Genomic DNA, 107,678 nt, shown 5'->3' with positions numbered 1-107,678 from the left:
TGGTCATCCGGCCGGGGTCGAGCACCGGCGTCTGAGCCGGGCTCCCGAAGCCGTACCGAACGAGGGACTCCACCGCCCAGGCGTGCCGCCCGGAGCCACGCCGACCGGGCCGGAAGGCCCTCTCCCCTGGAGCGGGCCCGGTCCAGTACCGTCCTGGCCATGACGATCATGGCGGGCATGGGCAGCCCGACAGGTACCGGAGTCGGTCCGCTGCTGCGCGGCTGGCGCGAACGGCGACAGCTCAGCCAGCTGCAACTGGCCCTGCGGGCGGACTCCTCGACCCGGCACCTCAGCTTCGTCGAGAACGGCCGGTCCCGCCCGAGCCGGGAGCTGGTGCTGCGGCTCGCCGAGCACCTGGACGTCCCGGTCCGCGAGCGCAACACCCTGCTGCTCGCGGCCGGCTACGCCCCGCACTTCCCCGAGACGCCGTTGGACGACCCGTCGATGGACGCGCTGCGCGGCGGCCTGGAGCGGCTGCTCGCCGCCCACGACCCGTACCCGGCGCTGGTCGTCGACGGGACCTTCCGGGTGCTGGCGGCCAACCGCTCGCTCGGGCTGCTCCTCGACGGCGTCGCCCCGCACCTGCTGGAACCGCCGCTCAACGCGATGCGGATCGCCCTGCACCCCGAGGGGCTGGCGCCGCGCATCGTGAACCTGCCGCAGTGGCGGCGGCACCTGCTGGATCGGGTGGAGCACCGGATCGAGCTGCTGCGCGGCGAGGCGCTGCGGCGGCTGTACGAGGAGGTCGCCGGCTACCCGACGGCGGCGGACGACCCGGGCCCGGGCGGGGAGCAGGCGGACGGCGCCGGGCTGTTCCCGTTCGCGCTGCCGATGCGGATCCGGCACGAGGGGCGGGTGCTGTCGTTCCTGTCCACCATCACGACCTTCAACACGCCGCTGGACGTGACGGTCTCCGAGCTGGCCATGGAGACCCTCCTGCCGGCCGACGCGGAGACGGTGCGGTTCCTCCAGGACGCGGTCGGCCCGGAGTGCTGACCCCGGTTCAGGTGCGGCGCCCCTCGGTGCCGCCCCCGACGCCCCCGACGCGGCCGACGCGACCGTCGCGTCGGCGCAGCGCGGTGAACTGGAGGACGGCGAACAGGGCCACCACCACCGCCTGCACCGGGATCCAGACGGCACCGGCCGTGGTCGGCTCCAGCCAGGCCGCCATCGCCACCAGGCTGAGCACCACCCAGACGGCGTTGAGGTCGATCACCGCCCGCACCGCGAGCCGCGGCGGCCACCGGCGGGCGGCCAGGGCGCCGACCCCGAGGGCGTAGCCGGTGAGGAAGAGCCCGAGGGCGAGCAGGACACTACGGCCGACCCCGAGCAGTTCGCCGACCGGGCCGGCGAAGGCCAGGTAGACGAGGCCGTTGCCGCCGGTGACCAGGGCGTCCAGGGCGAGCACGCCGCGCACCGTCCACCGGGGGGAGGCGGAGCCGGGGCGGGCGGGCGTGAGGGTGTTCGCGGACATGGCGGGTCAGCCTCCTGACGGGGATGGGGCCCGGCGGCGGTGACGCCGGCCGGGCCCCCCACCCTGCCCGCCCGGCCGCCGGGCGTCGATTACCCCGCAGGTAAGGGCCCGGGGCCGAGACCGGTCGCCGGGGTGCTCAGGGCCGCGCCCCCGGCGACCGGCCGCCTCAGCCCGGCAGCCCGAAGAGCCCGGCGGCGTTGTCGTGGCAGACGGCCCGCAGCCACTCCTCCCCCAGCCCCAGCCCGGCCAGCGCCTCCAGTTGGTGCACGTACCGGTACGGGATGTTGGGGAAGTCACTGCCGAGCAGGACGCGGTCCTGGAGGCCGCGCAGGCGCGGCAGTTCGGCGCGCGGGAACGGGACGTCGGCCTCGGCGAAGTCCGTGAAGGCGATCGTGGTGTCCAGCCGGACGGCCGGGTGGCGCTCGGCGAGGTCGAGGAAGTCGCGGTACTCGGGCATGCCGAGGTGGGCGACCACCAGGACCAGTCCGGGGTGGCGCTTCAGCACCTCGCCGATCGGACCGGGGCCGGTGAAGTCGCCCGGCACCGGTCCGGACCCGCAGTGGGTGACCACCGGCGTGCCGGTCTCGGCGAGCAGCCCCCACACCTCGTCCAGCTGCCGGTCCGCCGGGTCGTAGCCGCCGACCTGCACGTGCGCCTTGAACACCCGGGCGCCGTCCTCGATCGCGCGGGCCACGTAGCCGGGCGCCTCGGGCTCGGGGAAGAACGTCGCGGTGTGCAGGCACTCCTGGGTGCGGGCGGCGAAGTCGGCCGACCAAGCGTTCAGCCAGCCGGCCATGCCGGGCCTGTGCGGGTAGAGCATCGAGGTGAACGCCCGGACGCCGAAGTCCCGCAGCCGCTGGACGCGCTGCTCCTCGGCCTCGCGGTAGGTGATCGGCCAGGGCCGGTTCACCAGCGGGCCGGCCGCGTCGAAGTACGCCCACACCTTGTCGAGGACGTTCTTCGGCATGAAGTGGGTGTGCACGTCGATGAGGCCTGGCAGGCCCAGGGCCTGCCAGAACGCGCGGACCTCCTGGGATTCGCTCACGCCGGCACCGGGCGGGCCCGGTCGATGATCCCGGCGGTGTCGACGCCGGACGGCAGGGTGCCGAAGGCGGAGCCGCGGTCGCCGGCGAGGCGGGTGGCGCAGAACGCGTCGGCCACCGCCGGGCTGCCGTGGCGGACCAGCAGCGCGCCCTGGAAGGCCAGCGCCATCGACTCGACCAGCCGGCGCGTCCGGTACTCCAGGTCGGCCTGGTCGGTGAGCTGCTTGCGCAGGTCGGCGACGGCCGCGTCCAGCCGGCGGTCCGCCCCGGCGGCGGCGTCGAGCTCGCCGAGGAAGGCCTCGACCGTCTCCGGGCGCTTCGCCATGGCGCGCAGCGCGTCCAGGGCGGCGACGTTGCCGGAGCCCTCCCAGATCGACACCAGCGGCGCCTCCCGGTAGAGCCGGGGCATCCCGGACTCCTCGACGTAGCCGTTGCCGCCCAGGCACTCCAGCGCCTCGGCGGCGTGCGCCGGGCCGCGCTTGCAGACCCAGTACTTGGCCACCGCCAGGCCCAACCGCCGTACCAGCGCCTCGGGTTCGTCCCCGGCCAGGGCCAGGTCGGTGCTCTGGGCGAGCCGCATCGCGACGGCGGTGGCCGCCTCGGACTCCACCACCAGGTCGGCGAGCACGTTGCGCATCAGCGGCTGGTCCACCAGCGGCCGGCCGAACGCGCGCCGGTGCAGGGCGTGGTGCACGGCCCGGGTGGCGCCGTAGCGCATGCCGGAGGCGGCGCCGACGGTGCAGTCCAGACGGGTCATGTTGACCATCTCGATGATGGTCGCCACCCCGCGCCCCTCCTCGCCGACCAGCCAGCCGACCGCGCCGTCGTACTCCAGCTCGGCGGAGGCGTTGGACTTGTTGCCGAGCTTGTCCTTGAGCCGCATCAGCTGGAGGCGGTTACGGGTGCCGTCCGGGAGGACGCGCGGCAGCATGAAGCAGCTGAGCCCGCCCGGCGCCTGGGCGAGCGTCAGGAACAGGTCGGACATCGGCGCCGAGGTGAACCACTTGTGGCCGGTCAGCCGGTAGGTGCCGTCCGGGTGCGGGGTCGCGGTGGTGGTGTTGGTGCGGACGTCCGAGCCGCCCTGCTTCTCGGTCATCGACATGCCGGCGATCAGCCCGCGCTTGGTGCGCGGCTCGCGCAGCCCGAAGTCGTACGTGGTGGCGGCCAGCAGCGGCTCCAACTCGCCCGCCAGGGAGGGGTTCGCGCGCAGGGCCGGGACGGCGGCGTAGGTCATCGAGATCGGGCAGGTGTGGCCGGCCTCGACCTGCCCCCAGACGAAGAACTTGGCGGCCCGGGCGGAGTGGGCGCCGGGCCGCTCGTCCCGCCAGGGCGCGGCGTGCAGGCCGTGGGAGACGGCGGTGCGCATCAGCTCGTGCCAGGCCGGGTGGAACTCGACCTCGTCGACGCGGTGGCCGAAGCGGTCGTGGGTGCGCAGGACGGGCGGGTTCTCGTTGGCCAGCCGGCCCCACTCGGCGGCCTGCTCGGAGCCGGCCAGGCGGCCGAGCTCGTGCAGCTCGGCCTCGGCCCAGCCGGCGCCGGCCCGGTGCAGGGCGGCGAGCAGGGTCGGATCGGCGGCGGTGTCGTGTCCGTACGGCAGGGGCACCTGGTTGGTGACCTCATGCGTCGCTGTCATCGCGTCCTCCCAGGGCACGCAGAGTGAAGGAGACCAGGGCGGGGACCACGTCGGTGGTGCCCGCCGGCTTCGTGGGCGCGGCCGTCCGTGCGGGCGCGGCCGTTGCCTCAGGCGCGGGCGCGGGCGCGGCCGCGAGCGGGCCGGCCAGCGCCTCGCCGACCGCACCGACCAGCGCGGCGGCGGTCAGCACCGGGTCCTGCTCGGGGAGTTCGCCGCTCGCCACGGCGGCGGCGATCTCGGTGGCGATCACGTCCCGGAACGCCCGGCGGAACACCAGGCGCTCGCTGTCCACGACCGCGTCGGCCGGCTCGACCAGCAGCGCGTACGCCAGCCGGGGCGCGCGCAGGGCGCGGGCGGCGAAGGTCTCGACGACCGCGGCGATCCGCTGCCGCGGGCCCTCCCGGAGGGCGACGGCCGCGTTGACGGCCGCCATCTCGTGGGTGACCACCCGGCGGAACAGCTGCACGGACAGCTCGGCCTTGTTGGCGAAGTGCTGGTAGAGGCTTCCGGTGGCGATCCCGGCGCGGTCCGCCACGGCGGCCATCGTGCAGCCGCCGTAGCCGCGTTCGGCGAGCAGCAGGACGGCCGCCTGCAGCACGGCCTCGCGCTGGGTGTCCAGCCGGGCTTGGACGGCGGGCGTGCGTCGGTAGGCCATGAAAGCATTGAAGCACTGATTCAGTGCTTCGGTGAGGGGTCGGCCCCGCCAGATGCGCGAGGAGGCCGCCCCCGGCTGGGGACGGCCTCCTCCAAGGCGTCACACGGTGTCACGGCCTGCCGGTTACAGCGGGTGGCGCGCTACAGCGGGTGGCGCTGCGACTCCAGCTTCAGGCCCTCCTCGTCGAGCGGGCCGAACGGCGGGATCTGCTGCTTCTTGCCGAGCGAGCGGGCGGCGTCCTGGTCGCCCAGGCCGGCCCACTCCAGCACCTTGGCGGTCGCCTCCGCCGACTGCGCGGCCGGCAGCTGGCCGATGTTGGAGCCGTGGTTGCCGCCCGGCACGGTGTAGACGTAGCTGTCGTCACTGCCCCGGCCGAGCTTGAACGGCTTGGCGCCCCACGGGTCGTTGCCGCCGTAGACGTAGATGATCCGCTCGGCGTCGTGCTTCACCCAGCGGTCGATGTCCCGCATCGCGTTCGGGTTGAAGGAGATCGGGATCTCCTTCGGCACGTACGACCGGGCCGAGTACAGCTCCTTGTAGTCGTAGTGCAGCACGCCCTTGAGGTGCGAGACGTCGAAGAACGGCGCACCCAGCTCGGTCGCGGCCTGGTAGTAGTACGCGGTGTACTTCGCCAGCGACTGGTCGCTGTTGCCGGTGATGCCGGACTGCGAGTCGAACCACGCGTACAGCGCGTCGTCGGTCGCGGTGGCCGCGGCCGGGACCTTGGCGCAGTCCGCCTCGGTGCTGTACTGCCAGAACGCCCAGACCACGTCGAGCACGCCCGCCTCGTACGCCCGGTCCGGCGTGCCGAGGGTGTTGAAGGTCGAGCCGGCGGCCTTGTTGTCGGCCACGTAGCGGGTCTCCAGGCGGTCGCGGCGCACCAGCAGCTCGCGCTGGGCGGCGTTCAGCGCGGCCCGGCACTCGGGGGTGCCGACGGTACGGAAGAAGTTGGTGTAGGCCGCGTAGTCGTTGACGTCGGTGTTGTTCGGCGCCACGTACGCGATCGTGCCCGCGACGTCGTCCGGGTAGAAGCGGCGGAAGTAGGTGGAGGACATGCCGCCCTTGCTGGCGCCGGTGGAGAGCCACTCCTGCTGGTAGATCCGCTTGAGCGCGGTCACCAGCCGGTGCGAGTCGGCGGCCTGCTGGCGGATGCCGGCCTTGGACCAGTCCGCCGGCTCGGGGCGCGACGGGGTGAAGTACCGGTACTCGATGGACACCTGGTTGCCGTCCACCAGCCGGGTCGGCTCGGTGCGGGACGGGTTGGTGCCCAACGTGTAGCCGTTGGTGTAGAAGACGGTCGGGCGGTCGTAGCCCCGGTGCAGCACGCTGAAGCGCTGCTGGAAGGTGCCCAGCCAGGGGCGGAAGTGGTCGATCGGCTGGGTGTAGGTGAGCAGGAAGTAGCGGTGGCCGGTGGTGGTCGGCTTCTCCTCGGTGATCGTCACCCCGGGGATCGCCGCCAGCCGGTCCTTGATGTCGGCATTCGGGTCGTCGGCGGGGCTCCGGCCGTGGGCGGCCCCGGCGGCGTCGGCGCCCTGGGCACCGGCGGCCAGCGCCGGGGTCGCCAGGCCGCCGAGCGCGAGCAGCGGTATCAGCAGGACGGAAACCAGCAGCCTTCGCAGCGTGGTGGTCATCAACTCTCCATTGGTCACACGGATATGACTGCCGCCCTGTCGGGACGACAGCGCGGCGCGGGTGGTGCGGCGGCCGCCCGGTGGACGGCCGAATGGGCCACCCGCCGTTCGCGGGTGGCCCATCGGGGATCGGTGCTGGTCAGCGGGGTCGCCCCGGTTCCGTCACGTCGTGACGGTCGAGCGCGGGGTGGCGGTCAGGTCAGGTCGGGTCAGGGCCGTCCCGACGGTCAGGTCAGGGCCTTCGCGACGGTCGAGTCAGGGCCGTCCCGACGGTCGAGTCAGGGCCGTCCCGACGGTCGAGTCAGGGCCGGACCAGGGTGCAGCCGGGCAGGGTGAGGTCGAACCGGTTGCCGGCGGCGAAGCAGGCCGGGATGCCGTAGGTCTCCTGGGCGTAGCCGATGCCCTGGTGCACCGTCACCGAGCCGTTCTCGTCGACCTCACACGGGTTGTCGAGGGTGCAGGACTCGCCGTTCTCGTTGATCGTGTTGTTGACCGCGACCACCTGCCCGGTGTTCGCGTCCACCACCGGCGAGCCGGAGGTGCCGCCGATCACGTTGCAGCCGGAGGTGTAGCGGACCGAGTCCTTGAAGGTCCAGTCGGCCTCGTTCAACTGGTAGGCGAAGCCGTCGATCGAGCAGGAGTAGATCTTCTTCCAGTAACCCGAGACGACCTTGATCGAGGTGCCCTGCGTGGGGTGGGCGGCGGAGATGGTCAGCGGGGCGATCCCGTACCGGGACTGGATCGAGGCGTAGCTGGTGTTCAGCTGGTAGATCGACACGTCGGTGTCGGTCATGGCGCCGTAGACCACCTTGGTCGCGCGCAGGGTGCCGAGCCCGCTGCCGCTGGAGCTGAGGAGGGTGAAGGTCCGGCTGGAGGGCTGGTTGAGGATCACCTCACCGGGGCCGGGCATGCCGGACTCCAGGCAGTGGCCGTTGGACAGGACGAGGGCCGGGTCGCTCGCGGCCGAGCCTGGCATCCGGACCAGCGAACCGGAACAGTTGTTGAGCGCCACCGTCCCGGCGAAGTTGACGGCGCGGGGGGCCGCCTTGGTGTCGGTGACCTGGGCCTGGTCGCTCAGGGACTGGCCGTCCCGGGCCGCGACGGACACGGCGGCGGGGGCCTCCGCGGTGGCGGCCTGGGCCGGGAGGGCGCCGGCGAGGGCGGTTGCTCCGGCGACCAGGACGGTGGCGAGCATGCCTATGAGCGGCTTCTTCATGAGAGACCTCTCGGTGTGGGGGTGCACCAAAGCTGTCGCGGACATGACTCACTGTCAAGAGTCAAGACGACACCAAGAAAGCACTTCGGCCGCAATGGCTCGTTCGCGCGGTGGCGGCGGTGCGCCGGCCCCTCCCTTCGCACCGCCGATCGCGTCAACCCGCCCCACGGCCCCCGTCCGCCACGTACTGTGGCGACATCGGACGGGTGACCACAGGGGGCAGGAGTGACTACCGAGTACCGCAGCGACGCGCCGTCGGAGCCCACGGGGGCGGGTGGGCGGTTGCTCGCCGTGAGCGACCTGCACATCTCCTACCAGGAGAACCGCGACCTCGTGGAGAAGCTCCGGCCCACCAGCCCCGACGACTGGCTGCTCGTCGCCGGAGACGTCGCCGAGCTCACCACCAGCATCGAGTGGGCGCTCGGGCTACTCGCCGAACGCTTCGCCCGCGTGGTGTGGGCCCCCGGCAACCACGAGCTGTGGACCCACCCCGAGGACCCGGTGCAGCTGCGCGGCGTGGCCCGCTACGACCACCTGGTCGACCTCTGCCGGAGCCTCGGCGTGCTGACCCCCGAGGACCCGTACCCGCTCTGGCAGGGCGCCGGCGGACCGGTCCGCATCGCCCCGCTCTTCCTCCTGTACGACTACTCCTTCCGCGCGCCGGGCACGACCACCAAGGAGGAGTCCCTGGCGGCCGCCTACGAGAGCGGCATCGTCTGCGCGGACGAGCGGATGCTCCACCCGGACCCGTTCCCGGACCGCGACTCCTGGTGCCGCGAGCGCGTCCGGCTGACCGAGCAGCGGCTGGCGGCCTGCGACCCGGACGTACCGCTCGTCCTGGTCAACCACTACCCGCTGGTCCGCCACCCGACCGAGATCCTCTGGTACCCCGAGTTCGCCCAGTGGTGCGGCACCGAACTGACCGCGGACTGGCACCGCCGCTTCAACACCGCGGCGATGATCTACGGCCATCTGCACATCCCCCGCAAGACCAGCTACGACGGTGTCCCGTTCGAGGAGGTCTCGCTCGGCTACCCGCGCGAGTGGCGCAAGCGCGGGCTGCCGGAGCCGCTGCTGCGCGAGGTCTTCCCGCAGGCGTAGGTGCGCCCTGCCCCGCCGCCTGACCGTCCGGCGGCGGGGCAGGGCGATCGCCGAGGGGTCAGGCCTCCCCCGCCTTCTCCCCCGCCTTCTCCTGCGCCTCCTCGAAGGTCGCCGACGCCTCCGGCCGGGCGAGCGTGACCACCAGGTCGCCGTCGCTCACCTCCGCGATCAGCGTGTCGCCCTCCTGCACCGTGCCGTCCAGCAGCAGGTTGGACACCCGGTTGTCCAGCTCCGACTGGATCGTCCGGCGCAGCGGCCGGGCCCCGAACTCCGGCTGGTACCCGCGGTTGACCAGCCACTCCTTGGCCGCCTCGGTGACCTCCAACTGCACGTCCTGCGCCTTGAGCCGGCGCCGGCTGCGCTCCAGCAGCAGGTCGACCACCGACAGCAGGTCCTTCCGGGTGAGCGCGTGGAAGACGATCACCTCGTCGATCCGGTTCAGGAACTCCGGCCGGAACTGCTGGCGCAGGTCGCGCATCAGGTCGTCGCGGATCTCGTCCACGTTCCCGGCGTGGTCGAGGATGCGCTGCGAGCCGATGTTGCTGGTCATGATCACCACGGTGTTGCGGAAGTCGACCGTCCGCCCCTGGGCGTCGGTCAGCCGCCCGTCGTCCAGCACCTGGAGCAGCAGGTTGAAGACGTCCGGGTGCGCCTTCTCCACCTCGTCGAAGAGCAGCACGCTGTACGGCTTGCGGCGGACGGCCTCGGTCAGCTGCCCGGCCTCGTCGTAGCCGACGTACCCGGGCGGGGAGCCGACCAGCCGGGAGACGGTGTGCTTCTCCTGGAACTCGCTCATGTCGAAGCGGATCATCCGGTCCGGGTCGCCGAACAGCAGCGCCGCCAGCGCCTTCGCCAGCTCGGTCTTGCCCACGCCGGTCGGCCCGAGGAAGAGGAAGGAGCCGGTCGGCCGGTCCGGGTCGCCCATCCCGGCCCGGCCGCGGCGCACCGCCTGGGCGACCGCGGTGACCGCCTCGTCCTGGCCGATCACCTTCTCGTGCAGGTGCTCCTCCAGCTTGAGCAGCCGCTCCCGCTCGGTCGCGTTCAACTCCGCGACCGGGATGCCGGTCCGGGACGACAGCACCTGCGCGATGTCGTCGGCGGTCACGTCGACGACCTCCTCGCGGGACTCGGCGACGGCCGCCAGCTCGTCCTCGGTCTGCCGCAGCTCGGCCTTCAGGTTGGCCGCCCGCACGAACTCCTCGTCCGCGACGGCCTCGTCCAACTCCCGCTTCAGCTTGGTGATCCGGTCCTGCACCCCGGTCGCCTCGGTCGAGCCGCTCAGGCTGCGCAGCCGCACCCGGGCGCCGGCCTGGTCCAGCAGGTCGATCGCCTTGTCCGGCAGGAAGCGGTCGCTGACGTACCGGTCGGACAGCGTCGCCGCCGCGTCCAGCGCCTCGTCGGTGAACCGCACCTGGTGGTGCGCCTCGTACGCGTCCCGCAGCCCCCGCAGGATCTCGATCGTCTCCTCGACGCTCGGCTCGGGCACCAGCACCGGCTGGAAGCGGCGCTCCAGCGCGGCGTCCTTCTCCACGTGCTTGCGGTACTCGTCCAGCGTCGTCGCGCCGACCACGCTCAGTTCGCCGCGTGCCAGCGCCGGCTTGAGGATGTTGCCGGCGTCCATCGACCCCTCGCCGCCGGAACCCGCGCCGACCACGGTGTGCAGCTCGTCCAGAAACAGGATCACGCTCTTCTCGGCCGCCGTGACCTCGTCGATCACCTTCTTCAGCCGCTCCTCGAACTCGCCCCGGTACTTGGAGCCGGCCACCAGGGCGGTCAGGTCGAGGGTGACGACCCGCTTGTCCCGCAGGCTCTGCGGCACGTCCCCGGAGACGATCCGCTGCGCCAGCCCCTCCACGATCGCGGTCTTGCCGACACCCGGCTCGCCGATCAGCACCGGGTTGTTCTTGGTCCGGCGGGAGAGGATCTCGACGGTCTGCTCGATCTCCTCGGCCCGCCCGACCACCGGGTCCAGCCGGCCCGAGCGCGCCGCCTCGGTGAGGTCCAGCCCGTACTCGTCCAGCGTCGGCGTCTCGCTCGGGTGCGCGCCCGTGCTGCTGCGCTCGCCGCCGACGCCGCGCCCCTCCAGCACCGTCTTCAGCGCCTCCTGCGAGGGCGCCGCGTTGCGCAGCGCCGTCCCCGCCCCGGACCGCTCCTGGTCCAGCAGCGCGCCGAGGATGTGCTCCGGCCCGATGTACGAGGCCCCGGCCGCCTGCGAACGGGCGTGCGCCGCCAGCAGCGCACGCTTGGCCGACGGCGTCAGCGCGGGCTGCCCGCCGTCCACCGCCGCCGGGTCCCCGGACGGCAGCGACCGCTCCAGGTCACCGGCCAGCTGGTCCGGGTCGATCCCCGCCCGCTCCAGCATCCGGCGCGACGGCTCCACCCGGGTGGCCGCCCAGGCCAGGTGCCCGGTGTCGAGGTCGCTGGTCCCGTCCTCGCCGGCCCGGTGCGCGGCCAGCCCCAGCAGCTCCTGCGAGGACTCGCTCAGCAACCGCCCGATCGGCACCCGCTGCACGGCGGGCGGGGAGGCCATCGGACTCATCCCGAAGAAGCGGCTGAGTAGATCGGAGAACGGATCGCTCGATCCGAACGGGGGCATGGTCACGGAGGATCACCTCTCCCAAGCGGTGTGCAGCCACCCAAACACAGCCCGCCCCACCCCGCCTCCCGAGCCCCGCCCCCTCCCGCCCCCTGACGGCACCCCCCAACTCCCCCGCCCCGTCGGCCGCACCGACGGAGCGGCCCGGGAAACGACGGAGGGCCGGTCCCGGGAGACATGTCTCCCGGGACCGGCCCTCCGAACGGTGGTGGGCGCGGACGGTTTCGAACCGCCGACATCTGCTTTGTAAGTTCGATCAGCAAACGTCGGGACGAGGAAAGTCTCGTCAACGGGATAGGGCGATCTCCCCTGAGAGACTCCCGGTGGTTCGCCCCGTCTGCCACCGTTGATGTCAGCAGCTGATGTCGCGGTCAGACTTGCCTCAGGCGCGCAACCATAGACTTGGTCACAGGCCGGTGCTGTACAGGTAGGACACGACAGTCAGGTCCGCCTCTTCGATAGTCCACGGAGACGTGCAGTGCAGCGTTCCGCCACTCGCCGTGACTGGCTTGGCGGTGCGGTCCAGCTCAATGGAGTGCACCACGACCAGGGCATTGTGAGGCGCCAGGATGCGCTGCCTCTCAACCTCGGCCCGTGTGAGCACCACCTGGCCGCCCTCAGAGGTAGTTCCCTTGACCTCGACGTGAAGTCGCCCGCCGCCTCGGCTCAGCAACAGGTCGAAGGACTCCTTTGCCCCGACATCCTTAACCTCCCAGCCCTGCCCCTGAAAATACTCAGTGGCCATCAGTACGGCGTGCAGCTCGACGGCACGCCGTTCCTCAACGGTCAGCCGGAAGCCCTGCCCCCTGGCACTCCGCGACGAACGGGTTCGACGGCCAGCCGTCTTGGCGGCGACCTCGATTGCCTCCAGGACCTCCGGGGCCGCTTCCCCCGGTATGTGCGGGGCGTTAGCCTCGCCCTTGTAGACCTCCGCCAGGAGATCGGTCATGAAGAGCACATCGGCGATGAGGGTCTCTCGATCCGGGATGCGATCTCGCTGGTATTCGATGGCGAGCACGTTGCCCGCCTCGTACCCCGTCCCGAGCTGCGACTTCCGAGCCTGAAGATCGATATCCCTGGCAAGATCGGAGCGAGCGCCAGCCTTTGTGGCGACCAGCGGGCGCGCCCACGCCACACGGGCTCGCAGGTCTTCAGGCTTTCGCGGCGCAAAGTCCGTACCAGTCCACACCGTTGTGCCTTGGTTGAGCGACAGATAGACGCGGTCACCCGACGAGCTGAAGAGATAGACGATGTACCACCCGGATGTCGCACTCGGCGACAGGCCCCGCGCGAACACTCGGGTCCACGGGATCTCCGTCTTGAGTCCCGTGCCGTCCCTCCCCTCAACCCCGACCTCGCCCGTGGACAGGCCCAAGGTCTGGGCTATCGCATCAAGGTGAGCCACCAGCTGGCTGGCGAGCTCCTTACGGATGACCACGCCGCGACGCTTCATCTCAGGTGTGTTCTTCGCCGACCACACCTGCTGGAGGTCAAGGACCTCGCCCAAGAGAACATCCACGGACCGCAGCGTAGCCAGCGACCCTGACATCACCCCTTGACGGCCATCACGTAGCCGTCGAGGGAGTCAGCAACGTCCCGTCAGATCCTCGTACGCCGGGATCCCAACTGAATCCACCACCGCTTCCTCCCGAATGAGGGCCGGGGCGGCGGTCGACCTGCGAGATTCGTCGTCCTGCCTGGCCAGAGCGCTGGCTAGCGTTGGTCTGGCCTCGGCCAAAACGGCCTTGATTCCAAGACCTTCTCCCAGGATTCTCCCAAGCAGGCCTGCGGAGCGTCGGGGCGCCTGAATCTCAGGCCAGGGCGTCAGCGATGAGTTGCATCGAGTCCACGATCACCACGGCGCCAGCGGCGGCCAGCCTGGCATCCTTCCCAGGCTTGTTGGCGTAGCCGATCGTCGGAACGCCCGCCGCTTCTCCGGCTTCGACGTCGCGGGCTGCGTCGCCGACGAAAACGCAGTGCTCTGGCCTGGTGCCCGTGGCTTCCATGGCGTCGAGCAAGAGGCGGGGATTTGGCTTCATGGACGAAGGGTCGCCTGGGGCGCGGCCAAAGACGCCTGCCACGTAGCCGTCGAGACCGTGGTCGGTGAGGTAGGTCGTAATGGCCGTGCCCGCGTTGTTGCTGACCACCGAGACCAGGCGGCCGGAGCGGGCGCAGGCGCGCAGAACCGATTCGCCGCCCGGGGTTGGCTGGCCAATCCGGACGGCCTCAGTCTCCAACGCAGCCAGAGCGGCGTCCGTGCTCTCCGTGAGATCGGGGCGGACGTCCGAGACCAGCCGGAGCAGGGCAAGTGGATCGCTCTCCTTTTCGGCCCCGGCGAGGGCCTGCTCGCCGTTGGCGAGCAGGCCCTCTCGGAGTCGCCGCGCGACCTCTGGGGCGGGGAGGCCAGCGAAGACCGAGCACACCGGGCCGTCGAAGTCAAGCAGTACGTGCTTCACCGGCCGAAGCGCGTCGGCGAGTTGCTGAGAGATGGTGGTCATGGCTGCCGCTCGTAGGCGATCGTGCCCCACACGCTGTCGAACCACATCTGAGCCTGCTGGACGTACTGCGATCCGAGCGAGGCATCATCCGGGCCGGCAGCGTGGTGGAACAGGGTGGTGTCCTTGCCGGTCACGTCGTAGAAGGTGTGAGCCGTGTCGTCGATCGTCACGGTGCGCTCGCGAAGCGGGTAGAAGCCGAAGAACGCCTCCGATCGGTTCAGGATGTAGAGCTTGAAGAGGCTGGACGCCCGATGCACTTTGACCTGGACACTCGCCTTCTGGACGAGGCCCAACTCTGCGAGCATCTCGACCGAGTGAGCGATGCCACCGGCATTCGTCAGGGCGATGTTTCGAGCGCGCTCCCGAAGAGCCACCTCATCCTGGAGTCCGTCGACCAACACGGGCACGGCCATGGGTGCCGTCGTGTCCGGCAGTAGCAGTCGGACCGTGATGGACTCGGGCGTCAACCGTCCGGAGCGGACCTTGTCCAGCGGTTCCTGTAGGGCGTTGTGCAACGTCTCACTGGAGAACCCGGCGAAGTCCAGGGCCACTTGCTGCTGCTCGAAGGCTGCTTCGAGGTGAGGCCGCAGGCCAACCGGCCGAGACGTGCGCTCGCGGACGAACGAGCCGCTTCCCTGGCGGGTCACGATCAGCCCCTCGGTGCGGAGCAGGTCGAGCGCCTTGTCCACCGTGCCGCGCGCCACGCCGAAGTGCTTCGCAAGCTCAGGGCCGGAAGGAAGTTTGTCGCCGGTTTCGAAGCCTGGCTTCTTCGTGAGGATCGAGGCCCGCAGAGAGCTGCTGACCTGCTGATACGGGGGGCGGGAGTCGTCCGGGTCTAGGGCCATGGGCCAATGCTAGGGCAGGCGCCCAACAGACGCGAGAAACCCAACCCTCTTGACCTGCCTAAGCAGGTTCTCTATGTTGTGAGTGTCGCAACCGAGAGAAACGGCAGCGACACGGAGGGCCTTCTTCGGGCTGCCCTGACCTGCGCAAACGTGCTTGTCGGAGCGGTGCGGCTGTCCCTCCAGAACGTGCGAATGAGCTGAGGCGGACGACGCTGCGAGTCCGCAAAGGCCAGGGGATAGGGGTTCGGCCCTGACTGGCGAGGTGGCCCGGCGACCGCGAGCAACGGCCGGAGAGTGAGGGGCTCGCCCCCTCCATGCAGTGCGTTTCCCTTGCCCGCTCGACCGAAGGAGGTGTCCCGATGAAGCTGATCGACCGCAAGAGACATAGGCCGCCTCACCGTGCCATCGGCCGGTGAGGCGTCGACCAGCGATCACGGTTCCCGGCGTGCTGCCGCCACGGCGGAGGTACGTCGGGTCCGCGCGGTTGCTCGTCGAGTGCCGATCCCCGACACGGCTGCGGCCCCGGTGCTGACACACCGGGGCCGCTCAGGGCCGCCCCAGCGAAGGACACGACCCATGAAACTGATTGTCGCAGGCCAGGACGCCATGACGCCCGCCGAGTTCGCGGAACTCGCGCTCGGCTTCGGTGTCGACGCCGAACTGTTCACCGGCAGCGGGACCGAGTCCGCCGAGGAGCGGCTGGCCCGGCTCGACGCCGCGCGGGACATCCTGCGGGACCTGCCCGCGCCGGCCGCCCGCTTCGCGTCGGCGCTGATGCGAACTGCCGAGCGCTCCCGGGTGCTGACCTGGAAGGCGGCCGCGTGATGACTCTTCGCCACACCCTCTTTTCGCGGGGCGGTACCCGCACCCCGCACCTGACCGCCCGCCCGGCGGCGACCGTGCTCGCCGAGTACCGCCCGAACCCCGAGAGCGACCTGCACGGCGCCGCCTGCGCCGACAGCGACACGAACCTGTTCTACCCGGACCCCGAGGAGATGGGGCCCGAGACGGCCGAGTGGGCCGAGCGCCGCGCCAAGATGATCTGCGCCGGGTGCCCGGTGAGGTTGATGTGCCTCAGCGACGCGCTGGAGCGCAAGGAGCCGTTCGGCATCTTCGGCGGCCTGAACGAGCGAGAGCGCAACACCCTGCTCCGGCGGGTGGCCCGTTCCCGGGTCGGGGTGAACGCCGGGGGTGCCGCGTGAGCGTTCACCGCTCCGCCGGGGGTGTTCACCCGGTGCTCGCCGAGGTGCCCACCCCGGCCCAGATCCGCCGCACGTCGCTCGTGATCAGCACCGGCACATGGGTGCTGACCGGGGCGGTGGTCGCGGTGAGCATGTCCACCGCCGCCCCGTTCATCGACGCCCATTCACCCGGCTACGGCACCGGCCCGATCATGGCGGTCGCCGGCGACGGGTGCTTCATCCTGAGCCTCCAGGCGGACAGCACCCTGTCCCGCTTCGGCGTGAAGCCCGGACGCTGGCCGGCCCTCTTCCGGTGGGTCACCGGGCTGGCCACGGTCTGGCTCAACATCGGGGCCGCCGCCTTGAAAGGTGACCTGGTCGGCGTGGTGATCCACCTGATCCCGCCGCTTCTGCTGCTGCTCGTCGCCGAGGCCGGACCCGCCTACCGCCGGGCCCTGGCCCGCCTCGCACAGCGGCCTCAACCCCCGCTCCGCACCCGGCTGGCGACGATCCCGCAGGCCGCCCGGCAGGTGGTGAACACCCCGATGTTCACCATCCCGACGACACCGTTCACCCCCACCCCGCCGCCGACCGTACCCCTGCCGCCCGGGCCCGGACCGGAGACGCGGGAGGCCCTTCCGTCGGGGGAGGCGGCGCCGGTGAACACCGAGCCCGTTCACCCGGCGCTCACCCCCGTTCACCCCGCCTCGGTCGACACTGCCGAACCGGCCGCCGACCCGGCCGACGACGTGGTCGACGGCCCGGTGTACCCGGCCGGCCCGGACCCGGTGAACACCCCGGAGCCCGAGCCGTTCACCGCCGAGCACGAGGTGAACACCGATGCCGACGCGGTGAACACCGCCACGCAGGAGCCTGACCGTCTGGATGGCGCCGAGGCCGCCCGCGTGATCGAGCAGTGCTGGCGCGACCGGGTCTCGCAGCGCGAGGCCGCCCGACGCTCCACCCGCTCCCCGGCCTACGTCAGCGCCGTCTACAAGCGGCTCAGCGAGCAGGACGGCGGCGCCGAGGCGGTGGCCGCATGAGTCGCCCCCGCCACTGGGACCCCGACGGCACCCGCCACGGCGGCACCCCCAACTACCTCTACCGCCTCGCGCTGGCCAAGCCCGTGAGGCCGATGACCCCCGCGAAGGCCGCCGCCCTCGCCAAGGCCCGCGCCGCCCGCCGCACCTGCCCCATCTGCGGGCAGGACGCCGGCTACGTGCTCCCCGCGCACCTCGGCACCTGCCTGGCCTGCGCGGACAGCACCACCATCGCGGCCTGAACTCACCCCTGACCCGCTCCGCTGACCCTCAGCAAGGAGACCCCTGTCATGTCCGTGACCGAAATCCAGGTGGTCAGCTTCGGCTACCTGCACGGCGCCCCGCCCGAGGCGCACCTGACCCTCGATCTGCGCCGCCACTTCCGTGACCCGCACGTCGACCCCGCCTTGCGCCACCAGACCGCGCACGACCTGCCGGTGCGCCGGGCGGTGCTCGCCACCCCGGGCATCCGGGAGCTGATCGCCAGCGCCGCGCTGGTGGCCGACTCGTTCGACGCCGGGCCGTCCGAGGCGCCGCTGACGATCGCGGTCGGCTGCGCGGGCGGCCGTCACCGCGCCGCCACCGTCGCGAGCGTGCTGGCCGATCGCTTGGGCAAGACCGGCACCCGCGTCGTCCTGGAGCACCGCGACCTGGGCAAGCCCGTGGTCGACCGCACCGCCGAGGGCGAAGCTGTCGCCCCGGCCCGAGGCTGAGGGTCGGAGGCCCCGCCGTGGCCCGTATCCGCACCACGAAGGTCCAGATACCCGCACAGCGCCAGCTCGGCCGGCGCAGGGCGCCCGCCGCGCACGTGCTCGACCTCGGCCGGGGCACCGCCCCGGTCGTGGTCGTCGTCCCCCAACAGCCCTCTCTGAGTGGCCGGTTGGCGCTCGCGACCGGCCGCGCGCTGTGGCGCCGGCGCGTCGCCTGGGCGCCCGTCTGGGTCGGGATCGGCATCTTCGGCGCGGCCGGTGTGCTGTCCGCCGCCCCGGCCGCCGCGCTCGCCCTCGCCGTCCCGGCGGTGCTGCTGCCCGCCGGGTGGACGCTGATCGTGCGCCGCCACCCGCGATCGGCCGTGCGCCGCAAGGCCCGCGCCCACACCCGCGCCGTCGCCGCCTGGTCGGCCGGCCTCGCCTGGTCGGCGGCCGCCGTCTGGTTCGGCCCCACCGGCGGCCTGCTCGCCGCCGCGTGGCTGGCCGGCACCGCCACCGCGCAGACGCTCTGGTGGCGCCACCGCCGCACGCTCGCCACCACCCCGCTCACCGCCCCGACCGACCTTCCTTAGGAGGCATCACAGATGAGCTCCACGCCCTTCAGCAGCCCGTTCCCGCCCCCGCGCCGATCCGGCAGCAACAGCGCCGGTGGGGGAAAGACCCCGCCCCCGCCCCCGCGTGGCAGCACCTCCCGCAGCGGCCCCAGCTACCACTTCTCCTACGACCGCAACACCGGCAGCGGACGGGGCCCCGGTGGTCCCGGCCCGGCCGAGGACAGGATCGGCACCCCGTCCAGCAGCGGCCACAGCGGCGGCGGGCGCGGGTACTCGCCGCTGGGCGACCCGGAGTTCTTCACCAACGCCGACGTGCGCGAGTTCTGCGAGCGAGGCCGTGCCACGTTCGCCCAGCTCTCGTTCGACCTCGCCATGGCCCACGAGATCCTCCAGGCCGTGCTCAAGGAGGTCCCGGACCCCGACGGCCGGGTGTTCGGCTCCCAGACCCGCGCCCGCCGGGTAGCCAAGCACCTGAAGAAGGCCGCCGAGGACGCCAAGTCGGTCGCCGCCGAGGTCGCCCGCACCTACGCCGCGTTCCAGCGCGAGTACGACCCCGAGATCTCCCGCGTCGCCCGCCCGCGCCAGCCCCGCCGCCGCTTCGACTTCGGCGGCTAACCGCCCTTCCTCCCGGCCGGGGGCAGGGCGCGCACAGCCCCCGCCCCGCCCGGTCGGGTGAGCTGTGCCGCGCGTGCGCCCCCGGCCGGGCCCCTCCCCACCCCACGCCCCACGCAGCCCAGGGAGGCCGCCCGTGGCCCGGCACCACTCTCCTCAGGTCCAGCTCGACACCGGCCAGACCGGCTACCTGCACTTCGACCCCAACCAGCACGCCGGCGGCGTCGGCGAGTACCTGCTCCACCGCGTGAAGCCCTACCTGCCGCCGTGGATCGTCGCCGCGGGCACCGGCATCCTGTCCCTGCCCGCCAACGCCATGTGGGGCGAGTCCGCCGCCGCTGCGGTGGGGCTCACCCTCGCCTCGCTCGGCCTGACCGCCGCCACCTGGTGGGCGGGCGGGCCCACCAGCCAGCAGCGCCGCCTCCACTCCGCCATCACGGTCGCGGCCGGGACGTCGTGGTTCACCGCCGCCGCGCTCGCCGGACCGGCCGCGGGCCCGCTGCCGGGCCTCTACCTGATAGGGGCACCCGCCCTCGCCGCGACGTGGAGCATCCGCCAGCTCCTGCGGGTCAACCCCGAAGGCGCGGGTGTGGGCGCCGACAAGGGGCTGCTGGAGAAGGTCGGGCTCGCCAAGACCATGGTCACCGGCGCGAAGGTCCAGCCGAACAAGGCGGAGTTCGAACTCCAGCTTCCCGGCGGGGAGTTGACCCCCGAGGACGTGTCCAAGGCGCTGCCCAAGCTCGCCGGCGCGCTGCGGGTTGCCAAGAACGCCCTGCGCACGACCCCCGACCCCGACGACGCGTCCCGCACGACGCTCACCGTCGTGCCCCATGACCTCCTCAAGGCCGGTGTCCCCTACCCGGGCCCCTCCCACCCGGGCGGCTCGATCGCCGACCCGGTCCACTTGGGCATCTACGAGGACGGCGCCGACATGGCGGCCTTCTTCCCCGGCGATGCAGCCGCCCACCGCAACGCGATGCACAAGCTGATCATGGGAATGACCGGCTCCGGCAAGTCCGAGGGCGGCCTGACCGCCCTGACCGAGGTCATCACCCGCCGCGACGTCATCGTCTGGGCGTCCGACCCGGCCAAAGCCGAACAGACCCTCGGCCCGCTGCTGCCCGCGATCGACTGGGCCGCGCTCGACATGGACTCCACCAAAGCCATGATCACGGCCCTGAGGGCGGTCATCCCGGCCCGCACGTCCTGGCTGGCCAAGTACGGCTACAAGCAGTGGGAAGCGCGCTGCGCCGAGACGCAGGCCGACGGCTCCCCGGGTATGCCCTACCTGCTCGCCTGGTTCGAAGAGGCAGCCAAGACCATCCGCGAGACCGACGACGACGTCTTCACCGGCGTCGCCCAGGAAGCACGCTCGGCAGGAGTCTCCCTGGTCGTCTCGCTCCAGCGCGCCTCCCACACCCAGATGAGCACCGACACCCGTGCATCCCTCGGCTCGTCCTGGGTGTTCGGCCTGCGCGACGAGCGCGACGCGCAGTTCGCGCTCCCGGATGAGGCCGTGGACGCCGGCGCCGCGCCGCAGACGTGGAAGGACAAGAAGCCCGGCTACTGCTACCTGGTCGCCAACGGCATCCCCGAGACCTTCTGGGCCACCCCCGGCCGCGCCTACCTCACCCCGGTGGACGCCATGACCTGGGCCGTCGTCGAGTTCGCCGGCATCCGGTCCGTCTGCGACCCGGTCACCGGCAAGGCCGCCGCGAACGCGGTCGGCCCCGCCTTCACCCAGCGCACCCGCTACCCCCTCCCCACCCTCGCCGACGACGGCGACGAGGACGGGGTCTACGACCAGGAGAACGCCCCGGTGGACTACGACTACGACCTCGACCCCACCGACGACGACAGCGAGGACGAGGACGGGTGGATCGACCCGGACGCCGAACTCCCGCCCGTCGAGCGGGTCGTGGAGATCGCCCCGCCCGAGATCCCGCCGCGCACCAAGGTCGGCAAGTCCGAGGCCAAGAAGATCATGGCCGAGCTGCTGTCCGAGTTCGAGACCGAGAACCGTCGCGTGGTCGGCCCGGCCGACTTCATGGAGTACTGCGACCGCTTCCACCGTGGCCGCAGTTGGGTGTCCGGACAGGTTTCCGAGATGGTTGAAGCCGGCCGCCTGCGCGAGACCGATGAGGTCGGCCGCTACGAGATCATCCCGCTCCACCCGGCCGCCGCCTGACCCGCCCGTGACGGTCCTGACGCGTCAGACGCGTCAGACGGCCCTGACGTCGAACGGGCCGATTCCCCCAGGTAACGCGGGCGCGCGAGGGGTGTCTGACGCGTCAGACACCCACTCCTGACGCTTCTGACACCCCCGCCCCGCACACCCCTGACACCCCCTCCCTCACCGCTCGACCACGCCCCGGAACCGCTCCCGGGGCGCCCGGAAGGACCCGCCATGGTCGTCTCCATCTCCTCCGCCCTGCTGTTCGCGATCATCACCGTCGTCCTCGTCCGCTCCCAACGCGTCAGCGCCGGAAGCGCCGCCCTCGTGTGGCTGTCCGGCTTCACCGTCGCTGGCACCGGCCTCGCCGACCCCGTCAACAACGCCCTCGGCGCCCTCGCGCACTACGTCTCCACCATCCACTGACCCAACGCCAGCCCGCCGACAGGAGAAAGCACCGTGGACCACACCACCCCGCAGCCGTACGCCGCCCCGGTGCTCTACACCCCGGACGGCACCCCCTACTACGCCACCCACCCCGCCCCCGCCCCGCTCGCCATCTACCACCCGACCGCCCCGCTCCCAGCCCCGATCCACCACCCGGGCCCCAACTTCGCCTACCTGCCCGCCCAACACGCCCCCGCCCCGATGCGCGACCCGTGGCCCGCCCGCCTGCTCGCCGGCGGCATCGGCATCGGCGGCGCAGGCCTCGGCGTCGGCTTCCTGCTCCAGACCCTCGCCGCCGCCACCACCGGCCTGGGCCTGCTCGTCGCCGCGCTCGGCGTGCTCTACCTCCTCAAGAACAGCGGAGGCACCGGGGGCCGAGGCGGACAGGGCGCCGTGAACGTGCACGTCAACGTCACCAACCGCAACCGCTGACCCGGAGGAACACATGGCCAACCCCATCAAGCCGGGAACCGTCTGGCTGATGCCCGACGGCGTCCACTACCTCCCCACCAACGCCTACCCCGGCTCGCCCTCCGTTGGACTGACGCCGGCCAAGTACGACACCGACACCGGTGAATGGCACCGCACCTGTCCCCTGCCTGTCACCCACATCGACTGGGCCACGCTGCTGACCACCGGCACCCCGATCCCGCCCGAACCCCTGCGGGACCCGCGCATCACCCGCCTCGCGCACCTGCTGGAACCGGTGCTCGCCGAGCTGCCCGCCGACCAGGCCGACCCGATCCGAACGGCCCTGGACGACGTCAAGCGGCTGCCCGACGAGGCCCGCCGCAACGCCAGCCGAGCCATGATCGCCGACCGCAGGAACACCTCTGCCTCAGCCCGCAGGGCAAGCCGACGGCGCTAGCAGCCCCCGCGTCCCGCAGTACCGTGCCCGACCGGCCGTGCCGTCCGGACCACGGCCGCAGCCAGCGGCGGGCCCGGACGATGCGGGGGACCGGACAGACCGCTCCCACACAGCACGAAACCCCGCAACAGCCGTGCGGTTCTTGGCAGAGAGCCGGCTGCTGCGGGGCCCATCCAGCCTCTTCACAGAGACCAGAGGACCCCAGTATGTCCGCAAGCACCCACGATCCGCAGCCCCGCTGCGAGGCCGCCCACCTCGGCGACGCCAGCCCCTGCGAGGGCCCGCGCGACGCCGTGACCGTCCTCGACCGCCACGGCGACACCGCCAAGGCCTGCGTCCACCACGGCACCCGCCTGTACGCCAGTCTCATCCGCCCCCGCGTCCACCCCGGCAACGTCCCCGGCGCCGCCCTCCAGGTCTACTACCGCGCCCAGACCACAACCGCGTTCGCCTGGCTCGACCACCACCAGCTCCCCGGCGAGGACGAGTCGTGAGCGCGCCGCGCATCGGCAGCCTGTGCACCGGCTACGGCGGCCTGGACATGGCTGTTCAGCAGGTCCTGGGTGGGGAGTTGGCGTGGGTGGCCGACCCCGACCCCGGGGCGGCCTCGATCCTGGCCCACCACCACCCGCACACGCCGAACCTCGGCGACATCGCCGCCGTCAACTGGGGCGACGTCGAGCCGGTGGACGTGCTGACCGCCGGTTTCCCCTGCCAGTCCGTCAGCCTGGCCGGCAAGGGTGCCGGGATCGTCCCCGGCGCCGCCTCCGGTCTGTGGGTCGAGGTCGCCCGCGCCGTCCGTGAACTCCGGCCCTCCCTGGTGGTGATCGAGAATGTCCAAGGCCTCCTCTCGCGGAAAGCCGACCGAGGTCCTGGAGTGGGATCCGGAACGCAGGATCTGGACCCGGCGACCGGACGGCCCCTCGCTCTTCGCGCTCTCGGCGCCGTTCTGGGAGACCTGGCCGGCTGCGGGTTCGATGCGGAATGGACGAGCGTGCGAGCGTCCGACGTCGGCGCCGCCCACCAGCGCACCCGCGTCTTCGTCCTCGCCTGGCCTGCCCACCCCCAGGGCCCGCGACTCCCGTGGCCGGGGCCTCCCGGACGGCCTGCCGAACGTGGTGGAGCTGCTGCCGACCCCGACCGTGTCGGAGGCCACCGGCACCGGGCACGCCGGCCGGGGCGGGATGAACCTGCGGCACACGATCTCCCTGCTGCCGACACCGACGGAGGAACGGACTGGGGCCCGTACGGACCGGCCGTCCACCAGTGGGAAGCCGTCCTCGGCCGCCCCGCACCCCGGCCAACTGACGATCGGGGACGACTGAACCCGGTCATGGTCGAGTGGCTGATGGGCCTGCCGCCCGGACACGTCACCGACGTCCCCGGCCTGTCCCGCACCGCCCAACTCCGGGCGCTGGGTAACGGCGTCCTGCCAGCCCAGGCCGTCGCCGCCATCCGCCTCCTCCTCGACCGCGCCACCGCCGGCGGCGCCGGGGCCGGGCTGGGGGTGGCCGCGTGACCCGGATCCCGCCGCTCGGCGACCAGCGCGGCCTGTGGCAGGCCGTCATGGCCGCCGCAGCCGGGCGTTGCCAGTGCCGCGGCACCTGCGGCAAGAACCACGACAAGGACGGCGGACGCTGCCCCGCCGTCCACGGCGCCTACGCCCGCCACGGCACCGGCCCCGTGCACCTGCTCGCCGCCCCCGCCGACCCGGACAGCCTCCTCCTGCCCCCGCACAAGGCCGCCGTCCTGCCCAAACAGTCGCTGGCCGCCTGGTGCCCGCACTGCCACGACGCCACCCACCGCACCGCCGACAAGGCCCGCCAGGCCACCACCCCGGCCGCCGAGCCGGACTCCCTCTTCGACCTCTGACCCTTCCGCCCGGGGCCAGCCGCGCTCGGCCCCGGGCCTGAACCGCCGAAGGGATTCGCCGTGACCGGCAACCCCCTGCTCACCGCCGCCATCGCCGCCATCGAACGCGGCTGGCACGTCTTCCCCCTGCTGCCCCGCAGCAAGAAACCCGCCCTGCACGCCTCCACCGTCTGCCCCCGCACCGGCCCCTGCACCACCAGCCACCGCGGGTGGGAGCAGCGCGCCACCCTCGACCCCGACACCGTGCGCCGGACCTGGTCGCACGGGCCGTACGGGATCGGACTGGCCACCGGCCCGTCCAACCTGGTCGTCGTCGACCTCGACACCCCCAAGCCCGGCGGCGCCGTGCCCCCGGAGTGGGCCGACGAGCGGGTGATGGACGGAGCCGATGTGCTGGCCGCGCTGTGCGAGCGCAACGGTCGGCCGTTCCCGGCCGACACCTACACCGTCGCCACCCCCAGCGGCGGCATCCACCTCTACTTCACTGCCCCCGCCGACGTGGCCCTGCGCAACACCGCCGGCGGCGCCGGGGCCGGGCTGGGGTGGCTGATCGACACCCGGGCCGGTGGCGGCTACGTCGTCGCCGCCGGCAGCAACGTCGCCGGGCGTCGCTACGAGGTCGTCAACGACACCGATCCGGCGCCGCTGCCCGACTGGATCGCCCGCCTCCTCGCCCCGCCGCCGAGGCCGGCCGCCCCGGTCTTCCGGGTCGACCGCCGCACCACGGGTACCCGGCCCGCGTACGTGGATGCCGCCCTGCGCAACGAGACGGCGAACGTCGCCAACACCCGTGAGGGCAGCCGCAACTGGGCCCTTACCAGGGCCGCCCGCGCGCTGGGCCGCTTCGTCGCCAACGGCAAGCTCAGCCGCGACGAGGTCGAGAGCGCTCTTAAGGGGGCGGCGGAGCAGGCCGGCCTGACCGCGCGCGAGGCCGACGCGACCATCACGAACGCCCTCAACTGGTCCATCGCCCACAACCCGGCCGGAGACGCCGCATGACGCACCCCAGCTCCCCCCTTAAGAGCACCAAGACCCCGGACCGGCCGGCCCCCGAGGACGGCGCCGCCCTGCTCGACGAGGTCGACGCGTTCCACCGGCGCTTCAACGTCTTCCCGTCCGAGGCCGCCTACACCGCCGTCGTGCTGTGGGACGCCCACACCCACCTGCTCGACTGCTTCGAGTCAACCCCGCGCATCGCCTTCCTGAGCCCCGAGCCCGGATCCGGCAAGACCCGGGCCCTGGAAATCATGGAGACGATCACCCCGCGCCCGGTGCTCACCACCGACGTCAGCCCGGCCGCACTGTTCCGCACCGTCTCCGACTCCGACGCCCGCCCGACCGTGCTGTTCGACGAGATCGACACCGTCTTCGGCCCCAAGGCGCAGGGCAACGAGGACCTGCGCGGCCTCATCAACTCCGGCCACCGTCGCTCCGGCGTCGTCCTGCGTTGCGTCGGCGACGGCGGAACCCAGACCGTCCAGCCCTTCCCCGTCTACGCCGCTCTCGCCACTGCCGGGCTCGGCGACCTGCCCGACACCATCATGAGCCGCTCCGTCATCATCCGGATGCGCCGCCGCGCCCCCAACGAGCGCGTGGAGCCCTACCGCGAGCGCATCCACAAGGCCGAGGGCCACAAGCTGCGCGACCGCCTCGCCGAGTGGGCCAGCAGCATCCGCGACCAGCTCCACGACGTCTGGCCGGAGCTGCCCGAGGGCATCAGCGACCGCCCCGCCGACGTGTGGGAGCCCCTGCTCGCCGTCGCCGACGCCGCCGGCGGGCACTGGCCCGAGCGCGCCCGCACCGCGTGCGTCCAGCTCGTCACCGCCTCCAAGGCCAACGACAAGGGCTCCGTGGGCATCCGCCTCCTCGCCGACCTGCGGGACATCTTCGACGGCGCCGAGCGCATGCTCAGCGCCGAACTGCTCAGCAAGCTGGCTGAGCTGGACGACGCCCCGTGGGCCGACCTCGACGGCAGGCCCATCACCGCCCGCGCCCTCGCCAAGATGCTCGGCGACTACGTCACCGCCGACACCGACCCCATCAAGCCCCGCAACATCAAGACCGGACCCAAGAGCAGCGCCAAGGGCTACTACGCCGCCGACCTCTCCGACGCGTGGCTGCGGTACTGCCCGCCCCGCCCGCCTCGCTCCCAGGAAGCCGCTACCGCCGCTACTGCCGCTACCGCGCAGGTCAGGACCCTGTATCCGGTAGCGGATACGCCCCAGGTAGCGGATACCGAACCGCTACCCGACGCCCAGGCCGCCACCGCGCCGTAGGCCGCCCGCCGCTCCCACCCGCCCCGACGGGAGCGGCACCAATCCGCTACCGCTACCCAATCCGCTACCAAAAACATGCCCCTGACCAGGGAGGTAGCGGCAGTAGCGGCAGTAGCGGATCCCAGAGAAGGAAGGGGCGGAGCCCAGGCTCCGCCCCTTTTCCGTGCCTCGAATCCCGGGAGTCGCCCAATGGCTACCGCCATCCCTGAAGCCCTGACCGTGCCCGAGGTCATGGCCGCACTCCGGATGAGCCGCAGCAAGGTCTACGACCTCATCCGCACAAAGAAGCTCGGCAGCATCACCGAGGGTCGGTCCCGCCGCATCCCGGTCGAATGCCTCGCCACCTACTTCCACTCCAAGATCGAGGAGAACGCCTGATGGCGAAGCGCAACCCCAATGGCGCCGGCACCGTGACCCGCCGGAAGGACGGCCGGTACCAGGCTGCCGTGTACGTCCCGCAGCCCGATGGAACGTGGGCCCGCAAGTTCGTCTATGGCAAGACCTGGGACGAGTGCGACGGCAAGCGCAAGGAGTTGGTGGACCGCGCCAAGCAGGGCATCGCCACCCCGACTCGGTCGGCGAAGCTCTCCGAGTGGCTGCCGTACTGGCTGGAGCACTTCATCAAGCCCCAGCGAAAGAAGACCACGCAGGCCAAGTACGAGACGCACGTGCGCCTCTACCTGATCCCACTGCTCGGCTCGAAGGGGCTGGAGTCGCTGAGCCCGCGCGACGTACGGACGTTCCTGGCGAAGGTCACCAAGCAGTCCAGCGCCGCCACCGCGAAGGAGTCGCACCGAGTGCTCCGTTCGGCTCTGAGCGCCGCGTGTCGGGACGAGCTGATCGTGAGGAACGTCGCGATGCTCGTCCCGCCGCCCCGGGTGACGAGCCGTGAGATCACGCCGTGGACGCTCGACCAGACGCTCGCCTTCCTCTCGGCCGCCCGCACCGATCCGCTCTACGCCGCGTTCGTGCTGGCCATCGCGCTCGGTATGCGGCGTGGGGAGATCGTCGGTCTGCGTTGGTCGTGGCTGGACCTGGAGAGCCGGGTCGTATGGGTGGGCCGACAGCTCCAGCGAGTCGGCGGCGAGCTGTACGAGGACACCACCAAGAACAGCAAGCGCCGCCCCGTGCCGCTCCCCCGGATCTGCGTGGCGGCCCTGCGCTGGCACCGGATGCGGCAGGACGAGGCCCGGCGCGCCGCCGGCGACAAGTGGGAGGAGACCGGGTACGTCTTCACCACCCGAACCGGCCGGCCGATCGAGCCGACCAACCTCTACCGCTCGTTCGTTCGAGTATCCAAGGCCGCCGACGTCCCGGTGATCCGGCTGCACGACGCCCGGCACGGGTGCGCGACGCTGCTCGTCGCCTGCGGGGTAGCGCCCCGGGTGGTGATGGAGATCCTCGGCCACAGCCAGATCGGGCTGACGATGAACGTCTACACCCACGTGGCCCAGGACACCCAGCGCGAAGCGCTCGGCAACATGGACCGGCTGCTCAAACGGCGCCATTGATGTCAGCCTGAGATGTCAAATGCCCCGGATCGAGATCGGTCCGGGGCATTTTGGCTGGTGGGCGCGGACGGTTTCGAACCGCCGACATCTGCTTTGTAAGAGCAGCGCTCTACCACTGAGCTACGCGCCCCCTGTCGCGGCCCGGTGGGGGCACGACGACTGCCTAGGGTACCTGGTCCCGGGGGGTGCTGTGGTGCGGGTGGTCGGGGAGTGGGGCGGGTGGGGGTGCCGGTGCGGTGGGGCGATCGGGAAGAATGGGGGTGGATCAGCGGGTCGGAGCAGGGAGCGCGCAGTGACGGTGGCCGGCGGGAGCGGGCGGGGGCGGCGTCGGGCGGGGAGTGCGCTGGCCGACGCACTGGTGGTGCCGGTGGTGCTGGCGGGTGCGCTGGGTGCGCTGGGGCTGGCCTCGGCCGGGACGGGCGGCTGGTGGGGCCGGCGCGGCGGGGAGGGTGTGCGGGCGGACGCCAAGGCGGCCCGGGACGCCGCGCAGGAGGCGTTCTACGAGCTGGACTCGACGCAGCGCGAGGTGCAGTTGGCGGTGGAGACCGTCCGGGCGGCCGAGGACGAGGCGACGGCCCGCCGGGCGCTGGCGGACCTGGCGGGGATCACCGGCCGGGTGGACCAGGTCACCGTGAACTACCTGGGCGCGCTGGACGCGTACAACCTGGACGACGAGGCGCTGGACGCCGGCACCGCGGCGCGGGCCCGGCGGCAGTTGGAGGACGTGAAGGGGCAGCTCGGCTCGGCCCGGGCGGAGCTGAACGACTTCCTCCAGCGGCTTCAGCCGACCCTCCAGCGCGCCGAGCAGCAGTTGATGCGGGTCACCCCGGCGGTGGAGCAGGCGAAGCGCGCGCTGCTCCAGGCGAGCAACGCGCTGGACGCGGTGCGCGGCGCCGGGCTGCGGGCGGACGACCTGGCGGCCCGGCTGGCCGAACTGGCGCCGGAGCTCGGGTTGCTGAACGAGGGGCCGGCCCGGCACGGGGTGGCGCCGACGCTGCGGCGCGCGGACGACGTGCGGCAGCGCGCCGAGGCGATCGCGGCCGACGCCGGTCAACTGCCGGAGCGGGCACGGGAGATCGACCGGCGGGTGGCGAGCCTGCGGACCCGGATCCAGGCGCTGGAGACCAAGGCGGAGACGGTCGAGCCGGCGCTGAGCGAACTGCGCCGCCGGTTCAGCGCGGCCTGCTGGCAGGACCTCCAGCGGGTGTCGGAGCAGGTCGCGGAGACCGGGCGGGCGGCGGAGCGCAAGCTCGCCGAGGCCGCCCGGGCACGGGACGAGCAGCGCTGGGCGGACGCGACGGGCGCCATCGGTACGGTGCGCGCGCTGTTGGACACCGCGGACGGGTCGGTGGTCGCGGTGAACGAGCGGCTGCGGCAGCTGAACGAGGTGCAGCACGCCCCGCACCGGGAGGTGGAGCGGGCCCGGTTCGCCCTGCGCGACGCGCAGCGGCTGGCGATGACGGGCCGCAGCGCGCCGGACCCGCGGCACGCCGCCCCGCTGGACGAGGCGGTGGCGCGGCTGGACCGGGCCGTGGCCACCCTGGAGGCGGCCGGCCGGCACCCCGACTACTGGCACTTCCTGACCGAGCTGGCGGGCGTGCGGGAGACGGCGGCGCAGGTGATCGGGCTGATCCGCGGCGATCTGGGCGGGCACCGGTAGCGCCGGTAGTACCGGTAGCGCCGGCCGGGCAGGACACCGGCAGCACCCACCGATAGGACACCGGTAGGGCGCCGGCAGGGCACCGCCTGGGTACCCTGCCGGTATGCCACGCTACGACTTCCGCTGCCGCTCCTGCGGCGCCACCTTCGAACTCCGCCGCCCGATGGCGCAGGCCGGCGCCCCCGCCGTCTGCCCGCAGGGCCACGAGGACACCGTGAAGCTGCTGTCCGCCATCGCCGTCACCGGCTCCGCTTCGGGCGGCGCCCCGCGCCAGGCCCCCTCCGGCAACGGTGGTGGCGGAGGGGGCTGTTGCGGCGGCGGCTGCTGCGGCTGACCGCTCCCGCTTCCGCTCAGGAAGCGACGACGGGGGCGGTGGGGGCGGCGGGGGCGACGGAAGCGGCGGCCACCCGGGCGAGGAACCGTCGGACGATCTCCTCCCCCGCCGCCACCCCCACCTCGTCGAGGGCGGTGACGCCGGGGGCGGTCCAGCCGCCGTCGGCGAGTTCGCCGTGCCCGGGCCGCCAGGCGGCGTCGGCGGCGAGCAGCAGGTCGGCGTCGAGCAGCGAGTCACCGGCCGCGAGCACGGTGCTCGCGCCGGTGCGCCGGACGGCTTCGGCGAGGGCGGCGCTCTTGCTGAGCGGCGCGGGGACGGCGTAGACCTTGCGGCCCTGGAGCGAGACCGTCCAGCCGCGTTCGGCGCACCAGCCGGTCAGCTCGTCGAGCCAGCCGACGGGCAGCGCGGCGCGCTCGACGACGAGGTAGGCGAACAGCCCGTCGGCGACGCGGCGCTTGTGCGTCCACTCCGGGTCGGCGCTCAGGGCGAGCTGCCGGACGACCTCCTCCAGCGGGGCCGCACCGGAGGCGAGCCGCGCGGTGATCTCGGTGCGCCAGTCCTGGTCGGGCACGCCGTCGACGAGCAGGTGCCCGCCGTTGCCGCAGATCGCGTACGCGGGGACCCAACCGGGCGTCGGGCCGGGCAGGTTGATCCGCTCGTACTGGGCGAGGGTGCGGGTGGTGGCGGGGACGAACCAGGCCTGCCGGACGAGTTCGGCGAGCAGCGCGGCGGCCTGTTCGGTCATGAACGAGAGCGCCTTGCCGTCGTGCACCTCGACGGAGAGCAGCCGGGGCGCGAGCCGGTCGGGGACGTCCAGGGCGAGGGCCCGGTTGGAGTAGACGAGCGTCCGGTCGAGGTCGCTGGCGACGAGAACATCGGCGTTCATCAGGACTCCTTCACCACAACGGTCCTACCGGAGGCCCCGGTCGCTCCCCGACTGTAGCGGGGGTGGATGAGGCCGACGCAGGAGTACGGCAGGCCGTCCACCTCCTCGACCTCGACGCCGCGCTGGGCGGCGAGCAGCCGGACGTGGTCGAGGTCGGCGCCGGCGCCGCGCCGGGCGAGGACCCGCCAGGGGACGCGGCGCAGCAGCACCCGGGTGGTCTCGCCGACGCCGGGCTTGACCAGGTTGACGCTGTCGATGCCGTACTCGGTGCTGATCCGCTCGACGGCGGCCCAGCCGGCCCAGTCGGGCGCGCGGTCCGGGGCGGTGGACAGCCGGTCGGCGGCGGCGACGGCCTCCGGGCGGACGGCGTCGAAGTGGTCGGCCACGGTGTCGAGGAAGGCGGCGGAGACGTCCGCGCCGGCCAGTTCGGCGTAGTGCTTGGCGCCGTGGAAGTCGTCCGGGCCGATCAGGCCGGGCCGCAGCACGGTGCGCGAGACCAGGCCGGAGACGGTGGAGTTGAGGCAGGCGGAGGGGATCAGGAAGTCGTCCCGGGTGCCGTAGGTGCGCGCGCAGCGGCCGGGGTCGGCGAGGACGGCGAGGTCCGGGTCGAATCCGGTGCCGGCCAGGGCCTCGGCGAGTTCGCGGCTGATCGCGCCCTTGCCGGTCCAGCCGTCGACGAAGACCACGTCGCCGGCGCGGTGGTGGGCGGCCAGGTAGCGCAGGGCTACCGGGTCGATGCCGCGGCCGCGGACGATGGAGACGGCGTAGTGCGGGGTGTCGAGTCCGTGGGCGTGGGCGAGCCAGCGGCGGATCAGGATGCCGACGGGCGTGCCGGCCCGGGCCAGCGAGGCGAGCACCAGGCCGGGGCCGCGCTCGCGCAGCAGGGTCTCGGCGACGGTGCCGGCGGCGAGCGCGATGCGGCGGGCGGAGGCGCGCAGCGCCTGGTGGAACAGCTCCTGGTACTCGGGGCTGGGCTGGTACTCGACCGGCAGCGATTCGGCGTAGTGCGCGCCGCCGTTCTGGACGGCCTCCTCGCGCTCCTCGGTGGGGGCTTCGAGCGGGACGCCGGAGAGGTCCTTGAGCAGCCAGGCCACCTCGTCGGGCCGGTAGGAGGAGAACGCCGGGCCGTACAACGGGGACGGCAGGCGGGGAGGCGTGCTGGACGGCAGCCCGGCCGGCCGGTGGGAGGGCAGCACCGCGAGCACCACCTGGTCGGTGACCTGCCGCAGCTGGCCGAGCAGGGCGCGCTCGCCCTCGCGCAGGGCGGGGGTGTCGGCGACGTCGTCGACCACCAGCACGACCGCGTCGAACCGGCGGGCCGGGTCGCTGCCGGGGGCGACGTTGTAGGCGTAGCGCTCGCGCGAAGCGTCGTCCTGCGGGTCGTCGTGGGCGGGGAAGGCGAGGCGGGTGCGGATGGCGTAGCCGGGGTCGTCCACGGCGAGGACGGGCGAGCGGGTGGTGGTGGAGTAGCGGACGCGGTCGCCGCCCAGCCGGTCGGCGAGTGCGCCGGCCAGCCGCAGCGGGGCGTACATCAGTTCCTCGAAGCCGAGGACCAGCACGCGCCGCGCCGTGGCGGGCAGTGCGTCGGCCAGCTGTGCGGCCAGGCGGGGCAGGGCGGCGTCCAGTCGGACGCGGTCGCGGGCGGTGAACCCGTGCCGGCCGCCGTCGGGGAGCCCGGCGGGCCAGTCCAGGTCGACCCGGGCGAGCGGTGCGGGCGGTCCGGGGGGCGCGGCGGGGGCGGGGGCGGCCTCGGCTATCAGCCGCTCGGCGCGGTCCAGGACGTCCGCGGGCAGCTGGACGGCGCCGCTGGCGGTGGCCACCAGGTCGAGCCGGACGCCGAGTTCGGCGGCGGTGTCGGCGAGCCGGCGGCGGTCGGCGGCGGAGCGCAGGTCGACCAGGGCGACGACGACGTAGTGGTCGCGGGGGTGGCGGGCGTGCAGTTCGCGGATGGTGTTGAGGACCGTGCGGCCGGTCGAGAACTCGTCGTCGACCAGCACCAACGGTCCGTCACCGGTGAGGAGTTCGGGATCGGCGGGGAGCAGCAGGTGCGAGGTGGCGTGCGAGTGCTCCTCCTCGAAGCCGCCGAGTGGGGGCACGCCGGCCACCGGGCGGCGGGTGGAGTGCAGGTACGGGGCGTCGAGGCCGTCGGCGACGCTGTGGCCGAGGCCGGTGGCCGTCTCCGCGTAGCCGAGGACGACGGCCCTCGCGGCGGCCTCGTCGCCGAGCAACTCGCGGACCTGCCGGCCGAGTTCGAGCCCGACGCCGTGGACGACCGCGGGCCGCTGCGGGACGTGCTTGCCGAGCACGGTGGAGACCAGCAGGTGGGCGCGCTTCGGGTTCTGGGAACGCAGGGCCAGGCCCACGAGTTCGGGGAGGCGGTCCGATCCGGTCAGGGCGATGCCGGCCCGGTCGGCGACCCAACGGCCGGTCCACGTCTGCTGTGCTGTCACTGCTGGTCCTGCCTTCGCATGGTGCGGTGGTGCGGTCTTCGGATCGGTCGGATCAGTCGGATCAGTCGGATCGGCCGGATGGGCCGGATGGGTCGGATCGGTGGGGCCGTTCGGGTCAGCCGCGGACAGCCCCCTCAGCCGCGCGCAGCCCCCTCACCCCCCGCACAGGCAGGCCGCGAGCAGCTCCGCGAAGCTCACGTCCTCCCGGGCCACCCCGAACACCTCCGCCCGCAGCAGCACCCGCTCCGCCCAGGCCCGGTGCGGCCGGGCCTCGTTCATCTTGTTGGTGTACGCCGAGCGCAGGACCCCGCCGCCGTCCTGCTCCTGCCGGAGGATGTCCCGGGCGTCGCAGTACTCCTCGTGCGTGACCACCGAGAGGGCGTGCACGGCGGGGACGTGGCTGGGGTGGATGCAGGTCTTGCCGAGCAGGCCGTTGGCCCGGTCGAGCTCGACCTCCCGGATCAGCCCGTCCAGGTCGTGCTCGATGATCCGCCGGCGGACCTCCTCGCCGGAGGCCCGGGCCGTCCCGGGGGCCTCGGCGAACGGCGTGCGGCGCAGCTGCGGCTTGAACATCCGCTCCTGGACCGGGAAGTACTCCCAGACCGGACCGGTGACGGTGTACCCGGTGCCGTCCGCCCGGCCGAGCACGTTGACCACGTCGCCGATCACCGCCGAGACCAGGGCGACGTCGTACGCGGTGAGGTCGGGCGAGCGGCGCAGGCCGTACGCGGAGCACAGGTCGGTCACGCCGAGGCGGACGGCGAGCACCCGCTCCCGGTGCCCGGCGAGCAGGTCGGCGATGCCGAAGAGCTGCTGGCGCCTGGTCTCCAGGTGGGCGAGTTCGGGTGACTCCAGGACGGGCATGGCGAACAGCCGGCGCCCGGTGGCGGCCTCGGCGGCGGCCAGGGCGGCCAGGTACGCGCCGCCGGTCTCCGTGGTGAACTTCGGCAGGACGAACCCGCTCAGCAGCTCGACGGCCGGCCCGAGCCGCTCGGCCAGGTCGAGGATCTGGGAGGCGGCTCGAACTCTGATGAAGAGCAGGGGGTGGCCTTGTGTGCAGTCGGTGAAATCCCTGACCAGGTCATTCAACTGCTCGACCAGGTTCCGCTCCCCCGCGTCCACCTCGTGGTCGGCGATCGCGTCCTCCAGGCAGAGCACCATCGACACCACGCCCCGAGCAGCCTGTTTGCGGATGTCGGCGGCCAGCGCGGGCCGGGTGGCGGGGCTGTAGAGGGTGCCGCCGAGGGCGGTGGCCAGCACCGCGGCCTCGCTCCGCGCGGTGAACGGCCGGGGCGGTTCGAGGAAGAGGCGACCGCGTACGTCGTCGGCGAGGTGGCCGAAATGGCGCAAGGTGCTCTCCTCAGAGGTTTGACGGCCACCGGTCCGTTGCCGGGGCGTGCGGCGGCGCGGGACGACACCGCGATCCAGCGGTGCGACACCATGGTTAACCGGTCCACGGGGCTCCGTGGTTCCCGGACGGACGCCGGCGGGCCCCCCTCCGCCCGACCCCGGCGGGCCCTTGGACCGCCCATCGTACGGACGGATTCCGGCCGTCCCCGGTTCCTCGGCACTGAACTCCCGGAACATCGCCGTCCAGATCACCGATCACCGGTCGAGCACCGGCAAACCCCCGGCAAGCGCAAGTCTTGGCAAAGTTCGACCCGGTTCCGACGGTCCCGGTCACGTTGTCCGAAGGGGTGGCGAACGGGCAGGATGGTCGGCTATGACGCACGTGATGGCCAAGGGCGCCAACATCGCACTGCCGGCTGCGGCGGTCCGCGCCGTGCTGCGCTGGAGCGCCACGCCCGGTGCGCCGGACGTGGACGCGTCCGCGCTGCTGCTCGGCGCCACCGGCAAGGTCCGTTCGGATGCCGACTTCGTCTTCTACAACCAGCCGCGACACCCCTCCGGCCTGGTGCGCCACCTGCCCAAGCAGCAGACCTCCGGCGGCGCCGAGATCATCGACACGATCGAGGTCGAACTCGCCAAGCTGCCCGCCGACGTCGACCGGGTGGTGCTGGCCGGCTCCTCCGAGGGCGGCTCCTTCCGCGCGGTGCCCGGGCTGCGCCTGCTGCTCTTCGACGCCACGGCCGGGGACGGCACGCCCGCACTCGCCGAGTTCGCGATCTCCGACGGCGAGAACGTCACCGCCCTGGTCGCGGGCGAGCTGTACCGGCGCTCCGGCGCCTGGAAGTTCCGGGCGATCGGCCAGGGCTACACCTCCGGCCTGATCGGCCTGGCCACCGACTTCGGCATTACCGTCGACGACGAGGCGGAGGCCGACGCGGCCCCGGCGGCGGCCTCGACGGCCACCCCCACCGCCGCCGTCGACCCGCGCAGCACCCCGCTGCCCGCCCCGCGCCCGACCGCCCCGCCCGAGCCCGGCACCTTCACCCTGGCCCCGGCCGTCCCGCAGCCGTCGGCCACCCCCCAGAGCCGGCCCCAGCAGCCCGCCGAGGCCGCCCCGGGCCCGGTGCCGCCCCCGCCGACCGCCCCGCCCACCGTTCCCCCGGCCGCGCCGCCGGCTCCGACCGCACCCCCGGCCCACCAGCCCGGCACCGGGTACGGCTACCCGCAGCAGCCACAGCCCCAGCAGCCGCCCGGCACCGGCTACGGCTATCCGCAGCAGCAGCCCGGTACCGGCTACGGGTACCCGCAACCCACTCCCCAGCCGTACCCGCAGCAGCAGGGCACCGGCTACGGCTACCCGCACCAGCAGCAGCCCGCCCCGCAGCAGCACCCCGGCAGCTACGGCTACCCGCACGCCGGCACCGGCCAGCAGCCGCCGGCCCAGGCCCCCGCGCAACCACCGGCCCAGGCCCCGGCCCAGCCGCCCACCGGCGAGGAGTTCGCCCTGCCGCCGCAGGGCCCGCAGTTCCAGCCCCGCTGACCGGCCTGCTCAGGGCACCACCGCCGCCCGGCTCCGACCAGACCGGGCAGGGCCGAGGCCGGACGGGGCCTAGTCGGAACCGCCCTGGCTCTTGTACCCGCGCTGCCACTGCATCCCGAACCCGTACAGCCGGTCGATGTCCGCCTGGAACCCGTTGACGTACCGCACCTCACGGCGCACCGTCAGCTGGTTGTCCCCCGCGTTCTCGATCAGCACCACCGCGCACGAGCGCGCCGCCCGGGCCCGTTCGTCCAGCTTGATCTCGATCCGCGGCCCGGTCTGCGGCACGATCGTCACCACCGCGTGGGACTGCTCGAAGGCCGGCGTGCCGTCGTAGATGTAGACGAAGATCAGCAGCCGTTTGAACTTGTCCTTCTTCTCCAGGTTGACGTACATCGTCTCGCCGGACGGCGCCCCGTACTGGTCGTCGCCGCTGAGCTTGATGTACGGCGGTTGCCGGAGGTCGCCGAAGTAGCCGCCGAGCGGCTGCACCACGCCGCTGCTCCCGTCGGACAGTTCGTACATGCACGCCAGGTCGAGGTCGACGTTGACCTGCTCGTTCTGCACCGAGTCCGGCTCCAGCGGGCGCAGGATGCGGGGGCTGAAGAGGCGCTTGGCGCGTTCCCGGGCACTCGGCCGGACGGCCCCGGAGCGGGTGGTCCAGTGCAGGTTGACGTAGAGGTAGCCGGTGGTGGCCGCGGACCCGGTGATCGCGTGCTGCGGGGTCGACTTGGTGAGTATGACCTTGTGCTGACCGCCCGGGTTGTCGAAGGTGTAGTTCCGCTCCCCGCGCAGGTACTCCCAGATCGAGACCATCCCGCCCTCTCCCCCTGCTCCCGTCAGGCGATCTGACGGTTCGCCGCTCCATGATCGGGCATCAGCCCGGCCCTCGGATACCCAAACCTTCCCCTCCCCTACCCCGTCGGGCCCCCCGGCGCTCACCGCCGGGTCGACGAGTGGAGCGGCCGGCGGGTCGATTGGCGGGAGGAAGCCCCCCTCCCGTAACATGCCGCCCCTTCGGACGCGATATCGTCTAGCCGCACAGGTGTCCCGTCCGCCCCTGCGCGGGTGCGGCGGGTACGCCGTGCGGCGACGAACGAACCGTCAGGCGCGACCCGAGTACCGGGAGCTGACCGCCTGTGTCGCTCTGTGAACCCGTCCCCTGCGGAAACCCGAGGCCCGACCCGCAATGAACCTGACCTCCATACAGCTGGTCTGGACCGTCGTCGGCGGCGCAGCCCTGCTGTTCGTCGCCGTCCTGCTGGCGACGCTGCGTTTCAAGAACACGAAGAAGGAAGAGGCCGGCGACTCCTGGGAGCGCAGCGAGGAGCGTCGGCGGCGCAAGGAGATGATCTACGGCATCTCCTCCTACACGCTGCTGTTCTGCTGCGCCGGTGTCGCCGCCGCGCTGTCCTTCCACGGCCTGGTGGGCTTCGGCAAGGAGAACCTGGGGCTGTCCGGCGGCTGGGAGTACCTCGTCCCGTTCGGCCTCGACGGCGCCGCGATGTTCTGCTCGGTGCTCGCCGTCCGCGAGGCCAGCCACGGTGACGCCGCGCTCGGCTCCCGCCTGCTGGTCTGGGTGTTCGCGATCGCCTCGGCCTGGTTCAACTGGGTGCACGCGCCGCGCGGCGTGTCGCACGACGGCGCCCCGCAGTTCTTCTCCGGCATGTCGATCTCGGCGGCGATCCTGTTCGACCGCGCGCTGAAGCAGACCCGCAAGGCCGCGCTGCGCGAGCAGGGGCTCGTGCCGCGCCCGCTGCCGCAGATCCGGATCGTCCGCTGGCTGCGCGCCCCGCGCGAGACCTACGCGGCCTGGTCGCTGATGCTGCTGGAGAACGTCCGCAGCCTGGACGAGGCGGTCGAGGAGGTGCGCGAGGAGCGCCAGGCCAAGCTGGACGCCAAGGTGCGGGCCCGCACGGCCGACCGCCGCGAGCGGGCCGAGCTGAAGGCCATCTCCCGCCAGGGCGGCATGCTCGCCCGGGCCCGCGGCGGCCGCCAGGTGCCCGCGCTCACGGCTGCCGGCGACGGCCAGACCGCTACGGAGCCTGCCCTAGCCGCCGAGTCGGACACCGCCTCCTCGCACCAGGCCGCCTCGGGCCCGCTGGAGCCGGCCGCGCTGGACGCCGGCCGCCGCCCGCGTGCCGCCGTCGGCTCGTCGTACGCGCCGTCCTCCTCGGCGTCCTCCTCGTCCTCGTCCTACTCGTCGTCCTACTCCTCGTCCTCGTCCGCCGGATCGGCCTCGGGCTCGTCCTACCGCAGCTCGACCATCGACCTGACGGCCGACGACGACACCCTGTCGATGCCCAAGCTGGACTCGCTGGAGCGCAAGCTGCGCGCGATCGAGCAGCAGCTCGGCTGAGCGGGCGCACCGCGACGCGAAACGGCCGCCCCCGGATTCCCGGAGGCGGCCGTTTCGCGTACCCGGCGGGCTATTCGCCGGTACCCGTACTCACCAGTTCCGGTTCGTCCCGCGCGGCCTCGCGCCGGTTGCGCAGGATCGACGAGCCGAGCGCCAGCCCGATGAAGGCGACGCCGATCAGGCCGGTGACGATCTCCGGGATGTGGTACTTGATCCCGACCAGCAGGATCACCGAGAGCGCGCCGATCGCGTAGTGCGCGCCGTGCTCCAGGTAGACGTAGTCGTCCAGGGTGCCCTTGCGGACCAGGAAGACGGTCAGCGAGCGGATGTACATCGCGCCGATGCCCAGGCCCAGGGTGATCTGGAAGATGTCGCTGGAGATGGCGAACGCGCCGACCACGCCGTCGAAGGAGAACGAGGCGTCCAGGACCTCCAGGTAGAGGAAGAGGAAGAACGCGGCCTTGCCGCCGACCTGGAGGATCGACTTGCCGGACTTCTCGGCCTCCTCCTCGCGCTCGGCGTCCTCCTCCAGACCCGATTCGAAGATCGAGGAGAGGCCGCCGACCACGAGATAGGTGATCAGGCCGAGGACACCGGCGAGCAGAACGGTTTCAGCGTGCTCCCCGGCGAAGAAGTTGGAGGCCAGCACCAGCACGACCAGCGCGACGACGCTGGAGAAGGCGTCCAGCTTGCCGACCTTCTCCAGCGGGCGCTCGATCCAGCCCAGCCAGTTGTGCTCCTTCTCGTCGTCGAACACGAAGTCGAGGAAGATCATGAGCAGGAAGACGCCGCCGAAGGCCGCGATGGCGGGGTTGGCCGCCTCCAGGTACTGACCGTAGGTCAGGCCGGCGTGCGTCTTGTCGGAGTGCAGCGCGAGGTCGACGACCGTCGCGGGGTTGAGCTTCGCGGTGAGGCCGACCACCAGCAGCGGGAAGACCAGCCGCATGCCGAAGACGGCGATGAGCACGCCGACGGTCAGGAAGATCTTCTGCCAGTACGGGTTCATCCGCTTCAACACCGTGGCGTTGACCACCGCGTTGTCGAACGACAGGGAGATCTCCAGGATGGAGAGGATCAGCACGATGCCGAATCCTTGGGCCCCCCAGAGCAGTCCGGCCGCGATCAGGCCTAGGACGGTGATCGCGAACGACCAGCCGAAAGTGCGGAGGAACACGGGACTTGGTTACCTTTCGGGTTTCGGGCCGTGCCGGGGGCGGCCTCGTCCCGAGACGCCCTGACCGGGCCGGGCCCGGTCAGGTCACCCCCGCACTGCCTTCTGTTCTCATGATCGTAGGTTGGGTGCGATTGTTCTGATTTTCGCCTTTTCGCCCTTACTGTACGTTTACGCCGAAATCGAGGGCGATGCCGCGCAGGCCGGAGGCGTAGCCCTGGCCCACCGCGCGGAACTTCCACTCGCCCGCGTAGCGGTACAGCTCGCCGAAGATCATCGCGGTCTCGCTGGACGCGTCCTCGGACAGGTCGTAACGGGCGATCTCCTCGCCGTCGAGGGAGTTGGCGACCCGGATGTAGGCGTTGCGGACCTGCCCGAAGTTCTGCAGCCGCGCCTCGGCGTCGTAGATCGACACCGCGAACACCACCTTGTCCGCCTGCGCCGGAACCAGCTCCAGGTTGACCAGGACCACCTCGTCGTCGCCGTCGTCCTCGCCGCCGGTGAGATTGTCACCGGTGTGCTCGACCGAGCCCTCGGGGCTCTTGAGGTTGTTGTAGAAGACGAAGTACTCGTCACCGAGCACCCGGCCGCCACCACAGATCAGGGCGCTCGCATCGAGGTCGAACGGTGCGCCCGTGGTCGAACGGGCGGACCAGCCGAGGCCGATCTGGACCTGCGTCAGGTTCGGCGCGGCCTTGGTGAGCGAGACGTTCCCGCCCTTGGCGAGCGTGACCACCATGACTGTTCTTCCTCCCTTGCCTTCTCCCGGGGCGCGCCTACAAGGTGTAGTCCCCCACGGCCCGGGCCGGCCCCGTTTGGCCGGCTGAACTTCCTGAACTCACATCCTCGCAGCGCACGGAGCCGACACGAAGCCGGGGCGGCCCCGGACCTCTGGAGGTCCGGGGCCGCCCCGTAGAAGGCTCCCGCGCCGGGCGACCGGCCGTCGTCCGCCGCCGCCCCGCGCCGTCCGGTGTCGTCCGGTCAGACGTTGACGCCGAACGTTGCACATGGCACCTCTGACCTGCATAAACGCCCTTTCCGGGTGTCAGAGTCAGCACGGAACCAGCACGCCGCTATGTTGCCAGCACATCAGGCCGCCTTTGGGGCGGCTTCAAAGCCCCCCGGGCCATCCCGGCTCACTCCGCCTCCAGCCCCCGCGCGGCGGGCCGTAGAGCGTCCTGCATGACCCGCCGCATCCGCTCCGGGGCGTCCTGCACAAGGTGCCCGTAGATGTCCGCCGTAATCTTGATCGACTTGTGGCCCAGCCATCGGGAGACCTCCAGCAGGGATACTCCCGCCGCGAGTGCGGTGGACGCAAAGAAGTGCCGAAGGTCGTGAGGGGTGCACGAGAGCCCCAGGGCCTGCATTGCCTTCCGCCAATGGTAGTAGAACCCTTCGTGAGTCAGCAGCCCCCCAGCTTTGGTGGCGAACAGCAGACCCGTCCCCGCTCCGATGGTGTGGGTACCGTACTCCGTCACGTGAGCCCGAAATCCCTCGGCGAGGAAGGGTGGCATGGGCACGTCCCGCCAATCGTCCTCCGCCCTGTGCTTCAGGGGGACCAGTGCCTTGCGCCCCGTCTCCTTGCCGCCTTTGTCGGTCGCCTGCCGATAGAATCGGAGCGTGTCGCCACGGTCACAGTCCTCCGAAACCCCGAAGGCTTCCGAGGGGCGTGCGCCCGCGCCCGCGCCAAGCCAGACGATCAGCCGATATTCCGCCGGAAGTTCGGCGGCAATGGCCACGATCTCCGCAAGGGTCGGAATAGCGTCAGCGTCCACAGCTTGTGAGGCAACACGCGGAAACGTGAGGTTCTTTGCCTGATAGGGGCTCTCGGCTATCCGTTTGTCGGCCACAGCTGCATTCAGCATGGAACGGAGGGGAATCATGCGCGTCTTGATGGTGCTCCCCTTCAGTCCGGCCTTTGTCATGCGAGCAATGAGGCGCTGAATGTCTTGTGTCGTGACATTGGCGATGGTCTTGCGCCCGATGTGCGGCACAAGGTGATTGCCAATAAAGCCCTTGTAATCCCGCTCGGTGTTGGGGGCGATGATTTGAGAGCCCAGCCATTCATTGGCCCAGGCCCTGACGGTTATCTGGCCAAGCTTGGGATCAAGATAGATTCCAGCGCGCTTGTCATTCTCCATCTTGATGCCGTAGTTATCAGCCTCCCGCTTGGTCGGGAATGACCGCTCACGCTGGCGGCCGGTACGACCCCCTGGCTCTCGGTAGCGGACGGTCCAACTGTGACCGCATCGCGATTTCTCGCATGGGTAATAACGGTTGTCCGATTCTTCCTTGCACTTCTGGAAGACGGTGGCCATGCGGCCCCCTCTCTGTGTCGTGGGGCTGTACGGCCTGCTGGTGCTACCCGTAGTTCTTGTCGAGGTAGTTCACGACGTCCCGCTCACGGAAACGCAGCAGCCGACCCACCTTCTGGCAGGGCAAGCCCCATGCGCGGTATTTGTTCTTGACGGTGATCTCGCTGACCTTGAGCCACGTCGCGACTTCTTCCGGGGTCAGCAGCCGGTTGCTTCCGCCCTGCATCAGGCGTTGGTCGAGGTCAAGCCGCGGCCCCGAGGTAGCTCGTGCGGGACTGCGCGGTGAGGTGGTACATGCCGTACTCGCACTCGTAGGCGCGGCTCTCCTGACGGATCCCTCGGCCGGTTCCCCGGCGGTCGGCAATTCGGGCGCGCTTTGCCTGGGCCTTGCCCAGGGCCTTCACCGCGGCGTGCGCGTCTTCGTATGCCCTCTTCGAGCCGCAGGGGCAGGTCCAGAAGGTGACGGGTTTGGCCGTCATGCGGTTACCTCCGTCTACTTTCGGAACTGCCCGCAGGGGCAGGTGGGAATGTGGCAGGCGCCTCGGGCGGCGGCGACGGCAGAGTGGACGTTCGGTGCGTGGCCGCACTCGGCGTCCTGGCAGTAGCCCTTCCAGCCCTTCTTGCCGTCGATGTTGGCGAGCGTCACGCCGGGGGCGTAGAGCTTGATGATGCGCGCCGTGCCGCCGATGGCGATCTTGTTGGCGAAGGCGACGGCTTCGGACTCGTTGCCGAACGGGGCCCAGTTGAGGCCGCGGCTTCCGTCGTTCCAGGTATGCGCGAGGGCGAACCAGTCGCGCATCTGGAGGATCTCGCCGGCCTCCTTGAGGATGGCCTTGGCCATCTGGTCGGCGCTGTCGAAGTCCTGGGACTCCAGCAGCGCGACGACCGCAGAGACTTCTTCCTTGCGGGGGGTCAGCCTCACGGGCCGCTCCGGGTACTGGTGAGCTCTCCCAGGCGGAGGAGAACCGCGCCGAGTGCGGCCGAGCCTTCCTCGTGGTGGTCGGCCTTCAGCTCGTCCCAGTCGGCGAGCTCCCCGGACAGCACGTCGCCGTAGTCGTCACGAAGCTCGTCGAGCTCGTTCTCCTGGCGCTTGATCAGGTCGTTCAGGTCGGCGGCGATGCTCCGCAGTTCGGCGAGCAGCACCGGAAGGGTCAGCGGGCCACTGAGGTCGGCAATCAGTTGAACGGTTGCCGGTGGCGGCCCGACGACGGTGGCCGGCATCGCAAACCACTCGGGGGCCAGCGGGTAGCGCCAGCCGACGACGGCAAATCCGTCTCCGGCCTTGGTCCCGGTGTCACCGTCTGCGTCGCGGATCACGGTCCCCTCGGGGAGTTCTCCGAGGATCGCAGGGCTGTGAACAAGGGTGTTGGTGTTCAAGGGGTTTCCCTCTCTCTCGCTAGTTACACTATCCCAATGGGCGAGGCGTATCAACTCTTGCAATCACACCTTCGCAATCGCCCTGATGCGGTCGCCAAGGTCCGCCAGCGTGCCCGTGTTGAGGATGGTGGCGTCGACCGGGCAGTAGGCGAGGGCGTGCTCGCTGATGTGGCTGGCCCCGTCGATCAGCGCCTGGCCGGGGCGGCCGATCAGGACGACCAGGCCGCCGCGCCGCCTGATCTCCTCGGCCTCGTTCGGGAAGCGCACGTCGGGGATGACGACCGGCTTCGTCCAGGCGTCGGCGTCGCGGAACATCTGGTCGACCCACACGTTATGCCCCAGCACTCCGCGGCCAGCCTCCGTGCCTCCTCGCTGGAGGAGGGCCCGGACCTCGGGGAGCTTCTTCGCCCCTTCCCAACCGAGTCCGTCGACCAGCCCGCTCAGTCGAATGCGCCTCCCGCTCGGGCTGAACACCAGGGGGTCGAGGACGTAGAGCATCTCCTTGAGCGGGTCGGCGAAGGCCCGCCGTGTCCACCCAGCCTCAACCAGGGCGGAGGCCGCGCTGTCCTTCCCGGATCGGGCGAGTCCGGCCAGGCCGATCAGCTGGGGGCCTCGGGGTCGCCGCGGGCGCCGGGGAGCGGTTCGACGCGCAGCCTTGACCTGCTCGGCCAGGTCGTCGACCTCGACCTTGACGGCCTCGGCCAGGAGCGCCCAGTGCCCGCAGGCGGGCAGGCGGGAGCCGGTGAGTATCTGGCTCAGGCTGCCGGTGTGCAGGCCGGCCGCCTCGGCGAGGCGGGAGCGGGCTCCGAGGTGGGGCAGGTCCACCTCGTACCCAGCGGCGATGGCCTTCTCGGTGAGCCATTCGGCGAACGGTGCGTACTTCACTTGGGATCTCCCGTGGTTAGGCGTTCTGGTCGGAGTCGGTGGGTGCGTCGAGGCGCCTGACGCGCTGGTGTGGCCAGAGGGCGACGGCGTTCGCGCGAGCGATCTCGGAGCCCGGGGCGTCGATGTGGAGGCGCCACTTCTTGACCCGGTGCCCCCAGACCTGGACCACCACGAGCCTCGGCTTGGCCAGCAGGACGCCGGTCCGGGTGATGGTGCGCCCGCCGGCGTCGTAGGTGGTGGCCTCGACTCGATCCCCGGCCCTCAGCTTGGCGATCTCAACTTCCGTGCCATTCAAGGTCTTCTCCGACTTCCGGTTAGTTCGCCGCGGGGGCGCAGGCGGCGAGCGTCTGCTCGAAGCGGCTCTCCATCGCGATGGTCCGGTCGATGACCGCCCGGAGTTCGGTCTCGGCGTGGTCGAACGCCTGCCGTGCGGCGGCTTCGGCGCGCCGCAGGCTCTCCAGGCGCTCGGTGCGCTTGTGCCGTGCGTAGGCGGCGGCCGTCTCGAAAGCGTGCTGCTCGTTGGCGATGTGGGCCTCGAAGGTGGCCCGCAGGATCTCTCGCGCCCTGCGCTGGGTGGCCTCCGGGGCGGTGGACCCGGAGTTCGAGGACGGACCGAGGGTGCGCCGGATGGTGATCGTGTCCCACTGTGCGGGGCTATCGGCCGGCAGTTCGAGGGAGCCGGCCAAGGGCACGCCGTTGACCACGAGGGAGCCGTTGTACTGGGCGTACTGGTGCGGCCCGTACGTGAGGTGCAGGCCGGTCGGCATGAAGTGCCAACCGTCGAGGTCGCGATACGACGGCGCCACCTCGATGGTTCCGTGCACCCTGGGGCCCTCGACCCAGTAGGTCGTCACCCAGGGGTGCTCGGAGGTGTGCTGGATGCCTCCGGGCTCAACACGGCTGATCGAGGTTGTTCCGGACTCCAGGCCGGCAACGCAGGTGAACGTCTTCATGGTTTCCTCCAGTTCGGCTGCTCATCAGGCCGCGGGCACCACCCCGCGACGACCCCCTTCCGGGGGTTTCGCTAGTTACACTCTTGCAATCGCACCTGCTCTTCAGAGCTCGGCGAGGATGGCGGGGCAGTCGTAGCCCCAGCAGTTGCAGACCATGAACTCGCCCCACATGCCGCCGCACTTGCAGGTGTCACAGACGGCCCACTCGCGAACGTTCAGGTGCACGTCGAGGGAGTGGCACTTCGGACATGCGATGTGGACAGCGGCGGCTTCGGTGCTCTCGGTCATGTCGCTCCTCGTGCTCACAGGACGGGTGCGGGGTAGTGGATGTCGCAGGATGAACGGCGGCACGGCCGACCGAGGGCTTCGATGAACTGCCGGTGGGCTTCGAACGCCTCGGGCAACCAGTCGTCGCCTTCGACGAAGTCGGGGCGCTTCTCGGCCCAGCGGGCGCGGACCTCGTCGATGTCGCGCATCTCGTAGAACTCGCTGTAGCCGTGCTGGCGGATGAGATCGACCCACGAGGCTCGGACGCGGTCGTACGCGCGGCGGGAGTAGTTGTAGCCGGAGGCGGCGTCGATGTCGTCGAGGGCCACTCCAGAGTTGAGGCAGATCGCCGTTCGTGCGTCGGCCATGGACGTGCGGCGGTCAGCCTCGCAGAGCTCGCAGTCGAGATCCGGCCTGGCGATGGACATGAGCAGGAGGTTCGGGTTGAAGCGGTAGCTGGACATGTTCTCTCTTTCGATCATGCTGCGAGCGCGTGCTCGGCCGGTGCGAAGTTGTAGATCTCGGCGAGGTAGTCACGAAGTCGGGCCTCCCACGCCATGCCGAGAAGTGCCCCGATGGCGACGGCTCCCATTGGGGGTGCCACCACGTCGCCGATCTGCTGGGTACAGCTCGACCTGGAGCCGGTCCACGGGTAGCCGGGGCGGAAGCCGGCCAGGAGGGCTGCCTCGTCGAGCGTGAACCGCCGCTCCTTGTCGTGCTCCCAGTACCACCCGCGGATCTTGCTGGTGATGGCAGTCGCGGGTTTGTCCGCGCTCCAGCAGTTGCCCCCGGCGGTTCGCCTCGTGCCTCGGGTGTTGACCCTGATTCCGGGCGGCCAGCCGAGGGCCTGCGCTGCTGTGGTCGTGGTGATCTCGTTCTCGGGCCGCGTGCTGGCGACGGCGTACCGATGCCTGGCAGCGAGCATGAACGTCCGCTTCCGGCGGCTGGCGAGCCCGTAGTCCACGGCGTCGAGGATCTGGAAGTCCACCGCCAGCCAGTCAGCACAGCGAAGCTCTTCACGGATGCCGTCGATGATGACCTGCGGCAGGGCGCTGGACTGTTCCATCGCGATCCACCCGAAGTCATGCGAGGCGACGGACAGGGCGAGGCCCCAGATCACGACTTCGGCGAGCAGGCCGATCCGGTCGTCGGTCAGGTCCTTGGCCATTGAGCGGACCTCGTCCACCCCGTAGATGGGGCCGGACCAGCCATCCCAGCATTCTTCGCAGTCGCTCGGGCAATCTTCCGCGCACTCCCGTCCTTCCTCCCAGACGCCGACCGTGGCCTCCCAGGCGCAGGCGAACATGTCGAGGAGGATCTGCTGGTTGCGCGGGTCCTGGCCGGCCCGCTTGCCTGCGGGCGTCCAGCACTGGCACGGCGCGGTGACGATCAGGCCACGCGTCCAACGCAGTGCAGGATGGTGCGGATCAAGCGTCCGGACGTCGGCGACGATCCGTTGGAAGCCAGCCTTCACCGCGGTCGCGGCGGCGTCCTCGTTGAGCTCGACGCCGATGATGTCGAGCTCGCGCCCCAGGACGTCCCTCGTGCCCACTTCGAGGCCGCCGGGACCAGCGAAGAGGTAGACCACGCGCTCCGGTTCACCCGGTTTCGGTGGAAGAAGCCAACGTGCCGGCCAGGGTGCGGCGAGCTGTTCCAGCTCCTCCAGCGTGTAGTCGACCAAGTCCTCCAGGTCAGGGAGGACGGTCGCACAGGGACTCATCGGTCGCTGATGTTGACGATGGCCTCGGCGGCCTCCAGGCAGGCGAGGTTGGACACGGAACTGCATACGTACTCGACGACCGACTTCCGAACCGTGCCGGAGTCCGGAGCGGAGCCGCCTTCCTCAGCCCACCGGTCCCGGTCGACCGTGATGGTGATCGCCGGTATTCGCACCTTGACGAGGCGGGACTTCCCGCAGCCGCAGGAGCACTTTCCGTACTCAACGGACACGACTGACCCCCTTGCCAGCGCGGACGGCAAGGCTCGCGATTCGGTCGCGGGTGCGCCGGACGATCAGGTCCCGTGCGGTGAATCCATGGGCGGCACTGTCGAGCGCATCGGGGTGGAACAGGTCCACGTCGGCCGGGACCAAGCCGGCCATTTGCGCCTCGTCGAACCAAGCGAGCGCGGCGGCCGGCGTCTCGAAGTCGAGGGGGAGGTGAAGACGGTAGCTGCTCATCGGGCCGCCACCTCCGCGCCGTACAGGCGGCCGTCCTCGTCCACGCGCCAGACCTGGCCGGCGTCCAGGACGAGGTCAAGGTCCGGGTCCGTGGATGCGCCGCAGCGGAAGCAGGAGAACTCGCCGGACGGAATGGCACGGAGGATCGTGGTGCCGCAAGGGCCGCACCAGACGTAGTGCTTCATGGGTATCCTCGTAAGTGATTGATGTCGGCTGGCATCGTCAGGAGGTGGGCACCACCCCACCTCGACCCCGATTCACCACCGGGGTTTCGCCGGGTGCCCGCGCTTTTTCAGCGCGGGCACCTGTGCTAGTCCTCCTCCGCGGCCATCTCGGCGAGCGCGGTCTCGAACTCCTGGATCACCTTCGCCTCGGCCTCGTCGGCGGTCGGGGCCTCAACGAAGCTCGTGAGCCGGTAGAGGTTGTCGCTCGTGTAAAGGGAACTGCTTTCGTCGCCCTGCCATCCCGCCACCACTCCGGCGACTAGGAGGGCCTGGCGGTCCTCGTTGTGCAGCGCGATTACGGTCCATCGGTGCATTGCTGGTCTCCTGGACTCAGTAGGCGTTGAGGACTTCGAGGACGGTGGTGTCCTGGATCTCCTCGAAGAACGGCTCCGACAGCTCCCACTCGTGCGGGTTGTCGTTGAGCCAGTCGCAGAAGTCAGCCTCGTCGCAGATCTCCCCGTCCTCGTCGAGGAACTCATCCGGGATGGTCAGCTCCAACTCGACCTCCGCCTCGGTGGTCCGCTCGATGCTGAACTTGACGGTCTTCTTCATGCGCTGGTCCTTCAGGTGGATGCGGATGCGGCACGGGCCGCAGGTCAGGTCTTCGTCCAGGAGCTCGGGTACGTCGCCGCACTCCAGGCAGGAGGGCCGCCAGTCATCCGATGAGGTAGACATAGACACCACCGCCCGGTGCTTCCTCGGAGTCGTAGCCGGAGGAGAAGAGCTCCATCGCGGCGGACTCCCAGTCGATGGCGTTGAACGGCCAGGTCCTCATCAGCTCCTCCTGCTCGTTGCTCATCTGCCTCTCCGCACGTTCCTGGGCGAAGTGGGCCTGGGAGGGCCACTCGCCCTCGAAGGAGTTGCGGAACTCCTCGACCACGGAGGAGAGGTCTGCGTCGTCGTCCGCGTAGGTGCTGAACCAGATCGCGAACGCGCTGCGCTCGTGCGGCGGGATCTCGACCAAGAGCTCCGCCAACTCAGCGGCGCGGGACGGGGAGCACTCGCCGGTGAGGAGCCCCAGGAAGCCCTCGTGGTCCATGACCCACAGCTCCTCGTGGGTGGTCGCCCCGGAGTGCAGGTCTTCGGGAGCGACGAGGTCCGCGGTGTCCGCGTCGTACCACTCGCCGGTCAGCCGGCCGCCGTTGTAGCAGGCCAGGCAGCCGATCCAGACGCGCGGGGCGTCGAAGTCGGTCAGGGTCGCAGGCATGTGCCCTCAATTCGATGTCATGGCTGGCTTCGTCAGGGGGCGAGCACCACCCCGCCCCGACCCCCTTTCGGGGGTTTCGCCTTCTTGGCCTAGTCGGCCCTCTCCTCCAGGACGGGCCAGTACGTGCGGCTTCTCGGCCAACCGTTGGCCTTGTGCAGGGCCTCCATTGCGGCTTCACCGTCAGCGACGCAGGGCGAACACATGAACCGGTCCTCACTGGGCGTGCGCATCCAGGGCCCACGCCGACCGGTCGCCGGACCGCACCACTCGCACAGGCCTCCACCCTCGATGTGGTGGAACGACATGACGCTGTTGCCGTTGAACGGGCTGACCGTCCGCACCTGGGCATGCGGCTTGGTGGCGGCGTCCTCGAAGGCCTTGCTGAACTCCTGGTCGAAGTAGGTGCTGGCCAGCGTCCACAGCGAGCAGGCGTCGCTGTGGTCCGCGTCGTCCGTGGCACAGGCGAGTACCTCGTACTTCCACCGCCCGCTCACTTCGCCTCCTCCTCGGAGCAGAGGGCGATGAGTTCGTCGAGCACCTCGTACTCGCGGGGGTTCGGAGTCCGGAGCTCCTCCTCGGGGAGCATCTCGGGGGGCAGCGAGAGCGCCAGCCCGGCAGCCACCTCGGAGAGGTTGACCAGGGTGAACCACTCCGGGGTACCGGGGTCGTAGTCGATGCGCCAGTCCTCCACCTCCCGGTGTATCGCGAGGACTTCGCGGACCTTGTTCTTGATCGCTTCCATGTGTTTCTGCCTTTCGGGGAGAGGGTCAGCCGAGGGAGAGCCAGTGGCAGGCAGGGGCGAACCCCTGGTCACAGTCGTCGGCCTTGCTCTCGGTGAAGCCGTCGTTGAACGTCGTCACGAAGACCGTCTCCGTCTCCTCCGCGGTGAGGTGCGACTGGAACTGGGCCCCGGCGAACGCTGCGGCCAGGAGGCCAGCGACCACGCCGAGTCGGCGGTATGCACGCATGGGTGGTCCTGCCTGGGGGCCGCGCAGGATGTGCTTCACGGTCGTCACGGAATCACCCGACCAGCACGGGGCGGCGGGTCTCGGTAAGACGCTTCCCATCGAGGTCGGCCCGCTTGCCAGCCACGTTGCCCGCACCCCAGCCCGAGCCACCGAGCTTGCGCTTCGGGGTCTTCCGGAGCTTCTTGTACTTGCGGTCGCGCTCGGCCTTGACCAGCGTGTTCCGGTCGGCCAGGACCAGGGCGGTCGAGGTGCCCGTGGACTCCTCGTAGCTGGACTGCGCGTCTTCCTCAGCCTTCTTGAGGCGGTGGTAGACGGCGGTCGCGAAGCCGCTCAGCCACGTCTTCCGGTAGCTGGTGGTCGACTCCCCGGGAAGCGGCCGGACGTACCGCATCCCGTTGAATGCCTGGAGCATCAGCGACGTGTAAAGCAGCTCGATCCGGTCCAGGTCGGACTCGTAGGCGAAGACGTCGACAGCGCTGACGATCTTGTCAGTCGTCTCGTCGTAGACCTTGGTGAAGACGGTGCTCGCGCCGAGCGCCACCGCCACGAAGCTCAGGAGCTGCTGGCGGTCCTTCGCATAGGTGCCTTCGATCTTGATCAGGCGGCTCGTCGGCTTCGCGGGCACCGCCTTCGCTGCCGCAAGCATCGTCTCCTCGATGCCGTACTTCGCCATGAGGGCAGCGGCCTTGGCGAAGTACGCCTCGGACTCCGCCGGGGAGGCGGCCGGGTCCTCGGCCTTGGCCAGGATCGCGCGGACCTTGGCGAGCATGGGGTTGGTCTGGCTGGTCATGGAAACCTCGTGAATCGAGATGCGGCTGGCATCGTCAGGAGGCGGGCACCACCCCGCCCCGACGTGCAGGCCGGCCACAGCGGGCAGGCCTGCACGTTTCGCCTAGATCGGCCGCTTGACCGGGTCCGCGTCGAACAGTGCGGTGTACTTCCGGTCGAGGTTGAACTTGATCGCCGCCAACTCCCCCGGGGTGGGGCTGGGCAGCATGCCGCTCTTCCGGAAGACGGACACGACTCGGGCGACCAACTTGGCCTTCGCACGCTGCTCGACCAACGGCTCGCAGCCCTCACAGGAGTTCCACCGGCCGTCATCCAGCTCGACCGGCTGGGCAGGATCGGTCCGTATCGAGGGCAAGATCCCCATCGAGATCACGAAGACAGAGGTGGCCTCGTTGAAGACGCAGAAGTCGCAGTCCATAATCACGCGGCCAGTTCGACGAGGTACTTGTCGAGGTCCACGACCGTGCCCGTGGTGTCCTCCTCGTCCTTGCAGTCGCGGTGCAGGTCACCGCCGTCGTCGCCCTCGGCGTGGCACTTCAGCCACAAATCGGCGACGTGCGGGTGCCCGGATCGGGCGAAGAACCTCGCCAAGGCGTCGGCCTCGGTGCAGGTGAGGCGCTCCCCGATCGAGTCCGCCAGCATGCCGTCATTGAGCACGTCGATGAGCTCGTTGACGTCCTTACGGAGCTGGTCGTGCTCGGTCGCCGACCGCTCGGAGCACTCCAGGTAGGCCATCGCGGCATCGCTGAACTTCTGCCACGCCTCGCGTTCAGCCCGACGACCGGCCCAGGGGTTCAGCGTGCAGTAGATCTTGTGCAGGGTGGTCTTCAACTTGACCTCGTGTGGACGGATGCGGCTGGCATCATCAGCACCCGGGCACCACCCCGGGCGGACGCCCCCGAGGGGGGCGTTTCGCCTAGTTACACTCTCGCAATCAGACCGCGACCAGCTCGATCTGCCCATGGATGGCGCCCCGGAGGAAGTCGCGGGCCAGGCCGTCGAAGTACGCATCGCGGTGCATGGCGTACACCTCCGCCACGCGACGGGTCGACACGTCGCCGGCCGACCACGCCTCGTACTTCAGGTCACGCAGACCATCGTGGGCCCGCTCGACGATCGCCTCGTGGTCGTGCTCCTCGTCCAGGTCGAACTCCCGCCGGACATCATCGAGGGCGAACTGGAGGTTCTCCTGGAACACCTCGTCCTCCAACTCGCCGTAGTCCTCCTCGTCGAGCAGCGGATATCCGTGCTTCACACCCTCGGCAAGGGAGACCGCGTCACGGAAGGCGGGCGTGTACCGGCGGGTTCCGTGGCAGTCGCCCTCGCAGGCATCGCCAAAGCAGAAGTCCAGGCAGGGATCGCAGTTCGGTCGGCACTCGTCGGTATGCGCGCCGGGGCAGTCAATCTCGCAACCACCCTCGTAGACCTGGACGTACAGGACGGTGGCAGAGCCGTAGTGCATCGCGGAGCCGCTGACCTCGACAACATGCCCGTCCGAGGCTGCGGTGTCGTCGCGCCCCTTGTCGGCCGCGTCCCGGATCAGCTTGGCCGCCACGCGGTAGTTGGACGCATCCGTGATGCTCAAGGGGTACTCGGTGTAGCTGAACAGCTCGACGTGCGTCGGGGCCTCGCTCCTGCGGCTCAAGGAGGTACACCACGACGGCCAGGAACGGTAAGCATCGTCGAGGCCGAGGGCGTACTCGGCCATCGCCTCGTCTTCCACGTCGCTGGTGCGGGTGGAGGTCATGTTGTCTCGCTTTCGGAGTTGAGCGGCTGGCTCATCAGCACCCGGGCACCACCCCGGGCAGACGCCCCCGAAGGGGGCGTTTCGCCTAGTTACACTCTCGCAATCAGGCCTGACCATCGAGGAAGACGCAGATCTCCAGGGAGGAGACGAACAGGTCCAAGCCGGCAATGGTGATCGCCTGCTCCTCGACCACGGCCTCCAGGCCCTCAACCCGACCGAGCGCGCTGATCATCATGTCGCCCCAGACCTGCTCCCGGGCCGCGGCCTTGGCCAGCTTGGCGCGGGCCGTGTCCAGCTCCCGGGCCATCTCGAAGTGGCGCTCGGTCAGGTTGTCGAACTGCTCCTGGAGGCTCAGGGCCGACCGACCGGACTTGGCCAGGCTGACGGGGGTGGCGGTGATGATGAAGTCCATGGTTCTCCCTTGCTTCGCCAGGCGGACGCCTGGCACCTTGCCGTGCCACCGAGCGGTGCACGGAGCGGGCTAGTTACACTCTCGCAATCAGCCCGATAAGAACCCCCCGGCGGCTTTGCACCTACGCCCATGGCGTCCGGGGGGCCCTGGCCCTGCTGGGCCAGATCGTTCAACTTCGGGTGATCACTCGGGGTTCAGCGGCAGGATTACTCCGACCGCCGGGCTCACCGTCCCTCACCCGCAGGACTGGCCGGTTCCTTCCGGCCGCTTCGCTTCGTTCCGGCCGGATCTCTCCGGCCCGTTCGACGTGAACGGTGAGCCCTGACCTCCGAGTTCCGACACGGTTCCCCTGACACCACCATCCACGGGCATCCGTGGACAGCTTCCCACCACGCCTACCCCGGGACGGGGCGGTTCGCGGCTTCACCAAGGCCGTACGGGCGGGACTTGCGGACAAAGGCATCCGCGCCACTGCCTGTTACGTTGGCTGTACCCCAGGGGTTCGGCGTCGTCTCCGACACGCTGCCATCACCGGCGGGATGCCCCGCCTCCGGATCGCGCATCTTCGGGCCTACCGTCGCCCTGCGTACCCACCCACACCGCCAGGCTGGCGGTTGCGACGTCCACCCCCCGAAGGGGGCGGGGCCGGGTGAGCGACAAGCTCAAGTTCTGCTACCTCCCGGTTTGATCCGGTTGGTGTCGAGTTCGACCCTATCGGGCCGTTCTCCCGTTTCGCAAGTCTTGCAATCGCTTCGCTGCGATCCCACCTGTTCGCCCTTCCGGCGGCGCCACATCGTGTGGCCCGTTCTCGGCTGTGCGGTTCGGCGTTGGTTCCAACCCTAGTGGGCTGGCCTTGCGTTCGCAACTCTCGCAATCACTTCGACTACCCGCCCCCCGTTCCGCCCTGCCTTGCGGCTGGCGTTCCGTGGTGGCGACGGGGAGAACATTACGGGGCTAGTGACACTCTTGCAAACCCGGCCGTGTTTCCGCAGGTCAGAGGCGGCGTGAGGGGCTGCCAGCACGGGCCGGAACGCCCCCTTCCCGACCCGTTGAGCGGGAGGCCGGGCCTTCCTACGCGCGCGTTCCTCTTCGGGGGGTGTGGGGGGGTGCGAGGGTGCCCACGCACGACGCGCGACGGTAGCCGATGCCCGGTAGCCCATGGGGGGTGGGGGTATGACCCCCGGTAGCGGAACTCGCCGACCGCCACGTCTTAGCCGCTCGGATTCTGCCACGGTTCCAGGGTCGTCCGGGCTGGCGCCGCCCGCCTTCCGTCGCGCTACTGGACCAGGGCAGCCACCAGCGCCACGGCCAGCGCGACCACCGCCGCGAGGCCGAGCTGCACGGCGAGCCGCAGCAGGCGGAACTTGCGCCGGAGCAGCCGCGAGCGCCTGATGAGCCGCGCGGCCCGGCGGTCGACTGCAAGGTCATCCAGCACCTGGTCCGGGGTGCTGCACTCGGCCCAGCGCAGGAAGGAGCCCGGAGTCCCACGGCCGGTCACCCCCAGCGGGAGAAGGGCGGCCAGCGTCGCGACCGCTCCGGCCACCATGCCGGCGCCTGCGATTCCGAGCAGGACGGCGACGACGACCGAAAGGTGCCGGCCGGGGAGGACGAACGTCAGAACGGCCAGCGGTAGGCCGAGCGCCGAGAGCAACGCGGCGATCTTCGATTCCGTCCGGCCGAGGTCGGTGGTCACCTCGGCGTGCGCCCGGACGAGAGCCTCGTCCAGGCCGGGGTTGTTGGTGGGCTGTTCCACTTCTACTCCTTCGACGGTGGGAACTGGGGCGCCTGCGCGAACTCGGCGCAGGCAGCAAAAGGCCCGCCCAGTCCGATGCGGACTGGGCGGGCTGCTGGGTTCTCGGGTAAGTGCTGTTGACGGGAGGCGTTGCTGATGGGCATGCGGCTCAACCGCCGCCCTACTTCCCCGGCATCGCCTTCAGTGCCGTGGGGCGCGACATCACCTTGCGGACCCGGTGAGCGATGTTGTTCTTCGAGTAGCCGCCCCACTTGCGGCAGTCCCGCATCAGGTCGGTGAGCTCCTGCCGCCGCATGTCCGAGGCGAGGTCCGCCATCTGGCTCGCTTCGATCGCCACTTCGAGGGCCGCCACCAGTTCGCCAGCGGGCGTGGGGTCGTCGATCTCGGCGCAAGCGCCCAGGTTGTTTCGCACCTCTACGTAGGCCGGCAGGCCGCGGTACCGCTTCGGGCACTCCCGCTGCCATACCGCCAGGACCGTTCTGCCGAGGTCGTGCACGGTGCCATCCCATTTCAGCCCCTCTTCGGAGCTGGCTGGCTTCTCCCAGCCCTCGCCAGCGTTGGCTGCCGCAGGAACGCGAAGCTCGTAGGAGAACTCCAGGTCAGGATCGTTTGCCATGGTCAACGACTTTACCAGTCAAGGCGTTGACTAGTAAAGTCGTTGACCACTCGCGTCAGGCGGCCTGCGCCAGCCTCAGGTAGCGGTAGCCGGTGCGGGTCGAGCAGCCGAGTTCATCGGCGAGCGTGGGACCGGACAGCTTCCGCTCCTTGTCCGCCTTGATGACGGCGATGGCGGCGCGGACCTCCTCCATTGGTACGGCCTGGCGGCTGCCGGCAGAGGTCTTGGGTGCCGAGCCGGCCGGGTCCTCTTCTGCCAGTTCGCCCTCCGCCTCCTCTGCCAGGTCAGCTGCCTCCTCCGCCAGCTCGTCAAAGCCGTTGGCGATCCCGGCCGCCCTGGACAGCAGCTCTCGGCCGTCGCGGTCGAGCGCCTCCGCCAGTTCGTTCGCCATCACGTCGAGCAGCACCTCCAGGTCGTGAATCCGCTCGGCGGCTGAGAGCTCGGATTCCGGGGTCGCTGCCATGTGCAGCATGTGTGCTACCACCAGCGGGGGCACGGCGGAGACGGCCGCCACCAGGAAGCCCGAGGTGGCGATGTAGCCCTGGTCGAAGAGGTGTGCCACCAGCTGAGCTGCCAGCGCCAGGCCAAGGGCGGCGCCTGCGCCGATCGTGGCGCTGACACGGCCGGGCGCCTTGATGCGGCGGCGGTGCTCGGAGATGACGGCCGCAGCTCCGGCGTACACCGAGACGGACACCGGCATGAGCCAGGTGATCCAGCCATGCCATCCCGCGATCTGTGCCATCCGGATCTCGCCGGGGACGCTCATGACGAGGGCTGCCAGCAGGACGATCGGCCGACCAGCGGTGAAGACCACCCGGGCGTACCAGGGCATCTGCATGAAGTGCATGTTCTGACCCTTCTGGCGCTCAGGCGGCGGCCGACAGGAAGCGGGAGCGGGCGCCCTTGGCGAAGGTGCCGCTGGCACGCCGCTGGCGGATGGTGGCGAGCAGGCCCGCCGCGTCGTCGGGTCCGGCCTTCTCCCGGCCGGTCTCCAGCTCGCAGGTCTTGCACAGGCTGTGGACGACGCCAGCCGGGAACGGGGCGTCGCACTGCTGGCAACGGGCTCGGGTGTCCGCTGCGGGGACTGCCTGCGGCTCCGGCTTGGCCGGTCGGTGGTGGGTGAGGCGGTAGGAGAGCAGGGCAGCCGGGGCGTCGACCTGCTCCGGGAGGCGGGTGGTCAGGACGGCGAGCAGCTTCGCCGGGCTGTGCCCGTCGAGCAGCCACTCGGCGGCAAGCGGGGCAAGGCGCAGGACGTCGGCCGTGCCGAGCGTGAGCCGCCGGTCGCGCTCACCGAGTCGGGCGAGCAACGAGGCGGCCCGGCCGGTTTCGGCGGCGGCCGGAGTGAGCTGGTCTTCGGTGGTGCTGGCCTCCTCCGGCTTCTCCGGCGCCTCAGGCTCCGGCTCGACGGCGGGGAGGAGGTTCTTTCCCTGGTGCTTTCCCCCTTCGGGGAGATCGCCGACGCCCCGAGGCCCCGGCGAACCGACCGCCGGATTGTGGTTCATCGGCAGGTCGGAGATGTGTGACTGCGTGCTCCAGAGTCCGGTCTCCGGGTCCTGGGTGCGCTGGCGGCGCAGGTAGCCCGCGGCCTCCAACTGGCGGAAGGCGCGGGAGACGGCGGTCCTGCCCTCGTGAACCTGATCGGTGATCCGCTCGATCGAGACCGGCGTGCCGTCCGGGAGGGACAGCAGGCGGACCAGCAGGCCCACGGCGGCGAGGGAGAGGCCGGCGTGTCGGACGGCGGCGTTGGGCACGACGACGAACGCGCGGTCGTGCCGGTTACGATGCACTCGCATCTAGAGGTCTCATCTCTAGGTAGCAGGCCCCGGAGCGTTCCAGCGCTCTGGGGCCGTTCTGTCTGACGGGCTGTCGCACCGGACCATACGCGAGAGTGTGACTTGATTGCAAGAGTTGTCGATCTATCCGACCCCGATTGCGAGAGTGTGACCGGCCTCACCGCCCGGCCGCTTCCAGATCTTCTCCCCCGCTCCGTATATAGGAGTGGAAGGGAAAGCCCGTCGAGGCTTCTCCTTGCGGGCGCCGGAGGCGCCCACTTCTCCAGGCTCCTTCGCCGCTGCCCTTGTCGGGCTTGTCCAAGCCCTCGGCCCGCCGGTGCTACCGGCCGACGAAGGAGGCCGATGTCCTGGGCTACGTCCGACCGAAGGGCTCGACTGCCGGCCGACTGGCCGCGGATCAGGTTCCGCGTTCTGGTGCGGGACGGTCATCGCTGTACGGCGAAGGACCAGTACGGCGACCGCTGCATCGAACCCGCCACCGATGTGGACCACATACGGCCCGGCGACGACCACCGCGAGGTCAACCTTCAATCGCTCTGCGGGTGGCATCACCGGGTCAAGTCCTCCAGGGAGGGCGCCGCCGCGAAGGCTGCGCGCCGCCGCCGGAACGACCGGCGATTCCGCAGGACCGAGGAGCACCCCGGCCTGCGATGAGCGCGACGCTCCGGGACTCCCGTTGAGCCGCGCCGGCCCCGAGGAACTTCTCGGGGCCCTCGACTTGGCGAGAGGGGGTGGGAAATGCCCGGTCCCGTTCCGAATCGCGAATCCGACCTCGCCCGCCCCCGGGCACGCAAGGGCAGTGACGTCCAGCCCGTCACCAAGGGCGTGATGCGGGAAGTTAAGGTCCCGAATGCCGACCGCGATTGGCACCCCATCGCGCGGCGCCTCTGGGATTCCCTGAAAATGTCCGGCCAGGCCGATTTCTACCAGCAGTCGGACTGGGCGCTCGCCTATTCCCTCTGCGAAGACCTCTCGTACTACAAGAAGTCGGGGAAGAGGTCCGGCCAAATGCTCCAGACCATCTACTCCGCCTTCGAGCGGCTCCTGGTTGCCGAGGGCGACCGGCGGCGCGTCCGCATCGAGCTGCACGAGCCCGAGCCCGAGGTCCAGTCGGCCGCGGTGCTCGCCATCGCCAGCTACAAGCGCGAGCTCGGCGTCGGCTGAGCCGCCTGTTGGACGGCCTGAACAGCAGGGGGGAGGTGAGTCCCATCTCAGCCCTGACCCTGGAAGAGATCGAGGCCCTGGAGCACACGTTCCTCGGTCCCACTTGGAAGCGCGGCGAGGACGGTTCCTGGCTTCTGCCGGAGCGAACCCTCGGCTGGCAGATCGCCGGCTGGTGCGCGGAGTACCTGTGCGCCGAAGACGGTGGTCCCTGGACGTTCACAAACGAGCAGCTTCGATTCATCCTTCACTGGTGGGCGCTGGACGACACCGGTCGGTTCATCAACCGAAAGGGAGTTCTCCAGCGTCTCAAGGGCTGGGGCCCACCCGGGCAAGGACCCCCTTCTCGCGGTCATGTCCCTGGTCGAGTTCGTCGGTCCCAGCCGGTTCTCGCACTGGGATGAGCACGGAGCCCCGGTCGGCGCTCCCCACCCACAGGCCTGGGTGCAGGTAGCGGCTGTCAGCCGTGATCAGACGCGCAACACCATGACGTTGATGCCCAGTCTCATGAGCGACCGGCTCATCGAGACCTACGGCATCAAGGCCGGTGCGGAGCTGATCCGCGCGAACGGCGGCAAGCAGCGCCTTGAGGCGGTGACAAGTAGTTACCGTGCCCTGGAAGGGGCGCGGTCCTTAGTGGTCCACGTTCGTCGTTCTGAACGAAACGCACCACTGGGTCACCGGCAATAACGGCGACAAGATGTACGCCACCATTGATGGCAATGCGACCAAGAAGGACTCGCGGTATCTAGCCATCACCAATGCTTTCCTCCCGGGTGAGGATTCCGTCGCCGAGCAAATGCGCGAGGCGCACGAAAAGATCCTGGAAGGTCGAGCCGCAGACATCGGGTTCTTGTACGACTCGATCGAGGCCCACCCCGCAACCCCTCTGACCGTCGAGGCGATCCGGATCGTTCTGCCGGCGATCCGCGGCGACGCGGTCTGGCTGCGGGTCGAGACGATCCTTCAGTCCATCCTCGACACAACGCTGTCGCCGTCGCGTTCGCGGCGGATGTGGCTGAACCAGATCGTCGCCAGCGAGGACGCCCTCTATGGTCCGGCCGAATGGGACGTACTGCGCGACGACTCCAAGTCGCTCCAGGCCGGCGACGCCATCACCTTGGGCTTCGACGGCGGCCTCCGGGACGACTCGACTTGCCTGATGGCCCTCCGCGTCAGCGACATGTGCGCCTTCATCCTGGGTCTCTGGGAGAAGCCGGACGGTCCGCGTGGCGACGACTGGTCGGTCCCCCGCGACCAGGTCGACTCCGCCGTGCACGAGGCGTTCCGCCTCTTCGAGGTGCAGGGCTTCTTCGCCGACGTCGCGCTCTGGGAGAGCTACATCTCCGAGTGGTCCGAGACCTACGGCGAAGGCCTGACCGTCAAGTCGCCGCTCGGCCGGGATGCGATCGGCTGGGACATGCGGTCCTCACTGAAGACGTCCACGATGGCCCACGAGCGGCTGATGCGGTCCGTCTTCGACCGCAAGCTCGCCCACGACGGCGACCGCGCACTTCGCCGGCACGTGCTGAACGCCGTGCGCAGGACGAACAGCTTCGGCGTCTCCTTCGGCAAGGAGACCAAGGACAGCCCCCGCAAGGTCGACGCGTACGCGGCGCTGATGCTGGCCCACGAGGCCCTGATCGACCTGCGAGCCCGCGGCAAGAAGGTCCGCAAGCGGACCGGTCGGGGCTTTTTTCTTTAACCTGATCGCAAGAGTGTAACTAAGGTGGTGATCTCTTCTGGTCGCCGCCCACTCCCCCCTGTCGCTTGCGCAGCAGCTCCTCGCCGTCCTCCATCGGGACGGTGCCCGGCTGCAACGGATCGACGACTACCTTCACGGCCGCCACGACGATCCGTACATGCCGCCGCAGGCCGACGACGAGTACCGGCTGCTGGCCCGGCGGGCGGTGTCGAACTGGATGCCTTTGCTCGTCGCGACCCCGGCGCAGGGTCTCTTCGTCGACGGCTTCCGGCCGGGCGCGACGGGCCAGGGCCTGCCGGCCGAGGCCGACTCGACGACCGTGGAGTGGGCGCACTGGCAGCGTAGCCGCCTTGACGCCCGCCAGGCCGCCGTCTACCGAGGCGCCCTTACCTACGGGCACGCCTTCACCCTGACCGAGCGCGACCGCGCGGGCCAGGTGCGCACCAGGGGGTTGTCGGCCCTGCGGACGGCCGCGCTCTACGAGGACGCCGCGAACGACGACGTTCCCTATGCCGCCGCGACCGTCACGGCCTGGCCCTTCGGCGAGAGCGTCGGACGGGCACGGCTCTGGGACGCCCGGAACGAGTACTCCGTCACGTTCCGCTCGCTGGAGGACAAGAAGGGCATCACGGTCTCGGACGCCCGCAGGCACGGCGCCTCCGAGTGCCCGGTCACGCGGTTCGCTGCGACCGTGGACCTGGAGGGTCGGACAGTCGGCGTCATCGAGCCGATGATCGCCTTGCAGGACCGGATCAACCAGACGGTCTTCGATCTGCTGCTCAGCCAGACCTTCGGCTCCTCGAAGGTCAGGACGGTTACCGGCATGGCGCCGCCGATCCAGCGCGATCCGGAAACGGGCGAGGCCGTCCTCAACGAGTTCGGCCAGCCCATCCCGTTGGCGATCAACCACAACGCGAAGCGGTTTTTGTTCGCCGAGGATCCGGACGTCAAGTTCGGTTCGCTGGACGAAACTCCGCTCGACGGCTTCATCAACAGTGTCGATATGTCTATACGTCAGCTCGCTGCCGTGTCGCAGACCCCGCCCCATCACCTGCTGGGACAGATTGCGAACCTGAGCGCGGAGGCGCTCCTGGCCGCCGAGCAGGCCCTGAGCCGGAAGATCGCGGAGTTCCGTACCTCGTTCGGGGAGTGTTGGGAAAGGGTCTTCCGCTTGGCGGCCGAGCTGGCCGGCCACACGTCTGCCGCCGCCGACTACCGGGGCGAGGTCATCTGGCGCGACATGGAGTCCCGGTCGCTGGCGCAGGCCGCGGATGCCCTCGGCAAGCTGCGCGAGCAGCTCGGAATCCCGAAGAAGGGCCTGTGGCGTCGGGTGCCCGGCGTCACCCAGACCGAGATCGAGGACTGGGAACAGCAGGACGAAGACGAGGACCCGGTCGGACAGCTCGCCACCGCGCTGAAGCGGGCGACCCCCGAACCTGCCATGGCGGTGGCAGCGTGACCCGGCCGACGAGGCAGGAGGAGACCGACCAGGCGTCAAGCGCCTTTCAGGTCGCGCTCACCGAGATCGGCACCGCCACGACCACCGAGGCACTCGCCCTGTGGTCCGAGGTCCCGGCCGAACAGCGCGCGGCCACGGCCGCCGGGTGGTTGCGCCGGGCGATCACCCTGGTGATGGGCCGCAGGCGTCAGGCCCGAGACCTGGCACGCGCCTACTACCGCCTCGCCCGCGCGCTGCAAACCGGCACCACCGCGGCCGACCCTTACCACCCGGAGCCGTCGCACATCACGCTCGGCGACCTTCGCAGGGAGTTTGCCGGCTTGGCCGGCACGTACGTCCCGCCGAGCACCGACGCGAGCACCCCATCCGGTCCCAGCTCACCGGACACCGAGCCTGAGTCCATCGAGCCCGGTGTCCGCGACGCCGCAGCCGAGCACGGGCACCAGGTGCTCGACGACAGCCCCGAAGACTGGGAGCGCATCCTCGTCGAGGAACTGGAGGGCCTCCGCGAGGAGGAGGAGCGGATCGAGCGAGAAGCCGAAGAGGAACTTCGCACGGTGCTCAACGCGCTCGGCACCCGCAACCTCGACCGCCGGCTCTCGCAGGTCGACGACCAGCAGCCTGCCAAGGACGCCGACCAGCAGCGAGGCGACGCCCACCGCAAGGCGGGCGCCCAGCAGGCCGGGGCCGCCTCCCGGGTCGCGATGAACGGTGGCCGGTCCACCCTCTGGCACCATGCCAGCCGCGACCGGCGGGCCCTCGGCTACGTCAGGGTCTCCCGCACCGGCACCCCGTGCGGCTTCTGCGCGATGCTCCTCAGCCGCGGAGTCGCCTACAAGTCCGAGGCGTCCGCCCTCTACAAGGACGGCGACCTCTTCCACGACCACTGCCACTGCGCCGCGCTGCCCGTCTTCAACGCCCAGCAGTACGGCGCCAGCGCGCTGACCGAGTTGAACCGGCAGTACGCGGACCTGTGGCCGAAGGTCACCAAGGGCCACAGCGGCCGATCGGCGCTGAATGCCTGGCGCCGGTTCCTCCGCGCCCAACTACGCGAACACCAGAAGGCCGAAGCCCAGGTGGCTCGGCGAGCGACCACAGCCCAGGAGGCGTGACCGTGCCTGAACAGAACCCCGAACCGACCGACGAGCAGAAGAACGACGAGAGGCCCGAAACGCCGGCCGCGTCGCCTGAAGACGATCTTCCCGACTGGGCTCGCCGAGAGCTGTCGCGGACTCGCGCTGAGAGTGCGTCGTACCGTACACGCCTGCGTGACGCGGAGGAGCGGCTGACGGCTGCGAAGAGCCCCGAGGAGTTCGAAGCCGCCGTTGCCGAGGTGACGGCGAAGAACGCCGAGCTCGAACGCACGCTCATGATCGGCACCGTCGCCCGCCGCTACGACCTGCCCGACGCGCTCGCCGCCCGGCTGCGCGGTGCCACCGTCGAGGAACTGGACGCCGACGCCAAGACTCTCCAGGGCCTGCTCGTCCCGCCTCTGCCCCAGTCCCTCGACGGCGGCCTCGATCCCTCCAGCCAGGACGACGGAGAACTCGACCCCCGCAAGCTCGCCCGGCGAACCCGCCGATTCTGAGCGGCGACCGCTTGACGACCCTCACCGAGCATGCCCACCTCATCCTGGCCAACGGCGGTGCCACCTGGGCCCCCGGCCGCGCAGCCCCCACCGAGGGCTTCATGGTTTCCCTCGCCGGGACTGAACTCTCCATCCCCGTCGATGAGTTCACTGACGATTCCCTCGCCCGGTTCCAGCAGGAGCACGCCGGCCGCCTCGCGGCCGACGACCGGCTCTACTTCGGGGCCTGGCTCGACGGGCCGAACGTCTACCTCGACCTGTCGCTGTGCATCCCGGATCGCGCCGCAGCCCTGCGCGTCGCCCGAGCGGAACACCAACGCGCCGTCTTCGACCTGTCGACCGGCAACCCGCTCTTCCTCTGAAGTCCAAGCTCGCGCGCCGTTCCGGCGCTTCCAGTACATGCAGAAACGTTTCTCCTAGCTCCCGAGCCACTGGGTCGAGGGCTAGGAGAGGTGTTTCCGGCTACGAACAGCCCCCGGAGCCACCCGCCCGGGGCCATTCCCGGAGATCCAGCACCTTTTGAGCACCACCCAGCACCAGATAGTCAAGCCCCAGAAGCTCGTCAACACCGCCGTAGGAATGCTGGAGCAGGAACTCCTCATTCCGAGTTTGTTTCAGAAGCACGGCATCGACCAGTTCCGCGGTACGGACAAGGACACGATCTCCATGAAGATCGAAGGGATCCTTCCGTTCCACGACTACGCGTGGCGCAACGACCGAAGCCAGCCGATCCAGTTCGACGAGTACGCCGAGCGCACCATCGCGGTCACCTTCGGCGGCAACAGCTACTCGGCCGTCAAGCTCACGGACGAGCAGAACGACTTCGACATCGACCAGTGGTCGAAGCTGCTTCGCCCGCAGGTCAAGGCAGTTGGCCGCGGCCTCCAGCGTCGCGCCGTCAAGACGCTGACCGGCCAGCAGTACAACGTCACGATCGGCAACGCCCAGCAGAACCTCCGCTCCGCGCTGATCGAGGCCCGCCGTGTGCTGAACGCGTTCCACGCGCCGAAGGAGGCCCGATACCTGCTGGTCGGCTCCGACTTCGAGTCCGCCCTCCTCAACGACGACAAGCTCAACCTGGCGCAGAACGTCGGCGACAGCGAGGCCGAGTCGGCCCTCCGGACCGCCACGATCGGCGACCGGATGGGCTTCCGAATTGTCGTCGACCAGACCATCCCGAGCGACGCGGCGTACGCCTTCGCGTCCAGCGCCTTCATCTTCCTCTCCGGCGCCCCGTCCATCCCGCAGTCCGTTCCCTACGGCGCCACCGCCTCCTTCGAGGGCATCGCCCTGCGCTGGATCCGGGACTACGACAGCCTGTACCTCCAGGACCGCAGCGTCGTGAACACCTACAACGGGTTCCGCTCGGTGACCGACATCCTGGTCGGCTGGGACGACGCGGCCGAGAAGGAGATCATCTCCACCCAGGAGCACTTCGTCCGCGGCATCCGCCTCCAGCTCGACGGCAAGAGCGACTACCCGGCCGCCTCCTCCGAGCTCGCGAAGCTCACCGGCGTGTCCGACGCGCGGGTGTGGACCCCGGCCGGCGCGAAGCCGGAGACCGATCCGGCCAACGCCTGACCCACGGCGGACCGTGCTGCCTGACACTCCGGCCGCACGGTTCGCCCGCTTCCGAAGGGAGGCCGGTTTGGCCTACGCCACCCTCGACGACCTGAAGGGCCGTCTGGACTGGGACCTCGACGAGGACGAGCTGCGAATCGCCAAGGCCGCCCTGGAGGACGCCTCCGACCTGGCGGCCGAATACGGCCGCGACTGGCCGCAGGACCGGGTACCTCGCCTGGTGCGTACGCTGGTCCTCAAGGCCGTCACCCGCTACCTGCGCAACCCGCACGGCTACACCCAGAGCCGCGCGGGCGACGAGACGTTGACCTGGTCCGACATCGGCAGGGACGCCGGCACCATCCACTTCACCCGCGAGGAGATCCGACTTCTCGCCGAACTCGCAGGCCGAAGGCCCGGATTGACCAGCGTCGTCGTGTCGGCCTGGTCCTCGAAGATCCGCCCCGGTGCGGCCGGCACGGTTCCGGTCGACTACGCGGGCGGCGACCGCTTCCCGCTGTTCGCCGACGATCGGGGGCCCTGGTGAGCGTGCAACGCCGTCGAGGCCAACGGGCCCGGGTCTGGCGGACGGTCGAGACCGTCGACCACCGCGGCAACGCCGTGACGGTCGCCGACCCCGCCGGGCCGATCGAGGTCCGCGCCGCCTTCATCCCGCAGCGGTCGGCCCGGGCCGAAGTCCCCGGCCAGCAGCAGATCAACGTCACCCGGATGATCGTGGACGCCCACCTCGAAGGCGTCTCGCTCTGGTCCCGCGTCGAGTACGCCGGCCGCCAGTGGGACATCGTCTCGCCCCCCGCCTACCACCACGGCACCAGGCGTACCCGGCACTGGTCCATCGACATCCGGGAGCGGCCCTGATGGCAGTGATCTACGACCGGTCCGGCGGCAAGAAGTTCACCAAGCGGCTTGCCGAACTGCCAGGCGTCCAGCGGGCGCTCGACGAGGTGACGTTCGAGATCGCCGTCCGGGCCGAGGAACTACTCGTCCAGCACCGCGCGGACGGCCACGCCGAGATCGACGTGGACGCCGGTACCGTCGACAGGTACGTGATCCTCTCGGACGAACGCGGCCAGAAGGCCGCGCTGTCGATCGAGTACGGTCGCGCGGCGTCCGTCGCCGTCCGCGAGGACAAGGACGGCAACAAGTTCCTCGTCATGATCCCGCCCGCCGAAGGCCTCTTCATCCTGGCCCGCGCGGCCGGCTTGCCGAAGAAGCGCAAGGGCAAGGTGAAGCTCTGATGGCCGGACTCCCCGACCACGTCCGGGCGCTCGCCGAACTCTCCCCCGTCGAAGACCTGCTCCTGGCCGTCCTGCGCGAGGGCCTCCCGGGCGTTCCCGTCCAGACCCTGATCTCCCTGCACCAGCAGTTCCCGCTGGTCCTGGTCCGCCGCGACCCCACCTGGGGAGAGTGGCAAGGCGACACCCGATTCACGGATGCCGCGAGGGTGGTCGTCCACACCTTCGCCCCGGACCCCGATGGCGACGAGGACGCCGCGATCCTCGGGGAGGCCGTGCGCGTCGTTCTGCGCGACGCCTGGCTGAAGCAGCAGGTGTACCCGCGCCTCGGCCACATCATCCGGGTCGACATGAACAGCGCCCCCCGGCGCGCTGCCGACTGGGCCACGGCCACCGGGCCCGTCCAGTACGCGGACCTGCCGACCGGCGTCACCCGCTACGAGGCGATCTACGACATCCAGATCCGACGCCCGCGCCAGCGCCCCTTCTCCCCCTAACCCCACCCGCACCGCGAACCCCGAAGGCTTCGGCCTCGGGGTTTTTTTATGCCCGAAAGCAGAAACGTTTCTTCTTGGCGCTCAACGACAACGCAACGCTGGTCGTCGGAAGTGGGAACTTCCTGACGGCCCCAGTCGGCACCGCGATGCCGACCGACCTCCTGGTCCCCGTCTCCCCGTGGCAGCCTGTCGGCCACACCTCGCTGGAGGACGTATTCGCCATCGCGTCCGAAGGCGGCGAGGCCACCACCATCGGCAGCCTCCAGAACAAGAGCCTACGCACCAAGTACAGCGCACGGGTCGAGACCATGACCTTCACCCTCCAGCAGTTCGACACGATCGGCCTCCGCCTGTACTTCGGTGCCAATGCGCCGATGCTGCCGGACGGTTCGATCGGCGTGCCCGCCGATCCCGTTCCCACCCAGTCGGCCTTCCTCGCCGTCTTCATCGACGGCGAGAACCACTTCGCCTTCTACGCCCCGAAGGCGGAAATCTACCGCGCAGACGACATGTCGATCGCGGACACGGAAACCCTCGCAGGGCTACCGCTGGGAGTTAAGCCGATGGCCTTCAGCTCCAACACCTGGACGTACGCGGTAACCCCGCTCGGCAACGTCGGTGCCACCGGCGCAACGGCCGGCACCCCGGGCGTCTTCAGCCCGCAAGGCGCCGTCACCCCGGCCAACATCGCCGCGCTCGCGGCCGTCTCGGCCTCGCCCGCGACCGCCTGGACCGGCGGCAAGTACGTCCAGCTCGGCGACTCCAGCTCGGCCTTCTGGAACGGCAGCGCCTGGGCGGCCGGCAAGGCGACCTGAGACCTCCAGCCCTCCTCCCTTCCCCCTTTCTCTCCTGACCTGGAGGTCGCACCCCATGGCCCAGTACTCCCTTGACGACATCCGCGCCGCCGCGGAGTCCAAGTACGGATCGACGGACATCACCGTTGGCGAGGATGTCGTCCGTCTGCTCAACCCGCTTCGACTGCCCAAGGCCAAGCGCGAGGAGCTCACCGCGCTCCAGGACCGCCTCGGCGAGGACGACGCGGACCAGGAAGAGCTCCTGTCCCACGCGATCAAGCTGGTCGCCGAGCACGCCGCCCAGGCCAAGAAGCTGCTGACCGCCGTCAGCGGCGACCTGGCCGTGCTCGCCGAGATCTTCGACCGGTACGCCAAGGGCGCACAGGTGGGGGAAGCCTCGGCCTCGCAGGGCTGATCGACGAGTACGGGGAGGGCCTGTACGCGGACCTGCTGTTCCACTTCGGCGTCGACCTCGCCGACGTGATCGCGGGCCGCGGGCCCTCGCCCGCACTCGTCCTCGCCCTGGTGCAGAGGCTCCCAGACACCTCGCTCACCGCCGCACTCGCGGCCGGCGGCCGGCACCTCCTCGGGTGGGGCCAGGACCGCCACCTGATCGCCGACCTCTACGACGCGGTCAACGTCAACACCCGGGCCACCGGCCAGTGGGGCAGGGGCAAAGCCCCGAAGATCCCGCCGTGGCCCCGTCCCGCCTCGAAGGCACCCGACAAGTCTACGGGCTCCAGGCCTCCGGTCACCGTCGCGGCCATCTACCAGCAGCTCACCGGAAGGTAGGAGGTGGGGATGGCTCAGACCCAGGTCGTCGGCCGCGTGGCCGTCAAGGTCATGCCGGACACCTCCGACACGAAGGAGGAGGCCCGGGCACAGCTCGAACGGATCGAGCGCCAGCTCAAGCTCACCGTCGCCACGAAGGTCGATATGTCGGGAGCGAGCCGGGAGTTCATCTCCGAGCTCCGCAAGATCAACGCACGGAACCGGCAGGCCGACGCCCGCAAGATCCGCTTCTACACGACGATCTCGACGGACGGGATGGCCACCGCCGTCCGCAACGCGGCCCGTGAGCTCCAGTACCGGGCCAACGGCCAGAAGGTCCGGTTCGAGGTCGACGACCTCAAGGCCGCCGGCCGGATCGAGCTGGAGCTCGACGAGCGATCCGCGGACAAGGCCAAGCGCAAGCTCAAGGACTGGGCCGACGACGTCTCCCCGTTGAAGGTCAAGGTAGAACCCGACATCGCCAACGGCTCCGGGGCCCTGCTCTCCGCGCGCCTCCAGGTGCTCACCCGGCCGCGCACCGTCCCGATCCTGCCCGAGCTCGACAACAGCGCGGTCACCAAAGTCGCAACCGCGCTGGCCGCGTTGAGCGGCGCCCGGGTCCTGAACAACATGTTCGAGCGGCTCAGCAACACGCTGAAGAACCTCGACAAGAGCGTGCCGATCATCGGCTCGCTGGCGCTGGCAATCGCCGGCCTCGCCGGGTGGGGCCTCTCGGCCGCCTCGAACCTGGCCGCCCTGTCCGCGTCACTGGCGCAGATCGGCGCAAGTTCCCTTCTCCTGCCGGGACTTCTCGGCGGGATGGCGGTCGGCCTCGGCGTCACCGTCGCAGCCTTCCGCGACTTCAACAAGGTCCTCCCGGAGGTCAAGGGCCAGCTCTCGGGCCTCCAGGACACGATCAGCGCCAAGTTCTGGGCCAAGGCCGCGGAGCCGATCCGCGCGATGGTCGACGAGCTCCTCCCGGAGTTCACGGCCGGCGTCGCCAGGACGGCCGACCAGCTCGGCGGCTTCTTCGGCGGTCTGGCCACCGGCCTCAAGGGCGCGCTCGACCCCGCGCTGAACCAGATGTTCGTCGACCTCGCGGGGTCGATCGACATCGCCACGGGCGGCACCAGCGCCTTCGCGAACATCATTGCCGTCCTCGGCAAGGTCGGCACGAGCTACTTGCCCGCGCTCGCGCAGTGGTTCGTCGACATCTCGGAACGCTTCTCCGCGTTCCTCACCGCCTCCGAGGGCGACGACCGGCTCAAGGGGTGGATCGACGGAGGGATCCAGTCCCTCCGGGACCTGGGGTCGGTCCTCTCCAACACGGGAGGCATCCTCGCGGGCATCGCCCGCGCTGCGGAGGCAGCCGGCGGCTCCAGCCTCGGCGTGCTGGCCGACACGCTGGAGCGCATCCACGCCGCTGTCGACAGCCCCGGCTTCCAGGCCGGGCTGATCGGCGTCTTCGCCGCAGCCCACGAGGCGATGAACCGGATCGCCACCCAGTCGGGTCCGGCGGTCAAGGCGTTCTTCACCGAGTTCGCGGCGCTTGCAGAAACGATTCTGCCGCAGGTCGGACAGACCATCGGGACGGCGCTCGACGCCGTAGCCTCGGCCCTGGCCCAGCCCGCCGTGACCCAAGGGGTCACGGCGATGTTCACCGGGCTCCAGGCCGCGGTGACCGCTCTGGCGCCCGCCATGGCGCCGGTCGGACAGGCCCTCGGCGCCCTGATGCAGGTCGTCGGTGCGTTCGCGACAATGCTCGGCCCGCTCGTCGCAGCGGCCCTCATCCCGCTGGCGAACGCGTTTACGGCCCTCGCGCCAGCGATCATCCCGATCATCCAGCTCCTGGGCGGCGCCCTCACCGCCGCCATCCAGCAGCTCACACCTTTTTTTGCCCAACTCGTTCCCATAGTAGGCGAGTTGCTCGGCGGCGCCTTCCAGGCGCTGTCGGCCGTCCTGCCCATCGCGGCGGCCCTGTTCGGCCAGATCCTGGCCGCCGTAGCCCCGCTGATCGAGCAGCTCTCCTCCGGGCTCACCCCGATCCTCGCCATCGTGGCCCAGGCCTGGGTCACGATCATGACCGCCCTCCAGCCGGTCATCGCCGTTCTGCTCCAGCTTCTGACGGCGATCCTCACCCCGCTGGTCGGGATCTTCCAGAGCCTCGTCGCCGAGTGCCTGCCGCCCCTGGCGGAGGCCTTCGCGGGGCTGGCGGAGGCCACGAAGCCGCTGCTCGAAGCACTGCTGGCGGTCGTCAACGTGCTGATGCCCGTCCTCGCGCCGGCCATCGAGTTCGTCGCGAAGATGCTCGTCGACACCCTGATCACCGCGATCCATGCCGTCGAGAACATCTTCCGGGGCACGGTCGACGTGATCATGGGCATCTGGAACACCTTCGCCGGCCTGTTCACCGGCGACTGGGGCCGGATGTGGGAGGGCATCAAGCAGTTCTTCCAGGGCATCTGGGAGCTGATCAAGGGCATCTTCGATGCGGTCCTCGTCCTCGCGATGGGCGGCATCCTCAAGAAGGGGATGGCCCTACTCAAGGGCGGCTGGGAAGCCGCCTGGGGCGCGATCAAGGCATTCGGCGAGGGCATCTGGAACGCCATCAAGGGTGGCGCCCAGTTCTTCATATCCGGCGTCAAGGGGTTCATCGACGACGGCCTCCGGTGGATCAAGTCCCTCTGGGAAACCGCCTGGAACGGCATCTCGAACTTCTGCTCCAGTGCCTGGAACGGCATCGGCGAAGCAGTGAAGGCAGGCGTCTCCTCGGCGGTCGGCTTCGTCAAAGAGCTCCCCGGCAAGGCCATTGAGGCCCTGAGCAACATCGGCTCGACCCTGCTCAACGCGGGCAAGCAGCTGATCGAGGGCCTGATCAACGGCATCAAGTCGAAGTTCGACTCGGTCAAGTCCACCCTGTCGGACCTGACCAGCAAGCTCACCGACTGGAAGGGCCCGCCGAAGAAGGACCGCATCCTGCTCCGGGGCGCCGGCCGCATCATCATCCGCGGCCTGGTCTCCGGCCTGGAGTCCGAGTACGGTACCGTCCGCAGTTCGCTCGCGGACCTCACCGGCACGATTCCCCGCACCGACCTGCCCACCTCGGCAATGTACGCGCACGGCGCCTCGCTCGGCGAGAGCCTGGCCCAGGGCCTGGCGAGCCAGCAGGGCGCCATCGAGTCCCAGATGACGTCCATCTCCGACTCGATGGTGAAGCGGGTCCGGACCGACCTCGGCATTCACTCCCCCTCGCGGGTCTTCACCAAGCTCGGCGGCTTCGTCGGTCTCGGCTTCGCCCGAGGCATCTCAGGCGAATCCGACCGGGTAGTTAAGGCCGTGGGCGCGATCACTTCACGCCCCAGCGCCGCGGACTACTCCCGCACCGCTCGCGCCGCCTCGGCGGCCGTCGCCAACGGGCTCGGCACGAACACCGGCGGCGCCGTCACGCGGGTCCTCAACTACTACGCAGCTCCGGGCAGTTCGGTCTCCTCGGAAGAGGACCTGTTCGCCGCGGCAAGCCGTGCACGGATGGTGGGGTGGTGAGCTCTTGACCACTCTCATCCTGGAGAGCGATTTTGACGACCTGAACCTCAACGAGGTCGCGGAGACCGGGTACGGCATCCAGGCCGTGGCCGGGGCGACCGGCCTCGGCCTGCCTCCGGTTACCGTGCAGTGGCTCGAAGGCGCCGGCGACGGTTCCCGGTACCGCAACAAGCGGGTCCTCGGCCGCGATATCGACCTCCCCCTCGACATCGTCGGCCGGGACCGCGCCCACTTGCGGGAGCTCATCGGACGCCTGGCCCGGATGATGACCGGCGAGTGCACGCTCGCCCTGATCGAGGACGACGGCAGCCGCTGGACTACCAAGGTCCACCGCGTCGGCGGCGGCGAGTACACCCTCTCCGGCGCCCTGGACGTCCAGACCGCGATCACCCTGCGGGCCGGCGACCCCTACTTCACGGCCTCGGCGGTCACCACCCAGACCGTCAAGGGCGACGCCGGCACCCGCAGCTTCCTGTCCGATCTGGTGGCACTGCCCGTTGCCGCCAGCCAGGCCATCGGCACGATCCTCCTCCCGAACGACGGAGACGTGCCCGCGTACCCCGTCTGGGAGGTGACCGGACCCGGCCGTGATCTCCATGTCGTCTCGGCGAACGGGGAGGCGCTGCGCTGGAACGGCACCCTGGCGGCCGACGAGAAGCTGATCATTGACTGCCGGGAAGCCACGGTCGTGGACGGCAAGGGCGTCAACCGGTACGCGAACCTGGCGCCCGCGCCCCGTTTCTGGGTCGTCCCGCCCGGCACCAGTACTGCCAGGGCAGAGCTGCTCGACACGACGGCCGCGTCCCAAATCTCCTGCTCCTGGCGGGCCCGACGCTGGATGGTGATCTGATTGAAACTCAGCGACCTCACCGTGGAGGTGCGGGACCGCAACCTGGCCCGCCTCGGGCTCATCAGGCCGGAGGATCTCTCCCTGGAGCTCCACGACGTCTTCAACAACGTCGGCACCTGGAAGCTGACCCTGCCCCTGGAACACCCCCTCGCCACCGCACTGCGCGCGCCGGGCGCCGGGCTGATCGTCACCGGACCGGACGACGTACTGATGTCCGGTCCGGTGACGAGGCCCGAGTACGCGGCCACTCCCGAGGACCAGCGCGGCAGCGTCGTCTTCGAGGGCGTCTCCGACACCGTCGCCCTGGCCGACATGCTCGCCTGGCCGGAGCCATCCAACCCGGACGCGTCCACGCAGAAGGCCGGCCACGACATCCGCACCGGACCGGCTGAGACGATCATGCACGACTTCGTCAACGCCAACTGCGGCCAGTACGCGCCAGCCCCCCGGCGCAAGGCCGGGCTCTACATGGGCGGGAGCCAGGGTCGGGGCCCGACCATCACCAAGGCCGCCCGGTTCCCGGTCCTGGGCGACCTGCTCACCGAGATCGCCACCGTCGCGAACCTCGGGTTCAGGATCGTCCAGCGCGGTGACCGACTCGTCTTCGAGACGTACGCCGTGACCGACCGCTCCAGGGAGATCCGCCTCGACGTGGAGGCAGGCACCCTCGCCGGACAGCGGGTCACGGTCACCCCTCCGGGCGTCACCCGCGTGCTGGTCGCTGGCCAAGGAGACCTGGAGGCCCGCACGATCGTCGCCGTCGACAACGACGCCTCGACCGCCGCAGAGGCCGACTGGGGCCGCCGGATCGAGCGGTTCGTCGACCAACGCCAGACCTCCGACCCGGAAGAACTCCGGCAGGCAGGCACCGAGGCGCTCGCCGATGCCGGGTACACAGGGACCTCCGTACAGGCCATCCCCGTGGCGGACAGCTCAATGCGGCTGGGAATCGACTGGGGAATGGGCGACCAGGTCACCGTCGTCGTCGGCGGCCAGGAGATGACCTCCACCGTGACCGGCCTGCTGATCAAGGCGGACGAACAGGGTTTCCAGGCCGGAGCACTAATCGGCGACCCGACCGGCCTCAACCCCGACGCCGCCAACAGGCAGCAGGCCCAGAACACCGAGCTGCGCGTGTCCGCGTTGGAGCGCAAGGCCGAGGCGGCACCCGCCGGAGCCCGGATGCTGGAGCTCGGCGCCCGCAAGCAGACGGACCACCCCTCCACCTACCCGGAGGGCGAGTCCTGCTTCTATCTCACCAACACCGTGAGCACCGAGGGCGGCTGGGACTTCGGCGGCAAGTGGGGCTTCGTCACCACTCGCAAATGGCAGGGCAATGACGTCCGGCAGTGGTGGAGCATGGTGCACTCGCCCACCAGCCCGCACCAGGAATGGGTGCGCGGAGGCAACAACAGCGGCTGGGGCCCGTGGCGCCGGGTGGCCTTCGAAGACAAGACGCCCCGCGGAATCGTGACCATCAAGATCCTGGAGGACACGCCGCACGTCGGCGACACCAGGACCCTCGTCTACACCCACACCTTCACCGCGGAGGCCAAGCGGGTCTACCGCGTAGGCCTGCGGATCGCCTTCGTGGACGGCGACGGCACCGGGGACTCCTCGGTACGGCAGGCGAAGCAGCAGGCCGTCACCTCCGTGCGCTGGGACGCCGGCACGACCATCACCGCCGACACCGGGAAGGTGGTCGGCGAGTTCAACGTGCCGGTCTTCAACGACGACACGCAGACGGCGGCCAGCCTGTCCACCGACTTCTACATCAACAACGCCCCGGCCGGACCGGTCACCCTCGGCGTCACGCTTCGAACTCGGCTGCCCTCCGCGTCCTACGGGAAGGTCCGCTTCCTGGTCGGTACCCAGTCCGAGCTGATCCTGGCGGACGAAGGCGGAGCGGTGTTCTGACCGGCAGAAAGGACCCACCACCTCTTGGCCATCACCTCCTACCCCTTCGACGGTCAGGCCGCGAGCGAGAGCCAGTACTCCTACCTCTTCCGCGAACTCCAGGACTCCGGGGTCGCGGCCTCCGCCGACTCGACCGCATTCCGCGTCACGGCGGACAGCACCGGCATGAACGTGAAGGTCGCCCCCGGCTTCGCCCTGGTGCGCGGCCACGCGATCCTGTCCACCGCCGTCGAGACCATCACGATGCCGGCCGCCGACGCCGCGAGCCGGGTCGACCGCGTCGTCCTCCGGCTCGACCCGGCCGCGAACGAGATCACCATCAGCGTGGTGAAGGGAACGCCAGGATCGGGCACCCCGGCGCTCACCCAGACCGACACCGGGGTCTACGAGATCCCCCTGGCCACCGTCGCCGTCTTCGCCTCCGGCACGACCATCGCAGCCGCCCAGGTAATGGACGCCCGCCAGTACGTCGGCACCCACGTGGGCGCCTGGACCGCGCTCACCCGGCCGGCAACCCCCCGTCTTGGCACCCTCGGGCTCAACCGGACGAGCGGCACCTGGGAGTACTGGAGCGGCTCGGCCTGGACGACCCTGGCCCCGGCCGTCACCTGGGGCACCATCATTGAGAAGCCCGCCGTCTTCACCCCCGCCCCGCACGGTCACTCCTGGAGCGAGATCTCCGACAAGCCCGGCAACTACCCGCCAGCCTCGCATGCGCACTCGTGGGACCAGATCCAGGGCAAGCCGAACGACTTCCCCGCGACCTGGCACCAGCATTGGTGGGACCAGCTCCTCGGCGTACCGGGGCAGTTCCCGCCCACCGACCACGCACATTGGTGGGACCAGATCCTCGGTCGACCGGGCCAGTTCCCACCCACCGACCACTGGCACGGCCAGTACCTGGAGTCGTGGGGCACGATCAACCGTGCCAACGGGAGCGACCGTCCGCACTCCTACGGACCGACGGGCAGCACGTGGTACGCGGTCTGGGTGGACGGAAACCACAACTTCTGCCGGAACACCTCCTCGATCCGGTTCAAGGAGAACGTCCGGGACATCGAGATCGACCCAGCGAACGTCCTCGCCCTTCGCCCGCGGATCTACGACCGCAAGCCAACCGTCAACGACGAGGGCAAGCACATCGAAGGCCGACGCGACGAGGTCGGTCTGATCGCCGAGGAGGTCGACGCGACCCTCCCCGAGATCGTCGTGCGCGACGAAGAGGGCCGGATCGACAGCGTCCGCTACGACCTCCTCGGCCTCGCGCTACTGCCCGTCGTACAGGATCAGGAGCGCCGGATCAGGGAGCTGGAGAAGCGCCTGGAGGGCCCAACCGCTTGATCGAGCCCGCCGTCCAGGTGGCCCTCGTGTCGGCCGGCGGCGCCATCACCGCCGCCCTGGCCGGCGTCTTGGTCGAACTCGTGCGCCGCCAGAGCAGCACGGTTGCCGAGGTCCGCGAACAAGTTGCGAACTCACACGGCACCAACCTTCGCGACGACGTCGACCACGTCATCGACCGCCTCGACCTCGTCCTCGACGGCCAGCAGCGCCACAGCGCCGAGCTGGCCGACCTGCGCCGTGAGATCGCTCACGAGCGAACCGAGCGCCTCGCCGTTGCCGAGCGACTCGATTCCCACCTGCAAACACCCAACTGACCACCGCCCGACGCTCCTTGGAGCGGACCGGGAAGTACCAGCCCCCGAGCGCCCGGCGCCGGGGGCTTCCCATTGCCTGGAGGCACAGACTGAGCGCCAACATCATCTCGCGCGGCTCCTGGGGCGCGAAGCCGTGGAACGGCACCCCCAACAACGTTGCGCAGTCCGAGCGCACCGAGTTCTACGTCCACTACGACGGCGGCGACCCGGTCGGCCGGACGGGCAACGCCGTCCCGCAGGCGATCGAGCGCGAGCATCTCGGAAACGGGTGGGCCGGCATCGGCTACAACTTCGTCGTCGACCAGGACGGCGCGATCTACGAGGGCCGCGGCTGGAACCTCCAGGGCGCCCACTGCCCGGGGCACAACCGCTCCGCGTTCGGCGTGCAGATCGCGATCGGCGGCGACCAGGCGCCCTCGGCCGCAGCTCTCAACGCCGCCCGCGCCCTGTACGACGAGACGTGTGCACGGGCCGGCCGATCGCTGGCGAAGCGGGGCCACAAGGACGGATTCGCCACCCTCTGCCCCGGCCCGAAGCTGTACTCCTGGGTGCAGGCCGGCATGCCCGCCCCGGGCGGCGGCGGTAACGGTGGTGGCGGTGGCGCCCTGGTCGCGCTGGCGGCCGGGGTGAAGCCGGGCGTCCGACACCCCCAGGTACGCGAGCTCCAGGAGTTGCTGCTCAAGGCGGGCTACGGTCCGATCCCCGGCGCGGTGACCGACTACTACGGCCCCGCCACCCAGAACGCCGTCGCCCGGTTCCATGACCGGCACCAGGATCTCAAGTCCCGGGGCGTCTCCAAGGACTACGCGATCGGAGCACGAGGATGGGCCCTGCTCCAGAAGGAGGCCGGCCGATGAGCAAGCTGAAGACGCCGGGCTTCAAGCCCGTCACCCTCGTGAGCCTGCTGCCGGTACGGTACCGCTCCCGTGCGGGCGCAGTGCTCGCTCTGATCGGCGTCATCGTGTCGGCCCTGGCCGTTGCGTATGCCGACCGCCCTGAGATCGCGCTGGCGGTACAGATCCTGACCGCGCTGGGTGTGGTCGCGCCGGACGAGTCCGACCCCACGTAAGGCCCAGGCCCCACCGAACCTCCGCCGGTTCGGTGGGGCCCTTTCTTCATGCTCACGACTGGCGGCGGAGCGCCTCGATCTCTTCCACTGTCATGACCTTCGCCCCGCGACGAGTCGCTCCCGAGGCCACTTTCTTCGCCGGAGCAGCCTTCTTCACCCTCGCGGTCGAGCGGGCGGGCTTCGTCGGCGACTCCCCGACGCGCTCGCCCGTGGCCATCAGCCTCTCGATCGGTCCGGCGTCCTCCTCGCAGAGGTCGACCCTCAGGTTTCGACCTCCTTCAGCAATAGTGTAACTTCGTACCGCACGGTCGGTTTTTTCGCACATGTTGCAGACCCGGACGGTGATCGTCTTCTCTACCACTGGACGTCCCCTTCGCTTGACGTGTTCAACTCTTGCATGCCATCGTAGAGGTTCAATGACGGCTGCAACATTGGCCGCGAGGGGGATTGATTCGGGAAGGGGATTACATGCCCGCCAAGAGTCTGGTGCAGGACAAGCAGGAGGCTATTCGCTGGCTGGTCGACGAAGACCGGGACTACAAGTGGATGGTCGCGAAGTACCTGGAAAAGTACAACATTGAGACGACCGTCTCAATGTGGGCTTCATTCCGATCCCGCAGCGGATTGCCGCGCAAGATCGCCAGGGGCGAGGAACTCATTCCCTGGACAGTGAAAAAGGAGCACCGCTGGGCTTACCCGGTGATTATGCTTCGGTTCGAATCCAGACGGCGCGAAGGCCGCGATCTCAGCGAGGTTGACCAGGGGCGCCTGGATTCCTGGAAAAAGATGCTGAAGGACGACGGACTCGTCGTTCACTATGTCCCTGACACAGACGATGGCTTTTTCTATGTTCCCCGAGAGGAACAAGACACTGACCTCATCCGAGCCCCTCGAAACAATTAGACATCAGGTGACAGCGACACCAGGCAGGGGCCCGCAGGGGCCCCTTCTCTGTTGCCCCGCACCTGCGCCCCAGGCTGAAACCGATCGCCTGGGGCGTCGTCGTATCCGTATTCGTCTGACATGCCACACCGACCGCCCCTGCCGTAGCGGGACACGGTCGATACGAGGGTCTCGGGCTTCTGACCAGGCTGGATGAACACGACGACTAGTCTTGCAGAGCCCACTGACAACAGCCACCGGATTCCCGGCGACACCCGGGCTACCGTATGGCCGGCCAGCCATACATGACCGACTTCATGCCCCTCCCCCCACCCGTGAGTCATCTGTCACATTGCGATAAGTTGACCTTTGCTTAACGCAACGTACAATTTCGAACTACCGAGTAGTTCGCGCTGGGCACGAGTGTGCCCAGCGAAAGGGGAGAGGAGCCTGCGCATGCAGCGCAGCCACCTGGCGGAAGATCCCGCCATGAAGTCGAAAAATGGTGGCGTTTGGCTCCACATCGACAACGACCTTCTCGACTTCCATGTGACGGTTGATCCGCGACACGCGATTGACGATCTTCGATTCGTGCTCGACCTTGCCAAGAGCTGGGGGCTCGGTCTTCTTGACCAGGACGAGTGTGAACCGGAGATCCTGGGCGGCGACCGAATCCGGCTCTACTTGAAGACTCTGATCTGACCATAAGGAACAGGATTGACACTGCACCTCACCGGCCTCCCGGCAAACCGAGAAGTTCCGCGCGACGGGCGGGGACGGCCCCTCGTCGTACCGAAGACCGGCGGCCGGCCTCGCGGCCTCACCCGGACGACGACCCACATCGACTGCATCGAGGACAAGTCGGCCTTGACGGCCTGGGGCAAGCGGATGACCCTGCTCGGCGCCTCGCGCCAGCCATCCCTACTCACCGGACTGCAAGAGTTGGACCCGGCAGGCCGCGAGGGAAGGGCCGCGCTCGATGCCGCCGCCGAGGCCGCGGTGAACATCGCTGGAGCCAACGACCGGCGCGAGCGGGGCACCCACCTGCACACGCTGAGCGAGTACGTCGACCGGGGCGAGGAGCTGCCCTCGCGAGCCTCCGCTGCCGACCTCGCGGACATGGCGGCCTACAAGGTGGCGACCATGGCCTTCGACGTGGTCGCGGTCGAGCAGTTCGTCGTGATCGACGAACTCGGCACAGCCGGCACCGCCGACCGGATCCTGCGTTACGACGGCCCCGGGCCCGATGGCCGCCCCATCGACGGTCTGGTGATCGGCGACCTCAAGACGGGCAGCAGCATGGCGTACGGCGCCCTGAAGGCGGCTTCGCAGCTCGCCATCTACAGCCGGGGCGAGCTGTACGACCACGCAGCCTTCCCCGTGGACCAGCGGGACCGCAAGTCCTTCGAGGCGTGGAAGCGTACGACGTTCTCGCCTTCCGCAGCCTCAGCCGCGTACAGCCCGCTCCCAGGCGTCAACCAGGACTGGGGCGTCATCATCCACCTGCCGGCCGGGCAGGCGCACTGCACGCTGTACTGGGCGGACCTGCGGCTCGGCTGGGAGGCGGCACGGCTCGCCCTCGACATCCGCGGCATGCGGGCGCGCAGGGGTGCCCTAACCGAGTTTCCTTCTGCGGCCTGATTGAGATAGTGTAACTAGCAGCGGGGCGCGAGCCCCACGTGAGAGGAGGGGTGCACCCATGGCCGACGAGGGCCGCATCACCGTGACCATCAAGTATGGCAAGAGCCTCGACGACAGTTGGGCCGTGTTTCGCGGCTCGGCAGAACAGGTCGAACAGGATATAGCCTCTTTTTTTGGGCTTAATTGCGAGAGTGTAACTAATCTGAGCCTGAGCGAGCTGGTCGTCGAGGCCACACAGGCAGCCCAGAGTACGGCGGCGATCGTTCGCGGCCTGGGTGCCCGGATCATCCCGCAACCCGCATCGGGCCCCACGCCCCCGCAGGACACCGCCACCGGAGGCCTGCTGGAGCAGATCGAGCGGTGCGCGAGCACCGACGCCCTGAAGGCGCTCTGGGCCACCAACCAGGCCGCCTTCGCCGACCAAGCTGTCATGGATAGCTGGAAGGCCCGGGGCCGGGCGCTGAAGGCAGCTGCCTGATGACCCGCCTCCTCGTCGCCGCGGCCGTCGTGGCGGCCCTTGCGGTCGGCGTGCTGACCGTCCCCCTGAACACCACCAACCCCATCCCCTACGCCGTTCATCGGCAGGCCGGAGATCGCCAGTGACGTTTGCCCTCAACAACCTCCCGACCGCTAACGGCGGTTGGTTCAAGGCCGCCGAACAGAAGGACGCGGTAGCGATCCTCCTGGAGGTCTCTGGCTTCGAGCGGCAGAGGCCCACCCCCAACGGTCCGAAGGACAGTGCCATCGCTGACGTGACCGTGTTCAAGACGCCCGACCAGCTCAAGACCTTCGCCCCCGAGGTCAGCCAGGGCCAGCGGATCGAGCAGACCGTACTCGCCCGGGACCTCGAAGGAGTGGTCGGCAGCGCCGTCTTGGTGACCGTCACCCAGGTCCCGGCCAAGAAGCCGGGCTCGCACCCGGCCTGGGTGTGGAGGCAGGTGACCGACCCCGAGATCAAGAACCGGGTCATCGCGTACGCCGAGCAGCGCGACGCCGCCGTGCAGTCCGCGGTGAGCGACGCGCCCGACTTCGACTGACACCCGGCCGGCAGCAGGGGGCGGCCTCCGCGCCGCCCCCTCCCCTCCCTGATTGGAGCCGTACGAGTGCTCACCCCCGGACGCTCGCTCACCCTGCACGCCGACGCTGGCCGCGAACTCCCCCGTGTTGAGGCCTTCCAGGCCCTCTACAACCTCGGCTGCCGCCCTCGCCAGGGCGAAGTCATCATGATCGCCGGTCGGTCCGGCACCCAGAAGAGCGGGCTCGCCCTGTACTGGGTGGCCCAGATGGGCCTCCCCACGCTCTACTTCTCGGCCGACATGTCGGCCTTTACCGCCTCGTCGCGGCTGGCCTCCATGGCGACCGGGGACACGACCGAGATGGTCTCGGCCGGGATGGCGGCCGGCGGCCGGTACCGGCAGGCGTACCTCGATGCCCTGGCCCACAGCCGGATCACCTTCGCCTTCGGCTCGCCGATCACCTGGCCGGCCGTGGACGAGGAGATCGAGGCGTACGTCGAGTTGTGGGACGACTACCCGCAGGTGCTCGTGTTCGACAACCTGATGGACTTCGAGAACGCGGAGTCCAGCTACGAAGAGCAGATGGCCGTGATGTCCGGCGTCACCGAACTTGCCCGCGCTACCGGGGCGACGGTCATCATCCTGCACCACGCCTCGGACAAGTCGTGGGAGGCCAAGAGCGACCCCTGGGCGCCACCGAGCCGCGATCAGGTCAAGGGCGGCCTCTCCGAGAAGCCCGAACTCTCCCTCTCCGTCGCGCTCGACCCGACTTCGCTGGAGTACCGGATCGCGGTGATCAAGGCCCGTATGGGCCCTTGCGACCCGACCGCACGCCGGTACGCCACCCTGCGTTGCCACCCCGAGAGCACCCGGTTCTCCACGCTAGAGCCGCGCCTCGAACCGATCACCCCGCCTACGTCCCGGCCCTGGTCGCCGCTCGACACCCTGAACAAGTGAGGATTGCAATAGTTGACTGATGTTGCGGCCCGAAACCGCAGGAACCGCAGGCGAGGCTCCAACTGGGAGGCCGAACTCCGTGACGGCCTCCGGGCACACAAGACCGACATCGAGCGCCTGCGGCTCACCGGCGCTGAGGACGAGGGCGATCACGTCGTCCGGCGGCCGGCGCCCGTCCGGCACCGCCCCTTCGTGGTGATCGAGGCCAAGAACGCCAAGCTCGAACCCGCCCAGTTCATCGCCGAAGCCCTCCGCGAACGCGATGCCTTCGCCCGCCGCCGCGGTCTCGACCCCGCCGACGTGGACGCGATCGTCGCGGTACGCCGCCGGGGTGCCAGTTGGCGCCGGGCGTACGTCCTGACCACCGTCGAGGAGTACTTCGACCTCCCCCCGGAGGCGGCGTGACCGTCGATCGCGACGTCCTCGCGGTCGACGCCTTCCTCAACGCCCTCGAAGACCCCGAGTTCGACGCCTGGATGCTCCTCGCCGTCGAAGAGCTCTTCGGGGTCGACATGGCCGACCTGGAGTGGATGCTCCCGTGACCTCCGGCTGGCACGACGACGACCAGAAGCCGTCCCTCGAAGCCGTCTTCGAGCACTACGACGTGGCCTTCAACGACCAGCGGTCGATCGGCATGGCCCCCTGTCCCTTCCACGACGACCGCACCCCGTCCCTCAGCTACAACCTCGACCGGCAGGTCTGGAAGTGCCACTCCTGCGGTGAGGGCGGGGATTCCTACAGCTTGATCATGATGAAGGAGAGCACCGACTTTGCCGGAGCGCGAACCACTGCGGCCTCTCTCGCCCTCGCAACGCGAGATGCTGGAGGAGGCAACGAGCAGCTATCAGGCAGCTCTTACGCCGGACGCCGCACTGTACCTGGCCGATCGAGGGATCGGGCCGGCCGAGGCGGCTACATCCCGGCTTGGCGTCGTCGCTGACCCGCTGCCCGGACACAGCCGGTACCGCGGCATGCTGGCCATCCCCTACCTCGCCCACGACGGCCACCCGCTGACGATCCGTTTCCGTTGCCTGGAAGACCACAACCACCGCGACCACGGGCACGGCAAGTACAACACCCTGCCGGGCGACCCGCCGCGGATGTACGGCGTCGACTCGATTCACGAGGCGGGCGACGAGATCCACCTCATCGAAGGGGAGCTCGACCGAGTCATCGCCCGGAAGATCGGCTGGCACGCGACAGCGGCACCAGGGGCGGAGATGTTCTTCGGCCGACACCGCCGGATGTTCGCCGGGTTCTCCCGGGTGTGGGTCTGGGGCGAACCGGATGACGCGGGCGCCCAGTTCATGGCGAAGGTCTGCCGCGCGCTCCGCTCAGCCAAGGGCATCCGCCTGTACGCCGGAGACATGACCGAGACGTACATGGCCGGCGGCGCCCAGGCCCTCTACGACATCTACGAGAAGGAGCGGTCGAAGTGACCGACACGACCACCAAGCGTCGACCGGCGCGTAAGACCGACCCCACAACCGCCGTCCTGGCCGAGGTGCGCGCCGAGCGCCAGCTCCTGGACGACGAACCCCGACCGCTCGGCGGCGGCCTGCGGCCCGACCGGGCCCGCCTGCACCACCGCCGCGAAGCCGACCGATGGGCCGACATCGCCGTCACCCGCGGACTTGCCGGCCGACCGGGCTGGGACGCCGAGCTCCTGGCCACGCTGAACGCCGCCATCGCCACCTCGGACTCCGTCGTCGCCCGTGCCGGCCTCGTGCAGGTGGCCGCGCTGGCGACGGCCGCCGTCGAGCAGCTCGACCAGGACCGGGTGGCGAGTTGACCCTCTTCGAACTCGCGGACGCCCCGACCTTCGAGGACGACCGCACGGTGATCCACCCTGGCAAGGTCCCGGCAAGCGGCCAGCGACACTGGCTCCTCGTCGAGGACGAGCTGGAGGACGCCCTCAGCATCGAGCACACGGACGACTGCCTCAACCAGTGGGGCGAGATCGGATGCGACGTGGCCTTCCACGCGGAAGATGGCCTCGACCTCTGGTTCCACCAGGCGGACACCGATGAGGGCTACTACGGCTCGATCGGACTCCGGCCCGGCCGCTACCTGATCGAGGCGTGGTCCACCCGTTCCTGGTGCGAGTACTACGGCACCTGGGAGTACGACGGCGGCCTCGGCCTGGTCTACCCGGAGGAGGCCGAGTGAGCGACGTCCTGCCCGGAAAGCCCGGTCCGCGGCTCCAGGCCATCTGGGACACCCTGAGCGGCGCCGAGCGCGAGGCCTTCCTGCGCCACCTCCTACAGGACACCGTGGCCGACGACCTCGTCTGGATGCTCGGCCGGCACGGCCACCGTGTGTCCGCCTCCACCATTCGCACCTACCGGCGCCGTCTGCGCCAGGAAGAGAGCCTGCGTGACTGACACCCTGCTCGACGAACTCCTCTCCAAGCCGGTCGGCCCCTCGTTCCCGCCCCGGTCGGCCGACCCGGAGCGGGACTTCACCCGCCAGATCGAGGTGACCGGCGACGCCGCCGAGGTGACCGTACGCGGCCCGGTGGACACCGTGACCGAGGACGCCGCAACCGCCTACCTGCGAACCCAGGGCCTCGACCCGGCCGACTGGCGGGCCACCGGCTTCCGCAGCTCCGAGTGGACGATGCCGGGTGGCGGCCTCGGCGTCTCCACCAAGTTCGCTTTCACCCGCACCAAGGACCCGGAGACCGAACGTCCGCCGGTGGACGAGCTGCTGGCCGCCGTCGAGACCTACCGGCCGTGGGTGCCCCACGCGCTCACCGGCGGCGACCACACCTTCATCGTCGCCCTCGGCGACATGCAGTTCGGCAAAGTCGACGGTGACGGCGTGTCCGGCACCCTCCAGCGCACGATCGACGGCCTGAACCGGTCCGCAGACCTGCTGGAGCTGTACCGGGGCCGTTTCAGCATCGGCCACGTCCACATCGGGTGGCTCGGAGACCACATCGAAGGGTTCGTCAGCCAGGGTGGGGCGAACACCTGGAGGACCCAGCTCACCCTCAATGAGCAGATCCGCCTCACCCGCCGCGTGATGCTCCACGCCCTCACGACCTTCGCCCCGTTGGCCGAGCGGCTAACCATGGCTGCGGTCCCCGGTAACCACGGTGAGGCCGTTCGGTTCAGCGGCAAGGGTCTGACGCGGTACGACGATTCGCACGACACGGAGTCCCTGATCGCGGTGAAGGACGCCGCCGCTCTGGCCCCCGAGAAGTTCGGGCACGTCGAGTTCTACGTTCCGGACACCGACGAGCTGACCGTGGTCGTTGACTGCTCGGGTACCACCGTGGCCCACGCCCACGGGCACCAGTGGCGTCCTGGCAAGCACTTCGACTGGTGGCGCGGGCAGGCCTTCAACAAGAACTCTGCACTGCATCAGGCCGATCTCCTGTTGGCCGGCCACCTTCACCACGAGCACGTGGACACCGATGGCCCGCGGACCTTCCTCCAGCCGCCCTCGATGGAGTCGGAGTCGACCTGGTGGCGGCACGCGAAGGGCACCACCGGGGCGCCCGGCCTGATGGTGGCGATCACCAAGGACGGCCACACCCCCGTCAAGGAGGTGGTCCGATGATGCATCTCGTAGACCTCGAATCGGTCGAAGCCCCCACGGCAGTCGACTGGTCCGTGCTCTCCGAGCCGCAGGTCGAGAGCGTCGCCCAGGCGATCGCCCGTTCGGTCTCCCGTGACTACGGCCTCACCCTGGAGTACGACGACGCGCTTCAGGAGGGCCGCCTGGTGGCGGCCGAGCGGGCCCCACAGGTCCGACAGGTGCTCTCCGACGGCGGCCCTGGCCTGCTGCATCGCTGGCTCGGCCAGCGGCTTCGGGACCGCTGGCTCACCGAAGCACGACGACGGTCCGGGCACACCTCGTACGAGGCCGCCCGCCTCGGTGTAGAGGGGGCTGAGCGGTGAGCGGGTACGACCGGCGCCTGGTTGAACACCTGCTCCCCGCCGTCTGGGACCGCGAGGCGGCGTACGGGATCCGCAACCCCACCGCGCCCGACGCCGACATGCCCAAAGCCACGGTCGACAAGCGGACGGCCGGCCTGCTGTTCGCCCACCTCGCCGACATCCGGCAGGGGTGGGCGACCGCTCCGCTCTCTCTCGGTGAGCGCCAGGCCCTCCTGCTTCGGTACGGCGCCGACGTTCCGGACGAGGAGGCCGGCACGCTCCAGGGCGTCACCGGTCGGGCCGCCCGCTACCGCTGCGAGCGAGGGGTAGGGAAGATCGCCGCCCACCTGAACGGCGTTGACTACGTGGACGGGTACGACGAGCTACCGGACGTTGATCGGGGCGCTTTCGACCTGTCCACAGACTGAAGCGCACCTTCGGTCGGAAATGCGTTGCCCCCGAGCCGGACCAGATCGACTCGGGGGCAACTGCAAGTTGTGGGCTCAGGGGGCAAGCAGGTCTTCCTGCCCGTCGCGGATGGCCTCCACGTACGCCTCGTACTCCCCGTTCCAGAAGAACAGCACCGGACCGTTCGGGTCGGTGGAGTCCCGCATGGCTGTCCCGAGTCGGCTGCCACCGACGAAGATGGGGGTCACCTCTACACAGGCATTGTCCCCGCTGGTACCGCTCCGCTTCGACTTCGTCCATACGGCCTCGGAGAGGTCGGCGGAGCGAAGGATGCCCTTGTCCATGTCACTTGTCCTTGATCAATTGCTCGATGTGCTGCATTGAGTCCTCCGGCGAGAGTGCGAATCCGGCCAGGTAGTCGTACTGCCGCCGCGCATAGCGAACCGCCTTCGCGTCTTCCGTGAAGGCCTGCCCGCCCGCGACATCCGCTTGCCTCATGCTGGGGTCACTCGGGAAGTCGAAGACGCAGTACGGCGCGGTGGCACTCGCGGCTACCGGAGCCTCCCTCGGAATGATCCGGATGGTGACGTTCGGACGACGGCCCATCGTCAGCAGGTGTTCGAGCTGCTTGCGCATAACGTCGTGCCCGCCGGTGTTCTCCCGGAGGGCGCCGGCGGCCACCAGAGTGTCCAGCACGAGAGGACGGTGGCGAGTGAGCACATCGCCCCGCAGGCGGCGGACCTCAGCCAGCAACTCCGACTGGGCGGCGCCGAACTCCTGCGATTCGAAGCGGAACAAGGCCTGGATGTACTCGGGGATCTGAAGCAGTCCGGGGATGGTGCCGCCACCGTAGACCAGGACCCGTTCGGCGACATCTTCAAGTTCGATGAGCTTGATGAGGTCTTTCGGGAGACCCGGGTACTCCATCCACCACACCGCGACAGCCTCCTGTGCGGTTTGGTAGAGCGCTTCCATCATCGCGTGCGTGGCGTCATCTGCCCCGTAGAGCCTCAGAAGGATGCCCAACTGCTCCTCGGTCGGCCACTGACCACCGCGCTCGATAAACGAGACGAGGTCCCTCGACTTGCCGATCGCCTCGCCCGCCGCCTTCTGGGTCACCCGCGGCCTGGCCTGCTCGCGAAGGGCTTGCATCTGCCGACCGAACGCCCGTCGAGTGCGTGACGCCTGCGGGTTCACGGACAAGGCTCCTCCTCCCGGGGACCTCAGGGCTGTTCCTTGGTGCAGGGTATCGCCCCCCGCCTGGCACATGCCCCTGGGGAGTGATTTCTGGGAGTATTCGCGCGAAGGGCTTGCGCGCGAACTTCGCGCGAAGCCACACTGGGAGAGCACCAAGCGCGTCCAGCCAATGGCGGAGTGTAGTGCGTCCCCCATGGCGCGCAGCCCCTCCGGCAAATCTTGGAGGAGCTGTGCCCATCCAGCTTGACCATCTCCACCTCAGCAGCCTCGTCCGGCTGGTCCGTTCCCGCGACTTCGCAGCCGATCCCAAGGCCGCGGCGCTTGCTCGGGGGTTTGTCCGTCAGTGCTGCGAAGAGATCGGCGAGAGGTCTGACGAAGCCGAGCTTCTGGTTAGCGAACTGGTCACGAACGCGCTGGTGCACGCCGAGACGCCCTGCCGGGTGACCTTCGTCGCGCTGGAGGGGCGTCCCTGGTGGATCGAGGTGAAGGACTGGTCCATCAGGCCCCCGATGCCGCGTAGCGCTACCCCCACCGACCCCGGTGGTCGCGGCTACGAGCTGATGGACAGCCTGTCCCACTGGCACGCCGACGACATTGACCAGCTCAACGGGTCCAAGGTCGTTTGTTTCACACTCAAGGGGGAAGCCGACGATGACTCCAACCACCCTGCCCGAGGAGCCACTTGTACTCCGCCCCTTGGAAGTCAGCTCGGGGCCGAGTTGGAGTGGCAGCCGGATCATTGTCCAGGAAGTAGACCCCTCGGACTCCGGTGGGCTTGATCCCGTCGCGTATCCGATGCGCCTGATCGTACTCGGCATACGCCCCGACCCCGACGGGGTCGAGCCACCTCCCATCCTCGAACTCCGCTTGAGCATCGCACTGTTGAGCGACCTGAAGGCCCAGATCAACGGCGCCCAAATGCGGCAACTCCGCAATTCCCGGACCTCCACCGCGTCCTCGGCGTCCGACAACCACCCCGCCCCGCCGAACTTGGTCGCCCCGATGCTTCGGGCCGACATTCGGTCCAGAGGCATCAAATCGGCCTGAAACAAGCTATCCCCTCCTACAACTCCCGCCGTCGAGGTCGTTGGCGCTGCCCCCTCGACGGCGGGGTTCAAACCCCCATCCGTGGTGCGCGGATGGGGGCCGGCAGGCGGCCACCTCCTTCCGCCTGTCGGCCAGCTCCGAGGGCTGCGTTGGCGGCGAAGGCCCTCGTCGAGCGCGCGTCGCTCCCCGCCGGCCCCCCGGCGGGGAGCGGCTCGACGTCAATTTCGGACAGTTGGAGCACACTTGAGCAACATCGGCATCATGAAGAACCCTCCGGGCAGGCGATTGGGTCAGCAGGCTCTCGTCCTCCGCGTGGACCCGGAGGGGTCGGGCCGGATCGAGGCGCTCATGGTCGATCCCGAGTACATGGACGGGTTTACCCTCCCCGGTGGCAGCGCCGAGCAGGGCGAGCTGCCGCACTTCGCGGCCCGTCGCCACCTCGAAACGGAGACTGGCCTCGTCCTACCCCTCCGGAGCATCCTCGCCGTGGATTACGTGTCCGCAGCGAAGTTCCCGGAGGGAATCGACCTCGTGTACAGCGGCGGGCTGATCAGGCCCGAGCAGAACGAGATCGTTCGCTTGCACCGGCCGCCGAAGGAAATCCGCCGGCTGCACTGGGTGCCCCGATCCAAGGTCGCCACCGTGATGAACGACGGTCAGAGTCGCCGCGTTCAAGACGCCTGGGACTCGTGGGAACACGAAAACCACCTGCCGCTTCTCGTGAACGGCGTTTCGGCTCCGGTCAGTTGACGACCTTCGACGACGAGGCCCAGGAGGGCCTGGAGCAAGCCACCGAAGAGGAGATGTTCGCGGGCCTGGCCTGGGTGCTAGCGCAACCTCCCCTTGGTGAAGCAGATTTCCGCCCTCAGATTGTCTCGGTCAGACGGGCGGAGGCGCCCACAGGAGCGGCGCCATGTAAGACCCCGGCACAACGGCGTGCCGGGGCACCAACCCCCAGGCCCTCCCTCTGGCACTCGCCGGAAGGATGGCCCAGGAGAGGAGTTCACATGTCCTCGTTCGACATCGCGGCGGCACCCAGCAGGCCGGACCCGGCGGACGGCGTCTTCCTCGATCTGCCGGGAGAGCTGGAAGAGGCTCTCGTCGAGATCGGAGGAACGCTCCCCACCTCGACCATGGACGGCACCTTCCTGGCGGCCTCCACGATCGAGCGGTACCGGACCGGGCTGGCCCCGGTCCAGCAGTTCGCCGAGACCATGGCCGCCCTGCGCGCCAAGCTGAGCACCGCGGGTGCCGGCCGTGCCGTGGTGCGCCTGGGGAACGTCGCGCCGGCGCTGGGCGAGGTCCAGTTCCTGCGCCTGGTGACGGCGATCCTCGCCGAAGTTGCCGTCCCGTTCCAGCCCTTGCAGCGGTACGAGCTGTGGAAGCCGATCGGCACCCAGCCCGGCAAGGACCCCAACATGACCAGCGGAACGGGCTACCAGGCGCACCACATCGACCTGGTCAACGCCACGATGCCGCCGGACTACACGGCGCTCCTGTGCGAGCGGCCCGACCCGCTCGGCGGGGGCGCGAGCATCGTGTCCGACGCCCGTGCTGCTGTGGAGCGCCTGACGAAGACCAGCCGCGACCTGCTGGCTGAGCCGGTGTTCACCTACGGCCGGTTCTTCGAGCTGTCCGACGTCGGCGAGGAGTTCCGTCCGTTCCCGGTCCTGGACGGTGAGCCCCACGACCGCGGCTTCGTCCGCTTCACCGGCAAGATGCTCACCCGGTCCGGCATGGACGAGCCGCACGCCAACGCGGCCCGGGAGTTGGCGGCGCAGCTGATCGCCGGGCAGGAGGTTTTCACCCTCAAGGGCGGCGACCTTCTGTTCCTGAACCACCACCGCGTGCTCCACGGCCGCCAGGCGCTCGGCGAAGGACAGCACGACGTGGCACCGGACGATCGCAGGCGGCTCCTTCAGGCGTTCCTGCGGGACAGCGGCCGACCGAGCTAGATCCGCGACTTCCGCACGCTAGCCCACGTCGCACCGGCCAGCGCCCCGACCGACCGGAGTACCGACAACTCTTCGTGTTGACGGTACAACTCCCAGTTGTACGGGACCAATGCCAGTTTGTTGCTGGACAGTGACCCCACGCGGCCGGACCGGTAGACCGCCAGCGGCTCAGACAGCCCCCGCGCCTCAACGCCGTCACGCATGATCGACAGCCACAGAGCGTAGTCCTGCCGCCGCCGCATCTCCGGCATCAGCCGCGTGCCCAGCACCTTCCGGGAGTACATCGCGGTCAAGCACCCGATGTGGTCCTGCACCAGCATCGCCCGATAGTCGACCCGGGCGCGCGCCCGGACCACGCGACCGTTCGGAATGAAATCGGCAGCCTCGCCGGTGTATTCGGCGTCCATCTTGTAGTACGAGGTGTACGTGAGGGGTGCACCGGTGGTGGCTCCCAAGTCGAGCTGCTTCTCCACCTTCCCCGGCAGCCACAGGTCATCGGCGTCCAGGAAGGCGATCCACTCCCCCCGGGCGCGCTCCATCGCAAGGTTGCGTGCCCGGCCCGCACCGCCCTGCTCGGGTGCCGCCTGCGGCAGGACCCGTTCATCCTGCTGGGCAAGCTCCATCAGGAGGCTCCAGGAGTCATCGGTGGACGCGTCGTCGGTGATCAGCACCTCCACGTCGCCGTATGTCTGCGCGAGCACCGACCGAACCGCGGCGCCGACGGTGGAGGCCGAGTTGTGCACCGGCATCACGACAGACACGAGCGGCACAGCTGCTCCTTTACCCGGTTGGAGTCGTCATGAGGGTTGTTATCGGCGGACAAGGCTACGTCGGTCTGCCGCTCGCTGTGCGGGCCGCCGAGCGCGGCCATCGCGTCGTCGGCTACGACGTCGACCAGCACCGTACCAAGCGGCTCGCCGCCGGTGAGTCGTTCGTACAGGACGTGACCTCCGTCCAGTTGCGCGCGGTGCTGGACTCCGGGGCCTACTCCGTGACCACCGACGCCACCTCGCTGGCCGGCGGCTACGACATCGCGGTGATCACCGTGCCGACGCCGCTGCGCGACGGTGCACCGGACCTCTCCTTCGTCGAGTCCTGCGCCCGAACGCTGGGCGGACAGCTGCGCTCGGGCGCGGCCGTGGTTCTGGAGTCCACCAGCTACCCGGGCACCACGCGGGAACTGCTGGTGCCGATCCTGGAAGAGGCGTCGGGCCTGCGGGCGGGGGACTTCCTGGTCGGGTTCAGCCCCGAGCGCATCACCCCCGGCAGCAAGCGGTTCTCGTTCGAGGAGACGCCCAAGCTGGTCTCTGGGATCGACGCGAAGTCCCTCGACGCCATCAAGGGCTTCTACGACACCGTGTTCGACATCACGGTGCCGGTCTCCAGCCCCGAGGTCGCCGAGCTGGCCAAGTTGTTGGAGAACACGTTCCGGCTGGTGAACATCTCCATGATCAACGAGCTGGCGATGCTCGCCCCTTCTCTCGGCGTGAACCTCTGGGAGGCGATCGACGCCGCTGCGACCAAGCCGTTCGGCTTCACACGATTCACCCCTGGGCCGGGAGTCGGTGGCCACTGCCTGCCCATCGACCCGGTGTTCCTCTCCTGGAAGGCCCAGCGGGAGACGGGCACCCCCTTCCGGTTCGTGGAACTCGCCACCGAGGTGAACCAGCGCATGCCTGAGTACGTCGTGGAGCGCCTCCTGGACGCCCTCTATGAGCGACGGATCCCCGTCAACGGCGCCCGGATTCTACTGCTCGGCCTCACCTACAAGGCCAACGCGACCGACCTTCGGGAATCGCCGTCCCTGCGGGTAGCCAGCCTTCTGCGCGACCTGGGGGCCGAAGTGCGCGGCGCCGACCCCAACCTCCCCGAGGGCGACCACACGGAACCGGCCGTGCTCCGAGTGGACGCGACCCCGGAGGAGATCGCCGGCGCCGACGCGGTGGTACTGCTCATGGACCACGCCCTCTTCAACTTCGACATGGTCCAGGAATACGCGTCCTACGTCCTCGACTGCCGAAACCGGCTGTCGGGCGCGAACGTCGAGGTTCTCTAGCCTCCCCGGAACTCCCTGCCGCCTTCCACTTCCAGGAGCTTCCTTGCGCGCCGAATGGGAACAGGCCCACACGGACTTCTCGCTGCCCGTGCAGCGTCGCGCCCCCGCCTCGCTGACCGACAGCGAGAGCGACTGGCGCCAGTACCTGGAGACGACCCCCAACGGGTGGCTGCTCCGGCACAATGCCCTGACCGCGGCACTGGTGAGCGGCCGACCGTTGAACCTGCTGCACACCACCCGGGGCCTGGACGCCATCCAGGCCGGCCGACAGCTTCACGTCTCCTCCGGCTGCCTGGTCGGGGCCCTGTACTGCTCGCCCCTCACAGCCGAGCGCGAGGGACTGCGGCCTCACAACCTCGGGGCCTACCTGATGGAGACGAAGCCCTCCACCCGGCCCTTGATCTTCGAGGTCACCCCGGACGCCCCGATCCGGCCCCTGGGCGTTGACTACCTGCATCTCGGCGCGATCCACCTGCGGATCTACCGGCACTACCGGAGCTTCCTCACCCCGGCCGAGACCAGCCGGATCGACCGCATCGTGCTGGCCGGCCTGCGCGGGGCCGCCGAGTTCCTCGACCTCGCCCTCCGCAACGCCTCCGGCCGTCCCACCGCGGCACCGGAGTTCGTCGACCAGCTGTCCGAGGCCGTGGTCATGGTGCCGTTCCTCGGCTACCTGTACTTCGAAGTTCTGTCCGAGTACCTGATGCTCCACTCCACCGCCCCAGAGACCAAGTCCCTCGCCCAGGCCGGGGAGCTGAACTGCCGGCTCTACAAGGCGCTGGCCTTCTCCGCGGTGGACACCATGGGCACGCTGTTCGACCTGTCCCGCTTCGCACCGCGTTACGACAGGCTCGTCCGACTGATCAGCGGGATCGAACCGGGTCTCAGCGCGGGAGCCGCCGAGTACGTACGGCGACGGCTGTCCCACCTTCTCGCCCAGACCGCACTGCACCCACTCCAGGATGCGGCGGCGGTCAGCTTTCAGGGCGCCGGTCTCGGGACGGTCCAGGAGTTCGCGCCCGGGCTGATCGGCCAGATGCTCTTCCGCGAGGTCCGCTACCTCCCCCGTTACGGGGAGCTGTACCACTACTTCGAGAAGGCCAAGGCCCTTGAGGCATGGGCCTTCTGGAATCAGCATGGAATTCCCACCCCTTTCAATGGGCTCCTCCCAAAAGGGGAGATCGGAATCCAGCCTGCCTATCCCCGGGCGTCGGTCCGAGTGTGGACGGCGGAGCGGGACACCAGGGGCTTTCTGCACCCGGTCACGGAAATCCAGGCCACCGTCACACCGCACCTGGCGTCGTGGTGGGCGCCTCCCCGTCAGCGCGAGATGAACGAGGTAGCTGCATGACCGCCAAGCTCCGCATCCTGACCGGCATCAACCGGACTTCCGGGCCCTCGTCCGGGAGCACGATCATCGTGAACGACATCTACGGGGCGATGCCGGAGTTCAGCACGACGTTCCTGGGCCGGGAACCGGTCGATCCGGCCTGGAACTACTCGTTCGACGAGCTGATCCCCCTGGCCACGCCGAAACGCCCCCAGGGCCCCGAATTCGACGCCTACCTTGCTCGGCTGACCCGCGAGGTCGGCGCGCTCATCGAGCAGAGCCGGCCCGACGTGATCCACGCCCAGAACCCCGGGTTCGCTCTCAGTCTGGCACTCGTCCGAGCCTCGGGCAGCATCCCGGTGATTTCCATTGCCCACGGCCCGGAGGTGATCGTCGCCGAGCGCGACGAGCGGGACCGCGAGCTGCTGCATGAGGTCGTTGCCGCGAGCGCCGCGGTTGTGGCCCCGACCGCCGCCCTCGCCGGCCGAATCGACCAGCTCACCAGAAGGCGGTGCGTCGACCGAATCTCCGTGATCCCCTGGGGCATCTCCCTGGACGACATCCGGGTACGCGAGTACCCGTCCGCCGGGACCGGACCGCTGTCCCTGGTGTATGCCGGACGCCTGGACGCCAACAAGTCCGCGGTGACCGGCATCGAGGCCGTCGCGATGACAAGCCAGCCGCACCGGCTGACCATCATCGGCCAGGGCCCCGAGGAGGAAGTACTACGCGAGCGCACCCGCGCCCTCGGCATCCAGGACCGGGTGAAGTTCGTACCCTTCCTGCCCCGCCAGGAGCTGTGGCAGCGCCTGCCCGAGTTCGACGCCCTGGTTTTCACGACCGCCGGTTCCGAGGCGTTCGGCCTGGTGGCCATCGAGGCACAGGCCCACGGCCTCCCCGTCGTCTACGCGAACCTGTCCGGAATGGCGGAGACCCTGCGTCACGCCGGCAGCCCGTTCACGGCAAGCAACCCGGCGAGCCTGGCGTCCGCACTCGACGAGCTGGCCCGCGACGTGTGCTGGCGCAACGCCCTGATCCGAGCCGGGCTGGACAACGCGCGCCGGTACGACATCACCAGCACTGCAAAGCGGCTGGCGGCCCTGACCACCAGCGTCGCCGGAGTCAGTACGAAGTCAGCACCGGACGGCTGACGAGGGGTGATCAGGGGTGCCTCCAGGTCAGCACCAAGCCAGCACAGGAGCGGCAAGGGGGCCTGAACCGAAAGGAACAGACCCCCTCTGACCTGCATGTTTGCCAGATCAAAAGCGCCGTGCTATGTCGTCCGGTCAGACGTTGACGCCGAAGTCCTGGGCGATGCCGCGCAGGCCGGAGGCGTAGCCCTGGCCGATGGCCCGGAACTTCCACTCCGCGCCGTTGCGGTACAGCTCGCCGAAGACCATCGCGGTCTCGGTGGAGGCGTCCTCGGAGAGGTCGTAGCGGGCCAGCTCCGTGTTGTCGGCCTGGTTCACCACGCGGATGAACGCGTTGCGGACCTGGCCGAAGTTCTGCCCGCGGTTCTCGGCGTCGTAGATCGAGACCGGGAAGACGATCTTCTGCACGTCCGCCGGGACGCCGGCCAGGTTGACCTTGATCGCCTCGTCGTCGCCCTCGCCCTCGCCGGTGCGGTTGTCACCGGTGTGCTCGACGGAGCCGTCCGCGCTCTTCAGGTTGTTGAAGAAGACGAAGTTCCCGTCCGAGGCGACCTTGCCCTGCTCGTTGCAGAGCAGCGCGCTGGCGTCCAGGTCGAAGTCCGTCCCGGTGGTGGTCCGGACGTCCCAGCCCAGGCCGACGACCACGGCCGAAAGCCCCGGGGCCTCCTTGGTGAGCGAGACATTGCCGCCCTTGCTCAGGCTGACACCCACTTGTCCTCCAAGAATCGGGAGGCACGCCCTGGTGCCCCCGTGGTGCGGTTCGAGGCGCCGGCCGGCGAGCGGCTCACGTGCCCCACCCGGCCAACGGACCGAGCGTAGTGCGCGGTTCCCGTCCGGACGTGCGAACGGGCCCGGCGCGGCTGTTCGAAGTTCGCGGGGCCGGGCCCACGGCCACCGCCACGGGCCTCCACGCGGGGCCTCAGAGGGCGCCGAGGGCCTTCAGGTACTCCTGCTCGTCCCGGGCGTCCGGGAGGTCGTTGACGACGCTCCAGCGCACCGTGCCCGCCGTGTCGATCACGAAGGTGCCGCGCACGGGGCAGCCCTTCCGCTCGTCGAGGACGCCGTAGGCGCGGGCGACCTCGCCGTGCGGCCAGAAGTCGGCCAGCAGCGGGAACTCCAGGCCCTCCCGCTCGGCGAAGACGCGCTGGGTGAACTGCGAGTCGCAGGAGACGCCGAGCACCTGGACCCGGTCGTTCTGCAACTGCGCCAGCTCCCGCTGGATGGCGCCGAGCTCGCCGGTGCAGACGCCGGTGAAGGAGAACGGGTAGAAGACCAGGACGACGTTCCGCTCGCCCCGGAAGTCGGAGAGGCGGACCGCTTCGCCGTGCTGGTTGTTGAGCTCGAAGTCCGGAGCCTCGGTGCCGACCTCGATGGCCATGGACGTGACCTTTCTGACGCGACCGCGCCGCGCGGGCGGCGCGGCCAGCGCCATCCTCGCATCCGTTCGGGCACGTTCCGCCGAATGGATGAGGGCGGCACCCGCGCGCTCCACCGCTTTCGCCCTGGGCGAACGCGTTTCCGGGCCGGCCCCGGGGCGGACGCGACCCCGGGCGACCACGCTCCGTGACGACGAGGGCGACGCCGCCCCCGGTTCCGGACCCGGAAAACGATCGGGCCCCGCCGGAGGGATCCTCCGGCGGGGCCCGGTGCGGGGCCTCAGAGCCCGCTCAGCGCTTGCCGGCCGGCTTGGCCGTGGACTTGGTGGCGAGCCGGGTGGCCGCCCAGTCCTTGGCGACCGCGATCGAGCTGGTCTGGGAGAGACCGGCGGTGCGGGCCGCGTCCGCGATGTCGGACGCCTCGATGTGGCCGTCGCGCCCGGTCTTGGGCGTCAGCAGCCAGATCAGACCGCCTTCGGCCAGGTACTCCAGGGCGTCGACGAGGGAGTCGGTGAGGTCCCCGTCGTCGTCGCGGTGCCACAGCAGGACGGCGTCGGCGACGTCGTCGTAGTCCTCGTCGACGAGATCCGTCCCGGTGAGCTCCTCGATGCCTTCGCGGAGATCCTGGTCAGTGTCGTCGTCGTACCCCAGCTCCTGGATGATCTGGCCCTCTTCGAAGCCGAGACGGGTCGCCGGGTTGGACTTGTCCGCGGGGTCCGCGGTCGCGCTCACGGGAATAACCTCCAGTATTCGGCCCGGCGTCCATGCCGAGGCTGTGGCCGTAGTCCACACGGGCGCGGCGGTTCGCGCAAGTACCCGACCCCCGATCCCCCCCAAAGGTTGACGTGCCACAGCGGGGACACGCCGTTCGATGTGTCGGGAATCACACCGATTTGCCCTTCTCTGCATGAGACAAGGATGCTTCGGGTGGTCCCGGCCCACAGGGCGTACGGATGCCCGAGATACGAACGGCATTCGGGTCCGCGCGTGCGCGGGCGTAGAGTCTCCTGTTGGCCCTCACCCCGGCCGCCCGCCATCGGGCGGACGGGACACCAGGTCGGACCACCTCTGTACGTAGCACCCGGGGGTGTGCGGGGCGGGCGAAGTCGCCCGGACCGCGCACCGCCAGACCGTCCCGCCCACCAGGCGGAACGGTTACCGATCGGTAGAGATGACGGATCTCCGAGCGCGGTAGCACGATGGAGGCGGCGCGACACACCTCAGTTTCGACCGACAGTGAAGGAACAGCGTGGCTTCCGGATCCGATCGCAACCCGATCATCATTGGCGGCCTTCCGAGTCAGGTCCCGGACTTCGATCCCGAGGAGACCGCGGAATGGCTGGAGTCGCTTGACGCGGCCATCGACGAGCGGGGGCGCGAGCGCGCCCGCTACCTGATGCTCCGCCTGATCGAGCGCGCCCGCGAGAAGCGTGTCGCCGTGCCCGAGATGCGCAGCACGGACTACGTCAACACCATCGCGACCAAGGACGAGCCGTTCTTCCCCGGCAACGAGGAGATCGAGCGAAAGATCCTCAACGCGACCCGCTGGAACGCGGCCGTGATGGTCTCCCGGGCACAGCGCCCGGGCATCGGCGTGGGCGGGCACATCGCCACCTTCGCCTCCTCCGCGTCGCTGTACGACGTCGGCTTCAACTACTTCTTCCGCGGCAAGGACGCCGAGGGCGAGTCCGGCGACCAGATCTTCTTCCAGGGCCACGCCTCCCCCGGCATCTACGCCCGCGCGTTCCTGCTGGACCGACTGTCCGAGCAGCAGCTCGACGCGTTCCGCCAGGAGAAGTCGAAGGCCCCGTACGGCCTCTCCAGCTACCCGCACCCGCGGCTGATGCCGGACTTCTGGGAGTTCCCGACCGTGTCCATGGGCCTCGGCCCGCTCGGCGCGATCTACCAGGCCCGGATGAACCGCTACCTGGAGCACCGCGGGATCAAGGACACCTCCGACTCGCACGTCTACGCCTTCCTCGGCGACGGCGAGATGGACGAGCCGGAGTCGCTGGGCCAGCTGTCGCTGGCCTCGCGCGAGGGCCTCGACAACCTGACCTTCGTGGTCAACTGCAACCTGCAGCGCCTGGACGGCCCGGTCCGCGGCAACGGCAAGATCATCCAGGAGCTGGAGTCCCAGTTCCGGGGCGCCGGCTGGAACGTGATCAAGCTGGTCTGGGACCGCAGCTGGGACCCGCTGCTCGCGCAGGACCGCGACGGCGTCCTGGTCAACAAGCTGAACACCACGGTGGACGGCCAGTTCCAGACCTACGCCACCGAGACCGGTCAGTACATCCGCGAGCACTTCTTCGGCAGCGACCTGCGCCTGCGCAAGATGGTCGAGAGCATGACCGACCAGCAGGTCCAGCACCTGGGTCGCGGCGGCCACGACCACAAGAAGATCTACGCGGCGTTCAAGGCGGCCCGCGAGCACAAGGGCCAGCCGACGGTCATCCTCGCCCAGACGGTCAAGGGCTGGACGCTCGGCCCCAACTTCGAGGGCCGCAACGCCACCCACCAGATGAAGAAGCTGACGGTCGAGGACCTGAAGCGCTTCCGCGACCGGCTGCACCTGCCGATCACCGACAAGCAACTGGACGAGGGCTACCCGCCCTACTACCACCCGGGCCGCGACTCGGAAGAGATCCAGTACATGCACGACCGCCGCAGCGAGCTGGGCGGCTACGTGCCGACCCGCAAGGTGCGCCCGCGTCAGCTGGAACTGCCCGGCGACGACGCGTACAAGGCGGTCAAGAAGGGCTCCGGCAACCAGACCATCGCCACCACCATGGCGTTCGTCCGGGTGCTCAAGGACCTCATGCGGGACAAGGGCATCGGCAACCGCTTCGTGCCGATCGCGCCCGACGAGTACCGCACCTTCGGCATGGACTCGCTCTTCCCGTCGGCGAAGATCTACAACCCGCTCGGCCAGACCTACGAGTCGGTCGACCGCGACCTGCTGCTGGCCTACAAGGAGTCGCCGACCGGCCAGATGCTGCACGACGGCATCTCCGAGGCCGGCTGCACCGCCTCGCTGATCGCCGCCGGCTCCTCCTACGCCACCCACGGCGAGCCGCTGATCCCGGTGTACGTCTTCTACTCGATGTTCGGGTTCCAGCGCACCGGCGACCAGTTCTGGCAGATGGCCGACCAGCTGGCCCGCGGCTTCGTCATCGGCGCCACCGCCGGCCGCACCACGCTGACCGGCGAGGGCCTCCAGCACGCCGACGGCCACTCGCAGCTGCTGGCCTCGACCAACCCCGGCGTCGTCGCGTACGACCCGGCGTACGGCTTCGAGATCGCGCACATCGTCCAGGACGGTCTGCGGCGGATGTACGGCACCAGTGCCGAGCACCCGCACGGCGAGGACGTGTTCTACTACATGACCGTCTACAACGAGCCGATCAAGATGCCGGCCGAGCCCGAGAACGTGGACGTCGAGGGCATCCTCAAGGGTCTGCACAAGTACGCGCCGGGCACCGCCGGCCAGATCCCGGCCCAGATCCTCGCCTCCGGCGTGGCCGTGCCGTGGGCCCTGGAGGCCCAGCGCATCCTCGCCGAGGAGTGGAACGTCAAGGCCGACGTCTGGTCCGCGACCTCCTGGAACGAGCTGCGCCGCGACGCGGTGGAGGCCGAGGAGTTCAACCTGCTGCACCCCGAGGAGCAGCAGCGCGTGCCGTACGTCACCCAGAAGCTCCAGGGTGCCGAGGGCCCGGTCGTCGCCGTGTCCGACTGGATGCGCGCGGTGCCGGACCAGATCTCCCGCTGGGTGCCCGGTCAGTACCAGTCGCTGGGTGCCGACGGGTTCGGCTTCGCCGACACCCGCGGTGCGGCGCGTCGCTTCTTCCACATCGACGCGCAGTCGGTCGTCCTGGCGGTGCTCACCGAGCTCGCCAAGCAGGGCAAGATCGACCGCAGCGCGCTGAAGGACGCGATCGACCGCTACCAGCTGCTCGACGTGGCCGCGGCCGACCCGGGCGCCGCCGGCGGCGACGCCTGATCACCCGCTAGACCCTGAAGGGCCGGGCCTCCAAGCACGGAGGTCCGGCCCTTCGGCGTTCCCGGGTGCACCCGAGCGGGTCCCGCTGGTCCCACCGGCCCGCGGCGGCGGATGAGGGCACGCAGCGGCCCCGGACTCCATCGAGTCCGGGGCCGCTGGTCGTCGGCCGTCGGCCGCGCGGGATCAGATGTGGACGGCCGGGCCCGCGTCGACGGTGCCGCGGCGGGTGAGCAGGCCGAGCACGGCGGCGCCGAAGGCCACCACGGCGGCGACCGCGAAGGCGAGCGACATGCCGCTGACGAAGGAGTCGTGCACGGCGCCGGCCATCGCGTCCACCGCCTGCTGCGGGGTGCCGGCCGGGGCCGGCGGGGCGATGCCGAGCTGCGCGGCCTGCTTGAGGCCCTCGGCCTCGGCGCCCTGGACCGGCGGCAGGCCGGCCCGGGCCCAGTTGCCCGGCAGCACGTCAGTGACCTTGGCGGCCATCAGCGCGCCGAGCACCGCGGTGCCGAGGCTGCCGCCGACCTGCATCGCGGCCTGCTGGAGGCCGCCGGCCACACCGGACAGCTCCAGCGGGGCGTTGCCGACGATCACCTCGGTGGCGCCGACCATGACCGGGCTGATGCCGAGGCCCATCAGGACGAACCAGAGCGACATCACGCCGGTGCCGGAGCCCGCGTCCAGGGTGGACATGCCGAACATCGCGGTGGTGGTGATCAGCATGCCGGCCACGATCGGGATCCGCGGGCCGAGCTTGCCGATCGCGATGCCCGCCACCGGCGAACCGATGATCATCATGCCGGTCATCGGCAGCAGGTGGACACCGGCCGACACCGGCGACATCCCGTGCACGTTCTGCAGGTAGAAGGTCACGAAGAAGATCGCGCCGAAGAACGCGAAGGCCATCAGCACCATCAGCAGGGTGCCCGCCGACAGCGGCACCGAACGGAACAGGCTGAGCGGGATCAGCGGCTCCTTCGCCCGGGCCTGCCAGAACGCGAAGAGCACCATCAGGACCACCGCGCCGCCCAGGAACAGCAGCGTGCGGGCGTCGCCCCAGCCCCACTCGGGGGCCTTGATGATGCCGAAGACCAGCGCGAACATCGCCACCGAGAGCAGCGCGATCCCGGGCAGGTCGAAGGACTTGGCGGCCTTCTCGGCCCGCACGTCCTTGAGGATCCACAGGCCGAGGCCGAGCGCGATCAGGCCGACCGGGATGTTGATGAAGAAGACCGACTCCCAGTTGACGTGCTCGACCAGCAGGCCGCCGACGATCGGGCCGGCCGCGGTCGAGGCGCCGATCACACCGCCCCAGATGCCGATCGCCATGTTGAGCTTCTCGGCCGGGAAGGCGCCGCGCAGCAGGCCGAGCGCGGCCGGCTGGAGCAGCGCGCCGAACAGGCCCTGGAGCACCCGGAAGGCGATCACGGTCTGGATGTTGCCGGCGAAGCCGATCGCGGCCGAGGTGGCGGCGAAGCCGACGGCGCCGACCAGGAAGGTGTTCTTGTGGCCGAACCGGTCGCCGATCTTGCCGGCCGTGATCAGGAAGACCGCCAGGGCCAGCAGGTAGCCGCTGGTCACCCACTGGATCTCGGAGGGCGCGGCCTTCAGGTCCGCCTGGATGACGGGGTTGGCGATGGCGACGATCGTGCCGTCCAGGGCGACCATCATCACGCCGACCGCGACGGTCAGCAGGGTCAGCCAGGGGTGCCCCTTGAGCCCTCCCCCGCCCGGTGGCGTGCGCTGCGGCGGGACGTCCGCCTTGGCGTTCTTGACGACGGACTGGCTCATCTGGGGCCCTCCGGGGGCGTGGCAGAGAACGGAACGTGGGCGTGGCGCCGCGACCCACCCGTCCCCACGAGTGCCCGGTCGGCGAGCGCCACTTCCGGCAGATTATGTCAGCCACTGACATTCGGCAAACACTGACTTCTGACTCTGGCTGACATTTGTCAGAGCGCTAAGGTTGTGCTCCTCACCCCGCCCGCACGCGCTCGGAAGGCCCCGCCATGGCCGCTCGCACCCCCACCCCCACCGCCGCCCCGGGCACCCCCGAACGGCTGCCAGGGCTGCGCGAGCGCAAGAAGCAGCAGACCAGGGACGCCCTCGTCCAGGCCGCCCACGTGCTCTTCCTCGGCCAGGGCTTCGCCCGCACCACCGTCGACGAGATCGCCTCCGCCGTCGAGGTCTCCCAGCGCACCTTCTTCCGCTACTTCGCCAACAAGGACGAGGTCGCGCTCGCCGTGATGGCCGACGCCGAGGACTACTTCATCGAGTGCCTGTGCCGCCGCCCGGCCCACGAGTCCCCGCTCCAGGCCCTGCGCGCCGCGATCGTCCAGTCCTGGCGCGAACTCGGCGCCGAACACCGCAGCGGCCCCCGCTCGATCACCACCGCCCTCGAACTGATGCGGATGATCGAGGAGACCCCCACCCTGCTCGCCACCCACCTGCGCCGGGTCACCGAGCAGGAACGGGTGGTCGTCCGGGTGCTCGCCGAGCGCGAGGGCCTCGACCCGGCCGAGGACCTGCGCCCCACCGTGCTCGCCGCCGTCTTCGGCAGCGTGCTGCGCGCCGCCCACCTGTCCTGGACCCCCGACCAGGAGCCCGCCGGGCCCGAGGGCATGGTCGCCGTCATCGAGCGCCACTTCGACCAGCTCGGCCCGGCCCTGGCCGGCCACTGGCGCACCGGCCCGCAGTAGTACCGGCCACGCAGTAGTACCGGCCACGCGGTAGTACAGGCCCGCGGTAGTACCGCGGGCACCACTCCCGGCCCCGGAACCGTGCCGGGAGCAGTAGTACCCGGGTAGCACCCCCTACTCCGGTAGCACTCCGATGTTCGACCCCAGTGCGACGACGGGCGGACGGCACCCTCTTAGGCTGGCCCGCGATGAAGACGATCACCACGACCGAAGTCCGCGCGCAGGCCCTCCGGCTGCTCCGCTCGCTCCGGCACCACCTCACCACCCCGACCGGCGGGTACGCCCCGCTGCTCGGGGACTCGCCCCGCGCCTGGCTGCGCCGGCTTCCGTACGTCGTCGCGCTGATCATGCAGGCCTCGCTGATCCCCACCGGGATCGTCGCGCTGGTCGACTTCTACGGCGTCGCCGTGCCCATCGCCGGCGCGCTCACCGTCGCCCAGACCGCACCGCTGCTGCTCGCCATCACCCGGCCGCTGGCCGCCTGGTGGATCAGCGCGGCCACCCTCGTCACCACGGCCTCCATCACCGCCCGGCACCACCAGTTCGGCGGCACCTGGCCGTGGACGGCGCCGATGGTCCTGGCGTACGTCTTCCTGCTGATCGCGCTCGCGCTGCGGGAGAGCCGGGCCACCCTGATCGCGGTCTGGATCGCGACGATCCTGCTCACCCTCCTCACCACCACGCTCGGCTTCCCGCACGCCGACGACGGCACCACCATGCTGCTGGTCGCCCTCGGCGGCGCCGCCCTGCTGCTCGGCTGGGCCGTCCAGGACCGCACCGAGGCCCGCCGGCTGCTCGCCGAACAGGAGCACATCAGCGAGGCCGAACGCGAGCGGCGCACCCTGCTGGAGGAGCGCGCCCGGATCGCGAGGGAACTGCACGACGTGGTCGCCCACCACATGTCGGTGATCGCCGTGCAGGCGGCCAGCGCGCCGTACCGGATCACCGGCGTACCGGCCGCGGCCACCGAGGAGTTCACCGCCATCGCCGGCACCGCCCGCGAGTCGCTGACCGAGATGCGCCGGCTGCTGGGCGTGCTGCGCAGCGAGGAGTCCGCCGCCGAGAAGGTGCCGCAGCCCGGGATCGAGCAACTGCCGCAGCTGATCGAGACGGTGGGGCGGGCCGGGGTCCCGGCCGAGCTGACGGTGGATCCGGGGCTGGCCGAGGCGGTGCCGAAGGCCGTCGGCCTGTCCGCGTACCGGATCGTGCAGGAGGCGCTGGCCAACGTGGTGCGCCACGCGCCCGGTTCGCGGGCCCGGATATCCCTGGTCGACGAGGGCGCCACCCTGCTGCTGACCGTGGTGAACACGCCCCCGCCCCAGCACACCGAGTCGCTGGAGGCCTCCATGGAGGGCACCGGACAGGGACTGATCGGAATGCGGGAACGCGCCCGGCTGGTCGGTGGCAGGCTGGAGACCGGCCCGATGCCGGACGGCGGCTACAAGGTCGCCGCCGTCCTGCCCCTCGAAACCCCCCGGGAGAAGCCCGCATGACCATCCGCGTGATCATCGTCGACGACCAGGCCATGGTGCGGGCCGGCTTCGCCGCCCTGCTCAACGCCCAGAGCGACATCGACGTGGTGGGGGACGCGGCGGACGGCGCGCAGGCCCTGGAGGTGAGCGGCCGCACCCACCCGGACCTGGTGCTGATGGACGTCCGCATGCCCGTCATGGACGGCCTGGAGGCCGCCCGCCGACTGCTCGACCCCGCCGTCCCCGGCGCGCACCGGCCCAAGGTGATGATGCTGACCACCTTCGACGTGGACGACTACGTGTACGAGGCGCTGCGCGCCGGGGCCAGCGGCTTCCTGCTCAAGGACGCCCCGCCGGCCGACCTGATCTCCGCGGTCCGGGTGGTCTCGGCCGGCGAGGCGCTGCTCGCCCCCTCGGTGACCCGCCGGCTGATCGAGGACTTCGCCCGCAACCGGCCGGCCCGGCGGCGGGACCCCAAACTGCGGCTCAACGGCCTCACCCCGCGCGAGACCGAGGTGCTGGAGCTGATCGCCCGCGGCCTGTCCAACCAGGAGATAGCCGGCCGGCTGGTCCTGGCCGAGCAGACCGTCAAGACCCACATCGGGCGCATCCTCGCCAAGCTCGACCTGCGCGACCGCGCCCAGGCCGTCGTCCTCGCCTACGAGTCCGGCCTCGTGACGCCGGGCCAGTGACGCCCGCCGGGCCGGTGCTCCCGGCCACCGCCACCCGGGCGGCACCCCCGTGGTACCCCGAGCGATACCCCGAGTAGTACCCCGGTAGCACCCGGGAGTTGGCCCCGCGGTGTGACGTCCGCGGGGCCGTCGCATTTCTACCTTCCTTTCCGTCGAAGTCGAACGGACGAGGGAGGGGCCGGACATGGGGAAGTTTCGGGTCAAGAGAGCCATCGCGGCCAGTACGGTGATGCTGGCCGCGGTGCTCGGTCTCGGCGGCTTCTCCACGGATGCCCAACAGGCCGTCACCGGCCCGCCGCCGGGCAGCGCCGCCTGGGTGGCCGACACCGCGCTCGGCGTCCACCCGCCCGACCCGGCCACCGCCACCCCGGCCGAAGTCGCCGCTTTCTTCGCCGAGTTGACGCCCGCCCAGCAGGACGCGCTGGCCGTCCGGCACCCACTGGTGGTCGGCAACCTGGACGGCGCCCCGGTCCAACTCCGGTACCGGGCCAACACGCTGGCCCTCACCGCGGAGCTCGGCCGCGAACTCGCCCGAGCCACCGACCCGGCGCTCACCCCGCAGGACCACGAGCAGGCCCGCACCCGCGCCGAGCGCTACCGCGCCCTGCTGGACGGCGACCGCCGGATCCTCGTCTTCGACCCGCGCGGCCGCGGGGGGGGGGCCCCGGGGGTGGGCGGCCCCGCCCCCCCCCCCCCCCCCCCCCCCGGGGGCCCCCCCGCCGGCGCCCCCCGGGGGGGCCCCCGCCGCCCCCCCCCCCGCCCGCCCGGGGCGCCCCCGGCCCTTCGGGGGGGGCCCCCCGGGGCGGCGGGGGGGGGCCCCGGGGGGGGGGCGCCCCCCCCCCCGCCGCCCCCCGCACCGCCGTCGTCGTCCCCGGCTCGGACAACGACCTGGAGAACTTCGACCGCTCCCCCGGCTCGTACGGCACCCCCGCCGGCATGGCCCGCTCGCTCTACCAGGCCACCGACCGGCAGACCGCCGTCATCGCCTGGACCGGCTACACCACCCCGGTCGGGATCGGCCTGGGCGCCGCCACCGAGGACCTGGCCCGGGCCGGGGCCGCGCGGCTCACCCGACTGCTCGACGGACTCGCCGTCAGCACCCGTCCGCAGGCCCCGGCCACGGTGTTCTGCCACAGCTACGGCTCGGTGGTCTGCGGGCTGGCCCGCCCCGGGCCCGACCAGGCCTCCGGCGTGGTCGTCCTCGGCTCTCCCGGGATGGGCGTCGGCTCGGCCGCCGCCCTCGACCCGCGCGTCCCGCTCTGGGCCACCGCCCGCAACGACTCCGACTGGATCGGCCGGGTCCCCTACGTCTCGGTGCTCGGCCTCGGCCACGGCGCCGACCCCACCGCCCCCGGCTTCGGCGCCCACCCGCTGCCCGCCACCGGATCCGAGGGCCACGCCGGCTACTTCGCCCCCGGCACCGCCTCGCTCACCGCCTTCGCCGCCATCGCCCTCGGCCTCGGCCTCGACCGCTGACCGCTGACCGCTGACCGCTGACCGCTGACCGCTGACCGCCTCACCGAAAGGAGCACCGCCATGGCCCACCCGCTGACCGCCCTGCGCCGCGCCGCCCACCAGGTCGACGCCCGCACCCCCGAGACCCGCGACCGCGCCCTGGACGGGCTGCGCGCCCTCGCCCTGCTCGCCGTGCCGGTCGGGCACTGGCTGCTCGGCGGCTTCACGCTCTCCGCCGACGGCGCCCTGCACAACGCGAGCCCGCTCTCCTCGCTCGGCGGCCTCGCCCCGATCAGCTGGGTGCTCCAGATGCTCGGGGTGTTCTTCCTGGTCGGCGGCCACTCCTCGGTCCAGTCGCTGGAGCGGGCCCGGGCCAAGGGCGTGACGTACCCGGGCTGGCTGCGCGGCCGGTCGGTGCGGCTGCTGCGCCCGGTGCTGGGGGTGACGGCCGTCTGGGCGCTGCTGATCGCGCTGCTGCCCGCGCTCGGTGTCCCCGGCGACACCGTGCGGACCGGCGCGACGCTGGTGGTGCAGCCGCTCTGGTACATCGCGGTCTACCTGGGGCTGACCGCGCTCACCCCGCTGTGCGTGGCGGCCGGGCGCCGGCTGGGCGGCTGGTCGGCGGGCGTCCTGGTGGCCGCCGTCGCCGCGGTCGACCTGCTGCGGTACGGGCCGTGGGCGGAGGCGGTGCCGTCCTGGGTCGGACTGTTGAACATCCTGCCGGGCTGGCTGTTCGGCTACCAGCTGGGCGTGCTGTGGGCGCAGGGCCGGCTCGGCCGCCCGGTGGCCCGGGTGCTGCTGGTCGGCGGCGGCGCGCTGTTCGCCACGCTGCTGCTGGCGTTCCACTACCCGGCCAGCATGGTCGGGGTGCCCGGGATGGAGCGGACCAACTCGCACCCGCCGTCCCTGCTGGTGCTGGCCCTGGCGGCGACGCAGTGCGGCGCCGCGGTGCTGCTGCGGGAGCGGCTGGGCCGGCTGCTGACCCGCCGCCCGCTGCTGTGGCTGCCGGTGGTGGTGGTCAACCTCTCGGCGATGACGATCTTCTGCTGGCACCAGAGCGCGATGCTCGCGGTGGCGGTGCCCGGCGCGGCCGGCCTGGGCGCCGTACCGGGGCTGACCACCGCGCCGGACTCGATCGGCTGGGTGGCCGCCCGGGTGGCGCTGCTTCCGCTGTTCGCGGCCGTGCTGGTGGCGATCGGGTGGTTCACCCGGCGGTTCGACGGGCCGTGGACGGCCTTCTCCCGGGCCGGGAAGGCGCTGGCCGCGGCGGGTGCGGCGCTGTTCGCCGCGTACGCGCTGGGCATGGTGTGACCTGCGCCGGAGAGTGAGGCACTGAGGGGCGGGGGCCGCCGCGGGCGCGCCCCCCCCCCCCCCCCCGCCCGGCCCCCCGCGGGGGGGGGCCCGGCCCCCCCGGGGGGGCGGGGGGGGGTGGGTGGGTTTCCCGCGCGGGGGGCCGGCCGCGCGGAG

The 107,678-nt window shown here is 70.3% G+C and carries 128 protein-coding genes, 1 tRNA gene, 6 other RNA genes and 1 pseudogene (1 of these 136 cut by a window edge); 76 read left to right on the top strand and 60 right to left on the bottom strand.

The genetic code is table 11. The features are described from left to right. Positions 1-35 carry the 3' portion of a DUF2269 family protein gene (locus ACIOGZ_RS08515; RefSeq protein WP_400805503.1) on the top strand. It extends 448 nt beyond the left edge of the window, so only the last 35 of its 483 coding nucleotides appear in the window; its start codon lies off the left edge, out of view; it ends in the stop codon at positions 33-35. A 124-nt stretch (positions 36-159) separates the two neighbouring features. Beyond that, positions 160-996, top strand: coding sequence for a helix-turn-helix domain-containing protein (locus tag ACIOGZ_RS08510; protein WP_400985332.1), 837 nt, complete (start codon positions 160-162; stop codon positions 994-996). A 7-nt stretch (positions 997-1,003) separates the two neighbouring features. Here ACIOGZ_RS08510 and ACIOGZ_RS08505 read toward each other — a convergent pair whose 3' ends face one another. From ACIOGZ_RS08505 to ACIOGZ_RS08480, 6 genes are all read right to left on the bottom strand, one after another. Then, entirely contained in the window at positions 1,004-1,474 is a 471-nt protein-coding gene (locus ACIOGZ_RS08505) for a hypothetical protein (protein WP_400805499.1), read from the bottom strand. A gap of 166 nt (positions 1,475-1,640) precedes the next feature. Further along, the gene (locus ACIOGZ_RS08500) at positions 1,641-2,519 is read right to left on the bottom strand and encodes an amidohydrolase family protein (RefSeq protein WP_400805497.1); all 879 of its coding nucleotides are present in this window, start codon (positions 2,517-2,519) and stop codon (positions 1,641-1,643) included. Continuing rightward, a complete protein-coding gene (locus ACIOGZ_RS08495; protein WP_400805496.1) occupies positions 2,516-4,150 on the bottom strand; it encodes an acyl-CoA dehydrogenase family protein in 1,635 nt (544 codons plus the stop codon). The genes ACIOGZ_RS08500 and ACIOGZ_RS08495 overlap by 4 nt, the downstream gene beginning before the upstream one ends. Further along, on the bottom strand, positions 4,134-4,805 hold the full coding sequence (locus ACIOGZ_RS08490) for a TetR/AcrR family transcriptional regulator (protein ID WP_400805495.1): 672 nt from the start codon (positions 4,803-4,805) through the stop codon (positions 4,134-4,136). The genes ACIOGZ_RS08495 and ACIOGZ_RS08490 overlap by 17 nt, the downstream gene beginning before the upstream one ends. 140 nt (positions 4,806-4,945) lie before the next feature. After that, complete coding sequence (locus ACIOGZ_RS08485) at positions 4,946-6,436, bottom strand: S28 family serine protease (RefSeq protein ID WP_363580730.1); 1,491 nt, start codon at positions 6,434-6,436, stop codon at positions 4,946-4,948. A gap of 301 nt (positions 6,437-6,737) precedes the next feature. Further along, the gene (locus ACIOGZ_RS08480) at positions 6,738-7,652 is read right to left on the bottom strand and encodes a serine protease (protein WP_363580728.1); all 915 of its coding nucleotides are present in this window, start codon (positions 7,650-7,652) and stop codon (positions 6,738-6,740) included. 225 nt (positions 7,653-7,877) lie between these two features. Here ACIOGZ_RS08480 and ACIOGZ_RS08475 point away from each other — a divergent pair, with 225 nt between their 5' ends. Beyond that, positions 7,878-8,753: a metallophosphoesterase gene (locus ACIOGZ_RS08475; RefSeq protein ID WP_350878102.1), complete on the top strand. Its 876-nt coding sequence runs from the start codon at positions 7,878-7,880 to the stop codon at positions 8,751-8,753. Between the two features lie 58 nt (positions 8,754-8,811). Here the strand turns inward: ACIOGZ_RS08475 and ACIOGZ_RS08470 are convergent, their stop codons facing one another. The 4 genes from ACIOGZ_RS08470 to ACIOGZ_RS08455 all read right to left on the bottom strand — a co-directional run bounded on the left by ACIOGZ_RS08470 (position 8,812) and on the right by ACIOGZ_RS08455 (position 14,692). After that, positions 8,812-11,349, bottom strand: coding sequence for an ATP-dependent Clp protease ATP-binding subunit (locus ACIOGZ_RS08470; protein WP_400805693.1), 2,538 nt, complete (start codon positions 11,347-11,349; stop codon positions 8,812-8,814). Positions 11,350-11,755: 406 nt separating this feature from the next. Beyond that, positions 11,756-12,868: an MrcB family domain-containing protein gene (locus ACIOGZ_RS08465; RefSeq protein ID WP_400805492.1), complete on the bottom strand. Its 1,113-nt coding sequence runs from the start codon at positions 12,866-12,868 to the stop codon at positions 11,756-11,758. A 292-nt stretch (positions 12,869-13,160) separates the two neighbouring features. Beyond that, complete coding sequence (locus ACIOGZ_RS08460) at positions 13,161-13,847, bottom strand: HAD family hydrolase (RefSeq protein ID WP_400805490.1); 687 nt, start codon at positions 13,845-13,847, stop codon at positions 13,161-13,163. Continuing rightward, the gene (locus tag ACIOGZ_RS08455; protein WP_400805488.1) at positions 13,844-14,692 is read right to left on the bottom strand and encodes a GntR family transcriptional regulator; all 849 of its coding nucleotides are present in this window, start codon (positions 14,690-14,692) and stop codon (positions 13,844-13,846) included. Before ACIOGZ_RS08455 ends, ACIOGZ_RS08460 begins: the two co-directional genes overlap by 4 nt. Positions 14,693-15,268: 576 nt before the next feature. On the opposite strand from ACIOGZ_RS08455, the gene ACIOGZ_RS08450 reads away from it, so the two are divergent. The 18 genes from ACIOGZ_RS08450 (at position 15,269) to xerC (ending at position 27,936) form a co-directional block, all read left to right on the top strand. Beyond that, complete coding sequence (locus tag ACIOGZ_RS08450; RefSeq protein ID WP_400805486.1) at positions 15,269-15,517, top strand: hypothetical protein; 249 nt, start codon at positions 15,269-15,271, stop codon at positions 15,515-15,517. Then, positions 15,517-15,894, top strand: coding sequence for a WhiB family transcriptional regulator (locus tag ACIOGZ_RS08445; RefSeq protein ID WP_400805484.1), 378 nt, complete (start codon positions 15,517-15,519; stop codon positions 15,892-15,894). Before ACIOGZ_RS08450 ends, ACIOGZ_RS08445 begins: the two co-directional genes overlap by 1 nt. Then, a complete protein-coding gene (locus ACIOGZ_RS08440; protein ID WP_400805482.1) occupies positions 15,891-16,916 on the top strand; it encodes a hypothetical protein in 1,026 nt (341 codons plus the stop codon). Before ACIOGZ_RS08445 ends, ACIOGZ_RS08440 begins: the two co-directional genes overlap by 4 nt. Further along, positions 16,913-17,155: an RRQRL motif-containing zinc-binding protein gene (locus ACIOGZ_RS08435; protein WP_400805480.1), complete on the top strand. Its 243-nt coding sequence runs from the start codon at positions 16,913-16,915 to the stop codon at positions 17,153-17,155. The genes ACIOGZ_RS08440 and ACIOGZ_RS08435 overlap by 4 nt, the downstream gene beginning before the upstream one ends. A gap of 48 nt (positions 17,156-17,203) precedes the next feature. Next, positions 17,204-17,626 (top strand): RNase adapter RapZ, encoded by a 423-nt coding sequence (locus ACIOGZ_RS08430; RefSeq protein ID WP_363579708.1) that lies wholly within the window; start codon positions 17,204-17,206, stop codon positions 17,624-17,626. Between the two features lie 17 nt (positions 17,627-17,643). Continuing rightward, positions 17,644-18,195 carry a hypothetical protein gene (locus ACIOGZ_RS08425; protein WP_400805478.1) on the top strand — a complete coding sequence of 184 codons (552 nt, stop codon included), beginning with the start codon at positions 17,644-17,646 and terminating at the stop codon, positions 18,193-18,195. 12 nt (positions 18,196-18,207) lie between these two features. Beyond that, positions 18,208-18,792: a plasmid transfer protein TraA gene (gene traA, locus ACIOGZ_RS08420; protein ID WP_400805476.1), complete on the top strand. Its 585-nt coding sequence runs from the start codon at positions 18,208-18,210 to the stop codon at positions 18,790-18,792. A gap of 133 nt (positions 18,793-18,925) precedes the next feature. Next, positions 18,926-20,977, top strand: a complete 2,052-nt coding sequence (gene traB, locus ACIOGZ_RS08415; protein ID WP_400805474.1) for a plasmid transfer protein TraB — start codon at positions 18,926-18,928, stop codon at positions 20,975-20,977. Between the two features lie 219 nt (positions 20,978-21,196). Then, on the top strand, positions 21,197-21,388 hold the full coding sequence (locus ACIOGZ_RS08410) for a hypothetical protein (protein WP_400805472.1): 192 nt from the start codon (positions 21,197-21,199) through the stop codon (positions 21,386-21,388). 33 nt (positions 21,389-21,421) lie between these two features. Continuing rightward, the gene (locus ACIOGZ_RS08405) at positions 21,422-21,841 is read left to right on the top strand and encodes a hypothetical protein (protein WP_400843130.1); all 420 of its coding nucleotides are present in this window, start codon (positions 21,422-21,424) and stop codon (positions 21,839-21,841) included. 13 nt (positions 21,842-21,854) lie between these two features. Next, positions 21,855-22,277, top strand: a complete 423-nt coding sequence (locus tag ACIOGZ_RS08400; RefSeq protein ID WP_363579702.1) for a hypothetical protein — start codon at positions 21,855-21,857, stop codon at positions 22,275-22,277. Between the two features lie 206 nt (positions 22,278-22,483). Beyond that, positions 22,484-22,771, top strand: coding sequence for a hypothetical protein (locus tag ACIOGZ_RS08395; protein ID WP_400805468.1), 288 nt, complete (start codon positions 22,484-22,486; stop codon positions 22,769-22,771). Then, entirely contained in the window at positions 22,768-23,796 is a 1,029-nt protein-coding gene (locus tag ACIOGZ_RS08390) for a DNA cytosine methyltransferase (RefSeq protein WP_400805467.1), read from the top strand. Before ACIOGZ_RS08395 ends, ACIOGZ_RS08390 begins: the two co-directional genes overlap by 4 nt. Next, a complete protein-coding gene (locus ACIOGZ_RS08385; RefSeq protein ID WP_400985330.1) occupies positions 23,793-24,149 on the top strand; it encodes a hypothetical protein in 357 nt (118 codons plus the stop codon). Before ACIOGZ_RS08390 ends, ACIOGZ_RS08385 begins: the two co-directional genes overlap by 4 nt. 60 nt (positions 24,150-24,209) lie before the next feature. Next, positions 24,210-25,148, top strand: a complete 939-nt coding sequence (locus ACIOGZ_RS08380) for a bifunctional DNA primase/polymerase (protein ID WP_400805463.1) — start codon at positions 24,210-24,212, stop codon at positions 25,146-25,148. After that, on the top strand, positions 25,145-26,425 hold the full coding sequence (locus ACIOGZ_RS08375; RefSeq protein ID WP_400805462.1) for a DUF3631 domain-containing protein: 1,281 nt from the start codon (positions 25,145-25,147) through the stop codon (positions 26,423-26,425). The genes ACIOGZ_RS08380 and ACIOGZ_RS08375 overlap by 4 nt, the downstream gene beginning before the upstream one ends. A 189-nt stretch (positions 26,426-26,614) precedes the next feature. Further along, positions 26,615-26,803 carry a helix-turn-helix domain-containing protein gene (locus ACIOGZ_RS08370; RefSeq protein ID WP_400805460.1) on the top strand — a complete coding sequence of 63 codons (189 nt, stop codon included), beginning with the start codon at positions 26,615-26,617 and terminating at the stop codon, positions 26,801-26,803. After that, the gene (gene xerC, locus ACIOGZ_RS08365) at positions 26,803-27,936 is read left to right on the top strand and encodes a tyrosine recombinase XerC (RefSeq protein WP_400805458.1); all 1,134 of its coding nucleotides are present in this window, start codon (positions 26,803-26,805) and stop codon (positions 27,934-27,936) included. Before ACIOGZ_RS08370 ends, xerC begins: the two co-directional genes overlap by 1 nt. A gap of 55 nt (positions 27,937-27,991) precedes the next feature. Here the strand turns inward: xerC and ACIOGZ_RS08360 are convergent. Next, positions 27,992-28,066 (bottom strand) — tRNA-Val (locus ACIOGZ_RS08360). Between the two features lie 162 nt (positions 28,067-28,228). Here ACIOGZ_RS08360 and ACIOGZ_RS08355 point away from each other — a divergent pair. Continuing rightward, positions 28,229-29,596, top strand: a complete 1,368-nt coding sequence (locus ACIOGZ_RS08355; protein ID WP_400985328.1) for a hypothetical protein — start codon at positions 28,229-28,231, stop codon at positions 29,594-29,596. 103 nt (positions 29,597-29,699) lie between these two features. After that, complete coding sequence (locus ACIOGZ_RS08350; protein WP_363580711.1) at positions 29,700-29,930, top strand: zinc ribbon domain-containing protein; 231 nt, start codon at positions 29,700-29,702, stop codon at positions 29,928-29,930. 16 nt (positions 29,931-29,946) lie between these two features. Here the strand turns inward: ACIOGZ_RS08350 and ACIOGZ_RS08345 are convergent, their stop codons facing one another. The 3 genes from ACIOGZ_RS08345 to ACIOGZ_RS08335 form a co-directional block, all read right to left on the bottom strand. Further along, the gene (locus tag ACIOGZ_RS08345; RefSeq protein WP_400985326.1) at positions 29,947-30,816 is read right to left on the bottom strand and encodes an HAD family hydrolase; all 870 of its coding nucleotides are present in this window, start codon (positions 30,814-30,816) and stop codon (positions 29,947-29,949) included. Beyond that, the gene (locus ACIOGZ_RS08340; RefSeq protein WP_400985325.1) at positions 30,816-33,266 is read right to left on the bottom strand and encodes a phosphoribosyltransferase; all 2,451 of its coding nucleotides are present in this window, start codon (positions 33,264-33,266) and stop codon (positions 30,816-30,818) included. Before ACIOGZ_RS08340 ends, ACIOGZ_RS08345 begins: the two co-directional genes overlap by 1 nt. Positions 33,267-33,419: 153 nt before the next feature. After that, positions 33,420-34,616: an HpcH/HpaI aldolase/citrate lyase family protein gene (locus ACIOGZ_RS08335; protein WP_363580705.1), complete on the bottom strand. Its 1,197-nt coding sequence runs from the start codon at positions 34,614-34,616 to the stop codon at positions 33,420-33,422. Between the two features lie 373 nt (positions 34,617-34,989). Here ACIOGZ_RS08335 and ACIOGZ_RS08330 point away from each other — a divergent pair, with 373 nt between their 5' ends. Next, positions 34,990-36,156 (top strand): TerD family protein, encoded by a 1,167-nt coding sequence (locus ACIOGZ_RS08330; RefSeq protein ID WP_363580703.1) that lies wholly within the window; start codon positions 34,990-34,992, stop codon positions 36,154-36,156. Positions 36,157-36,225: 69 nt separating this feature from the next. Here ACIOGZ_RS08330 and ACIOGZ_RS08325 read toward each other — a convergent pair whose 3' ends face one another. Beyond that, positions 36,226-36,972 carry a Tellurium resistance gene (locus ACIOGZ_RS08325; protein ID WP_350878113.1) on the bottom strand — a complete coding sequence of 249 codons (747 nt, stop codon included), beginning with the start codon at positions 36,970-36,972 and terminating at the stop codon, positions 36,226-36,228. Positions 36,973-37,345: 373 nt separating this feature from the next. Here ACIOGZ_RS08325 and ACIOGZ_RS08320 point away from each other — a divergent pair, with 373 nt between their 5' ends. Next, positions 37,346-38,515, top strand: coding sequence for a DUF2637 domain-containing protein (locus ACIOGZ_RS08320; protein WP_363580701.1), 1,170 nt, complete (start codon positions 37,346-37,348; stop codon positions 38,513-38,515). Between the two features lie 70 nt (positions 38,516-38,585). On the opposite strand, the gene ACIOGZ_RS08315 is transcribed toward ACIOGZ_RS08320, so the two are convergent. The 37 genes from ACIOGZ_RS08315 to ACIOGZ_RS08135 form a co-directional block, all read right to left on the bottom strand. After that, positions 38,586-39,689 (bottom strand): DUF475 domain-containing protein, encoded by a 1,104-nt coding sequence (locus ACIOGZ_RS08315; RefSeq protein WP_363580699.1) that lies wholly within the window; start codon positions 39,687-39,689, stop codon positions 38,586-38,588. Between the two features lie 157 nt (positions 39,690-39,846). After that, positions 39,847-40,425, bottom strand: a complete 579-nt coding sequence (locus ACIOGZ_RS08310) for a TerD family protein (RefSeq protein WP_363580697.1) — start codon at positions 40,423-40,425, stop codon at positions 39,847-39,849. Between the two features lie 397 nt (positions 40,426-40,822). After that, the gene (locus tag ACIOGZ_RS08305; RefSeq protein WP_400985322.1) at positions 40,823-42,004 is read right to left on the bottom strand and encodes a tyrosine-type recombinase/integrase; all 1,182 of its coding nucleotides are present in this window, start codon (positions 42,002-42,004) and stop codon (positions 40,823-40,825) included. 43 nt (positions 42,005-42,047) lie between these two features. Beyond that, on the bottom strand, positions 42,048-42,227 hold the full coding sequence (locus ACIOGZ_RS08300) for a helix-turn-helix domain-containing protein (RefSeq protein WP_387816928.1): 180 nt from the start codon (positions 42,225-42,227) through the stop codon (positions 42,048-42,050). A 16-nt stretch (positions 42,228-42,243) separates the two neighbouring features. Next, a complete protein-coding gene (locus tag ACIOGZ_RS08295) occupies positions 42,244-42,480 on the bottom strand; it encodes a hypothetical protein (RefSeq protein WP_400985320.1) in 237 nt (78 codons plus the stop codon). Positions 42,481-42,494: 14 nt separating this feature from the next. Next, positions 42,495-42,923: a hypothetical protein gene (locus ACIOGZ_RS08290; RefSeq protein WP_400985318.1), complete on the bottom strand. Its 429-nt coding sequence runs from the start codon at positions 42,921-42,923 to the stop codon at positions 42,495-42,497. Further along, a complete protein-coding gene (locus tag ACIOGZ_RS08285; protein ID WP_400985317.1) occupies positions 42,920-43,378 on the bottom strand; it encodes a hypothetical protein in 459 nt (152 codons plus the stop codon). Before ACIOGZ_RS08285 ends, ACIOGZ_RS08290 begins: the two co-directional genes overlap by 4 nt. A gap of 63 nt (positions 43,379-43,441) precedes the next feature. Beyond that, positions 43,442-44,263 (bottom strand): hypothetical protein, encoded by an 822-nt coding sequence (locus tag ACIOGZ_RS08280; protein ID WP_400985315.1) that lies wholly within the window; start codon positions 44,261-44,263, stop codon positions 43,442-43,444. A gap of 16 nt (positions 44,264-44,279) precedes the next feature. Continuing rightward, the gene (locus tag ACIOGZ_RS08275) at positions 44,280-44,558 is read right to left on the bottom strand and encodes a hypothetical protein (RefSeq protein ID WP_400985313.1); all 279 of its coding nucleotides are present in this window, start codon (positions 44,556-44,558) and stop codon (positions 44,280-44,282) included. Between the two features lie 19 nt (positions 44,559-44,577). Next, positions 44,578-45,216, bottom strand: a complete 639-nt coding sequence (locus ACIOGZ_RS08270; RefSeq protein WP_400985311.1) for a hypothetical protein — start codon at positions 45,214-45,216, stop codon at positions 44,578-44,580. Positions 45,217-45,227: 11 nt separating this feature from the next. Further along, an RNA gene (locus ACIOGZ_RS08265) (hammerhead ribozyme type II) lies at positions 45,228-45,290 on the bottom strand. A gap of 28 nt (positions 45,291-45,318) precedes the next feature. After that, positions 45,319-45,504, bottom strand: coding sequence for a hypothetical protein (locus ACIOGZ_RS08260; RefSeq protein WP_400985309.1), 186 nt, complete (start codon positions 45,502-45,504; stop codon positions 45,319-45,321). Positions 45,505-45,518: 14 nt separating this feature from the next. Continuing rightward, positions 45,519-45,947, bottom strand: a complete 429-nt coding sequence (locus ACIOGZ_RS08255; protein WP_400985307.1) for a hypothetical protein — start codon at positions 45,945-45,947, stop codon at positions 45,519-45,521. A 14-nt stretch (positions 45,948-45,961) separates the two neighbouring features. Then, entirely contained in the window at positions 45,962-47,164 is a 1,203-nt protein-coding gene (locus tag ACIOGZ_RS08250; protein WP_400985306.1) for a DNA cytosine methyltransferase, read from the bottom strand. Between the two features lie 35 nt (positions 47,165-47,199). Further along, positions 47,200-47,433, bottom strand: coding sequence for a hypothetical protein (locus ACIOGZ_RS08245; RefSeq protein WP_400985304.1), 234 nt, complete (start codon positions 47,431-47,433; stop codon positions 47,200-47,202). After that, positions 47,423-47,662: a hypothetical protein gene (locus ACIOGZ_RS08240; protein ID WP_400985302.1), complete on the bottom strand. Its 240-nt coding sequence runs from the start codon at positions 47,660-47,662 to the stop codon at positions 47,423-47,425. Before ACIOGZ_RS08240 ends, ACIOGZ_RS08245 begins: the two co-directional genes overlap by 11 nt. Continuing rightward, positions 47,659-47,847: a hypothetical protein gene (locus tag ACIOGZ_RS08235; protein WP_400985300.1), complete on the bottom strand. Its 189-nt coding sequence runs from the start codon at positions 47,845-47,847 to the stop codon at positions 47,659-47,661. The genes ACIOGZ_RS08240 and ACIOGZ_RS08235 overlap by 4 nt, the downstream gene beginning before the upstream one ends. Before the next feature lie 22 nt (positions 47,848-47,869). After that, an RNA gene (locus ACIOGZ_RS08230) (hammerhead ribozyme type II) lies at positions 47,870-47,939 on the bottom strand. Between the two features lie 33 nt (positions 47,940-47,972). Beyond that, on the bottom strand, positions 47,973-48,200 hold the full coding sequence (locus tag ACIOGZ_RS08225; RefSeq protein ID WP_400985298.1) for a hypothetical protein: 228 nt from the start codon (positions 48,198-48,200) through the stop codon (positions 47,973-47,975). Positions 48,201-48,216: 16 nt separating this feature from the next. Further along, on the bottom strand, positions 48,217-48,561 hold the full coding sequence (locus tag ACIOGZ_RS08220) for a hypothetical protein (protein ID WP_400985296.1): 345 nt from the start codon (positions 48,559-48,561) through the stop codon (positions 48,217-48,219). Continuing rightward, the gene (locus tag ACIOGZ_RS08215; protein WP_400985294.1) at positions 48,542-49,093 is read right to left on the bottom strand and encodes an antirestriction protein ArdA; all 552 of its coding nucleotides are present in this window, start codon (positions 49,091-49,093) and stop codon (positions 48,542-48,544) included. The genes ACIOGZ_RS08220 and ACIOGZ_RS08215 overlap by 20 nt, the downstream gene beginning before the upstream one ends. 17 nt (positions 49,094-49,110) lie before the next feature. Continuing rightward, positions 49,111-49,175, bottom strand: an RNA gene (locus ACIOGZ_RS08210) — hammerhead ribozyme type II. A 7-nt stretch (positions 49,176-49,182) separates the two neighbouring features. Next, on the bottom strand, positions 49,183-49,587 hold the full coding sequence (locus tag ACIOGZ_RS08205) for a hypothetical protein (protein WP_400985292.1): 405 nt from the start codon (positions 49,585-49,587) through the stop codon (positions 49,183-49,185). Then, on the bottom strand, positions 49,584-49,835 hold the full coding sequence (locus ACIOGZ_RS08200) for a hypothetical protein (protein ID WP_400985290.1): 252 nt from the start codon (positions 49,833-49,835) through the stop codon (positions 49,584-49,586). The genes ACIOGZ_RS08205 and ACIOGZ_RS08200 overlap by 4 nt, the downstream gene beginning before the upstream one ends. A gap of 25 nt (positions 49,836-49,860) precedes the next feature. After that, positions 49,861-50,061, bottom strand: a complete 201-nt coding sequence (locus ACIOGZ_RS08195; protein ID WP_400985288.1) for a hypothetical protein — start codon at positions 50,059-50,061, stop codon at positions 49,861-49,863. A 52-nt stretch (positions 50,062-50,113) separates the two neighbouring features. After that, on the bottom strand, positions 50,114-50,851 hold the full coding sequence (locus ACIOGZ_RS08190; protein ID WP_400985286.1) for a DUF2786 domain-containing protein: 738 nt from the start codon (positions 50,849-50,851) through the stop codon (positions 50,114-50,116). A 19-nt stretch (positions 50,852-50,870) separates the two neighbouring features. Further along, positions 50,871-50,955, bottom strand: an RNA gene (locus tag ACIOGZ_RS08185) — hammerhead ribozyme type II. After that, the gene (locus ACIOGZ_RS08180) at positions 50,954-51,274 is read right to left on the bottom strand and encodes a hypothetical protein (protein ID WP_400985284.1); all 321 of its coding nucleotides are present in this window, start codon (positions 51,272-51,274) and stop codon (positions 50,954-50,956) included. Before ACIOGZ_RS08180 ends, ACIOGZ_RS08185 begins: the two co-directional genes overlap by 2 nt. Next, complete coding sequence (locus tag ACIOGZ_RS08175) at positions 51,271-51,681, bottom strand: hypothetical protein (RefSeq protein WP_400985282.1); 411 nt, start codon at positions 51,679-51,681, stop codon at positions 51,271-51,273. The genes ACIOGZ_RS08180 and ACIOGZ_RS08175 overlap by 4 nt, the downstream gene beginning before the upstream one ends. Before the next feature lie 19 nt (positions 51,682-51,700). After that, positions 51,701-51,768, bottom strand: an RNA gene (locus ACIOGZ_RS08170) — hammerhead ribozyme type II. 16 nt (positions 51,769-51,784) lie between these two features. Further along, on the bottom strand, positions 51,785-52,597 hold the full coding sequence (locus tag ACIOGZ_RS08165) for a hypothetical protein (RefSeq protein WP_400985281.1): 813 nt from the start codon (positions 52,595-52,597) through the stop codon (positions 51,785-51,787). A gap of 20 nt (positions 52,598-52,617) precedes the next feature. Next, an RNA gene (locus ACIOGZ_RS08160) (hammerhead ribozyme type II) lies at positions 52,618-52,684 on the bottom strand. Between the two features lie 16 nt (positions 52,685-52,700). Continuing rightward, complete coding sequence (locus tag ACIOGZ_RS08155; protein ID WP_400985279.1) at positions 52,701-53,009, bottom strand: hypothetical protein; 309 nt, start codon at positions 53,007-53,009, stop codon at positions 52,701-52,703. A gap of 1,276 nt (positions 53,010-54,285) precedes the next feature. Beyond that, positions 54,286-54,762, bottom strand: a complete 477-nt coding sequence (locus ACIOGZ_RS08150) for a Pycsar system effector family protein (protein WP_400985277.1) — start codon at positions 54,760-54,762, stop codon at positions 54,286-54,288. A gap of 160 nt (positions 54,763-54,922) precedes the next feature. After that, a complete protein-coding gene (locus ACIOGZ_RS08145; protein ID WP_400985276.1) occupies positions 54,923-55,378 on the bottom strand; it encodes a hypothetical protein in 456 nt (151 codons plus the stop codon). A 55-nt stretch (positions 55,379-55,433) separates the two neighbouring features. After that, positions 55,434-56,225, bottom strand: a complete 792-nt coding sequence (locus ACIOGZ_RS08140; protein ID WP_400985274.1) for a hypothetical protein — start codon at positions 56,223-56,225, stop codon at positions 55,434-55,436. 19 nt (positions 56,226-56,244) lie between these two features. Next, a complete protein-coding gene (locus ACIOGZ_RS08135; RefSeq protein ID WP_400985272.1) occupies positions 56,245-57,171 on the bottom strand; it encodes a hypothetical protein in 927 nt (308 codons plus the stop codon). A 342-nt stretch (positions 57,172-57,513) separates the two neighbouring features. Between ACIOGZ_RS08135 and ACIOGZ_RS08130 the strand changes: the two genes are divergently transcribed. From ACIOGZ_RS08130 to ACIOGZ_RS08025, 22 genes are all read left to right on the top strand, one after another. Further along, positions 57,514-57,825 (top strand): HNH endonuclease, encoded by a 312-nt coding sequence (locus ACIOGZ_RS08130; protein WP_400985271.1) that lies wholly within the window; start codon positions 57,514-57,516, stop codon positions 57,823-57,825. A gap of 84 nt (positions 57,826-57,909) precedes the next feature. After that, positions 57,910-58,335: a hypothetical protein gene (locus ACIOGZ_RS08125; protein ID WP_400985270.1), complete on the top strand. Its 426-nt coding sequence runs from the start codon at positions 57,910-57,912 to the stop codon at positions 58,333-58,335. Positions 58,336-58,686: 351 nt separating this feature from the next. Beyond that, positions 58,687-59,022, top strand: a complete 336-nt coding sequence (locus tag ACIOGZ_RS08120) for a hypothetical protein (protein ID WP_400985268.1) — start codon at positions 58,687-58,689, stop codon at positions 59,020-59,022. 10 nt (positions 59,023-59,032) lie between these two features. Beyond that, entirely contained in the window at positions 59,033-60,037 is a 1,005-nt protein-coding gene (locus ACIOGZ_RS08115; protein ID WP_400985267.1) for a terminase, read from the top strand. 37 nt (positions 60,038-60,074) lie between these two features. Continuing rightward, positions 60,075-61,496, top strand: a complete 1,422-nt coding sequence (locus ACIOGZ_RS08110; RefSeq protein WP_400985386.1) for a phage portal protein — start codon at positions 60,075-60,077, stop codon at positions 61,494-61,496. Then, positions 61,493-62,608, top strand: a complete 1,116-nt coding sequence (locus ACIOGZ_RS08105) for a hypothetical protein (RefSeq protein ID WP_400985266.1) — start codon at positions 61,493-61,495, stop codon at positions 62,606-62,608. The genes ACIOGZ_RS08110 and ACIOGZ_RS08105 overlap by 4 nt, the downstream gene beginning before the upstream one ends. A gap of 2 nt (positions 62,609-62,610) precedes the next feature. Further along, the gene (locus tag ACIOGZ_RS08100) at positions 62,611-63,084 is read left to right on the top strand and encodes a hypothetical protein (RefSeq protein ID WP_400985265.1); all 474 of its coding nucleotides are present in this window, start codon (positions 62,611-62,613) and stop codon (positions 63,082-63,084) included. A gap of 11 nt (positions 63,085-63,095) precedes the next feature. Further along, positions 63,096-63,446, top strand: coding sequence for a hypothetical protein (locus tag ACIOGZ_RS08095; protein ID WP_400985264.1), 351 nt, complete (start codon positions 63,096-63,098; stop codon positions 63,444-63,446). A gap of 157 nt (positions 63,447-63,603) precedes the next feature. Further along, positions 63,604-64,665, top strand: a complete 1,062-nt coding sequence (locus ACIOGZ_RS08090) for a hypothetical protein (RefSeq protein ID WP_387816963.1) — start codon at positions 63,604-63,606, stop codon at positions 64,663-64,665. A 67-nt stretch (positions 64,666-64,732) separates the two neighbouring features. Continuing rightward, positions 64,733-65,191 carry a hypothetical protein gene (locus ACIOGZ_RS08085; RefSeq protein WP_400985262.1) on the top strand — a complete coding sequence of 153 codons (459 nt, stop codon included), beginning with the start codon at positions 64,733-64,735 and terminating at the stop codon, positions 65,189-65,191. Further along, entirely contained in the window at positions 65,188-65,523 is a 336-nt protein-coding gene (locus ACIOGZ_RS08080; protein WP_400985260.1) for a phage head-tail adapter protein, read from the top strand. Before ACIOGZ_RS08085 ends, ACIOGZ_RS08080 begins: the two co-directional genes overlap by 4 nt. After that, complete coding sequence (locus ACIOGZ_RS08075) at positions 65,523-65,903, top strand: DUF5403 family protein (protein WP_400985258.1); 381 nt, start codon at positions 65,523-65,525, stop codon at positions 65,901-65,903. Before ACIOGZ_RS08080 ends, ACIOGZ_RS08075 begins: the two co-directional genes overlap by 1 nt. Beyond that, on the top strand, positions 65,903-66,397 hold the full coding sequence (locus ACIOGZ_RS08070; protein ID WP_400985257.1) for a hypothetical protein: 495 nt from the start codon (positions 65,903-65,905) through the stop codon (positions 66,395-66,397). The genes ACIOGZ_RS08075 and ACIOGZ_RS08070 overlap by 1 nt, the downstream gene beginning before the upstream one ends. Positions 66,398-66,471: 74 nt before the next feature. Continuing rightward, positions 66,472-67,212, top strand: a complete 741-nt coding sequence (locus tag ACIOGZ_RS08065) for a hypothetical protein (protein ID WP_400985255.1) — start codon at positions 66,472-66,474, stop codon at positions 67,210-67,212. Positions 67,213-67,267: 55 nt separating this feature from the next. Further along, positions 67,268-67,606 (top strand): phage tail assembly protein, encoded by a 339-nt coding sequence (locus ACIOGZ_RS08060; protein ID WP_400985254.1) that lies wholly within the window; start codon positions 67,268-67,270, stop codon positions 67,604-67,606. 386 nt (positions 67,607-67,992) lie between these two features. Then, the gene (locus tag ACIOGZ_RS08055) at positions 67,993-71,505 is read left to right on the top strand and encodes a hypothetical protein (RefSeq protein ID WP_400985252.1); all 3,513 of its coding nucleotides are present in this window, start codon (positions 67,993-67,995) and stop codon (positions 71,503-71,505) included. 4 nt (positions 71,506-71,509) lie between these two features. Further along, positions 71,510-72,355: a phage tail family protein gene (locus tag ACIOGZ_RS08050; RefSeq protein ID WP_400985250.1), complete on the top strand. Its 846-nt coding sequence runs from the start codon at positions 71,510-71,512 to the stop codon at positions 72,353-72,355. Beyond that, complete coding sequence (locus ACIOGZ_RS08045) at positions 72,356-74,272, top strand: siphovirus ReqiPepy6 Gp37-like family protein (RefSeq protein WP_400985248.1); 1,917 nt, start codon at positions 72,356-72,358, stop codon at positions 74,270-74,272. Between the two features lie 24 nt (positions 74,273-74,296). Beyond that, positions 74,297-75,613 carry a tail fiber domain-containing protein gene (locus ACIOGZ_RS08040; protein WP_400985246.1) on the top strand — a complete coding sequence of 439 codons (1,317 nt, stop codon included), beginning with the start codon at positions 74,297-74,299 and terminating at the stop codon, positions 75,611-75,613. Then, on the top strand, positions 75,610-75,927 hold the full coding sequence (locus ACIOGZ_RS08035) for a DUF2746 domain-containing protein (protein ID WP_400985244.1): 318 nt from the start codon (positions 75,610-75,612) through the stop codon (positions 75,925-75,927). The genes ACIOGZ_RS08040 and ACIOGZ_RS08035 overlap by 4 nt, the downstream gene beginning before the upstream one ends. A 17-nt stretch (positions 75,928-75,944) precedes the next feature. Continuing rightward, positions 75,945-76,784 carry an N-acetylmuramoyl-L-alanine amidase gene (locus tag ACIOGZ_RS08030; RefSeq protein ID WP_400985242.1) on the top strand — a complete coding sequence of 280 codons (840 nt, stop codon included), beginning with the start codon at positions 75,945-75,947 and terminating at the stop codon, positions 76,782-76,784. Beyond that, the gene (locus ACIOGZ_RS08025) at positions 76,781-76,996 is read left to right on the top strand and encodes a hypothetical protein (protein ID WP_400985241.1); all 216 of its coding nucleotides are present in this window, start codon (positions 76,781-76,783) and stop codon (positions 76,994-76,996) included. Before ACIOGZ_RS08030 ends, ACIOGZ_RS08025 begins: the two co-directional genes overlap by 4 nt. 52 nt (positions 76,997-77,048) lie before the next feature. Here the strand turns inward: ACIOGZ_RS08025 and ACIOGZ_RS08020 are convergent, their stop codons facing one another. Further along, positions 77,049-77,357 carry a hypothetical protein gene (locus ACIOGZ_RS08020; RefSeq protein ID WP_400985239.1) on the bottom strand — a complete coding sequence of 103 codons (309 nt, stop codon included), beginning with the start codon at positions 77,355-77,357 and terminating at the stop codon, positions 77,049-77,051. A gap of 107 nt (positions 77,358-77,464) precedes the next feature. Here ACIOGZ_RS08020 and ACIOGZ_RS08015 point away from each other — a divergent pair, with 107 nt between their 5' ends. From ACIOGZ_RS08015 to ACIOGZ_RS07935, 17 genes are all read left to right on the top strand, one after another. Next, positions 77,465-77,899, top strand: a complete 435-nt coding sequence (locus ACIOGZ_RS08015; protein ID WP_400985237.1) for a hypothetical protein — start codon at positions 77,465-77,467, stop codon at positions 77,897-77,899. Between the two features lie 435 nt (positions 77,900-78,334). Next, positions 78,335-78,580 (top strand): hypothetical protein, encoded by a 246-nt coding sequence (locus tag ACIOGZ_RS08010; RefSeq protein WP_400985236.1) that lies wholly within the window; start codon positions 78,335-78,337, stop codon positions 78,578-78,580. Positions 78,581-78,595: 15 nt separating this feature from the next. After that, complete coding sequence (locus tag ACIOGZ_RS08005; protein ID WP_400985234.1) at positions 78,596-79,519, top strand: hypothetical protein; 924 nt, start codon at positions 78,596-78,598, stop codon at positions 79,517-79,519. A 58-nt stretch (positions 79,520-79,577) separates the two neighbouring features. After that, the gene (locus ACIOGZ_RS08000) at positions 79,578-79,997 is read left to right on the top strand and encodes a hypothetical protein (protein WP_400985232.1); all 420 of its coding nucleotides are present in this window, start codon (positions 79,578-79,580) and stop codon (positions 79,995-79,997) included. Continuing rightward, positions 79,997-80,122 carry a hypothetical protein gene (locus ACIOGZ_RS07995; protein ID WP_400985231.1) on the top strand — a complete coding sequence of 42 codons (126 nt, stop codon included), beginning with the start codon at positions 79,997-79,999 and terminating at the stop codon, positions 80,120-80,122. The genes ACIOGZ_RS08000 and ACIOGZ_RS07995 overlap by 1 nt, the downstream gene beginning before the upstream one ends. Beyond that, positions 80,119-80,556 carry a hypothetical protein gene (locus ACIOGZ_RS07990; protein ID WP_400985229.1) on the top strand — a complete coding sequence of 146 codons (438 nt, stop codon included), beginning with the start codon at positions 80,119-80,121 and terminating at the stop codon, positions 80,554-80,556. The genes ACIOGZ_RS07995 and ACIOGZ_RS07990 overlap by 4 nt, the downstream gene beginning before the upstream one ends. A gap of 66 nt (positions 80,557-80,622) precedes the next feature. After that, positions 80,623-81,492, top strand: a complete 870-nt coding sequence (locus ACIOGZ_RS07985; RefSeq protein ID WP_400985228.1) for an AAA family ATPase — start codon at positions 80,623-80,625, stop codon at positions 81,490-81,492. Between the two features lie 12 nt (positions 81,493-81,504). Further along, positions 81,505-81,897: a hypothetical protein gene (locus ACIOGZ_RS07980; RefSeq protein WP_400985226.1), complete on the top strand. Its 393-nt coding sequence runs from the start codon at positions 81,505-81,507 to the stop codon at positions 81,895-81,897. Further along, positions 81,894-82,034 (top strand): hypothetical protein, encoded by a 141-nt coding sequence (locus ACIOGZ_RS07975; protein ID WP_400985225.1) that lies wholly within the window; start codon positions 81,894-81,896, stop codon positions 82,032-82,034. The genes ACIOGZ_RS07980 and ACIOGZ_RS07975 overlap by 4 nt, the downstream gene beginning before the upstream one ends. Then, complete coding sequence (locus tag ACIOGZ_RS07970; RefSeq protein WP_400985223.1) at positions 82,031-82,432, top strand: CHC2 zinc finger domain-containing protein; 402 nt, start codon at positions 82,031-82,033, stop codon at positions 82,430-82,432. Before ACIOGZ_RS07975 ends, ACIOGZ_RS07970 begins: the two co-directional genes overlap by 4 nt. A 31-nt stretch (positions 82,433-82,463) precedes the next feature. Next, positions 82,464-82,931 (top strand): hypothetical protein, encoded by a 468-nt coding sequence (locus ACIOGZ_RS07965; protein WP_400985221.1) that lies wholly within the window; start codon positions 82,464-82,466, stop codon positions 82,929-82,931. Further along, positions 82,928-83,284 (top strand): hypothetical protein, encoded by a 357-nt coding sequence (locus ACIOGZ_RS07960; protein ID WP_400985219.1) that lies wholly within the window; start codon positions 82,928-82,930, stop codon positions 83,282-83,284. The genes ACIOGZ_RS07965 and ACIOGZ_RS07960 overlap by 4 nt, the downstream gene beginning before the upstream one ends. Next, a complete protein-coding gene (locus ACIOGZ_RS07955) occupies positions 83,281-83,661 on the top strand; it encodes a hypothetical protein (RefSeq protein ID WP_400985218.1) in 381 nt (126 codons plus the stop codon). The genes ACIOGZ_RS07960 and ACIOGZ_RS07955 overlap by 4 nt, the downstream gene beginning before the upstream one ends. Next, entirely contained in the window at positions 83,658-83,876 is a 219-nt protein-coding gene (locus ACIOGZ_RS07950) for a hypothetical protein (RefSeq protein WP_400985216.1), read from the top strand. Before ACIOGZ_RS07955 ends, ACIOGZ_RS07950 begins: the two co-directional genes overlap by 4 nt. Continuing rightward, a complete protein-coding gene (locus ACIOGZ_RS07945; protein WP_400985214.1) occupies positions 83,869-85,059 on the top strand; it encodes a hypothetical protein in 1,191 nt (396 codons plus the stop codon). The genes ACIOGZ_RS07950 and ACIOGZ_RS07945 overlap by 8 nt, the downstream gene beginning before the upstream one ends. After that, complete coding sequence (locus ACIOGZ_RS07940) at positions 85,056-85,400, top strand: hypothetical protein (RefSeq protein WP_400985212.1); 345 nt, start codon at positions 85,056-85,058, stop codon at positions 85,398-85,400. The genes ACIOGZ_RS07945 and ACIOGZ_RS07940 overlap by 4 nt, the downstream gene beginning before the upstream one ends. Further along, complete coding sequence (locus ACIOGZ_RS07935) at positions 85,397-85,807, top strand: hypothetical protein (protein ID WP_400985210.1); 411 nt, start codon at positions 85,397-85,399, stop codon at positions 85,805-85,807. Before ACIOGZ_RS07940 ends, ACIOGZ_RS07935 begins: the two co-directional genes overlap by 4 nt. 75 nt (positions 85,808-85,882) lie before the next feature. Here the strand turns inward: ACIOGZ_RS07935 and ACIOGZ_RS07930 are convergent, their stop codons facing one another. Further along, complete coding sequence (locus ACIOGZ_RS07930; protein WP_400474576.1) at positions 85,883-86,131, bottom strand: DUF397 domain-containing protein; 249 nt, start codon at positions 86,129-86,131, stop codon at positions 85,883-85,885. Between the two features lies 1 nt (position 86,132). Then, positions 86,133-86,984, bottom strand: coding sequence for a helix-turn-helix domain-containing protein (locus ACIOGZ_RS07925; protein WP_400474575.1), 852 nt, complete (start codon positions 86,982-86,984; stop codon positions 86,133-86,135). A gap of 230 nt (positions 86,985-87,214) precedes the next feature. On the opposite strand from ACIOGZ_RS07925, the gene ACIOGZ_RS07920 reads away from it, so the two are divergent. The 3 genes from ACIOGZ_RS07920 (at position 87,215) to ACIOGZ_RS07910 (ending at position 89,986) form a co-directional block, all read left to right on the top strand. Beyond that, a complete protein-coding gene (locus tag ACIOGZ_RS07920) occupies positions 87,215-87,763 on the top strand; it encodes an ATP-binding protein (RefSeq protein ID WP_400985208.1) in 549 nt (182 codons plus the stop codon). Positions 87,764-88,274: 511 nt separating this feature from the next. After that, entirely contained in the window at positions 88,275-88,781 is a 507-nt protein-coding gene (locus ACIOGZ_RS07915) for an NUDIX domain-containing protein (protein WP_400985206.1), read from the top strand. A gap of 257 nt (positions 88,782-89,038) precedes the next feature. Beyond that, positions 89,039-89,986: a TauD/TfdA family dioxygenase gene (locus ACIOGZ_RS07910; protein ID WP_400985204.1), complete on the top strand. Its 948-nt coding sequence runs from the start codon at positions 89,039-89,041 to the stop codon at positions 89,984-89,986. Here ACIOGZ_RS07910 and ACIOGZ_RS07905 read toward each other — a convergent pair. Then, positions 89,983-90,756 carry a glycosyltransferase family 2 protein gene (locus ACIOGZ_RS07905; RefSeq protein WP_400985202.1) on the bottom strand — a complete coding sequence of 258 codons (774 nt, stop codon included), beginning with the start codon at positions 90,754-90,756 and terminating at the stop codon, positions 89,983-89,985. The genes ACIOGZ_RS07910 and ACIOGZ_RS07905 overlap by 4 nt on opposite strands. 29 nt (positions 90,757-90,785) lie before the next feature. On the opposite strand from ACIOGZ_RS07905, the gene ACIOGZ_RS07900 reads away from it, so the two are divergent. From ACIOGZ_RS07900 to ACIOGZ_RS07890, 3 genes are read left to right on the top strand one after another with little or no spacing between them, the layout of a single operon-like run. Beyond that, positions 90,786-92,042 (top strand): nucleotide sugar dehydrogenase, encoded by a 1,257-nt coding sequence (locus ACIOGZ_RS07900; protein ID WP_400985201.1) that lies wholly within the window; start codon positions 90,786-90,788, stop codon positions 92,040-92,042. 43 nt (positions 92,043-92,085) lie between these two features. After that, positions 92,086-93,393: a hypothetical protein gene (locus tag ACIOGZ_RS07895; protein WP_400985199.1), complete on the top strand. Its 1,308-nt coding sequence runs from the start codon at positions 92,086-92,088 to the stop codon at positions 93,391-93,393. Next, positions 93,390-94,523 carry a glycosyltransferase family 4 protein gene (locus ACIOGZ_RS07890; protein ID WP_400985197.1) on the top strand — a complete coding sequence of 378 codons (1,134 nt, stop codon included), beginning with the start codon at positions 93,390-93,392 and terminating at the stop codon, positions 94,521-94,523. Before ACIOGZ_RS07895 ends, ACIOGZ_RS07890 begins: the two co-directional genes overlap by 4 nt. Before the next feature lie 135 nt (positions 94,524-94,658). Here the strand turns inward: ACIOGZ_RS07890 and ACIOGZ_RS07885 are convergent, their stop codons facing one another. The 3 genes from ACIOGZ_RS07885 to ACIOGZ_RS07875 form a co-directional block, all read right to left on the bottom strand. After that, positions 94,659-95,234, bottom strand: coding sequence for a TerD family protein (locus tag ACIOGZ_RS07885; protein ID WP_363580696.1), 576 nt, complete (start codon positions 95,232-95,234; stop codon positions 94,659-94,661). A gap of 208 nt (positions 95,235-95,442) precedes the next feature. Further along, entirely contained in the window at positions 95,443-95,901 is a 459-nt protein-coding gene (locus ACIOGZ_RS07880; RefSeq protein WP_363580694.1) for a peroxiredoxin, read from the bottom strand. A 289-nt stretch (positions 95,902-96,190) separates the two neighbouring features. Then, on the bottom strand, positions 96,191-96,631 hold the full coding sequence (locus tag ACIOGZ_RS07875) for a DUF3052 domain-containing protein (protein ID WP_363580692.1): 441 nt from the start codon (positions 96,629-96,631) through the stop codon (positions 96,191-96,193). 517 nt (positions 96,632-97,148) lie between these two features. On the opposite strand from ACIOGZ_RS07875, the gene aceE reads away from it, so the two are divergent. After that, positions 97,149-99,899 (top strand): pyruvate dehydrogenase (acetyl-transferring), homodimeric type, encoded by a 2,751-nt coding sequence (aceE, locus tag ACIOGZ_RS07870; protein WP_400985195.1) that lies wholly within the window; start codon positions 97,149-97,151, stop codon positions 99,897-99,899. Positions 99,900-100,082: 183 nt separating this feature from the next. Here aceE and ACIOGZ_RS07865 read toward each other — a convergent pair whose 3' ends face one another. Beyond that, the gene (locus ACIOGZ_RS07865; RefSeq protein ID WP_363580688.1) at positions 100,083-101,687 is read right to left on the bottom strand and encodes an MFS transporter; all 1,605 of its coding nucleotides are present in this window, start codon (positions 101,685-101,687) and stop codon (positions 100,083-100,085) included. A gap of 215 nt (positions 101,688-101,902) precedes the next feature. Between ACIOGZ_RS07865 and ACIOGZ_RS07860 the strand changes: the two genes are divergently transcribed. The 5 genes and pseudogenes from ACIOGZ_RS07860 to ACIOGZ_RS07840 all read left to right on the top strand — a co-directional run bounded on the left by ACIOGZ_RS07860 (position 101,903) and on the right by ACIOGZ_RS07840 (position 107,522). Further along, entirely contained in the window at positions 101,903-102,592 is a 690-nt protein-coding gene (locus ACIOGZ_RS07860; RefSeq protein WP_363580686.1) for a TetR family transcriptional regulator, read from the top strand. A 188-nt stretch (positions 102,593-102,780) separates the two neighbouring features. After that, the gene (locus ACIOGZ_RS07855) at positions 102,781-104,085 is read left to right on the top strand and encodes a sensor histidine kinase (RefSeq protein WP_363580684.1); all 1,305 of its coding nucleotides are present in this window, start codon (positions 102,781-102,783) and stop codon (positions 104,083-104,085) included. Beyond that, positions 104,082-104,756, top strand: coding sequence for a response regulator transcription factor (locus ACIOGZ_RS07850; protein WP_063347446.1), 675 nt, complete (start codon positions 104,082-104,084; stop codon positions 104,754-104,756). Before ACIOGZ_RS07855 ends, ACIOGZ_RS07850 begins: the two co-directional genes overlap by 4 nt. Before the next feature lie 843 nt (positions 104,757-105,599). Continuing rightward, positions 105,600-106,232, top strand: a pseudogene (locus tag ACIOGZ_RS07845) (alpha/beta hydrolase); the annotation flags it as partial. A gap of 60 nt (positions 106,233-106,292) precedes the next feature. Further along, complete coding sequence (locus ACIOGZ_RS07840; RefSeq protein ID WP_363586289.1) at positions 106,293-107,522, top strand: acyltransferase; 1,230 nt, start codon at positions 106,293-106,295, stop codon at positions 107,520-107,522. The last annotated feature ends 156 nt before the right edge of the window (positions 107,523-107,678 follow it).

It is taken from the genome of Kitasatospora sp. NPDC088160 (assembly GCF_044741445.1).
Lineage (GTDB): Bacteria > Actinomycetota > Actinomycetes > Streptomycetales > Streptomycetaceae > Kitasatospora.
The sequence above is the reverse complement of the archived record's forward strand: the minus strand, read 5'-3'. Positions and strand labels throughout refer to the sequence as shown.

Excerpts from the sequence above, each read along its gene's own strand:
- ACIOGZ_RS08510 (WP_400985332.1), top strand. The coding sequence starts at position 160 with ATGACGATCATGGCGGGCATGGGCAGCCCGACAGGTACCGGAGTCGGT.
- ACIOGZ_RS08505 (WP_400805499.1), bottom strand. The coding sequence starts at position 1,474 with ATGTCCGCGAACACCCTCACGCCCGCCCGCCCCGGCTCCGCCTCCCCC.
- ACIOGZ_RS08495 (WP_400805496.1), bottom strand. The coding sequence starts at position 4,150 with ATGACAGCGACGCATGAGGTCACCAACCAGGTGCCCCTGCCGTACGGA.
- ACIOGZ_RS08490 (WP_400805495.1), bottom strand. The coding sequence starts at position 4,805 with ATGGCCTACCGACGCACGCCCGCCGTCCAAGCCCGGCTGGACACCCAG.
- ACIOGZ_RS08485 (WP_363580730.1), bottom strand. The coding sequence starts at position 6,436 with ATGACCACCACGCTGCGAAGGCTGCTGGTTTCCGTCCTGCTGATACCG.
- ACIOGZ_RS08480 (WP_363580728.1), bottom strand. The coding sequence starts at position 7,652 with ATGAAGAAGCCGCTCATAGGCATGCTCGCCACCGTCCTGGTCGCCGGA.
- ACIOGZ_RS08470 (WP_400805693.1), bottom strand. The coding sequence starts at position 11,349 with ATGCCCCCGTTCGGATCGAGCGATCCGTTCTCCGATCTACTCAGCCGC.
- ACIOGZ_RS08460 (WP_400805490.1), bottom strand. The coding sequence starts at position 13,847 with ATGACCACCATCTCTCAGCAACTCGCCGACGCGCTTCGGCCGGTGAAG.
- ACIOGZ_RS08455 (WP_400805488.1), bottom strand. The coding sequence starts at position 14,692 with ATGGCCCTAGACCCGGACGACTCCCGCCCCCCGTATCAGCAGGTCAGC.
- ACIOGZ_RS08450 (WP_400805486.1), top strand. The coding sequence starts at position 15,269 with ATGAAACTGATTGTCGCAGGCCAGGACGCCATGACGCCCGCCGAGTTC.
- ACIOGZ_RS08445 (WP_400805484.1), top strand. The coding sequence starts at position 15,517 with ATGACTCTTCGCCACACCCTCTTTTCGCGGGGCGGTACCCGCACCCCG.
- ACIOGZ_RS08435 (WP_400805480.1), top strand. The coding sequence starts at position 16,913 with ATGAGTCGCCCCCGCCACTGGGACCCCGACGGCACCCGCCACGGCGGC.
- ACIOGZ_RS08430 (WP_363579708.1), top strand. The coding sequence starts at position 17,204 with ATGTCCGTGACCGAAATCCAGGTGGTCAGCTTCGGCTACCTGCACGGC.
- traA (WP_400805476.1), top strand. The coding sequence starts at position 18,208 with ATGAGCTCCACGCCCTTCAGCAGCCCGTTCCCGCCCCCGCGCCGATCC.
- ACIOGZ_RS08410 (WP_400805472.1), top strand. The coding sequence starts at position 21,197 with ATGGTCGTCTCCATCTCCTCCGCCCTGCTGTTCGCGATCATCACCGTC.
- ACIOGZ_RS08400 (WP_363579702.1), top strand. The coding sequence starts at position 21,855 with ATGGCCAACCCCATCAAGCCGGGAACCGTCTGGCTGATGCCCGACGGC.
- ACIOGZ_RS08395 (WP_400805468.1), top strand. The coding sequence starts at position 22,484 with ATGTCCGCAAGCACCCACGATCCGCAGCCCCGCTGCGAGGCCGCCCAC.
- ACIOGZ_RS08375 (WP_400805462.1), top strand. The coding sequence starts at position 25,145 with ATGACGCACCCCAGCTCCCCCCTTAAGAGCACCAAGACCCCGGACCGG.
- ACIOGZ_RS08370 (WP_400805460.1), top strand. The coding sequence starts at position 26,615 with ATGGCTACCGCCATCCCTGAAGCCCTGACCGTGCCCGAGGTCATGGCC.
- xerC (WP_400805458.1), top strand. The coding sequence starts at position 26,803 with ATGGCGAAGCGCAACCCCAATGGCGCCGGCACCGTGACCCGCCGGAAG.
- ACIOGZ_RS08350 (WP_363580711.1), top strand. The coding sequence starts at position 29,700 with ATGCCACGCTACGACTTCCGCTGCCGCTCCTGCGGCGCCACCTTCGAA.
- ACIOGZ_RS08345 (WP_400985326.1), bottom strand. The coding sequence starts at position 30,816 with ATGAACGCCGATGTTCTCGTCGCCAGCGACCTCGACCGGACGCTCGTC.
- ACIOGZ_RS08330 (WP_363580703.1), top strand. The coding sequence starts at position 34,990 with ATGACGCACGTGATGGCCAAGGGCGCCAACATCGCACTGCCGGCTGCG.
- ACIOGZ_RS08325 (WP_350878113.1), bottom strand. The coding sequence starts at position 36,972 with ATGGTCTCGATCTGGGAGTACCTGCGCGGGGAGCGGAACTACACCTTC.
- ACIOGZ_RS08320 (WP_363580701.1), top strand. The coding sequence starts at position 37,346 with ATGAACCTGACCTCCATACAGCTGGTCTGGACCGTCGTCGGCGGCGCA.
- ACIOGZ_RS08310 (WP_363580697.1), bottom strand. The coding sequence starts at position 40,425 with ATGGTGGTCACGCTCGCCAAGGGCGGGAACGTCTCGCTCACCAAGGCC.
- ACIOGZ_RS08305 (WP_400985322.1), bottom strand. The coding sequence starts at position 42,004 with ATGGCCACCGTCTTCCAGAAGTGCAAGGAAGAATCGGACAACCGTTAT.
- ACIOGZ_RS08300 (WP_387816928.1), bottom strand. The coding sequence starts at position 42,227 with ATGCAGGGCGGAAGCAACCGGCTGCTGACCCCGGAAGAAGTCGCGACG.
- ACIOGZ_RS08295 (WP_400985320.1), bottom strand. The coding sequence starts at position 42,480 with ATGACGGCCAAACCCGTCACCTTCTGGACCTGCCCCTGCGGCTCGAAG.
- ACIOGZ_RS08270 (WP_400985311.1), bottom strand. The coding sequence starts at position 45,216 with ATGAAGACGTTCACCTGCGTTGCCGGCCTGGAGTCCGGAACAACCTCG.
- ACIOGZ_RS08260 (WP_400985309.1), bottom strand. The coding sequence starts at position 45,504 with ATGACCGAGAGCACCGAAGCCGCCGCTGTCCACATCGCATGTCCGAAG.
- ACIOGZ_RS08255 (WP_400985307.1), bottom strand. The coding sequence starts at position 45,947 with ATGTCCAGCTACCGCTTCAACCCGAACCTCCTGCTCATGTCCATCGCC.
- ACIOGZ_RS08240 (WP_400985302.1), bottom strand. The coding sequence starts at position 47,662 with ATGAGCAGCTACCGTCTTCACCTCCCCCTCGACTTCGAGACGCCGGCC.
- ACIOGZ_RS08235 (WP_400985300.1), bottom strand. The coding sequence starts at position 47,847 with ATGAAGCACTACGTCTGGTGCGGCCCTTGCGGCACCACGATCCTCCGT.
- ACIOGZ_RS08225 (WP_400985298.1), bottom strand. The coding sequence starts at position 48,200 with ATGCACCGATGGACCGTAATCGCGCTGCACAACGAGGACCGCCAGGCC.
- ACIOGZ_RS08220 (WP_400985296.1), bottom strand. The coding sequence starts at position 48,561 with ATGTCTACCTCATCGGATGACTGGCGGCCCTCCTGCCTGGAGTGCGGC.
- ACIOGZ_RS08215 (WP_400985294.1), bottom strand. The coding sequence starts at position 49,093 with ATGCCTGCGACCCTGACCGACTTCGACGCCCCGCGCGTCTGGATCGGC.
- ACIOGZ_RS08200 (WP_400985290.1), bottom strand. The coding sequence starts at position 49,835 with ATGGAAGCGATCAAGAACAAGGTCCGCGAAGTCCTCGCGATACACCGG.
- ACIOGZ_RS08195 (WP_400985288.1), bottom strand. The coding sequence starts at position 50,061 with ATGCGTGCATACCGCCGACTCGGCGTGGTCGCTGGCCTCCTGGCCGCA.
- ACIOGZ_RS08190 (WP_400985286.1), bottom strand. The coding sequence starts at position 50,851 with ATGACCAGCCAGACCAACCCCATGCTCGCCAAGGTCCGCGCGATCCTG.
- ACIOGZ_RS08165 (WP_400985281.1), bottom strand. The coding sequence starts at position 52,597 with ATGACCTCCACCCGCACCAGCGACGTGGAAGACGAGGCGATGGCCGAG.
- ACIOGZ_RS08155 (WP_400985279.1), bottom strand. The coding sequence starts at position 53,009 with ATGGACTTCATCATCACCGCCACCCCCGTCAGCCTGGCCAAGTCCGGT.
- ACIOGZ_RS08145 (WP_400985276.1), bottom strand. The coding sequence starts at position 55,378 with ATGGCAAACGATCCTGACCTGGAGTTCTCCTACGAGCTTCGCGTTCCT.
- ACIOGZ_RS08140 (WP_400985274.1), bottom strand. The coding sequence starts at position 56,225 with ATGCACTTCATGCAGATGCCCTGGTACGCCCGGGTGGTCTTCACCGCT.
- ACIOGZ_RS08135 (WP_400985272.1), bottom strand. The coding sequence starts at position 57,171 with ATGCGAGTGCATCGTAACCGGCACGACCGCGCGTTCGTCGTCGTGCCC.
- ACIOGZ_RS08130 (WP_400985271.1), top strand. The coding sequence starts at position 57,514 with ATGTCCTGGGCTACGTCCGACCGAAGGGCTCGACTGCCGGCCGACTGG.
- ACIOGZ_RS08125 (WP_400985270.1), top strand. The coding sequence starts at position 57,910 with ATGCCCGGTCCCGTTCCGAATCGCGAATCCGACCTCGCCCGCCCCCGG.
- ACIOGZ_RS08120 (WP_400985268.1), top strand. The coding sequence starts at position 58,687 with ATGTCCCTGGTCGAGTTCGTCGGTCCCAGCCGGTTCTCGCACTGGGAT.
- ACIOGZ_RS08115 (WP_400985267.1), top strand. The coding sequence starts at position 59,033 with ATGTACGCCACCATTGATGGCAATGCGACCAAGAAGGACTCGCGGTAT.
- ACIOGZ_RS08075 (WP_400985258.1), top strand. The coding sequence starts at position 65,523 with ATGGCAGTGATCTACGACCGGTCCGGCGGCAAGAAGTTCACCAAGCGG.
- ACIOGZ_RS08070 (WP_400985257.1), top strand. The coding sequence starts at position 65,903 with ATGGCCGGACTCCCCGACCACGTCCGGGCGCTCGCCGAACTCTCCCCC.
- ACIOGZ_RS08060 (WP_400985254.1), top strand. The coding sequence starts at position 67,268 with ATGGCCCAGTACTCCCTTGACGACATCCGCGCCGCCGCGGAGTCCAAG.
- ACIOGZ_RS08055 (WP_400985252.1), top strand. The coding sequence starts at position 67,993 with ATGGCTCAGACCCAGGTCGTCGGCCGCGTGGCCGTCAAGGTCATGCCG.
- ACIOGZ_RS08025 (WP_400985241.1), top strand. The coding sequence starts at position 76,781 with ATGAGCAAGCTGAAGACGCCGGGCTTCAAGCCCGTCACCCTCGTGAGC.
- ACIOGZ_RS08015 (WP_400985237.1), top strand. The coding sequence starts at position 77,465 with ATGCCCGCCAAGAGTCTGGTGCAGGACAAGCAGGAGGCTATTCGCTGG.
- ACIOGZ_RS08010 (WP_400985236.1), top strand. The coding sequence starts at position 78,335 with ATGCAGCGCAGCCACCTGGCGGAAGATCCCGCCATGAAGTCGAAAAAT.
- ACIOGZ_RS08000 (WP_400985232.1), top strand. The coding sequence starts at position 79,578 with ATGGCCGACGAGGGCCGCATCACCGTGACCATCAAGTATGGCAAGAGC.
- ACIOGZ_RS07995 (WP_400985231.1), top strand. The coding sequence starts at position 79,997 with ATGACCCGCCTCCTCGTCGCCGCGGCCGTCGTGGCGGCCCTTGCGGTC.
- ACIOGZ_RS07965 (WP_400985221.1), top strand. The coding sequence starts at position 82,464 with ATGCTGGCCATCCCCTACCTCGCCCACGACGGCCACCCGCTGACGATC.
- ACIOGZ_RS07940 (WP_400985212.1), top strand. The coding sequence starts at position 85,056 with ATGATGCATCTCGTAGACCTCGAATCGGTCGAAGCCCCCACGGCAGTC.
- ACIOGZ_RS07930 (WP_400474576.1), bottom strand. The coding sequence starts at position 86,131 with ATGGACAAGGGCATCCTTCGCTCCGCCGACCTCTCCGAGGCCGTATGG.
- ACIOGZ_RS07910 (WP_400985204.1), top strand. The coding sequence starts at position 89,039 with ATGTCCTCGTTCGACATCGCGGCGGCACCCAGCAGGCCGGACCCGGCG.
- ACIOGZ_RS07900 (WP_400985201.1), top strand. The coding sequence starts at position 90,786 with ATGAGGGTTGTTATCGGCGGACAAGGCTACGTCGGTCTGCCGCTCGCT.
- ACIOGZ_RS07890 (WP_400985197.1), top strand. The coding sequence starts at position 93,390 with ATGACCGCCAAGCTCCGCATCCTGACCGGCATCAACCGGACTTCCGGG.
- ACIOGZ_RS07880 (WP_363580694.1), bottom strand. The coding sequence starts at position 95,901 with ATGGCCATCGAGGTCGGCACCGAGGCTCCGGACTTCGAGCTCAACAAC.
- ACIOGZ_RS07865 (WP_363580688.1), bottom strand. The coding sequence starts at position 101,687 with ATGAGCCAGTCCGTCGTCAAGAACGCCAAGGCGGACGTCCCGCCGCAG.
- ACIOGZ_RS07860 (WP_363580686.1), top strand. The coding sequence starts at position 101,903 with ATGGCCGCTCGCACCCCCACCCCCACCGCCGCCCCGGGCACCCCCGAA.
- ACIOGZ_RS07855 (WP_363580684.1), top strand. The coding sequence starts at position 102,781 with ATGAAGACGATCACCACGACCGAAGTCCGCGCGCAGGCCCTCCGGCTG.
- ACIOGZ_RS07850 (WP_063347446.1), top strand. The coding sequence starts at position 104,082 with ATGACCATCCGCGTGATCATCGTCGACGACCAGGCCATGGTGCGGGCC.
- ACIOGZ_RS07840 (WP_363586289.1), top strand. The coding sequence starts at position 106,293 with ATGGCCCACCCGCTGACCGCCCTGCGCCGCGCCGCCCACCAGGTCGAC.